Raw genomic sequence first — 114,241 nt, forward strand, 5'->3', positions numbered from 1 at the left:
CGGGGACATGAGTGCCCAGTACGACCGTTCGGGACTGGAGATGGCGCTGGGGCTCAACTCCTGGCTCTCCGCCTACAACATCGAGCTGAGCCTCTGACCAGCGGTCGCACCTACCAGAAGGCACCGTGCCCCCGATGCCCGCCCCTGGACAGTCCGCCGTCAGTCGCGAGGGCGGGCGTCGGCCGAGGTGTAGCCGCACTTCGCTGCGAATCCGAGGAGATGATCCAGCAGACCGGGGAAGCGCGCCTCCAACTCCGCCAGACGCAGGGAGTTGTAGCAGCGCGTGCCCTCGGACCGCACCCATAGCACGCCTCCCTCGCGCAGGACCTTGAGGTGGTGGGTCATCGTCGACTTGGCTAGGGAGCCTCCGAGTTCACCAGCAGTGCGCTCCCCGCCGTCCGCGAGCGCGACGGCGATACCCAGCCGGGTGGCGTCGCTCAGCGCGAACAGGACGTCGGGCAGGCAGACGTCTCGGATCTCCGGGTGGAAGTAGTGGCGCACCCCTCAAGAATCGCACAACCGCTCACCCGGCCTCCTGGTCCGCCCCTTGCCATACCTGGCCTGAATGCATTGCTCCCGCTTGCCCTGCCACGCCCAACTCCGCAATGTACCTATGTACCGGATGCTTCGAACAATGGGGAATCAGTGAAACTCGTCTACCTGCTGGGCCTGGGAGCTTTCGCGCTCGGACTCGACGCCTACGTCACCGCAGGCCTACTGCCCGCCATCGCGGATGACTTCGATGCGACCGTCTCCACCACCGGTCAGATGGTCACCGCCTTCACCCTGGCATACGCCATCGCCTCCCCGATCTTCGCCACCCTCCTCTCCGCCTCGCGCGTCCGCACCGGGCTACTGGCCTCCCTGGCCGTCTTTTCCCTCGCCAACGCGGGCTCCGCGCTTGCCGCTTCGCTGCCCGTACTGCTGATCACCCGAGCCCTCGCGGGCGTCGGCGCCGGCCTCTACCTCGCTCTCGCCGCGGCGGCCGCCGCCTCGCTTGTCGACCGCGAACGCCGGGGCCGCGCCCTTGCCGTCATCATGGGCGGCATGAGCTCGGGCACCGTCCTCGGCGTGCCCGCGGGCGTATACATCGCCCAGCACACCAGCTGGCGCGCCACCCTGTGGCTGGTCACCGGCATCGGCATCGTCTCCCTCATCGGGCTGATGCTGCGACTCCCGCAGCTCCCAGCCACCGAAACGGTGAGTCTGCGCCAGCGCGCCCAAGTAGTGACCGACCCCCGAGTCGCCTCGGTCGTGGGCGTCTCACTCCTCGCCGCCGTCGCCAGCCTCGGCCTCTACACCTACTTCGTCCCCGTCATGGCCACCGGCGCCATGGGCAGCGTGGACAACATCACGCCCTACCTCTGGGCGTGGGGCGTCGGCGGCGTGCTCGGCAGCATCCTCATCGGCTCACTCGTCGACAAGGTCCGCCGACCGGCCACCCTGGTCGTCGGCATCCTGGTCATCCTCACCCTCAGCCTGCTCGCCTTCCGACTCACCGCCTCCATCACCCCGCTGCTGGCCCTGCTTCCCATCGCGATCTGGGGCGCGGTCGGCTGGGCACTCCAAGTGCCCCAGCAGAACGATCTGCTGGCCGCACGCGGTGAACGCGGCGGCCCGGTCGCCGTTGCCCTCAACGAATCTGCCCTCTACCTCGGCAGCGCCATCGGCTCGGGCCTCGGCGGTGCCGCCTTCGCCTACGGCTGGAGCGGCTCGGTCCTTCCCCTCTGGGCAGCGGGATTCGCCGCCGCCGCACTACTGCTCCAGCTCACCGCCGTACGCGCCGCGGCCAGGAAGGCCTCCCCCGCCGTCGCACCGAATGCCGTGATCGCGGCGACGGGCGCGACGGACTGACCGCGCGGCTCCTGCCCGCCGGGGAGAGCCGCCAGTTCGCGCCGGTCCTCCCACGCTGCCCGGGCAGTCGTCGGCCACCGAGCAGCCCCTCTCTCCGCTCGTTGGCCGACGACGAGCTGCTCCCTCTCAGGAGCGCTTTCAGAATGCTGGGAGTCTGCGGGCGAGGTTCATGCAGTGAGTGAGTTGGAGGAAGGCGTTGTGGATGTCGTCGCGGGCTTCCCATCGGGTGCGTAGGGGCGCGGTCCATGGAAATGGGAGGTGGTGGCTTCGGCTACCCATCGGGTGCGGCCGAGGCCTGACAACAGCGGGCGGTGCTCGGGGTGATGTTCTGCTTCCTTCTCCTCCAGCCCGTAGCGCTCGGCGATTCGGCCTGAGGCATCGGTCCGGTACCTCAGGCCAGCGCATGATCGCCTATACAGCCGAGCCCGGCTCGCTGTCGGAGGCGGCACTGCGACTCGTGGGCAGCGCGACGGCTCCAGCGGCCCGTACCCGTCGCCGACACGGGTTGTCCCCGTCGGGCAGGTCGGCCCGTCCGGCCGATGGTCGAGCAGGCCACGGAAGCGCGGGGCGAAGCGAAGCCAGACCGTCTGCCTATTTCCGAGCCAGAGCCCCACAAGCGGCGTCGTGAGTGTCAGCACCGGCTGGTCCCTATGCTCGCCGTCAGCGGCCCGGCACCAGTGCCCTCGTCGGGCTCGGCACGCCGAAGTCCGTCAAGGGCTGCGTACTGGTTACCACGTCGACGCGATGCGATCTCGCGTACAAGGCCAAAGCCAAAGAGAACTTCGGTTCGCTGGTGGTCGTGCTCTGAGCGACTGCTGACAGGTAGCGCAGCAACCTCGGCGTCACTCTCATCCGGCCTTGAAGGAGTCGGAGATTGGCGATGCCGCACTCCGCCTCCAGGCGGACCGTCTCGTCTCGGTCGGGTTTCTCGACCAGTCCCACCATCCTCTGCACCGGCCCCTCACCAGTACAGACGATCACTCCGTGGCTGCTTGCCGCGCTGGCGTCGAATAGTGCGGCCAGAACCGCCGGGATGACCGACGGAGTCGCTGTGACGAGCGTGGACAGCGCTGTGTGGGTGGGGTCGACGTTGTCAGCAAAGACCACGTAGAACTCCCCCGTGCGCAGGTGTTCGGAACCGTTCAACACGGAGGTGACATCGGCGGCCCGCTCGATCCTCCTCGACCCGGCCCCGTGCTGACACGTCAGCACGGCTGCCAGAGTCGTTGCGAACGCACTTCAGGCAGGTCAGCGACGTGCTATCGGCTCACTTTGGTGACGAAGAATTTCGTCCCCGCAAGCGGATCTCCTACCTCCGTCTCAGCCCACTGGGGAAGCAGCCCAGGCTCTGCGGCGAGCCGGGAGAGCAGGTCGGTGATGTCATCTGGACTCGCGTTGGTGAGCCTGCACTCCAGGACGGGTTCTCCTGTGGCACTGCTGTACTCGTCTTCTCCCTCCTCAGCCGGGTTGTCGGGCTCCCAACGGCAGATCTCGATGCTCCAGGCTCCCGCGTCCTCCCCGTCCGGCTCCGGAACACGGATGGTCAGGAAGAGGTGGTTCGCGTTATGCGGCTCAGCGAAGATCTCCGGGTACTCGACTGAGAAGAACCCCGAGCCGGCATCCGCGGTTGAGCTCTGTTCGAAGGCAGTGACCAGTACCCGCAGATTCGCCACGGCATCCGCGCGCTGCTCAGCGGTGAGGCCCTCCTCTTGGCGGTCCAGCTGCTCGCGTGCCGTGGTGCTCAGCAGCGGCGATCCGCCTCCATAGGGAACGAACGGCTGCTCGTGGTCCCAGCTGCGCCGGTTTCCTTCCGGTGCAGGGATTGCCTCCGTGGATTCGGCAAGTGTGTCGCGCAGCTCGCGCGCTTCCGTTTCGAGCTCCGCCTCGACCGCGACCCGGACCGGCTGCGGTACGGCGGCAAGTGCATCATCCAGATCAGCCAGCGCCTGATGAAGCTCCAGGCAGACCGACTCGTACCACAGGCTGTGCGCTCCGCTGAGGAGATCGGCACGTGCAGTCCGATCGGTGAGCGCCGCCAGATGTTCCGTGGGATAGCTGGCTACACGCCGCTCACGCTCATCGAAGATGCTTACCGGGACGGTGGCGAGAGCAGAGATCCGGTTGAGCGCCTCAACGACCGGAGCCGCGAGGTCGGGACTGTCGAGGCTTGTCACGGTCGACGACCCGACATCGCCGCCGTCCCGGTAGACGGCCAGGATCTGCGTCTTCCCGCGGTTGGCGTGCTGACAGTAGATGGTCATGCGGCCACCTTCCAGCCACCGGGACACAGCGATCCCGGCAACCAAGGAGTTGGATAGGGAAGGAGGCGGTGGCCCGTGCCGACGCTCCGTGCCTCGAAGAGATCAGCGGTGGCTCAGGTCCTATCCCGAGCTCCCTGCCTACGCTCAGGCTAGCCACCATCCACCTGCCACGACAACCCACAATTTCGGCGAGGTGAACCAACTCCCGTCTTCTGCACGAGGTTTCGCCAGCCGGTGCGGGCGGGATGGGACCGTTCGGTGAATGTGAGGGGTTTCAGCCGAGGTCATCAGCACCTACAGGGACTACCCTCACCCGATGTGCCCGCCCACCGGGCAGACCGCGACGTCGTAGGGCCGGACGAGCCGCTCGGAGATGAAGTCGGCGTTGGTCCCCCAGTCCGGGCGGAGCCGCCGGGCGAGGATCAGACCCGTCACGCGGACTGCGCCCGCCTGCCGCAGGGCCGCCGCAGCGGACTGGAGGTGGCTTCCGGTAACCCACGTGTCGTCAACGAGCACGATGTGCCGACCGCACACCGCCTCATGGTCCGATACAGCGAAGAAGTCGTGCTGGAACACGCGCCGCTGATCACTGTCTCCCCGATCGCCCGCAGCGGCTGACAGTGCAACAGCCGGGAGCCGGGGGAGCAGGTAGGCCGCCAGGGTTTCCAGCGGATGCGGCGTCGGCCGGCCGCCCAGCGAGGGCACCACCGCGAACGCATCCACCGGCCCGAACCGTCCGGCGTCCAGGCACGCGCGGTGCATGACGCCGAAGTGCGCGGCGAGACCCGCCGTCCGCATCCACGAGGGATTGGCCGGGCCCGGCGAGGCGGCCTTGTAGCGGTGCATGTCCCAGTCGGACTGGCTGCCCGCGACGGAGTACGCGACGAAAACGGCCCTGTCCGCCGTCTCCGCACCAAGCTCCTGCGCCTGACGGCGATGCGCCGCACATGCGGAACACAGCGCCCCGCCATCAGCCAGAGGACCCGCGCACACTGCACAGATGCCGCGGGCAGCACGGACAGGTGCCAGGAAATGATCGGTGAACCGAGTACGGGCGATGATCTCGGCAGACCGAGCAGCCCTGCCATCTCCCGAATGCCGCGTCACGGCAGGTCGACGAGGTCCCGCAGCAGCCGGTCCATGTCCGCCGGGCGACGCACGATCTCATCCAGCACCGCCAGGGCCTCATCGACCGCGTCAGCGACGTGGACATCGGGCCGGTCCAGCAGCTCACGCGCCCAGTCGTTCCCCTCAAGCGCCGAACGCAGCAAAATCACCGGGCGGCCGTGCTCGACCGCCTTACGCGCCTGGATACGCGTACCGCTGCGCGGCCCCGCCGCCATGATCACCGTGGCCAGGCAGTACGCCGACATCGTGCCGTTCCGCCGCGGAAACGTCGTCTTTGACGGCGGAGTCTCCGGCCAGAACGGCGACAACACCAGCCCCGACGCCACAACCCTGCGGTGCAGGGCAAGATTCTCCGGCGGGTAGGCGTGATACACGCCAGTACCAATCACGCCGACCGCCCGCCCACCCGCATCCAGCGCAGTCGCGGTCGCAGCCGTATCGATCCCCGCCGCCAACCCGGACACCACACTCAGGCCGCGCGCAACGAGACCCTCGGCAAGAGCGGCCGTCCGAGCAAGATCACGCTGCGCGGCGCTGCGCGAGCCGACCACGGCCACCCCGGCATCCCCAGGACGCGCTTCTCCACGGGTGAAGACGAGCCCAGGGGCGTCGAAAGCACTGCTCAGCTGGTGCGGATAGTCCGCCTCGGTCAGCGCACGCACCCCGATCCCCTGCGCCGCCCAACGCTCCAACTCGGCCCGCGCAGCGGGCAGCTCCTCCTGAACAGGGCCGCCGAAGAGAGACTGCTGCTCCTCATCGAGGAGCCGAGAGGCGCTACCGGCCTCCATCACCCGCGCCACGGCCTCGCGCTCCTGCCGCTCCGTACGGGCACGCCGAAGCAGTACGACCATCGCCGCCCGCTCGTCCTCCCAGCGCTCCTGCATACGTCCGACGATACCGCCCACCCACGACAGCAACCCTGAAACGGACCGCTGCCCTCTCAGGCCGCCCCCTGTCACTCTGCGCAAAGACCGGGAGCCCGACAGGGGAGAAACAACCGCCCCGAACCCCATGAACAAAGGCCACGCATACCGCGTGTCAGCACCACCGTGCTGACACGTCAGCGCGGGAAATCGGGACAAAAACACCCCTCTAATCGCGTTTCCGCAGATCAGAGGGGTGCATATGTGTGGAGCCTAGGGGAGTCGAACCCCTGACATCTGCCATGCAAAGACAGCGCTCTACCAACTGAGCTAAGGCCCCGTCCCCGACCAGGGTACCGGCTACCGGACGGCATTCCCGACCGGGTATCGCTCGCGCGTACCGCGCTCCGTAGGATGCACCGCAAGATTCGCGGCAGCGAAGCGAAGGGGAGAGCGAGATGGACGCAGCACAGCAGGAAGCCACCGCCCGCGCACGAGAGCTACAGCGAAGCTGGTACGGAGAGCCGCTCGGGGCGCTCTTCCGCCGTCTCATCGACGATCTCGGCCTCAACCAGGCCCGCCTCGCGTCCGTGCTCGGTCTCTCCGCCCCGATGCTGTCCCAGCTCATGAGCGGTCAGCGGGCGAAGATCGGCAACCCTGCTGTGGTCCAACGCGTCCAGGCCCTCCAGGAGTTGTCGAGCCAGGTCGCGGACGGCAGCGTCAGCGCCGCCGAGGCCGCGGACCGCATGGAGGAGGTCAAGAAGACCTCGGGCGGCTCGGTGCTGAACACCACCCAGACCACCGCGAGCAGCGGCGCCCCGACCGTACGGCGCGTGGTGCGGGAGATCCAGTCGCTGCTGCGCTCCGTCGCCGCGGCCGGCGACATCATCGAGGCGGCGGACACACTGAGCGCCTCCCACCCCGAACTGTCGGAGTTCCTGCGGGTGTACGGCGCGGGGCGGACCGCGGAGGCGGTCGCGCACTACGAGGCGCACCAGAGCTGACGACCGGAAGCCGACCGGGAGCTGACCGGGCCGAGGTGGGGGTGGGCACAGCGCGATGGGTGAGGTCTTCGCCGGCCGGTACGAGCTGGTCGACCCGATCGGGCGCGGCGGCGTGGGCGCCGTCTGGCGCGCGTGGGACCAGCGGCGACGGCGCTACGTGGCAGCGAAGGTACTGCAGCAGAGCGACGCGCACACCCTGCTGAGATTCGTACGGGAACAGGCGCTGCGCATCGATCATCCGCATGTGCTGGCGCCGATGAGCTGGGCGGCCGACGACGACAAGGTGCTGTTCACCATGGATGTGGTGCGCGGCGGCTCGCTGGCCCATCTCATCGGGGATTACGGCCCGTTGCCGCCCGTCTTCGTGTGCACGCTGCTCGACCAGCTGCTGTCGGGGCTGACGGCCGTACACGCCGAGGGGGTCGTGCACCGCGATATCAAGCCCGCCAACATCCTGCTGGAGGCGACCGGCACCGGCCGCCCGCACCTGCGGCTCTCCGACTTCGGCATCGCGATGCGCAAGGGCGAACCGCGCCTCACGGACTCCAACTTCGTCATGGGCACGCCCGGTTACTTCGCGCCGGAGCAGATGCTGGGCGAGGAACCCGACTTTCCCGCCGACCTCTTCGCCGTCGGCCTCGTCTCCCTCTACTTGCTCACCGGCCGCAAACCGGACGCGGAAGCCCTCGTACAGCTCTTCCTCGACCACGGCATGCCCAGCGCCCCTTCGGAGGTGCCGGAACCGCTGTGGCAGGTGATCGCCCATCTGCTGCAGCCGGACCCGTACGCGCGGTTCCGTACGGCTACGGGGGCGCGGAAGGCGCTGACCGCCGCGGTGGAACTGCTGCCGGAACCGGCCTTCGACGAAGAGGTCATCGAGGTCTTCGACCAGCTCGGGCCGCTGCCCGCGGGGTTCGGACCGGACGGCCCGGAGCGGACGGGACGAACGACGCAGACGGCACAGACGGCACAGACGGAGAACCGGGCAGATCGAACAGATCCGGGCACAGAAGCGGGACCGCGGGGCGAGGCGCCGACGCCCGAGTCCGCCGCGCCGGGCCCCTCCATGTCCGATACGGGCAGCTTCCCTTTCCCACTTCCGGGCTCCACGGCTTCGCAGCCCCGTCCGGCACAGCAGGCACAGCAGACACAGCAGGAGCGGCAAGCACAGCCCAGCCGGCAACAAGCGCAGCAGGGTCAGCAGCAGCCACCGGAACAGTCACAGGAACAGCAGCTCCCACACCCCCCGCCCCACGCACCCCACACTCCCCAAGCCCCCCTGCCGCCCGCCTATCCCCCCACCCGCCCGTACTCCTCGCCGCGGCCCGCCACGCCCTACCGGCACGCAGCCGCCCGTAAACGCCAACCGGGACCGCCCCCGAAGGTCGCCGTCCCGGTCGTGATCGTCGCGCTGCTCTGCCTGGCCGTGGGCATCTGGGCGCTCTCCGTCAGCTGATTCACATCAGCAACGAATCAATTCACGTGAGCAAACACCATGTGGAACGATTCCGGGCCGCCCGCGGGAGCGATCTCCCCCGACAACGGAAACGGGGCCCCGACCGCCTCAGCGGTCAGGGCCCCGTCCGGGGTAGTCGTCTCACACACCCGAACCTGCGGGCACGGAGTCGGTCGCCTCCGTCCACAGATCCTGCTCGGCGCGATCCGCCTGGATCTGGCGGTACACGAGGAGACCGCCGATGGCGGCCAGGGCGACCAGGAGAAGCTTCTTCACCGCGCGACCTCGTCTTTCATTGACGTAGGGGACCTTCTGGTGGCCGATGATACACACCACCCGATATCGATCGGTGACCTGCGTCCTCCGTCAACTGCGCACCCGCACAAAATGAATCGGCCGGGCCGGGGAATTCCCGTACAGGCCGGTCAGGGCCGGTTGGGGCCGGCGGGCCCCGAGCCCGCGCCCGCCCGCTCTCCGAGGAGGCGCAATTGAAAATGCACATGCCAGATCAGTCGGCGCCCCACATTTGCCGATGCTCACGACGGACGCTCACTTTCCATGATGGAAAATAGATGGCATGGTGGAAAGAGGAGACTGGCGGAGATTCCGGCGGAGGACTCGGGAGTACGTGATGGAGCAGCACACCACCGGCGAAGAGCCGACCGGAACCACCTCGCCGCCCCCACCGCCCCCTGTGTCCCTTGCATCCCCCGCGTCCTCCGCGACGCCCCTGTCGCCCGAAGCCGCGACGCGTGCCCTGCGGGACGTCGAGGACGCCCGGACGCGGGCCCGGTTCCAGGCCCGTACCGTGCCCGCCTGGTACGGGCCGGCGGCCGGCGCCGTGATCGCGATCTACATCATCCTCGCGCAACGGTTCCTGGAGTCCGGCAAGGTCGTCATCCAGCTATGGGTCGCGTTGCCGCTGGCCGCGCTGGCGGCCTTCGCGCTCAGGCGGATCGCACGGCGGAGGAGGGGCGTGATACCGCCTGACCACGAACCCTCCGAGGCCGAGCGCTGGAAGCGGATACTCACCATCCTGCTCCCCAGCTCCGTCGCCGCCTGCCTGTTGGGAGGCGCGTGCGCGGCCCTCGGCGGCAGCGCGCACGTCGCCGTCGCCGTCCTGGCCGTCACCCTCGGGCTCGGCTTCTGGGCCGGGTTCGCCTGGCGCAACATCGCGATCAGCCGCCGGCTGCGCGAGACGCGGCAACTGCGGGGCACGGCGTGACCGCCGATCCGCCGGAACCTCGGAGACCGCGGGTACCTCTGAGACCGCAGGCGCCCGCCCTTGACGAGACGCTGCACAACCCCACCCGGCTGGCCGTGGCGGCGTTCCTGTCCGCTTGTGCCGAAGCCGAGTTCGCGGTGGTACGCGACCACTGCCAGGTATCCGACTCGGTGCTGAGCAAGGCCGCCTCGGCCCTGGAAGCCGCCGGATACGCGGAGATCCGCAAGGGCTATGTCGGCAAGCGGCCGCGCACCTGGCTCTCCCTCACTCCTGAGGGGCACCGCTCGCTGACGCAGCACGTCACGGCCCTCCAGGAGATCGTCTCCGCCGCCCGGGACGCCAGCGCGACCGTACAGACCCCACCGGCCGAGCCGTAGCCGCAGACGCAGCCGCACAGCCGCTGATCCCCCACCGCCGAGCTCGTACAGGTCGGCACGCAGCAAGCGGAGCAAGCGGCACGCGACGCACGCCACACGGCGCCGCACACGCCACCACCCGCCGCTACGTCTCGACAGCGAGTATGCGACCGGCGGTCCGTCCGAACCGAGCCCGCTCAGCAGCCGGCAGGCCGCTGGTCAGCGCCTCAAGGCGACGGGCGACATCGGCGCGGAAGGCCGCCTCGGTCTGCCGCCCCTGTTCGGTCAGTTCGACCCGGGAGGCGCGTCGGTCACCGGGCACCGCCACCCGCCGCACCAGGCCACGTCGCTCGGCCCGGTCCACGAGCCCGGTCACGCTGGCCCGCTCGACTTCGAGCAGAACGGCCAGTTCGGTCATGGCGGGGGTACGCCCCTTCAATACACCCAGCAGGCGGGCCTGCCCCGGCGAGGTGCCGTGCTCGGCACACGCCTGCTCGACGGCTGCCTGCACCCGGAAAGACAGTTGCACCAGCGCATCCGTCAGCGCCAGGCCCTCGCCCTCGCCCTCGCCCTCGCCATCACCCTTGTCCATGCACTCCTCCTCGTTCACCGCGCCCGCCCGGCCCCGAAGGCAGAAACTAAGGCACCCATATAGTATGGGTAACTAAGTAGAATGGTTCAATCCGACCATCCAGACAACCGCTCCCTCAGGAGTCCCCCATGTACGCAGCTGTCGTCACCGCTTTCGGCCAACCGCCCCGCTACCAGCCCTTCCCCGACCCCAGCCCCGCCGACGGCGAGAAACTGATCAGGGTTCTGGCGGCGGGCCTGCACCCCCGCGTCCGGTCCGGCGCGGCCGGCACCCACTACACCAGCGACAACACCCTGCCCTTGGTCCCCGGCTTCGACGGCGTCGGGCTCACCGAGGACGGCACCCGGGTCTTCTTCGGCGGCCTCAAGGCCCCCAACGGCAGCATGGCCGAATATGTCGCCGTCCCCGCCGACGCCCTGGTCGAGCTGCCGGACGGAGTCGACGACGCCACGGTGGCCGGGGCGATGAACCCGGCGATGTCCGCCTGGCTCGCCCTCACCCGGCGCACGCGGCTCAAGCCCGGCGAGAACGTACTGGTCCTGGGTGCCACGGGCAACGCCGGACAGATGGCCGTACAACTCGCCCGCCTCCTCGGCGCGAAGACCGTGACCGCCGCCGGACGCGACCCGCAAGCCCTGGCCAAGCTGCCCGGCATGGGCGCCGACCACACCGTTTCCCTCGCCGCGGACGACGACACCGTCGCCCGGCGCCTGGCCGAGACGGCGGCGGACGCCGACGTCGTGGTCGACTACCTTTGGGGCCACCCCACCGAGACCGCCCTCGCCGCCCTCGCCGCCGCCCGTACGGACGCCGCCCACCGGCTGCGCTGGGTGCACGTCGGCGCCATGGCGGGCGCGAGCATCACGCTCCCCGGCGCGGCCCTGCGCAAGACGAACATCGACTTCCGCGGCAGCGGCCAAGGCTCCGTCTCGCCCGCCGACATGCACACCGCCCACAAGGATCTCGCCGCCCGCCTCCCCACGGCCGGCCTCACGATCGATACGGTCACGCTGCCCCTGAGCGAAGCCGAAACCGCGTGGGCCGCTGCCACCCCCACCGGCACGCGCATGGTCCTGCTGCCCTGACGCCCGACTGGGAGGGGCCCCCTCGCACCCACCCCAAACCGACCGGTCGGCATACCGCCACCCCACCCACCCCCGGCCCTGGAGGAATTCCGGAGGAACAAGCTCCAAGCACGCAGAAAGCCCGGTCCTTCCATAGAAGGACCGGGCTTCCAGCCTGGCGTTATGCCTCTGTTGCTCTGTGGGGCTAACAGGACTTGAACCTGTGGCCTCTTCCTTATCAGGGAAGCGCTCTAACCGTCTGAGCTATAGCCCCGCGCTGCACCGAAAGATTAGCGCACCCAGGGCCAAGTCCCAAAATCGATAGCCGCCGCCCTACTCGTCCTCGGCGAGCGTGAGCTCCACGCCCCCCACGAACCCGGCCGACAGGTTGTAGATGAAGGCCCCCAGCGTCGCCAGCGCCGTCGCCAGGACCACGTCGATCACCGCGATGACCGACGTGAACAGCAGCACTCGCGGCAGCGACAGGAACGACTGGAGGTCGAAACCGCCGCCGTTGTTGGAGCCCGTCGCCTCGCTGATCGTCCCGCCGACGGTGGAGAAGACGCCCATGGCGTCCATCACCATCCACAGCACCGACGCCGCCACGATCGTGCACACACCCAGCGCGATCGACAGCAGAAAACTGACCTTCATCACCGACCACGGATCGGCTTTCGCCACCCGCAGCCGTGCCTTGCGCGTACGCGGCTCCGTACGGATACCGGTGCGCGGTTTCTTCACGCCGTGCTGTTCCGATCCGCCCGCGGCGCCACCACCCGTACCGCCTCCGGCACCACCGCCCGTACGCTCCGCCGGCGGCGCGTACGCCTGCGGCGGGTGGTACGGCTGCGCGGGCTGCTGCTGCCCCCGACGCTCGCCGGGCAGCGGCCCCGACGCATACGCGTCGTACGGCTGCGACCCTCGGGTGTCCGTCACGGTTCCCCCCTGGGAGTCTGCGGCAGCACCCCGGGCGCCGGCCGTATCGGTCGCGGGCCTGCCAGGCTTCCGCCCCCCGGCACCCGCACCGCCCGCCGCGGCGCCCGTGGCTCCACTCAAGACTTACTCCTCGGTCTCCTCGGCCGAAGGCGCTTCGCCCTCGGCCGCCTCGGGCCCGTCATCCGCGGCTGCGTCGGCCAACTCCACGACCTCTTCAGCCTCGCGACCGGCCTCGGCGTTCCTGGCGATGCCCACAACAGCATCGCGCTTACCCAGGTTGATCAGTTGGACGCCCATGGTGTCACGGCCCGTCTCCCTGACCTCGCTGACCCGCGTACGGATCACCCCGCCGCTCAGCGTGATGGCCAGGATCTCATCGCTCTCCTCCACCACCAGTGCGCCGACCAGCGAGCCGCGAACCTCCACGATCTTGGCGGCCTTGATACCCAGACCGCCGCGACCCTGGACGCGGTACTCATCGACATTCGTACGCTTCGCGTAACCGCCATCCGTAGCGGTGAAGACGAACGTACCGGCACGCACCACATTCATCGAGAGGAGCTCGTCGCCCTCCCGGAAGCTCATCCCCTTGACGCCCGAAGTGGCGCGCCCCATGGGACGCAGAGCTTCGTCCGTGGCGGTGAACCGGATCGACTGCGCCTTCTTGCTGATGAGAAGTAGATCATCTTCGGAGGAGACCAACTCCGCGCCGATCAGCTCGTCCTCGGTCCCGTCCTCCGCCTCCCGGAGGTTGATCGCGATGACACCACCCGAACGCGGGGAATCGTAGTCCTTGAGCGAAGTCTTCTTCACCAGGCCCGACTTCGTCGCCAGGACCAGGTACGGAACCGCCTCGTAGTTCCGGATCGCCAAGATCTGCGCGATCTGCTCGTCCGGCTGGAAGGCGAGCAGGTTGGCCACGTGCTGGCCCCGCGCGTCCCGGCCGGCGTCCGGCAGCTCGTACGCCTTCGCCCGGTACACCCGGCCCTTGTTGGTGAAGAACAGCAGCCAGTGGTGGGTGGTGGAGACGAAGAAGTGGTCGACGATGTCGTCCTGCTTCAGCTTCGTGCCCCGCACGCCCTTGCCGCCGCGCTTCTGCGAGCGGTAGTCCTCGCTCTTCGTCCGCTTGACATAGCCGCCCTTGGTGATCGTGACGACGATGTCCTCTTCGGCGATCAGGTCCTCGATGGACATGTCGCCGTCGAAGGGCACCAGCTTCGAGCGCCGGTCGTCGCCGAACTTGTCGACGATCGCCTGGAGCTCCTCGCTGATGATCTGCCGCTGCCGCTCCGGCGAGGCGAGGATCGCGTTGTACTCGTTGATCTTCGACTGAAGTTCGTCGTGCTCAGCGGTGATCTTCCGGTGCTCCAGCGCGGCGAGGCGCCGCAGCTGCATCTCCAGAATCGCGTTCGCCTGGATCTCGTCGATCGTCAGCAGCCCCATCAGGCCCTCACGCGCGATGTCGACGGTGTCACTGCGCCGGATCAGCGCGATGACCTCGTCGATGGCGTTGAGCGCCTTCAGCAGGCCGCGCAGGATGTGCGCGCGCTCCTCGGCCTTGCGCAGCCGGAACCGCGTCCGCCGGACGATGACCTCGACCTGGTGCATCACCCAGTTGCGGATGAACGCGTCGATCGACAGCGTGCGCGGCACCCCGTCGACCAGCGCCAGCATGTTCGCGCCGAAGTTCGTCTGCAGGTCGGTGTGCTTGTACAGGTTGTTCAGCACGACCTTGGCGACGGCGTCCCGCTTGAGGACGACCACCAGCCGCTGGCCCGTACGCGAGGAGGTCTCGTCCCGTACGTCCGCGATGCCGCCGACCCTGCCGTCCTTCACCAGGTCGGCGATCTTCTGCGCGAGGTTGTCCGGGTTCACCTGGTACGGCAGCTCGGTGACCACCAGGCACTGCCGGTTCTGGATCTCCTCGACCGCCACGACCGCGCGCATCGTGATCGAGCCGCGGCCCGTGCGGTACGCCTCCTCGATGCCCTTGCGGCCCACGACCAGCGCACCGGTCGGGAAGTCCGGGCCCTTGATGCGGTCGATGAGCGCTTCGAGCAGCTCCTCCGGCGTCGCCTCGGGATTCGCCAGATACCACTGGGCGCCCTCCGCCACCTCGCGGAGATTGTGCGGCGGGATATTGGTCGCCATGCCGACCGCGATGCCCGCCGAACCGTTGATCAGCAGGTTCGGGAACCGGGCCGGCAGCACCGTCGGCTCCTGGTTGCGGCCGTCGTAGTTGTCCTGGAATTCGACGGTCTCCTCGTCGATGTCCCGGAGCATCTCCATGGCCAGCGGCATCATCTTGCATTCGGTGTACCGCATGGCCGCGGCCGGGTCATTGCCCGGAGAACCGAAGTTGCCGTTGGAATCGACCAGCGGCATCCGCATCGACCAGTGCTGCGCCAGGCGCACCAGCGCGTCGTAGATCGAGGAGTCGCCGTGCGGGTGGTACGTACCCATCACGTCGCCGACGACGCGCGCGCACTTGTAGAAGCCCTTCTCGGGCCGGTAACCGCCGTCGTACATCGCGTAGAGCACGCGCCGGTGCACGGGCTTCAGGCCATCGCGCACATCGGGCAGCGCACGCGAGACGATCACGCTCATCGCGTAGTCGAGATACGAGCGCTGCATCTCCGTTTCGAGCCCGACGGGCTCGACGCGCATTCCCACGCCTTCCACGGCGGCGGGCTCGCCCTCCGGGGTCACGGAACCCACGGGAATGTCAGGTGTCTCGTCGGCCATTGCTGTTCAAAGTCCTTTCGAGCTGCGGCTGGAAAATCCCCTGGCGTATCGCCGGGGACATGCCGGCAGGGCTCAGATGTCGAGGAAACGGACGTCCTTGGCATTGCGCTGGATGAACGAGCGCCGAGCCTCGACGTCCTCGCCCATGAGCACCGAGAACAGGTCGTCCGCCTGCGCCGCGTCGTCCAGGGAGACCTGGCCCAGCACGCGGTGGTCGACGTCCATGGTGGTGATGCGCAGCTCCTCGGCGTTCATCTCGCCGAGGCCCTTGAAGCGCTGGACCGAATCGTCCCTGATCCGCTTCCCGTTCTCCCGGCCGAGCTGGATCAGCGCGTCCCGCTCGCGGTCGGAATACGCGTACTCGAAGTCGTCCCGGCCCCACTTGATCTTGTAGAGCGGGGGGCGCGACAGATAGACGTGACCCGCCTCGACCAGCGGCCGCATAAAGCGGAAGAGGAAGGTGAGCAGCAGGGTGTTGATGTGCTGGCCGTCGACGTCGGCGTCCGCCATCAGAATGATCTTGTGATAGCGGAGCTTCTCGATCTCGAAGTCCTCGTGCACACCGGTGCCGAACGCCGAGATCAGCGCCTGGACCTCGGTGTTCTGGAGGATCTTGTCGATCCGGGCCTTCTCCACATTGAGGATCTTGCCCCGGATCGGGAGGATCGCCTGGTACTGCGGATTACGGCCCGACTTCGCCGAGCCGCCGGCCGAGTCGCCCTCGACGATGAAGATCTCGCACTTCGTCGGATCGTTCGACTGGCAGTCGCTCAGCTTGCCCGGCAGAGAGGCGCTCTCCAGCAGCCCCTTGCGCCGCGTGAGATCCCGCGCCTTTCGCGCCGCGACCCGCGCCGTGGCCGCCGTGATCGCCTTGCGGATAATGTCCGCGGCCTCATTGGGATTACGGTCGAACCAGTCCGTCAGGTGCTCGTGCACCACCCGCTGCACAAAGGTCTTCGCCTCCGTGTTGCCCAGCTTCGTCTTCGTCTGGCCCTCGAACTGCGGCTCGCCGAGTTTGATCGAAATGATCGCCGTCAGACCCTCGCGAATGTCCTCGCCGGTGAGGTTGTCGTCCTTCTCCCGGAGGAACTTCTTCTCCCGCGCGTAACGGTTGACCAGACCGGTCATCGCCGCACGGAAACCCTCTTCGTGCGTACCGCCCTCATGCGTGTGGATCGTGTTCGCGAAGCTGTACACGCCCTCGCTGAACTGGCTGTTCCACTGCATCGCGACCTCAAGGGAGAGCATCCGCTCCTTGTCCTCGGCCTCGATGTCGATCACCGTCGGGTGAATCAGCTCACCCTTGCGGGAATTCAGGTACTTCACGAAGTCGACGATGCCGCCCTCGTAGTGGTACCGGACCGTGAGCGGCTTGCCCTCCTCGTCGACGTGATCGGCGCGCTCGTCCGTCAGCGAGATGTTCAGTCCCTTGTTCAGGAACGCCATCTCCTGGAAACGCCGCGCCAGCGTCTCGAAGGAGTACTCCGTGGTCTCGAAGATGTCGCCGTCGGCCCAGAAGGTGACGGTCGTGCCCGTCTCCTCCGTCTCCTCGTTGCGCTGCAGCGGAGCCGTCGGCGTACCGAGCTTGTAGTCCTGGGTCCAGCGGTAGCCGTCCGTCTTGACGTCGACCGACACCTTGGTCGACAGCGCGTTGACGACCGACACACCGACACCGTGCAGACCGCCGGAGACGGCGTAACCGCCGCCGCCGAACTTGCCGCCCGCGTGCAGCACCGTCAGCACGACCTCGACCGCGGGCTTGCCCTCGGAGGGGACGATGCCCACCGGGATGCCGCGGCCGTTGTCGATCACGCGCACCCCGCCGTCCGGCAGGATCGTGACATCGATCGTGTCCGCGTGGCCGGCCATGGCCTCGTCGACGGAGTTGTCGACGACCTCCTGCACCAGGTGGTGCAGGCCCCGCTCACCGGTCGAGCCGATGTACATACCGGGACGCTTACGGACCGCGTCCAGACCCTCAAGGACCGTGATCGCACTGGCGTCGTACGACGGCTCGCCGCCGGCGGCGCCCGTTGGGGCCCCTTCTGTCTGGGGAACGGTGATGTTCTCGTTGGGGTTGCCGGAATCGGCCACGAAGCGCCCTTTCTGGCACAGCACAAGCCGTCGTCCCCTGCTTGCGGCGGGGATTCCCCGTTCCGGGGCAGGCAGGAGCGGCTGCGTCGTTCGACATGTTCCGCGAGTCGGCGGGATTGCTACCAGTCTACCGGTAGCGCTGACATGAATGGGGGTTTGGCGGTACCTGAGTCCTCATGTGCCGCCCTGAACCGCCAACCGCCGACTCCCTATATGTGCACCCGGCCTTCAGGAGGCTCACAGCGGCACTCAGCGCTTCGGGCTGTCAACCACCCGCTACCGTGAGCGGAGTCTCAGCCCCCACCCCCGTCTCACCCGTACGTATCCCCGGGACCACGGCTCCCCGGCGCCCGCAGCGGCCCGTACCGGCGCCCCGGCCCGCCGGGCCCCGACACCTTGATCAGCCGGACCGTGCCCTGCCCCAGATCCGCGTTCAGTCGAGCCACCAACTGCGGTGCCAGCAAACGGAGTTGAGTCGCCCAGGCGGTCGAATCGCACAGCACCGTCAGCACCCGGGCGTCCTCGTCGTACCGCTGCGGCTCGCAGTGCTGCGCCACCTCCGGGCCCACCATCTGCGGCCAGCGCCCCATCACGCCGCCCACCGCCGCGGGCGTCTCCCAGCCACGCTCCGTGATCAACCGGTTGATCGCCGCACCCAGCGGCAGGGGATCACGGCCGTCCGCACGCGCTCCGGAGCGCACGCCCCCACGCCGGGCCTGCCGCTTCTGCTGCACCGCGTTGCCCCGCGCCCGCGCCTGCTCCTTCGCCGCGCGCAGCGCCACCCGCGCCAGATCCACCCCGGACGGCTCCGGCGACGGGGGCGGGGACGCGGACGAGGCCGCCGACGGCTGTTCGGCGGACGACGAAGGCTGCCCCGAGGGCGACGGCCGCCCAGGGGACGAAGGCTGCTCCGAGGAAGACGACCGGCCCGGAGACGGCTGCCGGCCCGAGGACGGCTGCCGGCCCGAGGGCGACCGGGGCTGCGAAGAGGCGCCCCACGGCTGCTCACTCATACGCGCTCGACCACGCCCTCCGACACCGCGAACCGCGCCCCCGCCAGCACACCCGGCACATCGTCGCCCACCGCCGCCGTCACCAGCACCTGCTCACCCGGCGCGACCAGCTCCGCCAGCCGCTCCCGCCGCCGCACATCCAGCTCCGCGAAGACATCGTCCAGCACCAGCACCGGCTCACCGCCCTCGGCGCGCAGCAGCTCGTACGAGGCCAGCCGCAGCGCCAGCGCGTACGACCAGGACTCGCCGTGGCTCGCGTACCCCTTCGCCGGCAGCCGGCCCAGATTCAGCAGCAGATCGTCCCGGTGCGGGCCCACCAGCGTCACCCCGCGCTCGATCTCCTGCTTGCGCGCCCCCTCCAGCGCCGCGAGCACCAGCTCGAACAGCTCCTCCCGGCCCGGCGTCCCCGCCTCGCCAGGGGCCCCCGCGGGCGCCTCGGGAAGCGCGTCGCCCATCGAACCGCGATACCCCATCCCCACCGGGCCACCCCCCGGCGCCAACTGCTCGTACGCCTTGTCGGCCAACGGCTGCAGCGTCGCCACCAGATCCAGCCGCGCCGCCAGCAGCTCCGCCGCCGCCCGCGCCAGATGCTGGTCCCACACGTCCAGCGTCGACAGATCCAGCTGCCGGCCGCCGTGGCGGCGCGCCATCGCCGCGGTCTTGAGCAGCGTGTTGCGCTGCTTGAGCACCCGGTCGTAGTCCGAGCGCACGCCCGCCATCCGCGGCGACCGGGCCGTGATCAACTCGTCCAGAAAACGCCGCCGCTCGCCCGGATCGCCCTTGACCAGCGCCAGATCCTCCGGCGCGAACAGCACCGTACGCACGATGCCCAGCACATCCCGTGGCCTGACCTGCGACGACCGATTGATACGGGCCCGGTTCGCCCGCCCCGGATTCAGCTCCAGCTCGACCAGCTGCTGCCGCTCGTCCTGCACCACCTGGGCCCGGACGATCGCCCGCTCCGCCCCCATCCGCACCAGCGGCGCGTCGGAGGAGACCCGGTGGCTGCCGAGGCTCGCCAGATAGCCGACCGCCTCGACGAGATTGGTCTTCCCCTGCCCATTGGGCCCCACGAAAGCCGTGACGCCCGGATCGAGCGGAACCTCGACCCGGGCGTACGAGCGGAAGTCGGCCAGCGACAAATGCGATACGTGCATGGGTGCGCGCCGACCTCTCCCGGCTGCCTACTGCGTAGCTGAGCTGCTTACTTCGTGTTCTCGACGGCGTGGCCACCGAACTGGTTGCGCAGCGCGGCGATCATCTTCATCTGCGGGGAGTCGTCCTGCCGGGACGCGAACCGCGCGAACAGCGACGCGGTGATCGCCGGCAGCGGCACCGCGTTGTCGATCGCGGCCTCCACCGTCCAGCGGCCCTCGCCCGAGTCCGCGGCGAACCCGCGCAGCTTCTCCAGGTGCTCGTCGTCGTCGAGCGCGTTGACGGCCAGGTCGAGCAGCCAGGAACGGATGACCGTGCCCTCCTGCCAACTGCGGAAGACCTCGCGGACGTCGGTGACGGAGTCGACCTTCTCCAGGAGCTCCCAGCCCTCGGCGTAGGCCTGCATCATCGCGTACTCGATGCCGTTGTGGACCATCTTGGCGAAGTGCCCGGCCCCGACCTTGCCCGCGTGGACCGAGCCGTACTCGCCCTCCGGCTTGAGCGCGTCGAAGACCGGCTGCACCTTCGCGACGTCCTCGGCGGCGCCGCCGTACATCAGGGCGTAACCGTTCTCCAGCCCCCAGACACCGCCCGAGACGCCGCAGTCGACGAAGCCGATGCCCTTGGCCGCCAGCTCCTCCGCGTGCTTCTCGTCGTCCGTCCAGCGGGAGTTGCCGCCGTCCACGAGCACATCGCCGGGCGAGAGCAGCTCGGACAGCTCGTCGACGGTGGACTGGGTCGCCGCGCCCGCGGGGACCATGACCCACACCACGCGCGGACCCTTGAGCGAGTCCACGAGCTCATTGAGGCTCTGGACATCCGCGAGGTCCGGATTGCGGTCGTATCCGATGACGGTGTGGCCTGCGCGGCGAATGCGCTCGCGCATGTTGCCGCCCATCTTGCCGAGACCGACGAGACCGAGCTCCATCAGTGATCCTCTATGCCGTAGTCGTTGCGATTCGTACCTGAGGCCGAGCCTACGCCCGCGAGTGCGTGCACACCTGTGGGCTCATCCGCTCATCGGCCGACCGGCGGCCGGGCGGGCCGGAGCAGGGGCGAGACCCCCGATTTCCGACCCGCCCGCCCGATGTCCGGGCGTCAGCCGGAGAGCCGCACCGGCATGATCAGGTACTTGTACGCCTCGTCCGCCTCGGCGTCCACGGCCGGCCGGCCGCTGAGCAGCGCCGGCTTCGTGGAGGTCGTGAAGGAGAGTTGGGCGACGGGCGAGTCGATCGCCGACAGCCCCTCCAGCAGGAAGCCCGGGTTGAAGGCGATCGAGATGTCGTCCCCGTCGAGCTGGGCGTCGACGCGCTCCACAGCCTGTGCGTCGTCGCTGGAGCCCGCCTCCAGGATCAGCACACCCTGCTCGAAGCTGAGCCGCACCGGCGTGTTCCGCTCGGCCACCAGCGCCACACGCTTGACGGCCTCGACGAACGGCGCGGTCTCGATCACGGCGATGGAGTTGAACTCCGTCGGGAAGAGCGTGCGGTACTTCGGCAGGTCGCCTTCGAGCAGCCGGGTCGTCGTACGGCGGCCGGCGCCCTCGAAGCCGATCAGCCCCTCGCCGGCGCCCGAGCCGGACAGCGCCAGCGACACCGTGTCGCCGCCGCTGAGCGACTTGGCCGTGTCCAGCAGCGTCTTGGCGGGCACCAGGGCGACCGCGGAGATGTCCGGGGTCTCCGGCTTCCACATGAACTCGCGGACGGCGAAGCGGTAGCGGTCGGTGGAGGCCAGGGTGACGGTGTCGCCCTCGATCTCGATCCGCACACCGGTCAGTACGGGCAGCGTGTCGTCGCGGCCGGCGGCGATGGCGACCTGGGCGGCGGCTGCGGCGAAGACCTCACCGGGGACGGTGCCGGTGGCGGTCGGCATCTGCGGCAGCGCCGGGTACTCCTCCACAGGAAGTGTGTGGAGTGTGAACCGGGACGAGCCGCAGACGACGGTCACCCGTACACCGTCGGTGGAAATCTCCACGGGGCGGTTGGGGAGCGCCCGGCAGATGTCGGCCAGCAGCCTGCCGGAGACGAGAACCGTGCCGCCCTCTTCGATATCCGCCTCGACGGAGACGCGGGCCGAGACCTCGTAGTCGAAGCCCGACAGGCTCAGTGCGCCCTCCTCCGCCTTCAGCAGAAGGCCCGCGAGGACGGGCACCGGCGGACGGGCCGGGAGGCTCTTGGCCGCCCAGGCCACTGCCTCCGCGAGTACATCGCGCTCCACCCGGATCTTCACCGGAAACCGCCTCCTGCTGTTGCTGGCTCGCCCTGCTGGCCTTCGTCGTCGGCTGATTTGCCGGAGACCAGTCTGACGCACAGCACCGACAGTCGGTGCGGCTCGGGGTCAAGTCGGGGCGGGAGGTGTCGGGCGGTCCGGCGCCGAGTTGTGCACAGGCCCCACTTCCAAGCGAGTTCCCAGCTACATCTAAGTGGTCGTAGTAGTAGGTCCTGTGGAAACCGTGGACAACCTGTTTTGCGCAGGTCAGAGTGCGTTTTTTGTCCACCGGTCCTGTGGGTGGCACCCGTGGATAAACCCGTGTCTCTGTGGACCGCCGAAAGTTCTGCACACCCGATGCACAGGGAGGGGGTACTTCTCCCCAGCGCCGTCCCCAGAAATACCCACGTTCCCCACAGCCCAACCAACCCTCTTGGTGTGACGCCTTTCACTCGCCACGGTGACCACGGGTGTCGCGTTGCCGAACAGTGGACAGACGTGTGGAAAGGCTGTGCACAAGGCGGGCATCCCTGTGGGCGGCCGGTGGACGACGAACCGGACGTCCTGTGTGCGAATCTTTCATCCACACCCTGTGGATGAGCGTTAGTCACAAATCCCCAAGCTTCTGACCTCCCCTGATACTGCATCAGCGGCATGCCTTGTGGACGCAGTCTGGACAACTTGGCAGTCCCCAGGGTGTGGACGGTGGATCGTCCCGTCATCTGTGGAGAAGCGGAGCCCGGCGGCCCGTAATCGAACAGCCCTGGTGGCCGCGCACACTCGCGACGGCCTGCCGGCGGCTCTTCGGCGGCTCTTGGGTGTCCCTCCGACGCCTTCCACAGCCTCTGGAACGACGAAAAGGCGCTCCAGGAGTGCTCCTGGAGCGCCCTGGGCGCCGCGGGTCAGCTGTTCTTGATGCGGTTCGTCAGCTCGGTCACCTGGTTGTAGATGGACCGGCGCTCGGCCATCAGCGCCCGGATCTTGCGGTCCGCGTGCATCACGGTCGTATGGTCCCGGTTGCCGAACTGCGCGCCGATCTTCGGCAGCGACAGGTCCGTCAGCTCCCGGCACAGATACATCGCGATCTGGCGCGCCGTGACCAGCACCCGGCTGCGCGAGGCCCCGCAGAGGTCCTCGACGGTGTGCCCGAAGTAGTCCGCGGTCGCCGCCATGATGGCCGGCGCGGTGATCTCCGGCGAGGCGTCCTCGCCCCCGGGGATCAGGTCCTTCAGCACGATCTCGGTCAGCCCGAGATCGACGGGCTGCCGGTTCAGGCTCGCGAACGCCGTCACCCGGATCAGCGCGCCCTCCAGCTCGCGGATATTGCGCGAGATGCGGGAAGCGATGAACTCCAGCACCTCGGGGGGCGCGTTCAGCTGCTCCTGGACCGCCTTCTTACGGAGGATCGCGATCCGCGTCTCCAGCTCCGGCGGCTGCACATCGGTGGTCAGGCCCCACTCGAAGCGGTTGCGGAGCCGGTCCTCCAGGGTCACGAGCTGCTTGGGCGGCCGGTCCGAGGACAGCACGATCTGCTTGTTGGCGTTGTGCAGCGTATTGAAGGTGTGGAAGAACTCCTCCTGCGTCGACTCCTTGCTCGCGAGGAACTGGATGTCGTCGACCAGCAGGATGTCCACATCCCGGTAGCGCTTGCGGAACGTGTCGCCCTTGCCGTCGCGGATCGAGTTGATGAACTCGTTGGTGAACTCCTCCGAGCTCACATAGCGCACGCGGGTGCCGGGATAGAGACTCCGCGCGTAGTGCCCGATGGCGTGCAGCAGGTGGGTCTTGCCGAGCCCCGACTCCCCATAGATGAAGAGGGGGTTGTACGCCTTGGCCGGCGCCTCGGCGACCGCGACGGCCGCCGCGTGGGCGAAGCGGTTGGACGCGCCGATGACGAAGGTGTCGAAGAGGTACTTCGGGTTGAGGCGGGCATGGGGCTCGCCGGGTGCGGGCGCCGGGGCCGGCTGCGCCGCGAGCGGGCCGGGCGCGCCGGTGGGCGCGGGCAGAGCGCTCCCATTGCCGCCGCCGTGGCTCCCCTGTCCGCCTTGGCCGACCTGGCCGAGGTTGCGCAGGTGGCCGGGCGGGCCGTCGTGGAGGTCGCGGCGCTGCTGCTGGTCGTACGGCAGGCGCTCGGGCGCCGCGGAGCGGTAGTCCGAGGGTGGCTGCTGGTGCTCGTACTGCGACTGCTCGTATTGCTGCTCGTACTGCTGAGGGGGGTGCTGCTGGCTGTGCTGATTGTGCTGGCCGTGCTGTGCGTACGGGTCGTTCTCCGGGAAGCCGCCCAGGCGCGGCTGCTGCCAGCCGTAGTTGTCGTGGGGGCGCGGCCAGGCGCCGGGTTCGGGGCGCTGCTGGTACTCGGGGTACGCGGGGCGCGCGGTCGGGAGCTGGTCGTCGGCGGGGGCCGGGCGGCCGTAGCTCTCGCGGTTGTCGTAGCCGTCGTAGGCGTCGCGGGGCGGTTCCTCGTAGTGCTGCTGCTGAGGCCGCTCTTGGTGCTGTTGGTGCTGTTGGTGCTGTTGGTGCTGCTGCTGGTGCAGGGGCGCCGGGGGCTGGGGCGCGGGCGGCTCGCCGGCGGAGGAGTCGACGGTGATCGCGATCCGGATCGGGCGGCCGCACTCGCGGCTGAGGGTCTCGCTGACGATCGGCGCCAGTCGGCCTTCGAGTACGCCCTTGGCGAATTCGTTGGGCACGGCGAGCAGCGCGGTGTCGGCGACCAGCGCGAGCGGCTGGCAGCGGGTGATCCAGCGCTCGTCCTTGGCCTCGACGCCCTGGCCCCTCCCTTCGCCGAGGAGCTGTTCCAGAACGCGTGGCCACACTGCGGCAAGATCGGCGGGCAGGTCGGCCACAGGGCACGCTCTCTCAGTCACTGGGGGCACCCGGGTGTCCCACGAATGTGTGGTTCTCGGGACGGGCGGGAAGGATGCGGAGTTCAGTCAAGGTAGTCAGGCCGAGGTGCGGGGTTCAAGTCGTTGTCCACAGGGGTGTGTACAAATGTGCCACGGGGCGTGGCCAGCCGTACCAGTGGGCTCGCGTAGGGTTACGGTTCTTCATGGTGCGCCCTCGGTTTGACCGGATGGCGTAGCCGTGCGTACCGTGAGCAGGTCGAGTTGTCGATGGCTGCTGCCGCCTGCCTCCGATGGGCAAAGATCACGTTCTCTGGTTCGTGGTTCTGAAGCGGTGCACTCGGGCGTATTGCGAGCTTCTCGTGGGCGCACGGTGACAGCCAGGCGATGTCCCGCCATCACACGATTCATTTCTGGAGCCCCCGAGTGAGCAAGCGCACCTTTCAGCCGAACAACCGCCGCCGCGCGAAGACCCACGGCTTCCGGCTGCGTATGCGCACCCGTGCCGGCCGCGCGATCCTCGCGTCCCGCCGTGGCAAGGGTCGCGCCAGCCTTTCCGCCTGATCTCGCATAGGTCATGACGTGCTGCCTACCGAGTCTCGGCTGAGGCGGCGCGAGGACTTTGCGACCGCGGTACGCCGAGGACGCAGGGCCGGGCGCCCGCTCCTCGTCGTCCACTTCCGCAATGGTCCAACGCACCCGCACCCACCTGGGGAGACTGATCCTCCGGTGCGTGCGGGTTTCGTCGTCAGCAAGGCCGTGGGCGGTGCTGTCGTACGCAACCTGGTGAAGCGAAGGCTGCGTCACCTCATGCGGGACCGGCTGGAGTTTTTTCCCGCCGGTAGCCTGGTTGTCGTACGGGCGCTGCCCGGCGCGGGCGAGGCCGACCACGGTCAGCTGGCCCGTGATCTCGACGCCGCGATCCAGCGGCTGGTGAACGGCGCGCCGCGACGCTGCAATCCCCCGGGAGGCGACCCCCGGAGCCCCGGCCGAGACCCGGGAGGGAGCGCACAGTGAAGTATCCGCTGCTCTGGTTGATCAAGCTGTACCAGTGGACCATCAGCCCCCTGCTGGGGCCGGTCTGCAAGTACTACCCGTCCTGCTCGCACTATGGCTACACGGCTATCAACGTGCACGGCGCGGTCAAAGGAACGGTGCTGACGGCGTGGCGCATCCTGCGCTGCAATCCGTGGTCGCTCGGTGGCGTCGACCACGTACCTCCCCGGAAGCATCCGGTCTGGCATCAGCGGCTGAGGAGCCGCCTGGGCGGGAGTTCTGCCGAGCCCGCCGCACAGCCCGAGACTCAGCCCAACGCCCAAGGAGCCTGATTCGTGGACACGATCCTCGGTCCTCTTTATAAAGTAGTTTCCTGGATCATCGTCCAGTTCCACTCGTTCTACAGCTTGATCTTTGACAAGAACAGTGGCTGGGCCTGGGGTCTGTCCATCGTCTCGCTGGTGGTCCTGATCCGCATCTGCCTGATCCCGCTTTTTGTGAAGCAGATCAAGGCGACGCGGAACATGCAGGTGCTCCAGCCGAAGATGAAGGCGATCCAGGAGCGCTACAAGAGCGACAAGCAGCGCCAGTCCGAAGAGATGATGAAGCTCTACAAGGAGTCGGGTACCAACCCGCTTTCGAGCTGTCTCCCGATTCTGGCGCAGTCCCCGTTCTTCATCTCGCTGTACCAGGTCCTGAACCACATCGCGCAGGGCAGGGTCGTCGGCGTCATCGACAAGCCGCTGCTGGAGAGCGCCCGTGAGGCGCACATCTTCGGCGCCCCGCTGTCCGTGAAGTTCATGGACAGCGCGTCGAAGGTCGAGGCGCTCGGCGCCACGCTGACCGATGTGCGCGTCGTGACGATCATCATGATCGTGCTGATGTCCGCGTCGCAGTTCTACACGCAGCGCCAGCTCATGACGAAGAACGTCGACCTGACGGTGAAGACGCCGTTCATGCAGCAGCAGAAGATGCTGATGTACGTCTTCCCGATCATGTTCGCCGTGTTCGGCATCAACTTCCCCGTCGGTGTTCTCGTCTACTGGCTGACCACCAACGTGTGGACCATGGGTCAGCAGATGTTCGTCATCCGCCGCAACCCGACCCCCGGCAGCCTCGCCTTCGAGCAGCGCCAGGAGCGGCTGCGGGCGAAGGGCAAGCTGAAGGAGGACCCGGAGGAGGTCGAGGCGAAGAAGGCCGTCGAGGCCGCTCGCGCGAATCGGCAGCAGCCCAAGCGGCAGCCGAAGGCCAAGCGCCAGACCGGTACCGCCGTCCAGGGCGGCGCCAAGGCCACGGGGCCCGAGAACGCCGCACCGGCGGCTGAGCGCAGTAAGGCCGGCAAGACGGGCAAGGCGGATGCCAAGCCGTCGCTGGACAAGAAGCAGCCCGAGGACGACAAGCCCAAGCCGGCCGGCGGCTCTTCTTCCCGTAATGCCAAGTCCGGGCAGCGCAAGGGCCCGCAGCGGCCCAAGCACCCGTCCAAGAAGTAGAAGGAGTCCACAGTGACGGACACACAGCGCCAGTCCGGTGGGGCCGCCGCCGAGGGCACCGACACCCTGTCCCGCCTTGAGCAGGAAGGCGAGATCGCGGCCGACTACCTGGAGGGGCTGCTGGACATCGCCGACCTCGACGGCGACATCGATATGGACGTGGAGGCCGACCGGGCCGCCGTATCGATCGTCAGCGACTCGACCAGCCGGGACCTGCAGAAGCTGGTAGGCCGTGACGGTGAGGTGCTGGAAGCGCTCCAAGAGCTGACCCGGCTGGCGGTGCACCGGGAGACCGGGGACCGCAGCCGGCTGATGCTGGACATCGGCGGGTTCCGTGCGCGCAAGCGCGAGGAGCTGGCGGTGCTGGGCGCCAAGGCCGCCGAGGAGGCGAAGGGCAGCGGTGAGCCGGTGAAGCTGAACCCCATGACGCCCTTCGAGCGGAAGGTCGTCCATGACGCGGTGGCGGCCGCGGGGCTGCGCAGCGAGTCCGAGGGCGAGGAGCCCGAGCGCCGCGTGGTCGTACTCCCGGTCTGACGACCCGGATCCCAAGGTGTGCACGGCCCCGTCTGCTCGCAGGCGGGGCCGAATCTTGTCAGCCTGACTCAACGTTCGACATCGTGGTATCGACAACGTGGTACGGAAGGACGGTCCCCCGTGACGGAGGCAGGAGAGCTTCCCCCGGCGCCGGAGGCGGCGCGCGAGGTATTCGGCGAGCGCTTTCCGGAGGCTGTCCGGTACGCGGAGCTGCTCGCGGATGCGGGCGTGCGGCGGGGGCTGATCGGCCCGCGTGAGGTTCCCCGGTTGTGGGAGCGGCACCTCCTCAATTGCGCGGTGCTCTCGGAGGCGGTCGCCGACGGCGTGTCCGTGTGCGACGTGGGGTCCGGTGCGGGGTTGCCGGGCATCCCGCTGGCGCTGGTACGGCAGGACCTCCACATCACGCTGCTGGAGCCCCTGCTGCGCCGTACGACGTTCCTTCAGGAGGTCGTCGAGCTGTTGGGGCTGGACCATGTCACGGTGGTGCGAGGGCGTGCCGAGGAGGTCCTGGGGACCCTTCAGCCGGTGCATGTGGTGACGGCTCGTGCGGTGGCTCCGCTGGATCGGCTGGCCGGCTGGGGAGTGCCGCTGCTGCGTCCGTACGGGGAGATGCTGGCCCTCAAGGGCGATACGGCCGAGGAGGAGCTGAAGAACGCTCGTGCGGCGCTGAGCAAGCTCGGGGTGGTGAAGACGTCGGTGCTGCAGGTGGGCGAGGGCGTGGTGGATCCGCTCTCGACGGTGGTCCGCGCCGAGGTCGGGGAGAGCCCTGGTGGCGTGCGGTTCGCCGCGAAGCGGGCGAAGGCTGCACGGGTCAGCCGGTCGCGTCGCCGCCGCTGAATACGGTTTCGCAGGGGCAATGCTCCATACAAGCTGCCAAAACTACGCATTACGGAGTGTCGTGAACGCGTAGCGCGATCCGCCATGCATCGTGTTTCACGTGAAACGACGTTCCTTGCTGCATGGAATTATCGGCCGCGGTCGCGCGGCTGCCGCGCCGCGTGGTCGTAGGCCCGTTAGTGGCATGGAGTTGTCCACAGGCAACCATTCATCCACAGGAGAGCGGGCCCCGCTGGTTCATGACCCCGAAGGCATGGCAGGCTCTGTTCATTGCGAGCCTGATGTCGAGGAGAGTGAATCCTTGCGGTCCGACGCCAACATCGCGGGGCCGATGGCCGACCCGGTCCCCGGCCCCCGTTCTGCTGAGTCCGAGCTGGGGGCTGTTCCGGGGCCTCCGAACGGGGAGGACGTTTCACATGAAACGCCGCCTCCCATGGACGACACCCCCATCGGTCGAGCCGCCCAGCTGGCGGTGGAGGCTCTCGACCGTGCGGGGGAAGCCCTGCCCAGGCCGGACCAGACCCGCGTGATGGTGGTCGCCAACCAGAAGGGCGGGGTGGGCAAGACCACCACGACCGTGAATCTGGCGGCATCTCTCGCGCTTCATGGCGCTCGTGTGCTGGTCGTCGACCTCGACCCGCAGGGCAATGCCTCTACCGCCCTGGGGATCGACCATCACGCCGAGGTCCCGTCCATCTATGACGTGCTCGTCGACAGCAGGCCGCTGTCCGAGGTGGTTCAGCCGGTCGTCGACGTGGAGGGGCTCTTCTGCGCTCCGGCCACCATCGACCTGGCCGGCGCGGAGATCGAACTGGTCTCGCTGGTGGCTCGGGAGAGCCGCCTGGACCGCGCGATCCAGGCGTACGAGCAGCCCCTGGACTACATTCTCATCGACTGTCCGCCCTCACTCGGGCTGCTGACCGTCAACGCCCTGGTCGCGGGCGCCGAGGTGCTCATCCCGATTCAGTGCGAGTACTACGCACTGGAGGGGCTCGGGCAACTGCTGCGCAATGTCGACCTGGTGCGCGGCCACCTCAACCCCAAGCTCCATGTTTCGACGATTCTGCTCACCATGTACGACGGCCGGACGCGACTGGCCTCGCAGGTGGCGGACGAGGTCCGTACGCACTTCGGCAATGAGGTGCTGCGGACCAGCATTCCGCGCTCGGTGCGCATCTCCGAGGCACCCAGCTACGGGCAGACGGTATTGACTTACGACCCGGGGTCCAGCGGTTCGCTCTCCTATCTGGAAGCGGCGCGCGAGATCGCTTTGCGGGGCGTCGGCGTTTATTACGACAGCAGTAAGGCCCATGCCAAGGGCCGTCACCATCAGCGAGACCAGCAGAGTGTGTCGGAGGGGTTCAGTGAGTGATCGACGTAGGGGACTGGGCCGTGGGCTCGGTGCACTGATCCCGCCGGCGCCCACGGCGTCGGACAGCCCGACGGTGGGGGCCGGAGCGACGTCTCCGTCAGCGGTGCCGATCCTGACGCAGGAGCGGGGCGTGGCCGCGGCCAAGGTGGCGAAGCTCGCCAAGCGCAGCGTTTCACGTGAAACGGAAGAGCCACCGCCCGTGGAGAAGACAACTGCCGTGCCGGAGGTCGGGGAGGTTGCGGGAGCGACCTTCGCCGAGCTTCCGCTGGAGGCCATCGCCCCGAATCCGAGGCAGCCGCGGAGCGACTTCAACGAGGAGGCCCTCGCTGAGCTGGTCACCTCCGTGCGCGAGGTGGGGCTGCTCCAACCGGTCGTGGTCCGCCAGGTGTCGCCGGGCAAGTACGAGCTCATCATGGGCGAGCGCCGGTACAAGGCGTGCAGCGAGGCCGGGATGGAGAAGATCCCTGCCATCATCCGGGCGACCGACGATGAGAAGCTGCTGCTCGACGCACTGTTGGAGAACCTGCACCGAGCCCAGCTGAATCCGCTCGAAGAGGCCGCCGCGTACGACCAGTTGCTGAAGGACTTCAGCTGCACGCACGACGAGCTGGCCGACCGCATCGGGCGGTCCCGACCCCAGGTGTCCAACACGCTGCGGTTGCTGAAGCTGCCGCCGTCCGTGCAGAGCCGGGTCGCCGCAGGGGTGCTCTCCTCGGGACATGCGCGAGCGTTGCTGCCCGTGGAGGACCCGGAGGAGCAGCAGCGCCTCGCGAAGCGCATCGTGGCCGAGGGGCTGTCGGTGCGGTCGATCGAGGAGATCGTGAAGGACCTGGGCTCGCGTCCGTCAGGGTCGACCAAGGCCAAGGGCCCTCGCGCCGGCACCCGGGTATCCCCTGCCCTGACCGATCTGGCCACGCGGTTGTCGGACCGCTTCGAGACCCGGGTGAAGGTGGACCTGGGCCAGAAGAAGGGAAAGATCGTCGTTGAGTTCGCCTCGATAGACGACCTGGAACGGATTCTGGGCGAACTGGCCCCGGGCGAGGGCCGGGTGCTGGAGCAGAAGTTGTCCGAGGAGAAGACAGAAGAGTCCTAGCCAAGGGCTTGCCGCCGAGGGCGGTCCGTGTCGCCGGTCACCGGGACACGGGCCGCCCTTTGCCTTGTCGCGCTATCCGTCCCAACGCGGCGCGGATACGATGCGAAAGGGTATGGCACATCCACGTTGGACGCAGTTCACGGAGGGGCGGGGCCATGCGATCGGTGAGCCGGACCGGGCTGGTGGCGACAGGACTGAGCCTGGGGGCGGTCGGCGGATTCGTCGGCAGTCTCATCAGGGAGCGCAGCGCCCTGAGCGCCGCTCGCGGTGTGGCACGCGACGGAAGTGAGGAACTGGCTTCATGGGGCGTCGGCTTGTACCGCTCACACTCGACAACCTGCCGGACCTTCCCAAGCGCTGCCGCGCCTGCGTCTTCTGGGAGCTGGACCCCGTCAGCGGCGAAGCCGCGGTAAAGGCCGGCCGTCCGGAGCTGGAGAAGGAAGCGTGGATCTCCGCGGTCCTGCTGGAGTGGGGCTCGTGCGGGCGGGTCGTCTACGTCGATGATGTGCCTGTGGGCTTTGTGCTCTACGCTCCGCCCGCGTACGTACCGCGCTCCACCGCCTTTCCCACCAGCCCCGTGTCCGCGGATGCCGTGCAGTTGATGACGGCGTGGCTGACGCCGGGGTATCAGGGCCAGGGTCTGGGGCGAGTGATGGTGCAGACCGTCGCCAAAGATCTGATCAGGCGCGGAGTGAAGGCGATCGAGGCGTTCGGCGACGCGAGCTGGAAGGAACCGGGCTGCGTGCTGCCTGCCGACCATCTGCTCGCGGTCGGCTTCAAGACCGTACGTCCGCACCCGCGCTACCCGCGGCTGAGGCTGGAGCTGCGGACGACGATCTCCTGGAAGGAAGACGTAGAGATGGCTCTGGACCGGTTGCTCGGTGCGGTTCAGAAGGAACCGGCGCTGCGGCCCCTGTAGACCACCGGGTACACATGCGCGTGGGCCCGCCCCTCTTAGGGGCGGGCCCACGCGCATGCCTGCTGTTTCACGTGAAACAGCGAGGTGTGTCAGCCGATGAACTCGGTCAGGTCGCGCTCGATCGCGGCCTTCGGCTTGGCACCGACGATGGTCTTGGCGACCTCGCCGCCCTTGTAGACGTTCAGGGTCGGGATCGACATGACGCCGTACTTGGCGGCCGTGCCGGGGTTCTCGTCGATGTTCAGCTTGACGATCTCGATCTTGTCGCCGTGCTCGGCCGCGATCGCCTCAAGGGAGGGGGCGATCTGGCGGCACGGGCCGCACCAGGCAGCCCAGAAGTCGACGAGCACGGGCTTGTCGTTCTTCAGGACGTCCTCTTCGAAGGTGGCGTCGGTTACGGACTTGAGGGCGCCGGCCATGGCGATCTCCTTAGATGGTGGGCAGTGGAGTGTGAGGGCTGGGCGGGTCAGGCGGTCTTCTCGGGCTCCGGCACGCTCTCGCTGTCGCTCAGGGCAGCGAGGTGGCGCTCGGCGTCCAGCGCCGCGGAGCAGCCGGTGCCGGCGGCCGTGATGGCCTGGCGGTACGTGTGGTCCACGACGTCGCCCGCGGCGAAGACGCCGGCGAGGTTCGTGTGAGTGGAGGGCGCGTCCACCATGAGGTACCCCTCGTCGTCCAGCTTGAGCTGGCCCTTGAAGAGCTCGGTGCGCGGGTCGTGGCCGATGGCGATGAACAGGCCCGTGACGGGGAGCTCGGAGGTCTCGCCGGACTTGAGGTTGCGCAGGGTCAGGTGAGAGAGCTTGTTCTCACCGTGGATCTCGGCGACCTCGCTGTCCCAGACGAACTTGATCTTCGGGTCGGCAAAGGCGCGCTCCTGCATGGCCTTGCTGGCGCGCAGCGTGTCGCGGCGGTGCACGATGGTGACGCTCTTGGCGAAGCGGGAGAGGAAGGTCGCCTCCTCCATCGCGGTGTCGCCGCCGCCGATCACGGCGATGTCCTGGTCCTTGAAGAAGAACCCGTCGCAGGTGGCGCACCAGGAGACGCCGCGGCCGGACAGCTCGTCCTCACGAGGCAGGCCCAGCTTGCGATGCTGGGAGCCGGTGGTGACGATGACGGCCTTGGCGCGGTGGATGGTGCCCGCGGAGTCCGTAACTGTCTTGATCTCTTCGCTGAGGTCGACGTTGATCACGTCGTCCGGGATCAGCTCGGCACCGAACCGCTCGGCCTGGGCGCGCATGTTGTCCATGAGGTCCGGGCCCATGATGCCGTCGCGGAAGCCGGGGAAGTTCTCCACGTCGGTGGTGTTCATCAGCGCACCGCCGGCGGTCACGGCGCCCTCGAAGACCAACGGCTTCAGGGAGGCGCGGGCGGTGTAGAGCGCGGCCGTATAGCCCGCAGGCCCGGAGCCGATGATGATCACGTTGCGGACGTCGCTCACGGGTGTCTTCCTTGTCTCTGCCGACTGCTGTCTGGGGCCCTGTTGGGTCTCACCCCACCCAACGGATACTACGGCGCGAGCATTCCCTGGAGACGACAGCGCACGACGGAGTGCTCAGTCGCGAGCGTATGTGCGGTTCAGCAGGACTTCCCCCGGTGTGGGGGAGGAAGCACCGATACAGGAGGACGCGACGATGTAGGCGTCGACGCGCTGATCGTCACCCTCGTGCGGCAGGACGAGGAGGTAGACGTCCTGGCCCTCGTAGGTCTCCTGGTGTGCCGCGAGCGGTGTGTCGGAGCGCCCGGTCCCTTCTCGTACGCAGGAGGGCGCGGTGGTGCCGTCGTCCTGCAAGGTCGTCTGAGGGGAGCTCTGGGCGCTCATGCTGCGGGACTCGGCGGGCTTCCTGGTCGCCAGCAGACCCTGTACGCGTGACTCAAGGGTGGCGGAGGAGAGTCCGGAGCTGTCGCCCTGGCCCTTCTTCACCGAGGTGTGGGCCTGGCCGCCCGTGTCGTCGCTGAGTCCCGACTGGACGAGGAGACCGCCCACGGTGAGGACGGCCGCCGCGCATGCGGTACCAAGTAGAGCCTTCGGCCAGCGGCGCCTGCGCGTACGCCGGTCAGCTCCGGCCTTCTGGCCCTGTCGGCCTGGCCCGGCCGCTGCCCGCGAGTGGCCGATGGGGCGGTCGGCGGACATTGAGGGGACGTGCGCGGTTTCACGTGAAACAACTTCCGAATCCGAAAGGACGGAAGAAGCGGCTTCACGCGGCGGCGTGGTTTCACGTGAAACGGAAGGGGCTTCCGAGGGAGCCGTGGAGTCGAGGAGCGCTTCGGCGGCGAGCGCCGCGTCGATGCGGCCCGCGACGTCATCGGGCATGCGCACGGGGCCGGGCAGGGTGCCGAGCAGATTCCGAATTTCGTCCAGGGAGGACCGGACGTCTTCGCACAGCTCGCAGTCCGCGAGGTGCTGCCGTACGTCGGCCGTGCGGTCCGGCGGCAGGATGCCTTCGCTGAGTGCGGAGATCTCAGCGACTTCCGGGTGCTCGTCCGTGTCGGTCGTGGATGTCACGCTCGCCCACCTCCGCCCTTCACGGGATCAGCATCGTTCGGCCCTGCCGGTGGTGGGACGGTTGTCCCCTGCGTCCGGTTCCTTCCCCCGCCCGGGGGCGCGCTATCCCTGCTACTCGGGTGCAGATGGGTGACCATCGGGAGCAGGCGTGCGCGTCCCCGCGCGCATCGGCTTTTCACCGTGCCGACCGGCACGTCCAGCACTTTGGCGGCCTCAGCCACGGGGTATCCCTGCATGTCGACGAGGACGAGGGCGGCGCGCTGATCGGGGGGGAGAGTGGCAAGCGCCCCGATCAGTTCGCGGTGGAGGTCGCTGCGCTCCGCGGGCACGGCGGCGGACTCCTCGGGTTCCAGCAACTGCTCAAGCCGCTCGGTCTCGGCTACTGGCGAGGTGCGGCGAGAGGCTGCTTTGCGGGCCCGGTCGAGGCACGCGTTGACGGTGATGCGATGCAGCCATGTCGTGACGGCTGACTGGCCGCGGAAGCTGTGCGCGGCCCGGTAGGCGGAGACCAGTGCGTCCTGGACAGCATCTGCGGCCTCTTCCCGGTCTCCCAGGGTGCGCAGGGCCACCGCCCAGAGTCTGTCGCGATGGCGTCTGACGATCTCTCCGAAGGCGTCGGGATCGCCTTTGATGTGCAGGGCGAGGAGCTCGGCGTCGCTTGTGGCGTCGTCCAACGTCGAGCCCCTCCCCTTGGTGCCGACCGCTTCGGTCAGCTGCCTTTCACTTTGATCTCCGCGATCCCGCCCCGGTAACCCGCCTGGGTGCCCGAACCCGTCCCGTCGGGCGGAAGCTCGGTGACGTGGATCAGCAGGTACCGGGTGCGGACCGGCTTTTTGAGCGTCACGTCCAGCGAGGAGCCCGCCTGCTCCGATTTGCTGACGCGCTGTGAGAAGTCGGAGAGAGTGCTGGGGGTGCTCGACGCGGACGGGGCGGCCGCCAGGATCTCTGACGTCTGGCCCGGACGGTACATGTCGACGTGAACGTCGGAGACGCTCTTTACGCTCCCGAGGTCCACGACGATGCCGCTGCCGTCTTTTCGCTGAGGGAGTCTGCCGAAATCCGCCCAACCGCGGAACTGCCCTGTGGTCCAGGCCGTGCTGGGGTCTCCGTCGATGGCGTTTTCCGGGTTCTTACCTGTGGTGTCGCCCAACGGGGAGAACTCGGTGGAGCCGCTGATGGCCAGCGGTTTGACCGCGGGCTTCTTGTCGGTGTCCTTGTGCCCCGACTGGGAGGCAGGCGGGTTGTCGTGGTCGTGCTCGTCTTTCAGGAGCGTGTCGGCGAGCTGCCAGCTGCCCAGGCCCAGCGCCGCGATGAGCAGCGCCGAGACGCCCCACTTGAGGGTCTTGCCGGTGCGGCCCTGAAGAGGCGGGGGCGGGGGCGGCGGCGTCGGTGCGAGGCGTGCCGCGGGCTGGCCGGCTCGGGGCGGCTGGCCGTACGCCCCCTGCTGGTAGGTGGTCCGCTGGTACGACGGAGGGGTGGCGAAGCTGGGCTCCGGCGGCCGGATGCGAGGCATCGCGGCGACCGCCTTGGCGAGCTCCTCCGGGGTGGTGCAGGGCTGTTCCTGGCGCGAGGCGGTGGCGCCTTCGTTGACGAGGGCGCGCATCGTGAGCTCGGACAGACCGCGGTGGATGCCCGCGCGGACCTGGTCGGGTGCGATGAGGCCGACGCCCTTGGGGAGCCCGGAGAGGCCATGGGCGTCGTTCTCGTAGGGCCAGCGCTGGGTGAGAGCGGCGTAGAGGAGCGCGCCGATCGCTTCGGTGTCCGTGCGCTGGGGCTCTTCGGAGGTGATGCCGCGCAGGGCGGCCATGACCGCGAGGCCGCGGATGCGGTACTGGCCGGACTCGGTGCGCAGCACGGAGCCGGGGTTCAGGCGCAGGTGCGCCAGGCCCTCGCGGTGGGCGGCGGCCATGGCCTGGGAGACCTGGCTGACGAGCTGGTAGGCGTCGTGCGGTTCCAGTGGCCGGGCGGCCAGGAGGGCGGTGAGTTCGGTGGCGTCCGGCAGCCATTCGTGGACGACGTAGACGAGGTCGTTCTCCTCGACGGCGTCGAGGACCTGGACGAAGCGCGGGTCGCCGAGGAGGGCGGCCGAGCGGGCGGCGGCGAGGACCGGACGGGCTCGCGGGTGGTCTGCGGGCAGCAGGTGGACACCGACGGCGCGGCGCAGTTTCTCGTCGACCGCACGCCAGCTGCTGAACCCGTCCAGACGGGTGACGCACTCTTCGAGGCGGTAGCGTCTGGCGAGTTTATGGCCGCTGTGCAGCTCGGGGGATTGTGCTTCGGGCGCGGCGTTCTCGTTCTCTGCGCGCTCTGTGTCTTTGTGCGCGTCGGCCTTGTTCTCGGCCTTCGCCCCGTCGGCCGTGACCTTGTCCGCCTTGGCGGTCAGCGACTTTTCGTCGCTGCTGTCGGTCACGTCGACGGCAGCCGTGCTCCGTTCAGCCACCGTCGTTCCTGCCTCCCCATCCGTTGCACGCTCTCCACAGCCAGGACAATTGTGCCCACAGTCCGGTGCTATGCACGACACGCGGTAGTGGGTGATGGTTGTGTTCGGGTCATCGGCCCAGCCGGCCGCGGACCATGCCGACCATCGCGGTCAGTTCTTGGATGCGCATCCGCTTCGCGGCGATGTAGAAGACGGCGATGAGTACGAGTCCGCCGCCCAGCAAGGCTACGAGTGATCCGAGGGCGCCGCCGCCCATGGTCTGAGTGATTCCGTATCCGGCGCCGCCCGCGAGGAGGGCGGCGGGGATGCTGGCCCCGGCCAGGCGTGCGTACGTACGGATGACGTGAGCTCCGTCCAGGTCTCCCCCCAGCCGGTTGCGCAGGCGGTTCCAGGCGACTCCGACGCCGATGGCGTAGGCCAGGCCGTAGGACGCGGCCATGCCGACGACGGCCCAGCGGGAGGGGAGGACGAGGAAGCAGATGGCCGAGGCGAGGGCGTTGGACGAGGCGACGATCACCGTGTTGTAGAAGGGGGTGCGGGTGTCTTCGTAGGCGTAGAAACCGCGGAGGACGACGTACTGCACGGAGAACGGGATGAGGCCGAGTCCGAAGGCCATGAGGATGAAGCCCATGGACCGGGCGCCTTCCGCGCCGGACGAGGAGAACATCAGGGTGCACATAGGGACGCCGAGGGCGAGGAAGCCGAAGGCGATCGGGACGATGGCCACGGCGGAGGTGCGCAGGCCCTGCGAGATGTCGTCGCGTACGGCGCCGGGGTCGCCGTCGTGGGCGGAGCGGGAGATGCGGGGCAGCAGGGCGGCCATGACGGAGACCGTGATGATGGCCTGCGGCATCTGCCAGATGAGCAGGGCGTTGTTGTAGCCCAGGATGCCGGTGCCGGGGAAGCCGGCCTTGGCGGCGTCGTCGCCCGCCCAGGTGGCGAGCTGGGTGACGACGAGGAGGCCGGCCTGGTTGGCGAGGACGAAGAGGAACGTCCACTTGGCGAGCTTGGCGGCCTTGCCGAGGCCGTGGCCGCGCCAGTCGAAGCGCGGACGGAATTTGAATCCGGCGTCGCGCAGGTAGGGGAGCATCGCCAGGGACTGGACGGTGAGTCCGAGGAGTGTGCCGATGCCGAGGAGGCGCAGGCCCTCCGGCGTGATCGTCGATTCGGTCAGGTGCGAAGAGCTGTGGGTGCCGTACACCCAGATGAACATGCCGAAGGTGAAGATGACGACGACGTTGTTGAGGACGGGGGTCCACATCATGGCGCCGAATCGGCCGCGGGCGTTGAGGATCTGGCCCATGACGACGTGGACGCCCATGAAGAAGATGGTGGGCAGGCAGTAGCGGGCGAAGGCGACCGCGACGCCGTTGGCCGCCGGGTCGTCGGCGATCTTCACGGACATGGCGCGGATCAGGAGCGGTGCCGCGAAGACGCAGACGACGACGAGGGTGCCGAGGATGACCATGACGAGGGTCAGGAGGCGGTTCGCGTATGCCTCGCCGCCGTCCTCGTCCTCCTTCATCGCGCGTACGAGCTGCGGGACGAAGACGGAGTTGAGCCCGCCGCCGATGGTGAGGATGTAGATCATCGTCGGCAGGGTCATGGCGATGGCGTAGGTGTCGCCGAGGAGCGCCGCGCCGAGCGCTGCGGTGATCACCAGCTGGCGGACGAAGCCGGTCAGCCGGGAGACGAGGGTGCCGGCGGCCATGACGGCGCTGGACTTCATGATGCTGCCGACTTTGCCGCCGCCGGAGGATGCCTCGGCCGGGTCCTGCGAGGGCTCTGAGCTCTGCGAAGCCTCCGGGGCCTGCGGAACCTGCTGCGGCACCGGTGTCGGCGCGGTGTCCATGGCCGGGTCCGGCGTCGCACCGGGCGGCGGTGGCACGGGCTGGGCCTGGTGCCGCGGGTCGTAGTGCGCCGGGTTCTGGTGCCGTGGGTCGTGGGGCTGTTCTTGGGGGTACTGGTAGGCCGGCTGGTAAGGCTGCTGCTGTTGCGGCTCGCGGGGTTCGTACGGCTGCTGGTCGCGGAAGAGGTGGGCGAATGCGTCCCGCTGGGGACGCTCGTCCGCGGACTGGCCGGCGCCGTCGTCGACGCCGACGAACTGCGTCGTGGCGTCGTCGCCGTAGGGGAGGTGACGGGAGGGGCCCTCGGGCTGGGGCGGCGGGGCGGGCGCCCACAGGTTCGGGTCGGGAGCGTACTGGGGGGCGGCCGGCTGCTGGTAGAGCGACTGCTGGTGCTGGTACGAACCGGGCGGCGGCGGGGGGTGTGCGGCGCGGTCGTAGAGCGCCTCGGTCACCGGGTCCTGCGCGGCGGGGTCCTGCGCGGGGTACGGGTCAGCGGCGTAGGCGTCCTGGAGGTACGGGTCCGGGGCAGGCGGGGGCGTCGGCGGGTACTGGTGCTCCGGATCGCCGCCGTGCCCTCGGCCGCGGTCACCGTCGTACGGCGCGTTCATCGCTACCCCACCTCATCGTCCGCGGCCGACCGGCCCTACTGCTCGTCAACGGTCCACTTTCTCACCTGATCCGGATGGGTCAGTGCTTTGTGATCCGGTGTCCGGTGCCGGGTCACCCGGCTGCTCGGGATCTTCGTTGTCCGCGCCGTTGCCCTCGCCGCCGTTGTGCTGTTCTCCGTCCGCCGCGTCGCGGACGGAGCCCCGCTTGCGCTTGAGGTAGATCCGGAGTCCGGCCAGGACGAGGAGGAGCACGCCGACGGCGATGACCAGCAGCACCATCGGGGTGATGGAGGTGACCTGCACGGTGAAGTACATCGGGCCGCCGTACGGCTGCCCGTCTTCGGTGAGGAGCTGTGCTGTCACCTTAACGGGACCGTTCGCGTTGGCGCGGGTCTCGAATTTTACGGACTGGCTGTGCCCGCCTTCGACCGTGATGGGCTTCGAGTCGCCCACGTCGAGGCGGTTCGGCTGCTGGGAGGTGAGGACGAGCCGCAGGCCGTCGATGCCCTGGAGCAGGCCGTTCTTCACGGTCACCGGGACCGTGGCGCTGCGTCCGGAGAGGGTGGCGTCCGATTTCTGGATGAGGTGGACCTGCCCCCGCAGGTTGTTCAGGTACTGCTCCGCGGTGTCCCGGTAGCTCTCGGCGGCTCGGTGCTCGCCCCGCCACGAGGTGGACATCTCTCGCATGATCGCGTTGCCGAACGGGGTGACCACACGGTCCTTGGCGGTCAGGATGACCTTGAAGCCGTCCAGGGTGCTCTGGGTCTTCTTTATGTCCTGGAAGGCGCTGTTCGGCAGTTCCTGCTTGCGCAGCGAGCCGCTGTACGAGCCGCTTCCCGGGACGCGCTGGTTGGCGTCCGGGTCGGGCTTGGCCTTTGCGGCGTCGCCCAGGTCCAGCGGCTGGGTCCAGCGGTTGTCCGACAGTGCGCTGAGGGCCGCGGCCATGGCCTGGGCCTGGCTGGCGGTGGGGGTGCGCTGGGGCGCTACGACGACGCTGCGCTGGTTCTGGGGCTCCTGCATGGTGACCATCAAGGTCTGGGCGAGGAACTGCTGCACGGCGAGCGTGGCGTTTCCGGCCTTCGCCATGTCGCCCTGGAAGGCGGTCGAGAGCCGGGCGTCGGAGACGATCGCGGTGTTGCCGCCGCCGATCTTGCGGGCCGCGGTCGGAGCGTAGGGAAGGTCGCTGTCGCGGAGGCTGTCGCTGCGGGTGATGACGTTGTGGGCGCCGGCGGAGGTGGCGACGTCCACGATGGAGGTGTCGATCGCGCCGTCCACGGGCCAGGCGAAGTCGGTGCGCGGCTTCACGCCGACGATCGTGTCGACGGTGGTCGCGGCGAGCTCGGTGGCCGACTGGAGGTGGCTGAGCGAGCCGGTGACGTCCTTGCCGCGGTGGGCGAGCGAGGCGAGGTCGGGGTCGGCGAAGGGCAGCGCCATCACCTGGTCCCCGGGGACCGCGTCCTGGAGGTCGTGGAGCCACTGCTTGGCGATGGCCTGGCTCTTGCCCGGCGCGGTCGTCCCGTCGGGCTGCTCGACCGAGTAGTTCTTCGTCATGGCCTCGACGGAGGCGAGCAGGTCCGGGTCGATGACCCAGGTGACGGGGAGGTTCTTGCCGAGGGCGACGAGCTGCTGCAGCCGTCCGCCCGGGGCGATCTCGGCCGTGAGGTCGTCGTTGCGGAAGACCGGTGTCTGCTGGGGGTCGGATGCCGTGCGGGCGGTGAGGCGGGTCGTGGAGATGAGCGGCCACATGACGGTGAGCTTGGTCTTCTTGCCGTCGACGGCGGAGGACTGCCAGGGCAGGAGCGTCCGCTTGATGCCCAGCACCTGTTCGGGCTGGCTGGAGGTGTGGCCGCTGAGGGCGACCCCGAGCTGGTAGATGCCGTCCGAGCCGAGGTTCAGATCCTTCGTCGGGATCTTGATGCTGAAGTCGCGGCTGATGCCGGCCGGCAGCTTGTCGATCTTCTTCGCGTACTTGCCGCCGATCTCGGTGCCGTCGGCGCCGAGCGAGTACCCGGTGCGCTTGGCGATGTCGTCGATGGCGCTGCGGCCGCTGATCTGGGGCCCGACCCGGAGGGCGACGTGGGCGCCGGAGACCGTGGCTTTTCCGTCATTGGTGACGGTTCCGGTGACGGTCAGCGTGTCGCTCTTCGTCGGCGTGGTGGGGGTCAGGGAGTCGATCGAGACGGCGACGGTGCGGGAGCCGCTGGCAGCCGCGTGGGCGGCGGGCGCGGAGGGCAGCTGCAGCAGGGCTACGAACAGGAGAACTCCGGTGAGCAGTGCCGCGGTTCGTCGGGGCCACCGACGGGCAGGAGTCGAAGTAGTCCCCTGGAACTCTGCCGCATCGGCCACGCGCTCGCCCGTCCCTAGTCGTCGTCAGTGGTCGTCGGATGTGCGTCCACGAATGGTAACGAGCCCTGTCGGGGCGAAGTGCTGCGGACTGCTCCACAAGATCGTTACGCTGGCCGGTGCCCCTTTTATGGGGAAGCTCCCGGCCGTGCGGCCACGTACCCTCTTCTGTTGTGCCGAACGCCAACAATGACAGCCACCACCCGCAGTCGACCAATGAGCTCAGCCAGGTGCAGCGCCGTGCCGTGAGTGAGCTCTTGCGGGTGTCGCCCGTAGCCGATGATCTTGCCCGACGTTTCCAGGAGGCCGGGTTCACCCTCGCCCTGGTCGGGGGATCGGTCCGGGACGCGCTGCTCGGCCGGCTCGGCAACGACCTGGACTTCACGACGGACGCGCGCCCCGACGAGGTGTTGAAGATCGTCCGGCCCTGGGCCGACTCGGTGTGGGAGGTCGGGATCGCCTTCGGCACGGTCGGCTGCAACAAGCGGGGCGGAAGCGACAACCAGGTCTTCCAGATCGAGGTCACGACTTATCGGTCGGAAGCCTACGACCGTACGTCCCGCAAGCCCGAGGTCTCCTACGGCGACTCCATCGAGCAGGATCTCGTCCGCCGGGACTTCACCGTGAACGCGATGGCGGTCGCCCTCCCGCAGAAGGAGTTCATCGACCCGCACAACGGCCTGGAAGACCTCGCCGCGCGAGTGCTCCGGACGCCGGGCACGCCGCAGGAGTCCTTCTCCGACGACCCGCTGCGCATGATGCGGGCAGCGCGGTTCGCCGCACAGCTCGACTTCGAGGTGGCGCCCGAGGTCGTCGAGGCGATGACCGCCATGGCCGACCGGATCGACATCGTCTCCGCGGAGCGGGTCCGGGACGAGTTCAACAAACTGCTGCTCTCACCCCAGCCGCGCAAGGGCCTCAGGCTCCTCGTCGACACGGGGCTCGCCGACCGCGTCCTCCCGGAGCTGCCGGCGCTGCGGCTGGAGAGCGATGAGCACCACCGGCACAAGGATGTGTACGAGCACTCCCTGACCGTCCTGGAGCAGGCCATCGACCTGGAGGAGGACGGGCCGGACCTCGTGCTGCGGCTCGCGGCGCTGCTGCACGACATCGGGAAGCCGAAGACGCGGCGCTTCGAGAAGGACGGCCGGGTCTCCTTCCACCACCACGAGGTGGTGGGGGCGAAGCTGACCAAGTCGCGGATGACGAAGCTCAAGTACTCCAACGATCTCGTCCGGGACGTCACGAAGCTGGTGGAGCTGCACCTGCGCTTCCACGGCTATGGCACGGGCGAGTGGACCGACTCGGCGGTGCGCAGGTACGTACGGGACGCGGGCCCGATGCTGAGCCGCCTGCACAAGCTGACGCGGTCCGACTGCACGACGCGAAACAAGCGGAAAGCGAACGCCCTGTCGCGCGCGTACGACGGGCTTGAGGAGCGCATCGCGAAGCTTCAGGAGCAGGAGGAGCTGGACGCGATCCGACCGGATCTGGACGGCAACGAGATCATGGAGATTCTCGGCGTCGGCCCGGGCCCGCAGATCGGTCAGGCGTACAAGCACCTGCTGGAGCTGCGCCTGGAGAACGGGCCGATGGAGCATGACGCGGCGGTCGCGGCGCTCAGGGAATGGTGGGCGGCGCGGAGCTGATCGCCGTGGCGCTGTCCTGTTTCACGTGAAACAGGACTCGGAGAGACCCAGGGCCCGGTGGGTGTTTCACGTGAAACAAGAGACGTGAAACGCCCACCGGGCCTCACTGTCGTCGGGACTGCCGTCGGGACGCTGCCACCGCGAGGGCGGTCGCCGCGTAGATCGCGGCGACGGTGGCGACCAGCGTGACCGATCGGCCGTCCTGCGGCAGCATGAGGGCGGCTACCGCCGCGGCTCCCACGAAGGCGATGTTGAAGAGCACGTCGTAGAGCGAGAAGATCCGGCCCCGGAAGGCGTCGTCGACCGATGACTGGACGACGGTGTCGGTGGCGATCTTCGCGCCCTGGGTGATGAGGCCGAGGACGAAGGCGGCGACCAGTATCGGTATGGGCTCGAAGGTGAGGCCGAGCGCCGGTTCGAGTACGGCCGCGGAGGCGGCGCATACGGCCATCCAGCCCAACCGGCCGAAGCGGCTTGCCGCCCAAGGGGTGAATACCGCCGCCACGAAGAAGCCGGCACCGGATACGCCCACAGCGAGGCCGAGCAGGGCCAGCCCGTCCGCTTCGTTCTTCGCCCACGCGTACCGGCACAGCATGAGGACCATGACGGTCAGAGCCCCGTAGCAGAACCGCATGAGCGTCATGGCCGCGAGCGCACGGGCGGCGACACGGCGTTCCATGAGGTGGCGCAGTCCCGCCGCGAGGCCCGCGAAGGTCTCGGACAGGGCGGCGCGCACGCGGGTCTGGAGCTCGGCGGGGTCGGGACCGAGGAGGTCGGCCGGCATGCGGAGCGCGGCGAGCCCGGCACACAGGTACACCGCCGCCCCGAGGAGGACGACCACGGCGTCGGAGGACGCGCCCTCGGGAACCGCGAGCCGCACGATGAAGGACAGCCCGCCGCCCGCCGTGGCGGCGAGCGTACCGGCGGTCGGGGACAGGGAGTTGGCCATCACCAGCCGCTCCCGGCTGTCGACGACGCGCGGCAGGGCGGCCGAGAGGCCGGCCAGGACGAAGCGGTTGACGGCGGTGACCGACAGCGCGGAGGCGTAGAAGAGCCAGTCGGGTACCGAGGCGATGATCAGCACCGCGGTGCCGACCGCGAGGACGGTCCGTAGGAGGTTGCCGTAGACCAGCACCTGGCGGCGGCGCCAGCGGTCCAGGAGGACGCCGGCGAAGGGCCCCAGCAGCGAGTACGGGAGCAGCAGGACGGCCATGGCGGAGGCGATGGCCGCGGGTGAGGTCTGCTTCTCGGGGGAAAAGACGACGTAGGTGGCGAGCGCTACTTGGTAGACGCCGTCGGCGGACTGGGAGAGCAGGCGCACCGCCAGCAGGCGGCGGAAATCGCGCAGTTGAAGCAGTACGCGCAGGTCACGCACAACGGGCATGGTGCACAGCCTCACACAATGCGCTGGTCCCCGGGCGCATTGCCCGGGGACCAGCGGATCAAGCGACGGCCGATCGGCGATCGGCGGTCAGGGACCGGTTCAGCGGTCGACCTCGCCGTTGATGAACTTCTCGACGTTGGCGTGGGCCTCGTCGTCGAAGTACTGGACCGGCGGCGACTTCATGAAGTACGAGGACGCGGAGAGGATGGGGCCGCCGATGCCGCGGTCCTTGGCGATCTTCGCGGCGCGCACGGCGTCGATGATGACACCGGCCGAGTTCGGGGAGTCCCAGACCTCCAGCTTGTACTCCAGGTTCAGCGGGACGTCGCCGAACGCGCGGCCCTCCAGGCGGACGTACGCCCACTTGCGGTCGTCCAGCCAGGCCACGTAGTCCGAGGGACCGATGTGGACGTTGTCGGCGCCCATCTCGCGGTCGCGGATCTGCGAGGTGACGGCCTGCGTCTTGGAGATCTTCTTGGACTCCAGGCGCTCACGCTCCAGCATGTTCTTGAAGTCCATGTTGCCGCCGACGTTCAGCTGCATCGTGCGGTCCAGGATGACGCCCCGGTCCTCGAAGAGCTTGGCCATCACGCGGTGCGTGATGGTGGCGCCGACCTGCGACTTGATGTCGTCGCCGACGATCGCGACGCCCGCCTCGGTGAACTTGTCCGCCCACTCCTTGGTGCCGGCGATGAAGACCGGGAGGGCGTTGACGAAGGCGACCTTGGCGTCGATGGCACACTGTGCGTAGTACTTCGCGGCGTCCTCGGAGCCCACGGGCAGGTAGCAGACGAGGACGTCGACCTGCTGGTCCTTGAGGGCCTGGACGACGTCGACCGGCTCCGCCTCGGACTCCTCGATGGTCTGGCGGTAGTACTTGCCCAGACCGTCGTGGGTGTGGCCGCGCTGCACGGTGACGCCGGAGGGCGGCACGTCGCAGATCTTGATGGTGTTGTTCTCGCTGGCGCCGATGGCGTCCGCGAGGTCGAGGCCGACCTTCTTGGCGTCGACGTCGAAGGCGGCGACGAACTCGATGTCCGAGACGTGGTAGTCGCCGAACTGCACGTGCATCAGACCCGGCACGCGGCTCTTCGGGTCGGCGTCCTTGTAGTACTCGACGCCCTGGACCAGCGAGGCGGCGCAGTTGCCCACGCCGACGATGGCTACGCGAACCGAACCCATTCCGGTTGCTCCCTGTTAGTACTCGACGAAGCCCAGCGGTGTGCTGGGCTTACTTGGCGGTGTCGTCGGACGGGTCCGGCCGGGAACCACCCCGATGCCGGGGCAGGCCGCCCGGATCTCCTGATGTGCCCTCGGAGCGGCCGGAGCCGGAGCGCTGGTCGCGCCCGGTCCGCTCGCTCTCGATCAATTCGTTCAGCCAGCGGACCTCGCGCTCCACCGATTCCATGCCGTGGCGCTGGAGTTCGAGGGTGTAGCCGTCCAGCCGTTCGCGGCTGCGGGCCAGTGAGGCGCGCATCTTCTCCAGGCGTTCCTCCAGGCGGCTGCGGCGGCCTTCCAGCACCCGCATCCTGACGTCCCGTGAGGTCTGCCCGAAGAAGGCGAAGCGGGCGGCGAAGTGCTCGTCCTCCCACGCGTCCGGGCCGGACTGTCCGAGCAACTCCTCGAAGTGCTCTTTGCCTTGGGCCGTCAAGCGGTAGACGATCTTGGCCCGGCGGCCGGCGAGCGACGCCGCGAGGGCGTCCTCCAGGGCGCTGCCGGGTTCCTCGATCAACCATCCGTTGGCGACCAGGGTCTTGAGGCACGGGTAGAGGCTTCCGTAGCTGAACGCGCGGAACACCCCGAGTGAGGTGTTGAGGCGCTTCCGCAGTTCATAGCCGTGCATAGGGGACTCGCGGAGCAGGCCGAGGACGGCGAATTCGAGGATGCCGGAGCGTCTGCTCATCCGTCGCCTCCCTGGTCCGCTGGGTCTCTTATGCCGAGCTGATGTATCGACTCGATACATCCAGACGATAGAACGGCAGTGCTCGTGCGACAAGGGGGAGCACGGTGAACGCGGTCACATCCTGGATTCACAGGTGACCGGCTGCCGGAATTGGATTGAAGATCCGCAGTGGGAGGGTTTTGGCCGTGCGTAGTCTGTGCGCCATGCAAATCACCGGGAACCAAGTGACGCCGCGGAGCGTCATCGTGCTGGATGCAGTGCGCCCGGCCGCTCAAGGGGGCCGGCCCGCATTTCTGGGGGACCGGAAGCCACCTGCCGCTTTCAGGCGATCACGCCTGCCCGAGGAGTAGTCGTTCCATGAGCGAGCACCGTCGCAAGCCGCCGCAGCCGCAAGGCGGCGGCCGAGCCGCGGCTCGGCGTGGGTCCGGACAGCCGTCCGGCCGCCGCGCCGCACCACCACGCAACAGTTCCACCGGCCCCGACGAGACAGCGAGCGACGCGTCGGCCGGCGCATCGAGCGGCGACGCTCCCGCATACGGCGGACGTGCCGCGGCCCGGCGCGCGGCCCAGCGCGGTGGCGGCCGCAGACGCTCGGGTTCGGAGTCCGCGGGCGCCGGCGGTTCCGGTCGCGGCGGCGGCCGGCGGGGCGGTGGCGCGGCCGGCGGCGGACGGGGGCGCGGTCGCGGCGGCGACAGCGGGCCCGTCAAGAAGCGCTTCATCGACTACCCGCGCGCGGGCAAGTACGGATTCAGGCGCTGGGTGCCGTCCTGGAAGCTGGTCACGGCCACCTGCCTGGGGTTCATGGGCGTCATGGTGGGCGCGGTGGGCATAGCGCTGCTGATGGTGGACATCCCGACGGCGCAGGCCGCGTCGAAGGTCCAGAAGAACGTCTACTACTGGGCCGACGGCAAGACGATGGTGGTCGCGGGCGGCGGCGAGCTCAACCGGCAGATCGTGCCGCTCTCGCAGATCCCCAACTCGATGCAGAACGCCGTGATCGCCGCGGAGAACGCCTCGTTCGAGACCGACTCGGGCGTCGACCCGATGGGCATCGCGCGCGCGGTCATGAAGATGGCGCAGGGCGGCGAGACGCAGAGCGGATCGACCATCACCCAGCAGTTCGTGAAGAACACGTACCTGAACCAGGAGCAGACGCTCCAGCGCAAGGCCACCGAGCTGCTGATTTCCATCAAGGTGGGGCTGAAGACGAATAAGGACGACATCCTCGCCGGCTACCTGAACACCGCCTACTACGGGCGCGGCGCGTACGGCATCCAGGCCGCGGCGCGCGCGTACTACAACAAGGACTGCTCGGACCTGTCGCCGACCGAGAGCGCGTTCCTCGCCGCGACGCTGAACGGACCGAACCTGTACGACCCGTGGGGCGGTCAGGGCCCGGCGGCGACGCCCGAGAAGAACACCAAGCGGGCCACGGAACGCTGGCAGTTCACGCTCAGGCGCGAGGTCGAGACCAAGCGGATGAAGCCCGAGGAGCGCCAGAAGTGGCTGACGAAGGGCTTCCCGAAGGCGCAGAAGCCGAAGCCGGCGACGAACCGGGCCGGTCAGATCGGCTATCTCACGGACCTCGCCGACGCCTACGTCGTCGCGCACAGCAAGGGCAAGATCACCAAGGCCCAGCTGGACAAGGGCGGTTACCAGATCCACACCACCTTCCAGAAGGACAAGGTGGATACGCTGGCGAAGTCCGTCGCGGATGTCCGCAAGGCGAACATCAAGCCGAAGGAACGCAAGGTCGACGAGCACGTGCAGTTCGGCGGGGCGTCGGTGGAGCCGGGCTCGGGAAAGATCATCGCGATCTACGGCGGTGAGAGCGCGCTGGAGCACTACAACAACAACGCCGACTACACCGGCGTCCAGGTCGGTTCGACCTTCAAACCGTTCGTCCTGGCGTCGGCCATGGAACACGGCAAGCGCAATCCGGGCCTCTCACCGGACCAGGGCGACGACGATCGCACCCTGGTCTCGCCGGAGAGCATGTACGACGGCAACAACGAGGTGACGCTGCGCGACTTCAACGGTCAGGTCTGGCACGACAAGGATGGCTCCGAGTGGCATCAGAAGAATGACGGCGGTGAGGACAGGGGGCCCATCAGCCTCAGAACCGCGATGCAGTTCTCGGTGAACACGCCGTACATCCAGCTCGGCATGGACGTGGGCACCGATGTCGTCCAGCAGGAGGCGATCAAGGCCGGACTGGACAAGAAGCAGATGGCCTCGCTCTCCCCCACCTTCTCCCTCGGCACCTCGGCGCCGAGCGCGATCCGGCTAGCCGGCGCGTACGGGACCTTCGCGGCCAAGGGCAAGCAGGCCCAGCCGTACTCGGTCGAGAAGGTCGAGAAGGACGGCAAGGCCGTCTACGAGCACGAGGACGAATCGAAGCAGGCCTTCGACGCCAACATCGCGAACAACGTCACCGATGTGCTGCGGAACGTTGTCGAGCACGGCACCGGTACCTCGGCGAAGCTTGAGGGAGACCGGCCGGCGGCGGGCAAGACCGGTACGACCGATGAGAACCGCTCGGCCTGGTTCGCGGGCTACACCCCGCAGCTCTCCACGGCCATCGGCATGTTCCGCGTCGACCCCAACGCGAAGCAGCAGGAGTTCCTGTCCATGCGCGGCGTGGGCGGTCAGAAGACGATTCACGGTGCGTCGTACCCGGCGGAGATCTGGGCCGACTTCATGGACAAGGCGCTGAAGGGCAAGCAGGCCGAGGACTTCGACAAGCCGCAGCCGATCGGCAAGAAGATCTACGGTGACGGCGCCAGCCCGACGCCGTCGCCCACCCATACGGTGGACCCGACGCCGACCCACACGCCCAGCCACACGCCGTCGGCGCCGACGTCGCCGACCCACACACCCAGCCACACGCCGTCGGCGCCGACCCATACCTGCGGTCCGCTCGACTGGAAGTGCAAGGGCGATGGGGACGGGGAAGGAGACGGCGATACCTCGGGGCCCGGCGGTCATCCCACCGGTGGTCCCAGCGCGACGATCACGCCGTCCAAACCGGGCAGCATCTGGGACGGGACCTACGGGTAGCGTCCCGTCCCCGGGCCGCCGTTCCGGCAGCCAGGACCGGTGAGGGCCGTCACGCAGCGCGCGTGGCGGCCCTCACCGCTGTCCACAGGCCCGTACGGCAGGATGGCCCGCATGACGAGCGCGCGAGAGGACCAGCCCGTACGCCCCACCGTCGAGGACGAGGTGGCCGCCGCGGGCAGCGAGGTCATCGGCGGCCCGGCCGGTCGCCGCGCGGTGTTCGGCGGGGGCTGGTGGACCGCGGTGCGGATCATCGTTTTGGCGGCCATCGGGATGTTTGCGCTCGGCATGGTGCAGAAGCTGCCGTGTTACGACTCCGGGTGGTTCTTCGGCGCCACCTCGCAGTACACGCACGCCTGCTACTCCGATATCCCGCACCTCTTCAACGGGCGCGGCTTCGACATGGGCGTCGTCCCCTACTTCGACAGCATCCCCGACTCCGTCTCCGGGGGCATGCGGTACCTGGAGTACCCGGTCCTGACGGGACTGTTCATGGAGGTCGCCTCCTGGCTGACGCCGGGCGGCGGCACGATCCAGCACCGCGAGCAGCTGTACTGGCTCGTCAACGCGGGCATGCTGATGGTCTGCGCGGCCGTCGTCGTGATCTGTGTGGCCCGTACGCACCGCCGCCGCCCCTGGGACGCCCTCCTGGTGGCCCTCTCGCCGGCCCTGGCGCTGACCGCCACCATCAACTGGGACCTGTTCGCGGCGGCCCTGCTCGCCGCCGCGATGCTGAAGTGGTCACGCGGCCGTACGCTCGCCGCCGGCGTCCTCATCGGCCTGGCGACCGCCGCGAAGCTCTATCCGCTGCTGGTGCTCGGACCGCTGTTCGTCCTGTGCTGGCGGGCGGGCCGTTGGGGGGCCTTCGGGCGGGCGGCGGGCGGCGCGGCGGCGGCCTGGCTGGTCGTGAACCTGCCGGTGATGCTCACGCACGACGCGGCGGGCTTCCACATCCGCGAGGGCTGGGCGCAGTTCTACACCTTCAGCCAGGACCGGCCCATCGACTTCGGGTCGGTCTGGCTGCTCATCTCCCAGCGCACCGGCGACACGCTGGAGAACGTCAATACGTACGCGACGCTGTTGATGATCATCGGCTGCCTTGCGATAGCGGCGCTCGGCCTGTACGCGCCGCGCAGACCGCGGCTGGCCCAGCTCGCGTTCCTGGTCGTGGCGCTGTTCGTGCTCACCAACAAGGTGTACTCGCCGCAGTACGTGCTGTGGCTGATCCCGCTCGCCGCCCTGGCCCGCCCGAAGTGGCGGGACTTCCTTATCTGGCAGGGGTGCGAGGTCCTCTACTTCGTGGCGATCTGGATGTACCTGGCGTTCACGAGCGGCGGGGACAAGCACCAGGGGCTGCCGATGGAGGGCTACCAGCTGGCCGTGGTGCTGCATCTGCTGGGGACGCTGTACCTGTGCGCGGTGGTGGTCCGGGACGTACTGCTGCCGGAGCGGGACGTGGTGCGCCAGGACGGGTCGGACGATCCGGCGGGGGGCGTTCTGGACGGGGCTCCCGATGTGTTCGTGCTCGGCAGCGCGGCCCGTCCGCACCACGCCGCGCGTTTTGAGGGTCCCTACGTGCGATGGGGCACTGGACGGACGGATTCCGGGCAGGTTTCCCCCATCGAGTGAGGGGCCGCCGGGCGGACCGCCGGCGCGGGGCAGGAACGCGGGAAGGGCCCGAAGGCGCAGCACGAGGCTGTGGCTTCGGGCCCTTCCGCGGTGCGGTCAGCGGTCGACGAGGCGGTCGAACTGGGTGGTGGTGTGCCGCAGATGGGCCACGAGCTCGTCGCCGACCTGGGGCGCCGCGACGTCGCCGGGGACGAAGAGGATGGACACCTGCATGTGCGGCGGCTCCGCGAACCAGCGCTGCTTGCCCGCCCAGACGAAGGGCGAGAGGTTGCGGTTCATGGTCGCGAGGCCCGCCCGCGCGACCCCCTTGGCGCGCGGCATCATGCCGTGCATCGCCTTCGGGGCCTCAAGGCCGACGCCGTGCGAGGTGCCGCCCGCGACGACGACCAGATAGCCGTCGGCGGCGGTCTTCTGCTGGCGGTAGCCGAAACGTTCGCCCTTGGCGACGTGCGAGACGTCGAGGACCGCGCCGCGGTACTGGGTGGCCTCGTGGTCGCCGAGCCACAGCCGGGTGCCGATCCGGGCGCGGAACCGGGTCTGCGGGAACTGCTGCTGGAGCCGGGCGAGTTCGTCGGCCTTGAGGTGGCTGACGAACATGGTGTGCAGCGGCAGCCGGGCGTTGCGCAGCCGGTCCATCCAGCCGATGACCTCATCGACGGCGTCGGAACCGTCCGTACGGTCCAGCGGCAGGTGGATCGCGAACCCCTCCAGCCGTACGTCCTCGATGGCGGCGTGCAGCTTGGGCAGGTCCTCCTCGCCGATGCCGTGGCGCTTCATGCTGCTCATGACCTCGATGACGACGCGGGCGCCGACCAGGCCGCGCACGCCCTCGACCGAGGAGACGGAGCGGATGGCCCGGTCCGGCAGCGGCACCGGCTCCTCGCCGAGCCGGAAGGGGGTGAGCACCAGCAGGTCGCCGCTGAAGAAGTCCTTGATCCGGGCGGCCTCGTAGGTCGTGCCGACGGCCAGGATGTCGGAGCCGAACGCCGCGGCCTCGTCGGCCAGCCGCTCGTGGCCGAAGCCGTAGCCGTTGCCCTTGCAGACCGGGACGATGCCCGGGAACTGCTGGAGAACGGTCTGCTGGTGTGCCCGCCAGCGCGCGGTGTCGACGTAGAGCGTGAGCGCCATGGCCGGTCCCGGAACCTTTCCTGTGCCTGAAGACGGAGTGTGAGGCCGTACGGACGCATGAGGTCCGCACGGGGGCGTACGGGTGTGACGGGGTGTGCGGGTGAAACGGTCAGCGCCGAGACATGTACATGTCGAGCGCCTTGTGCAGCAGCTTGTTGAGCGGGAAGTCCCACTCACCGAGGTATTCGGCAGCCTGCCCGCCTGTGCCGACCTTGAACTGGATCAGGCCGAAGAGATGGTCCGTCTCGTCCAGCGAGTCGCTGATGCCGCGCAGGTCGTACACGCTGGCGCCGAGCGCGTACGCGTCGCGCAGCATCCGCCACTGCATCGCGTTCGACGGCCGGACCTCGCGCTTGTGGTTGGCGGACGCGCCGTAGGAGTACCAGACGTGGCCGCCGACGATCAGCATCGTCGCGGCGGCGACGGCCTCCCCCTCGTGCACGGCGAAGTACAGCCGCATCCGGTTGGGGTCCTCGGTGTTGAGGGCGGACCACATGCGCTGGAAGTAGCCGATGGGGCGCGGCCGGAAGTGGTCGCGCTCGGCGGTGATCTCGTAGAGGTGCTGCCAGGTGGCCAGGTCGTCGTAGCCGCCCTGGACGACCTCGACGCCGGCCTTCTCGGCCTTCTTGATGTTGCGGCGCCACAGCTGGTTGAAGCCCTTGTGCACGTCTTCGAGGGAGCGGCCCTCCAGCGGCACCTGGTAGACGTAGCGCGGCTGGACGTCGCCGAAGCCCGCGCCGCCGTCCTCGCCCTGCTGCCAGCCCATGCGGCGCAGCTTGTCGGCGACCTCGAAGGCGCGCGGTTCGATGTGGCTGGCCTCGACGTCGCGCAGCCGCTTGACGTCGGGGTCGGCGATGCCCGCCTTGATGGCCGTGGCGTTCCAGCGCCGGATGATGACGGGCGGGCCCATCTTCACGGAGAAGGCGCCCTTCCCCTTGAGGTGGGCCAGCATGGGCCGCAGCCAGTCCTCCAGGTGCGGCGAGTACCAGTTGATGACCGGGCCCTCGGGGAGATAGGCCAGATACCGCTTGATCTTGGGCAGCTGGCGGTAGAGGACCAGGCCGACGCCGACGAGCTCGCCGGTCTTGTCGAACCAGCCCAGGCTCTCCGAGCGCCACTCCGCCTTGACGTCCGCCCATGCCGGAACCTGCATGTGGCTGGCCGAGGGCAGACTCTGGATGTACGCCAGATGCTGTTCTCGGCTGATGGTCCTCAGGGTCAGGCTCATGCGGGGCGCTCCTCGGCAGGTTTGTCCCCAGGGGCGGGGCTCCGGCTCTCGCGCCGAAGCCTACTGTGAGAGGGGAGCGCCCCGTTTGGGCGTATGCGCGTGGTGGCCCGGCGCGCCACCGTACGGGCCGCCGGGGCCCGTCGGCCGCTCCCTGTACGGGCCGGGGCCCGCGGAGCCCGTACAACCGGGCGTACGGGGCCTGACCTGGGGACCCGTACGGGCTCGGCCGGGGGTGCGCCGGGCCGCGGCTAGCCGACCACGCCGCCGAAGAGGCCGCCGTGCGCCATGCCGATGAAGAATCCCACAGCGGCCGCGCCGAGCCCGATGATCAGCAGGAACCGTTCTCCCGTGGTGGCGGAGATGAACTGGCCCCAGGCCCCGGTGAGGATGCCGGCCAGGCCCGACCAGGAGCTGAGCAGGTGGAGGCCGTGGAAGGCCGAGGAGATGACGGCGATCGCGCCGAGGATCAGCGTCGCCGCGGCGAGGCTGTTCTCGACGGGATGCGCCTTGCCGTCGCTGTTGATGGCGGTGCTGATGAGGCCGAAGGGTCCGTGGTGTTGCCGTGCTGCCTGTGCCATGCGGCACCTCCTGTAGGCAAAGCGGCGCACTGTAGCGCCGGTCACACCCGATGCGTCCAGAGTGCGGGTCCCCGCGGCCGGATTTCAACCGGAAGGCCGGGTGCGGGTACGCTGGTCGGTCTGCACCGGTGTCGGCCGGGCATGTCATGGCTCTCCGGGATTTCCCGGTCGAGACCGGCCGCACCGTCCGCGCTGCCAGCGCTTTTGCGCTGTTGTCAGTGGTCGCCGATACCGTTGCTAACGCATCACGACCCTCCTGCCACGGAACGACCGTGGCCGCTGAGTCCAAAGGAGGTGGGTTCCACATGCGTCACTACGAGGTGATGGTCATCCTCGACCCCGATCTGGAGGAGCGCGCTGTCTCTCCCCTGATCGAGAACTTCCTCTCCGTCGTCCGCGAGGGCAACGGAAAGGTCGAGAAGGTCGACACCTGGGGCCGTCGTCGTCTCTCGTACGAGATCAACAAGAAGCCCGAGGGCATCTACTCGGTCATCGACCTCCAGGCCGAGCCTGCGGTCGTCAAGGAACTCGACCGCCAGATGAACCTGAACGAGTCGGTTCTCCGGACCAAGGTCCTCCGTCCCGAGACCCACTGAATCTCCGGCATCCCCGGAATTCAGCGGTAATCGGGCTGCATCACCACGAGTAGCAAGCAGCCAGCAGCACACCCGCCGAGAGGTTCACCCATGGCAGGCGAGACCGTCATCACGGTCGTCGGCAATCTCGTCGACGACCCCGAGCTGCGCTTCACCCCGTCCGGTGCGGCGGTCGCGAAGTTCCGCGTCGCGTCCACTCCCCGCACCTTCGACCGCCAGACCAACGAGTGGAAGGACGGCGAGAGCCTCTTCCTCACGTGCTCGGTGTGGCGGCAGGCGGCGGAGAACGTCGCCGAGTCGCTCCAGCGCGGCATGCGTGTCGTCGTGCAGGGGCGGCTGAAGCAGCGGTCCTACGAGGACCGTGAGGGCGTCAAGCGCACGGTCTACGAGCTCGACGTCGAAGAGGTCGGGCCCAGCCTGAAGAACGCCACGGCCAAGGTCACCAAGACCACCGGCCGCGGCGGTCAGGGCGGCTACGGCGGCGGCGGTGGCGGCCAGCAGGGCGGCGGCTGGGGCGGCGGCCCCGGTGCCGGCCAGCAGCAGGGCGGCGGCGGGGCTCCCGCCGACGACCCCTGGGCGACCAGTGCTCCGGCCGGCAACCAGCAGGGCGGCGGCGGTGGTGGCTGGGGCGGCGGCTCCGGCAACACCGGCGGCTCCGGCGGCGGCTACTCGGATGAGCCGCCCTTCTAAGGGCGGCGGCAGAAAACTTCTTGATCACACAGGAGAGAGACAATGGCGAAGCCGCCTCCGCGCAAGCCTAAGAAAAAGGTCTGCGCGTTCTGCAAGGACAAGACCGCTTACGTGGACTACAAGGACACGAACATGCTGCGGAAGTTCATTTCCGACCGCGGCAAGATCCGTGCCCGTCGCGTGACCGGCAACTGCACTCAGCACCAGCGCGACGTCGCCACGGCCGTGAAGAACAGCCGTGAGATGGCGCTGCTGCCCTACACCTCGTCCGCGCGATAAGGGAAGGGTGACCGACCAATGAAGATCATCCTCACCCACGAGGTCTCCGGCCTCGGCACCGCCGGTGACGTCGTCGACGTCAAGGACGGCTACGCCCGCAACTACCTGGTCCCGCGCGGTTTCGCGATCCGCTGGACCAAGGGTGGCGAGCAGGACGTCGCTCAGATCCGTCGCGGTCGCAAGATCCGTGAGATCGCCACGATCGAGCAGGCCAACGAGGTCAAGGCTCGGCTTGAGGGCGTGAACGTGCGCCTGGCCACCCGTTCGGGTGACGCCGGTCGCCTGTTCGGCTCCGTCACCCCGGCCGACATCGCCACGGCGATCAAGTCCGCCGGCGGTCCGGACGTCGACAAGCGCCGCATCGAGCTGGGTTCGCCGATCAAGACCCTGGGCTCGCACCAGGTGTCCGTGCGACTGCACGCCGACGTCGCCGCCAAGGTGGCCGTCGAGGTCGTCGCCGCCTGATTCACGGCGCTCGCGTCTGAGTCATGGCGTTCGGCACAGCTGAAGCGCGACTGAAGGGCCGCACCCCGCGGGGTGCGGCCCTTCGGCGTTCTCGGTGGAGCGTTCGTTCTCGGTGGTGGGGCGCTGGTGGTGGGGTGCTGGTGGTGGGGGCGGTACGGTCCGGTCCGGTCGGGTATGGGCTGCGGGCTCGTAGCCGTGCTCGCGTCGGTACTGGTGCTTGTGCCCGTGCTCGCGTCCGTACCGGCGCTCGTGCCCGTGCCCGTGCCCGTACCGTCAGCGAGCCGCGCCCGTCACGAGCCAGCGGCCGGAGCGGGTGCGCAGCCACAGGGTCGCCATCCGGACGGCCATCATCAGGGCCATGGCCCACCACAGGGCGGTCAGACCGCCGCCGAAGGTGGGCACGAGCAGCGCGGCGGGCGCGAAGACGGCGAGTACGAGCAGCATCGCCCAGGCGAGATACGGGCCGTCGCCGGCTCCCATGAGGACGCCGTCCAGGATGAAGACGACGCCTGCCACAGGCTGGGTGAGCGCGACCACGAGGAGCGCGGGCAGCAGTGCGCCGTGTACGGCGGGGTCGGTGGTGAACAGCGGGATGAACAGCGGGCGGGCGGCCACCACGAGCACGCCGAGCACGACTCCCGAGGCGATGCCCCACTGCACCATGCGGCGGCAGGCGGCGCGGGCGCCGTCGGGGTCGTCGGCGCCGAGGTAGCGGCCGATGATGGCCTGGCCGGCGATGGCGATGGCGTCCAGGGCGAAGGAGAGCAGGCTCCACAGCGTGAGCACGATCTGGTGGGCGGCGATGTCGGCGTCGCCGAGCCGGGCGGCGACGGCGGTCGCGATCATCAGGACGGCGCGCAGCGAGAGCGTACGGACCAGGAGGGGCGCGCCTGCCTGGGCGCAGGCCCGTATGCCGGCGGCGTCGGGGCGCAGGGACGCGCCGTGCCGGCGGGCGCCGCGGATGACGACGGCGAGGTAGACGGCGGCCATGGCGCACTGGGCGATGACGGTGCCCCAGGCGGAGCCGGCGATGCCGAGCCCGGCGCCGTAGACGAGGGTGATGTTGAGGGCGGCGTTGGCCGCGAAGCCGCCGACGGCCACGTAGAGCGGGGTGCGGGTGTCCTGGAGGCCGCGGAGGACACCGGTGGCGGCGAGGACGATGAGCATGGCGGGGATGCCGAGGGCGCTGATGCGCAAGTAGGTGACGGCGTAGGGGGCGGCGGTGGGCGAGGCGCCGAAGAGGTCGATGAGGGCGGGGGCGGTGGGCAGTACGACGGCGATCACGGCGGCGCCGAGGAGGAGGGCGAGCCAGATGCCGTCCATACCCTGGCGGATGGCGGCCGGGAGATCGCCCGCGCCGACGCGGCGGGCGACGGCCGCGGTGGTGGCGTAGGCGAGGAAGACGAAGATGGAGACGGCGGTGGTGAGGAGGGCGGCGGCGACGCCGAGGCCGGCGAGCTGGGGGGTGCCGAGGTGGCCGATGACGGCGCTGTCGACCATGACGAAGAGGGGCTCCGCGACGAGCGCGCCGAAGGCGGGCACGGCGAGCGCGATGATCTCGCGGTCGTGGCGGCGGGCGCTGCGCTGCTCGCGCGTGGGGGCCTGGGGCATGGAGCCAATCTAATCTTCCACAGGTAAGTGCTGCAAGGTGATTGGAGTCCTTACGGTGTGTGGCGTCGGAGCTGCTTCGGTGCGCCGTTTGTCGTGATCTTGGGCCGGGTGGGAAAGTTTTTCTTCTCAACAGGCCCTGGATGAAGTACCCGCAGGTCAGGGCGGTGGGATTGAAGCGATTGTGTGTTTGTCCACAGAGATTTCCCCCACCCCGTGCACAGGTATCGGCGACTTCTCCACAGGATGGCGGCCGTCATCCACATGGTCTGTGGATAACAAGATTGGCGCACGGTCTCCACGGGCCTACCGTGGTCCGGCGCCCGCCGCATGTTCCGGCCCTCGCGACTCGTGAACTCGACGCGCCGTAACCGGAGTCGGGTGTCCTATTTGTCAGAGCCGTGCCGTAAGAAGGAAGGGCATGGCGAGGTCCGCGTCGCGGACGGGAGGAGGTGGCGGGGTGAGCATGCCTATGCCTGAGCCGCCCATGGAAGACCCCTGGGCGGACGCCGGTCCCAGTGACCGGCTCCCGGTCTCCCGGCCCCGGCGCGGCGAGGGCAAGGGCCGCGGCGAGCAGCACGACCGCGGCGACGAGGGCTCCTCCTGGTCGGGCGGCGGCTTCGAGCGCGTACCGCCGCAGGACCTCGACGCCGAGCAGTCCGTGCTCGGCGGCATGCTGCTCTCCAAGGACGCGATCGCGGAGGTCGTCGAGGTCCTCAAGGGCCACGATTTCTACCGGCCCGCGCACGAGACCGTCTACCAGGCGATCCTCGACCTCTACGCGAAGGGCGAGCCCGCCGACCCCATCACCATCGGGGCGGAGCTCACCAAGCGCGGCGAGATCACCAAGGTCGGCGGCGCCGCGTATCTGCACACCCTGGTGCAGTCCGTCCCGACGGCCGCCAACGCCGCGTACTACGCCGAGATCGTCCACGAGCGGGCGGTGCTGCGGCGCCTGGTCGAGGCCGGCACCCGCATCACCCAGATGGGATACGCGGCCGACGGCGACGTCGACGACATCGTCAACAGCGCCCAGGCCGAGATCTACGCCGTCACCGAGCAGCGCACCAGCGAGGACTACCTTCCGCTCGGCGACATCATGGAGGGCGCGCTCGACGAGATCGAGGCGATCGGCTCCCGCAGCGGCGAGATGACGGGCGTGCCGACGGGCTTCACGGACCTGGACGCCCTGACGAACGGCCTGCACCCCGGCCAGATGATCGTCATCGCGGCCCGCCCCGCCATGGGCAAGTCGACCCTGGCGCTGGACTTCGCCCGCGCCTGCTCCATCAAGTCCAACCTGCCCAGCGTGATCTTCTCCCTGGAAATGGGCCGCAACGAGATCGCGATGCGACTCCTCTCCGCCGAGGCGCGGGTCGCCCTGCACCACATGCGGTCCGGCTCCATGACGGACGAGGACTGGACGCGGCTGGCCCGCCGCATGCCGGACGTATCGGCAGCCCCCCTCTACATCGACGACTCCCCGAACCTGTCGATGATGGAGATCCGCGCCAAGTGCCGCCGCCTCAAGCAGCGCAACGAACTCAAGCTCGTCGTCATCGACTACCTCCAGCTCATGCAGTCCGGCGGCTCGAAGCGCGCCGAGAGCCGCCAGCAGGAGGTCTCGGACATGTCCCGAAACCTCAAGCTCCTCGCCAAGGAGCTGGAACTGCCGGTCATCGCCCTCTCCCAGCTCAACCGAGGCCCCGAGCAGCGCACCGACAAGAAGCCGATGGTCTCTGACCTGCGCGAATCCGGTTCGATCGAGCAGGACGCCGACATGGTCATCCTGTTGCACCGAGAGGACGCGTACGAGAAGGAGTCGCCCCGCGCGGGCGAAGCCGACCTGATCGTGGCCAAGCACCGAAACGGCCCCACGGCCACCATCACGGTCGCATTCCAGGGGCACTACTCGCGCTTCGTGGATATGGCGCAGACCTGAGTGGGGCGTAGGGTCTCAGGTTTCGTGTCGGAATCTCATGGTCGATGTCGGACGGAAGTCGGATCCGACATCGACCGTGAGACACCGCAGTTCAGCGGGGCGCGGTGCCTGCAGGGGTGCCGGGGGTTTCGTAGAGTCGCTTGGCTGGCCGTAGGGATGGAGGAGCATGCGGGTCGCCATTGACGGGGCACACATCGGAAGCCAGGCGGACTTGCACCGGGTTCTTGCCGGGCCTCTGGACTTCGGTCCGTACTACGGGCACAACCTGAGCGCCCTGTGGGACCGTCTGAGCAGGGATGTTGAGCGCCCGGTCGAGATCGTCTGGGAGAACACTGCAGTAAGTCGTGGCCGCATGGGCGATGAAGAGTTCGAGGCGATCGCGTCCGTTCTGGTCCGAGCTGCCGCGGAAGACGAGTCGAATGCGCCCGGCAAGAGGCTGACCGTGCGTTTCACCTGATGTGGAGTCCAGCGGCGAGCGGTCAAACTTCGCTGAGACGGGTCAAGCGGGTCGGGCCGCCGCAAGCGTCCGGCGCCGCCATCGACTTCCGACACGGAGGTGAGACGCTGCGCGTCCGACACAGCGTGAGACGGCGGACGGGGCGGCAGGTCACATCCTCGGCGTCCGACACGAGCCGCGAGCCCCTACACAACACGAAGGCGGCTCCTCCGGCCCCCGTTCAGGGGGTGGAGGAGCCGCCTTCGTCCGTCGCGTCAGCGGAATGTCCGGTACGGGCGGGTGCGGCGTCCGGTTCTCCGATGAGCGCGCGGTCAAGGAGACCGGGCCTCGGTGGAGAGGGCCGGAGGCGACCCGCTTCGGACTCAGCCCCGGTAGAAGACCATCATGCTGCCCGGGTTCTGGGGTTCGCGTTCGCAGTGGACGATCGTGACGTGGTGACCCGCTCCCATGTCCATCTCCCGCTGGTTCTCCTTGGTGAAGCAGTCCGTCGCGGGGTCGCCCTGCGTTTCGACGAAGGGGAGGTCGGCAGCCTGGGCCGCTCCGATGGCCAGGCCGGAGAAGGCCAGGACGCTGGCGGCGGCGACTGCTGCGCGCTGGAACTTGCGCATGTTTTCTCTCCTTTACGTGCCTACGTGCAGTGGTGCGTGTGCGCCTCTGCGGCGCACGGGCCCGCTACTCGCGGAGCGCGGCCGACGGACCGGCCCCGCGGGCGGCCGGAGTCGTGTCCGGCCGTGGCAAAGCGTCGCGTTGCGCTTCGAGTTCTCCCCGGGCACTGAGCAGTCGATCACACGAACGGGTGGGTCTCCAAGTGCTCGCGGTCCCTGTTACAGGGGTACAACAGACCAGCCGGAGTCGATTTCCCGGGCGCCGATCCGAGGCCGAAGCGGAACCCGCTCGGCTGCTCCAGGAGTTCAGACGCCGATCTCCGCCCACCTGCGCCGACGAGCTCACGTTCCATCGACACCGAGTAACCGATCGCGGCCGGCTAACTCCCCGCTGACTGGCCGCCAGTGGGGAATCGCGGCCGGCGACTGTCGCCTTGGCGGCAGCCGGCACCGTCAAAGGCCCCCTCGACTCGGTCCGTTTCGGACTCTTGTCGGTCTGTTTCGGGCTCTTGGAATTCCACCACGGCCGCGCCGTGCTCGTGGGCCCACTCGGTCAGGGCGGCGATCGGCTTCACCAGCGTCCCGCCCAAGTCGGTCAGTACGTACTCGACCTTGCCGGCCTCGGCATGGCGGTCGACCAGGCCGTACCCCTGCAACCGCCGCAGCGTCTGGGTCAGCACCTTCCGCGAGATCCCGCCGATCAGGTCGACCAACTCGCCGTGCCTGCACGGTTTCCGGCTCAACGCGAACAGCACGACCACCGACCACTTGTCGGCGACGATCTCGATCGCCAGCCGAGCCGGGCAGTCGGCGAGGAAGACGCTGCCGGAGTACTCACGCATGCCCAGACGGTAGCCCGCCGCCAGGAACCTGGAGGTACCTGCCGCCTCAATAGCGTCCACGGCGGAAGCCGCTGAGCAAGGGGGCCGGGATGAGGGCAGAGGCCGAACGGCCGGGCGGGCGGAAGGTCGTCGCGCTGGTCATCGTCGCGTTGGAGCTGTGGTCGCCAGGGCACTGGCCCGCCTACGCGCCGATGGCTGCGGCGTGGCCGCCATCCTGCTGCTGCCCGTGGACTCGGGCATGCCCAGGCCCGCCGGAGCGAGACTTTCGCCGAGGCTTGCGGCGGCTCGGGTTCTGTGTCGTTCCCTCCCCGCTGTCGTGCCAGGGCGGATGGACGGATGGACGGATGGACGGGTGGTGGGCCGCAGGTCTGATGCTCCGGCTCAGTCCGTTACGGGCAGGCACTCGGCGAGCAGGTCGAGGATGTCGCGCCAGGCTCGCTGCGCGTGCTGCGGGTGGTGGCCGACGCCGGGGCGCACGGTGTGGTCGACCGGCGGGTGGTGGAAGGCGTGCTGGGCTCCGCCGTAGACCACGAGGCACCAGTCGAGGCCCGCGGCCTGCATCTCGGCGGCGAAGGCGTCCCGTTGCTCGGCGGGCATGATCGGGTCCTCCGATCCGACGCCGGCCCATACCGGGCAGCGGATGCGCGCCGCCTCGCCCGGTCGGCCCGTGATCAGCGCGTTGACCGTGCCGATCGCACGTAGGTCGACGCCGTCGCGCCCGAGTTCCAGCACGATCGCGCCCCCGGTGCCGTAGCCGATGCCGGCGATGCGGTCGGGGTCGGTCCGCGGTTCGGCGCGCAGCACATCGAGTGCCGCGTGGCCGATGCCCCGCATCCGGTCGGGGTCGGCGAGCAGGGGGGTGGTGTGCGCCAGCATCTCCTGCGGGTCGGCGAGCCAGTGCCCGCCGTTGATGTCGAAGGCCAGCGCCACGTAACCCAGTTCGGCGAGGGCGTCGGCCCGGCGGCGCTGGAAATCGTTGAGGCCCGGCCCCTCGGGCCCGATCAGGACCGCGGGGCGGCGGTCGTCGGAGCCGGCGGGGAGTGCGAGGTGCCCGACCATCGTCAGGCCGTCGGCCGGGTATTCGACGGTATGTGTGGTGATCGTCGTCATGGGATTGGACTGTAATGACCGTCGAGCCCGGACGGGCCGGTCTTCACCGTGGGCGGAACTCCGCGGGTTCGGGCCCGTGTTCGTATGTGGATGCCGAGTCGGGGGCGGGCATGGGCGAGTACGTGCCTTCACCGGCCGGCGCCGCTACTTGCCGAATCCTTCGCCGGGTTCGCAGGTCTCTCGGTGAGCGCACGTGTTCGCCGGTCCCTCGGCCGGCGCAGATGTGTTGTGACGCGTACACGACCAGTGGGAGACTGCACCGGCCGGTCGGCGCCGACCCGGCGGGGCGCCTGGGGGGAACATGAAGGACTGGCTGTCTCTTCTACAGGCCATCATCTGGCCGGGCGTAGTGCTGATCCTCGTGTTCAAGTTCCGCGCCGGGTTGGGGCGGCTCATCGAAGCGGTCAACAGCCGAGTCGAACGCGGCGATTCCTTCGAGGCGGGCACATCAGGGATCAGGCTCGGGCCCTCGTCGCCGCGGACCCCGACCGGGGACGAGCCCCGGCCGGGCGCGCAGCCCGTTCTCGAAGCGCCGCCGCCGTTGGCCGAACTGTCCGAGGGCCGGCCCGAATCCGCTCCGAGTGTTCATTTGGTGCACAGCGCTCATCGCGAGAGCGCGATCGACCGCAACGGATACCGGTACTTTCGGGTCCGTATCGCCCTTGAGGGAGATACGGACTCCGATCTCGACCGTGTCGCCGATGTCGTCTACCACCTGCACCCGACATTCCGGGACCCCGACCGCACCGTCACGGACCGTTCGACCGGTTTCGCGCTCAACACGGCGGCCTGGGGAACGTTCAACCTGACGGCCGATGTCCATGTGAAGGGCAGCGACGAGCCCATCCGGCTGGAGCGGTACCTGAACTTCTGACCGCGCGGGCCGCCCATCCCGACCTAGTGGCCGGAAACCCGAGGTCGGGGTAGGTGCCGGTACGGCTTCGCCAGCGCTATGGGAGGGGTGATGGCCGTACGCCCGTAATGCCGGTGAACGCGCGGCGGGCACGTCCTAGGGTGCGGACATGACCGCATCCTTCGCAGACGCAGAGTTCCACGACTTGCTGCCCGCCACCCGCAGGGCCCTCGCGCACCGCATCGCCGTCGCCCAGGCCGAGGGCCGTTCACCCTCGCTGATGGGGGCGGTGGTGCGGGAGGGGGAGCTGGTGTGGTCAGGAGGGCGCGGAGCGGTCGACGGGCGGGTCCCCGGGTCCGATACGCAGTACCGGATCGGTTCGATCACCAAGACGTTCATCGCCGTCCTGGTGCTGCGGCTACGCGACGAGGGGCTGCTCGACCTCGCCGACCCGCTGCGCAAGCACCTGGACCTGAACCTGGACCTGACCGGAGCCCCGCCCGAGGCGGGGGACGCGACGGTCGCCCAGCTCCTCTCGCACACCGCGGGGCTGGCCGCCGAGGCGCGCGGGCCGTGGTGGGAGCGTACGGAGGGCGCGCTCCGGCCCGCGCTGACGGACGTGTTCGGCGAGGGGCCGCAGCCCCATCCGGCCGGTCGTCGGCACCACTACTCCAACCCCGGTTTCGCGCTGCTGGGCGCGCTCGTCGAGCGGCTGCGCGGCGGTACGCCTTGGCACGAGGTGCTGCGGCGCGAGGTGCTGGAACCGCTGGGCATGGACCGTACGACCCCGCTGCCCGAGGCGCCGCACGCCGACGGCTGGGCGGTCCATCCGTGGGCCGACGTGCTGCAACCGGAACCCGCGGTCGACACGGGGCTGATGGGACCGGCGGGGCAGTTGTGGTCCACGGCCGGGGACCTCGGGCGGTTCGCCGCGTTCCTGCTGCACGGTGACGAGCGGGTGCTGAGCGCGGAAACGCTGGCCAAGATGCGCGAGCCCGCGTCCGGGCCGGAGGGCGAGCACTGGGACGGCGGGTACGGGCTGGGTGTGCAGCTGATCCGTTCGCAGGGCCGGCTGCTCTTCGGGCACACCGGTTCCATGCCCGGCTTCGTCGCCGCGCTGTGGGTGAACGCCGCCGACGCCGTCGCCGGGATCGCGCTGGCCAACGTCACCGCCGGGCCGCCGACCGGGGCCGTCGCCGCCGATCTCGTACGGATCGTCGCGGACCGCGAACCGCGCTTCCCGCGGCCGTGGCAGCCGCTGCCCGCCGCCGATGCGGAGCTGCTGGCCCTGACCGGGCCCTGGTACTGGGGCGCTACTCCCCTCGCGCTGCGGCTCCGCGCCGACCGCGGGCTGGAGCTCAGGGGCCTCGCCGGGCAGGGCCGGGCGTCGCGCTTCCGCGCGGAGGCGGACGGGACCTGGACCGGCCTGGACGGCTACTACGCGGGCGAGGTGCTGCGGGTGGTCCGTACCGAAGCGGGCGAGGTCAGCCACCTCGACATCGGTACGTTCGTCTTCACCCGGCAGCCGTACGAGCCGGGGGACGCGGCGGTTCCGGGGGGCGTCCACCCGGAGGGATGGCGGTAGGAGACCCGAGGGCGGCCACTGGCTATCGAGGCGCGGCGATCGGCCGCCGAGGGGCTGCGATCGACCACCGATATCGACCACCGATGGGGTGGCGATAGGCCGCCGAGGGGCGGTGGGGCGTGCGCATTCCTGAAGGGCGGCGGCAGGAAGGCCGGGGCCTTCGCGTCGGGCGGTCCGTACCGCTCCGGTCCGACGGCCGACCGGGCCCCGGTGCGCGGCGAGCGGCGGACGTACGCTCGGGGCGAGATATCGGGCCGCCGTGCGCGGCGTATCACCGGGAATCTGGAATCCGGAATCTGGTTTTTGGATTCAGGATTCCGGAATCCGGATTCTGCAAACTGGAAGGCCACCGTGACTGCTGCGAACCCCGTACCGGCCCTGCTCGACCTGCCGCCGATCACCGCCGCTCACTTCGCGCGCATCGAGGACAAGATCGCCTCGCTGCTGCGTACGCGCGCCGACGTCGTCGTGATGCAGGGCGAGGCGCTGCTGCCGCTGGAGGCGTGCATCCGCTCGGCCGTGCGCCCGGGCTCCACCGCGCTGAACGTCGTCACCGGCCCGTACGGCGAGACGTTCGGCGGCTGGCTGCGTTCCTGCGGGGCGGAGGTGGTCACCGTCACCGCGCCGTTCAGCGGCGCGGTGAGCCCGCGGCAGGTGGCGGACGCGCTGCGCGAACGTCCCGAGATCGACTTCGTGAGCCTGGTGCACGCCGAGGCCGCTACCGGCAACACCAACCCCGTCGCCGAGATCGGGGCCGTGGTGCGCGAGCACGGCGCGCTGCTGATGCTCGACGCCGTCGCCTCCGTGGCCGCCGAGCCGCTGCTGACCGACGAGTGGGGCGTGGACCTGTGCGTCATCGGCGGCCAGAAGGCGATGGCGGGGCCCGCCGGGGTCTCCGCCGTCTCCGTCAGCGACCGCGCCTGGGCGCGGATCGCCGACAATCCGCAGGCCCCGCGACGCTCGTACCTTTCGCTCCTGGACTGGAAGGAGCGCTGGATCGACGGCGGCCGCGCCGCGCTGCCGCACGCGCCGGCCCAGCTGGAGATGCTCGCGCTCGAACAGGCCGCGGACCGCGTCGAGGCCGCCGGCCTGGACGCCGTCATCGCCCGCCACCGGGGAGCGGCCGCGGCCACCCGCGCAGGTGTACGGACGCTGGGCGCCCTTACTCCCTACGTCACCCGGGACGGGGATGCCGCCCCGGTCGCCACCACGCTGCGGGCCCCCGAGGGAATGGACGCGCGCGAACTGGTCGCTGCCGCCTTGGCCGCCGACGCGGCCGTACCGGTGCAGGCGGCCGCGGGCGAGCTCGCCAAGGAGATGATCCGCGTCAACCACTACGGCCTGGCCGCCGACCGTTCCGTCGTGCTCGCCTCGCTGGCGGCGCTGGCCGAGGGGCTGCGCGCGCTGGGAGCTGCTGACGTGTCGGGGACCGCGGCGGCGGAGGCGGCGGAGGCCGCCTGGTCCGGAGTCGTGGGCTGACAGAGGCCGACGCCGGGAGCTGGCGGGGGCTGGTGGGGCGGGGCATACGGGCGTACGGGCGTACGAGCTGGTGGGCGTACGGGTGAACGGGCGCGGCGGTTGCTGTGCTTGAGCGGCTGTACGCCCATTGTTCGGCCCTTTTATCGAACTCCAGTTCGGTGCGTGAAGGTGCGCGACGCGACGACGGGGCGGATCGTTGACCGTGCGGGTGTCGACGTCCACACGTGCGCTGCCGGACGCTGTTTTCCGCTGCGCGCGGGGTCGTTGCGGGCGCTGTCGCTCCCTCCACTTTCTGAACCTGTTTCGGCTTCGCGCCCTTTTCGATCATGCTCTATGGCCCTGGCTACAATCGGAATGCCGCACCCGCTTGCCTCGCGGGGCGGTCGTAGCGTTCGCCGCCCTCGCCTTCAGGAGCCCCGACAGATGAAGCGCCCCGTCGCCGCCCCCTCCCGCGCGGACGCGCGGCGCAACAGGGCGCTCGTGCTGACGGCGGCCCGATCGGCTTTCGCGGAGCGGGGAATGGACGTTCCGCTCGGGGAGATCGCACGGCGTGCGGGGGTCGGCGCGGGCACGGTCTACCGCCATTTCCCGTCAAAGGAAGCGCTGTTCGAGGCGGCGGTCGTGGACCGGATACGGCTGTTCGTCGATACGGCACGGGAGTTGGCCGACGTGCCCGACCCCGGGTCGGTCTTCTTCCGCTTCCTGGCGTCGGTGGTGCGGCTGACCGCGCGGAACAAGGCGCTGTGCGACGCGCTGGAGGCGGGCGGTGAGGAGCGGTTCGGGGCGTCCGCCGAACTGGTGCGGGAGTTCGCGCGAGCCCTGGAGATACTCCTGACGAGGGCTCAGAAAGCGGGAGCCGTAAGGCGGGACGTGGATATCGCCGATGTTCGGGCGCTGCTGCTGGCGTGTCTGTCGATGGAACGGCGGAGGGGTGCGGGTGCTGTGCCGGGCCGGGGCGCGGCGCTGGTGTGCGACAGCTTGCGGCCGGGGCAGCACGTGACGAAACTGCCCGTCGCCGAGCAGAAGGCCCGGAAAATGCCTAATGGCCGTAATGTTCGTAACGAAACCGGCTGTGCGGTGTGCGGCACGTCTGTGTCCGCCGCTCGTACGGGCCGGCCCGCCCGGTACTGCGGTGGCGCGTGCCGCCAGAAGGCCCACCGCGAGCGTGCCCGGGTCCGGGGCGTCTAGGAGCGATGCGGATGGGAGCCCGGCCCGGCTCCGAAGAGACCGGCGACAACCGACCCGGCCTCGGTCCGACCGGCTTCGGCCCGGCCGGCTTCGATCCGGCCGGCTTCGGTCCGACCGTCTTCGGTCCGGCCCGCATCAGGTGGTCGAAGGCGCGATCAGTCGGACGAAGGCCCCCTTCTCGGGGGCCCGCGCCTAGAGCTGGTACTTGAAGCCGAGGTGCGACGCCTCGAAGCCGAGCCGCTCGTAGAACCGGTGCGCGTCCACGCGCACCGCGTCCGACGTGAGCTGTACCAGTTGGCACCCCTCGGTGCGCGAGGTGGCGATGGCCCACTCGATGAGCTCGGTGCCGAGGCCGCTGCCGCGCGCGTCCGCGTGTATGCGCACGCTCTCGATGATCGAGCGGGTCGCGCCCTGCCTCGACAGGCCCGGGATGATGGTGAGTTGGAGGGTGCCGATGATCTGGCCCTCGCGGACCGCCACGGCCACGTACTGGTGGGGGTCCGAGGCCAGGCGGGCGAAGGCGGTGCGGTAGGGAGTGAGGTCGTCGGGGGTTTCGCGCAGCGCGCCGAGCTCGTCGTCGGCGAGCAGGGCCACGATGGCCGGGATGTCGTCGGCGGTCGCCCGCCGGATCTCGATGTCACTCATGGCCCGGACCTTACGCGGACGGCCCGCGAAATGATCAAGTACCCGGTCGGGCGCCGGTCAGGAAGCGGGTGTCAGGGACCGTAGGGCGCTGACGAGCGGAGCCAGTTCGGGGTGGTTCGCCGCCTCTTGGAGTGATTCGTTCAGTGCGGCGTCGTGCGTCGGCCGGGCCGCGTCGAGGAGCGTACGGCCGGCGTCGGTGACGTCCGTGTAGATGCCGCGACGGTCGGTGGGGCAGAGATAGCGGGCCAGCAGGCCGCGGTCCTCCAGCCGGTTGACCAGGCGGGTGGTCGCGCTCTGGCTGAGGACGACGGACTCGGCGACCTGATTCATGCGCAGATGGCTGCTCTCGCCGTCGTGCTGGTAGCCCAGCACGCTCAGCACGGAGTACTCGCGCACGCTCAGCTCGTGTCCGGCCTGGAGGGCGCGCTCGATGTGCGCCTCGATCCGGCCGTGCAGGGAGGAGAGGGCGCACCAGCTCTGGGCGAGGCCCGGCGTGACGGGGCCGCGGGCCCCTTCCGCCGGGGCCGCCGCGCCCGGCGCGGCCGGCACGACCTGCTGAGACATGAGGGGCGCCCCTTTCGGCTCCAACGGCTCGCTGTCGGCTTCTGTCGATGTCATCTGCGTAATCGACGTCTCAACGATGTCAACGGCTTCGTGCGGCTCCGTCGTTCCCGTCGACTCCCCCGGTCCACCGGCCCTCCGGCCCCCGCTCCCGGTTTCGCAGACGGCTTCGCAGACCGTACGGCCAGGATAGCTCAGCCGACCAGGATAGTTCATCATCGCAATAGACCGCGTTTGCAACTAACAAGCGTCTGCAATTATTGTCTACGCCGATAAAGGTCGTTTGCAATCTCTGTAGCACCAAGGAAGGGGCCCGTCATGCCTCTCGCCCTCCTGGCTCTGGCCATCGGAGCGTTCGGGATCGGGACCACCGAGTTCGTGATCTCGGGCCTGCTCCCCGACGTCGCAGCGGATTTCGGCGTCTCCATCCCCACCGCCGGCTTCCTCACCACCGGCTACGCGCTCGGCGTCGTGATCGGCGCCCCGCTGCTCGCCGTCATCGGCAGCCGCATCCCGCGGAAGCGGATGCTGATGGCCCTGATGGGGCTGTTCGTCGCGGGCAACGCGCTCTCCGCCGCCGCCCCCGTCTTCTCCGTGATGCTCGCCGGGCGGATCGTCGCCTCACTCGCGCACGGCGCGTTCTTCGGCATCGGCTCGATCGTCGCCGCCGGCCTGGTCGCGCCGCACAAGAAGGCGGGCGCCATCGCGATGATGTTCACCGGCCTGACCGTCGCCAACGTGGTCGGAGTTCCGCTGGGCACGCTGATCGGCCAGAGCGCGGGCTGGCGCGTGACCTTCTTCATCATCGCCGGGCTCGGCGTACTGGGCCTGCTGGGCATCGCCGCGCTCGTGCCCGCTCAGCCGCGGCCCGAGGGCGGCCGGCTCAGCGGCGAGATCGCCGCCTTCCGCAACCCGCGGGTACTCCTCGCGATGGCCATGACGGTGCTCGGCAGCGGCGGCGTCTTCACCCTCAGCACGTACCTCACGCCCATGATGACCGAGGTCACGGGCTACGCCCCGGTCTCCGTCAGCTGGCTGCTCGTCCTCTTCGGCCTCGGCATGTTCGCCAGCACCCTCATCGCCGGGCGACTCGCCGACCGGGCTCTCATGCCCACCCTTTACGTGTCGCTGAGCGCCCTCGCCGTCGTACTGGCCCTGATGCCGCTCGCCGCGCACAACAAGGTCACGGCGGCCATCGTCATCCCGCTGATCGGGGCCTTCGGCTTCGCGACCATACCGCCTCTGCAGAAGCGGGTGCTCGACCAGACGGCCGATGCCCCGACGCTGGCATCCGCCGTCAACATCGGCGCGTTCAACCTCGGCAACGCCATCGCGGCGTGGCTCGGCGGCGTAGTCATCTCGGCCGGTTTCGGCTACACCGCGCCGACCTTGATCGGCGCGCTGATGGCGGCCGCCGCGGTCGCCGTGGCCCTCGTCTCCGCCATGTTGGAGCGACGGAGCGGTACGGGCGCGCCTGCGGGCCGGGTGGTGGCGGTCGGTGCTGCCGCGACGGCCGAGCGCCGTTCCGCCGACTCCGTGAGCATGGACAGCTGAAACGGACCACGGCCCCCGTTGCTCGCGCATGAGCCGTGGCGCCGTCCGTTCACGAGCCGGAGGACGTTCATGAACCGGTGGACGTTCACGAGCCGGCGGACTTGAGGGGCGCCTCGGTCGCCTGCGCCGTACGAGCAGCGTGGGATGCGTGGGACGCGTGAGCCGTACGGTCGTCCGTGTCGGCTGTACGAGGCGCACGGGCCGTCCCGGCTGTACGAGCCGTACGAGCCGCCGCGCGGGCCCGGCGCCCCCTGGCCGTGAGGCCCCACGGCTTGAGCACGGAGATCGCCGTCATGAAGACGTACAAGGTCAGGGCGACGCTCGGGGCGGCGACGAGGCTGGGGGCCGCAGCCCCGGCGTCCGGCCCCGTGGCCACGGCGGAGGCGGCGGCGTCGATGGTGACCCGCAGGGCGAAGATGCTCGCTCCCGTCGCGACGAGGGTCAGCCAGAACTTGGTGTAGACCCAGCGGTACCGGGCGATGCCCCAGGTGGTGCCGAGGGACAGTACCAACCCGCTGACCAGCGACAACAGGCTGATGGGAATGATCAGCCAGTCACCGAAGATCTTCATGGCGCGGTAGGCGGCCGCAGCCGTCGCCGGGGACCGGGTGAGCGCCCCGGCGATGCCGAGGACCAGCAGGCCGAGCGTGAGCCCGAGCCATCCGACGGACACCGCGACATGGACGAAGAGGGTGGCCCGGCGCACCGGGCGGCTGAGCGGCTTCATGACGACAACGGTGGTCCGTCGCCCGCTCCACGGCGTCTGACAGCGGGAGTATCCCGAGGTACTCGCAGCCGAGTACGGGGCTCCTCCAGCACGCCCGGCTCCCGCGTCCAGTACGCCCGGGGCCCGCGTCCGTACAAGATCTAGGCTCGGTTACATGACGAGACTGCACTTGTTCGACATGGACGGCACGCTGCTGTACGGCACGGCCGCCGCGATCGAGATATCGCGGCAGCTCGGGGTGGAGCGGGAGATCGCCGAGCTGGAGGGAGCGTTCCTGGCCGGCGACATGACGCCGCCGGAGTTCGCGACCCGGGCGTGCGAGCTGTGGGGCGAGCTGCGCGAGGAACAGGTCGCGGCGGCCTTCGCGAACGCCCCGTGGCTGGCGGGCATCCGGGAGGTCTGGGCCGAGATCCGGGCGCGCGGCGAGCGGTGCGCGGTGATCTCGCTCTCGCCGTCGTTCTTCGTGGAGCGGCTGCTGGACTGGGGCGTGGACGAGGCGCGCGGTTCGCGCTGGCCGTCGCTGCCGTTCCGGGAGCCGGTGGATCCGGCAGGCATCCTCAACGTGGCGGCGAAAGTGAGGATTGCGGATGAATTTTGTGAGAAGTTCGGTCTGACCCGGGCGGACTGCGTAGCGTACGGGGACTCGATGTCGGACGTGGCGTTGTTCGCCGCATTGCCGGTGTCGGTCGCGGTGAACGCGGACCATCATGTGCGGGACGCCGCCACGCATGCCTATGCCGGGCGCGATCTCCGGGAGGCATACGAATTGGTCGGTGACCCACGGTAATTGACCGAACCGCACGTGGCACGCGACAAGAACACGCGACAAGAAGTCGCCGACGTCGGCGGCCGAAGGGTTGTGCATTCAACGACGCCCGGTATGGTCGTTCCCGGTTGGGCCGTGACGCGCAATCGTGACCTTCCGTGGGCCACGACGGATGGTCTCACCATAGAGGAACAGGGTTGCTGTTAACCGGACTTCCCGATGATTGTCCGGAGGTGTGAAGGAGGGTGGCATGCTGCGCGGTAGAGAACTGCGTTCAATGTCACATGACTTCGGGCGTTGTCCGTTCTATGACGAACTGTGAGGCTGGTCGGGCGTAGTTAGGAATTCTGCTCCGGCGCCGGATACGGAACCGGTATACGGCACCGGATACGGAACCAGGTCCGGAGCGGCGGCAGAACCGGACCGGACCAGGCCGGAAGCAGATCCGGAACGGGGAATTGCGGGCACCTTCCGACTTCGGAAGTGCGAAGACCGACTGAAAGATGTTCGAGGCGAGGCAACTATGGACGCTCCGACCACCATGTCGGCCGAAGGCGGCAGTTCCGGCGGCGGCGACGACGGCAATGGCGGTGGCGAGTGGGGCTGGTTCAGCCCGAGCAAGAAGCCTTCCCGCCCGCCGCAGCCGAACACCCAAGGGGGCGCCCAAGGGGATGACGGCGAGCAGGACGGGGGCCCGGACCGGGACCGGGAGCGGGAACGGATACCGAGCCGCTCGGTCAGCCCGATACGACCGGTCGGCAGGGGCAACGAGCGCGTCGGCCCCGGTACGTCCAGCGGACCCCACGCCTCCGCACCACCCCCCGCCCCCGCTCCGGCCCCCGCTTCAGGCCCCGGACCCGCCCCCGCGCCCGTACCACCCCCCTCGGCTTTCGAGCCCGCACCCGAACCGGTCACGGCCTCCAAGGCCACGCCTTCATGGGCCGCCGCTTCGTCTCCCGCACGGGACGAGCACCAGCGCGCCGCCGAGCGCGTCCCCGCCCAGGGAACCCGCCCCAAGGCCGATCCGGCTCCGCCCCCTGCCGCGGCCCCGGCGCCGGCCCCCATCACCACGTCGGCGCCCGCAGCCGCGCCGGGCCCCACGCCTGCCGCCGCCCCCGCCACCTCGGTGTTCGAGCTCGCGGAGACCGTTGCCGGCTCCCCCGACGCGCTGCTCATCCGGCGCACGCTGACCGAGATCGAGCCCATCGCGGACAAGGTCACCTCGTACTTCTACGCGCTCCTCTTCGTCCAGCACCCCGACCTGCGGGCGCTCTTCCCCGCGGCCATGGACACCCAGCGCGACCGGCTCTTCAGGGCGCTGCTCACTTCCGCCAAGCTCGTCGACGACCCGGACATCCTCACCGAGTACCTCTCCCACCTCGGCCGCGGGCACCGGAAGTACGGCACCCTGCCCGAGCACTACCCCGCCGTCGGCGAATGCCTGCTCGCCGCGCTCACCCGGTACGCGCCGGAGACCTGGAGCGAGGCCGCCGAGGCCGCGTGGGTGCGCGCGTACACCGCGATCTCGCAGATCATGATCGACGCGGCGGCCGAGAACGAGCGGCACGCCCCCGCCTGGTGGCAGGCCGAAGTCGTCTCCCATGAACGGCGGACGCCGGACATAGCCGTCGTGACCGTACGGCCCGACCAGCCCTATGCCTTCCTCGCAGGCCAGTACACGAGCCTGGAAACCCCCTGGTGGCCGCGTGTATGGCGGCACTACTCCTTCTCGTCCGCGCCCCGCCCGGACGGGCTGCTCTCCTTCCACGTCAAGGCTGTGCCCGCGGGCTGGGTCTCCAGCGCCCTGGTGAACCGCGCCCGCCCCGGCGATGTCATCAGGCTCGGTCCCCCCGCCGGTTCCATGATTGTGGACCACAGCACTGACAACGGGCTGCTGTGCCTGGGCGGCGGCACCGGGATAGCCCCGATCAAGGCCCTCGTCGAGGACGTCGCCGAGCACGGCCGGCGCCGCCCGGTGGATGTCTTCTACGGCGCGCGCCACGACGACGACCTGTACGACATCGACACCATGCTGAGGCTCCAGCGGGCCCACCCCTGGCTCTCCGTGCACTCGGTGGTCTCCGACGGGCCCACCAGCGGTATCGCGGGCCCGCTCCCGGACGCCGTCCGGGAGTACGGGCCGTGGAACACCTATGACGCTTACCTCTCCGGCCCGCCCGGCATGATCCGCAGCGGGGTGGACACACTGAAGGGCATCGGTATTCCGTCCCATCGAATACGGCACGACTCCCTCGAAGAGCTTGTGGCGGCAGGGGGTTGAGTTCTTTGTACGGAGTCGGACCCGAGCAGATCGCTGCCCGCCCGGCGGTAAAAGCGCCCTTGCCGGGCAGTGACGGCGAGCACGAGATGCAACGGCGCATGGGAACGGTGGAGCGGGCCGAGAAGTTCTACGGCGATCAAGTGCTGGACCATCTCAATACGCGTATGCGGGATTTCGTGGCCCGTCAAGAGATGTTCTTCCTGGCCACCGCCGATGGGCGCGGAGAATGCGACAACAGTTTCCGAGCGGGCCCGCCCGGCTTTCTGCGGGTTCTGGACGAGCGCACGCTGATCTACCCGGAATACCGGGGCAACGGAGTCCATGCCAGTCTCGGAAACCTTTCCGAGAATCCCCATCTCGGCATTCTCATGGTCGACTTCACGCATGACCGGATAGGGCTGCACATCAATGGCAGGGCCCGCACCCTTTCCGACGCCGAACTGCGCGCGATCCACCCCGGCCTGCCCATGGACCCCGTCCCGGGCCGCCGCGCCCGGCTGTGGGTGGAGGTCGGCGTCGAGGAGGCGTACATCCACTGCCGCAAGCACATCCCGCACTTGGTGAAGGCGGGCAAGCAGCCACGCGAAACCGAGCGGCGCAACGGTGGTTTACACAACGGCGGTTCATCCGGAGACGGTTCGCGCAATGGCGATCTGCGCAATGGCGAGCGCGGTAACGGCGAGCGGAGCGAGGGGGATTGGGGAACGGACGACTCGCGGCGCAAGGGCGGGGATTTCTTCGGCGCGGCGGCCCAGGCGGCCGAGCGAGCGGCCGGACGGGCGGATGACCAGGACCGGTCGACCGACTTGGACCGTCCGACGGACCGGGACTGGTCGACCGACCTGGACCGTCCGACCGACCGGGGCTGGTCGACCGACCTGGATCGGCCGGCCGACCGCGGCCGGCCGGCGGTCTACGAGCGCGAGACGCGCGGGCGTACGGAAGCCCAGGAGTGGCAGCACCGGGCCGAACGAGTGCTGGAGCAGGCCCGCCGCTGGCAGCCATTGGAGCCGCAGGAACAGCGCGAGTCGTTCAGAGGCTGGTTCGGCTAAGGGGTAAGGGCTGCGGAACTACGGGCGGTGGGGGGCATGCCGGGCCAGGCGGCCCGGCCCCTCGCCTCAGCTCAGGTCCCCCGCGAGGAGCGCCCGTACGCCCTCGATGTTCGCGTCCAGGTAGGAGCGCAGCGAGGGAGGCACCACCTCCACCGAGGCGATGCCCGCTCGCGTGAAGGGGATGCGCACCACGTCGTACGTTCCGCAGGGCTCGTCGACCTCCGGGCCGTGCCGCTGGGAGAGGTCCATCGACGCGAGGCGGCAGACGAAGAAATGCTGCACCTTCACCCCCTGATCCGCCCCCTGATCCACCCCCTGGGCACCGGTTCCGGCGCCGTCCGGGCCCGGGTCCGGGTGTGTGACGGTGTCGACGAAGGCCGGCACCACGTCGGTGACTTTCGCCCCGAGCTCCTCGTCGACCTCCCGGTGGAGGGCGTCGACGACGGTGTCGTCCTCGGGCTCCATGCCACCGCCGGGGGTGATCCAGTACGGGGCCTCGCCGGGCTTCGTGCGCTTGATGAGGATCATTTCGAGGGCGTCGTCCGTACCGCTCCCGGCACCGGCTTCCGCGGCGCTGTCGAGCAGGATGGCACGGGCGGTGCGCTTGACCACTGGACGTTCGGTCATAGGTGACAGATGCCGCGCGGGACGGCCCTCGAAACCCAATGTCACCAGGGAACGGCAGCCGTCCCCGGCCGACAGCGGCAGTCGTCCCCCGCCGACAGCGGCGTCCGCCTCCGCGCGACAGCCGCCGTCCCCGTACGGCGTCCGCCGTCACCAGCCGTCGGCCGCCCGCAGCAGCCAGTCGTGCGCCCGTGCGAGATGGGGGTGGCCGAGCGCTCCGGCGCGTACGACCAGGTAGTACGTGCGCAGCGGCGGCACCGGCGGGTCGAGGAGGGCGACGACCTCGCCCCGGTCGAGGGCGTCGGCGCACAGGTAGCGCGGCAGTACGCCGATGCCGGCCCCGGCGGTGACGCAGGCCAGTACGGATCGCAGGTCGGGGGCGATGACGGCGCCGGAGGCGGTGGGCTCGGCTTCGAAGACGGCGGACCAGTAGCGGGCGACCAGCGGCAGCCGCTCGTGCATCTCCACGACCGGGAGGTGGTCCAGGAGGGGCGCGCCCTTGGCGTGCAGGACGGCGGGTCCGCCGAGCCGGGCGGCCCAGCGGGGCGCGGCGACCAGCACGTGTTCCTCGTCGCACAGGGGGGTGGGGGTCAGCAGCCGGCCGCGCGGGCGGGCGGTGGTGATGACGAGGTCGTGGTGGCCGGCGGCGAGGCCGGTGAGGAGTTCGTCGGTGGTGCCGTGGGCGGCGCGTACGGCGAGGCCCTGGTTGACGAGCGGGGTGAGGGCGGGCAGCGCGCGCAGGGCGGTGAACTCGGGCGGACCGGCCAGGTGCAGGGTGCGGGCGGGCGACTGCTCGTCGATCCCGGCCTCGGTGATCTTCAGCAGGGCGTCGAGGTGCGGCGCGACCTTGTGGGCGAGCTCGTCGCCGGAGGTGGTGGGGGAGACGCCGCGGGCCTGCCGGAGGAAGAGGGGGCGGCCGAGCTGCCGCTCCAGAGTGCGGATCTGGCCGGTGACGGCGGGCTGCGAAAGGCCGAGGAGGGCGGCGGCGCGGGTGAAGGACCCGGCCCGGTGCACGGTGACGAAGGTGCGTAAAAGGGCTAAATCCATTCATTTACCTCGGATCGGTGCCGTCTGCCGTCCTGGTACGGCAGAACTATAAATAAGTCGATAGGGCTGTGGTGTCAGCGTGATTGGACACTGACGCTGAGTCAACTAGCCTTGTGCGCGCGGTTCAACACGCGTTGAACCGGGGCGGCTCAAGCCACGAGGGGGGAGGCTTGAGCCGTCCGCCGTGCGTAGGCCGCGCTGGGCCCGGCCATCAGACGCCCGCCTTTCGGACCCTCGCCCGCCAGCCGCCCCGCCCGCGAGACGCCCACCTGCCAGGGACCCACCTGTCAGCCGCCCGCCGGTCAGGCACTCGCCCGCCAGCCGCCCGCCGGTCAGGCACCCGCCCGTCAGACGCTCGCCGTCAGACGCCCGTCCGTCCCGCGGCCTTGTCCAGGGCCCGCAGTACGTCGGCGACCAGGTCGGCCGGGTCCTCCACGCCGACGGAGAAGCGGATGAACCCCTCCGGCACCGCGTCGCCGCCCCACCGCGCGCGCCGCTCGGCGCTCGACCGTACGCTGCCGAAGCTCGTCGCGTCGTCGACCAGCCGCAGCGCGCCCAGGAAGCGGTCCGCGTGGGCCTTGTCGGGCAGGGCGAAGGAGACCACGCACCCGAACCGCCCCCCGAGCATCTGCGCGCTCGCGGTCTCGTGCGCGGGGTCCGAGGGCAGTCCGGGGTGGCGCAGTCCGCTGATCTCGTCCCTGGTCAACAGCGCCTCGGCGAGCGCGAGCGCACCCTGCGCCTGGCGGTCGACGCGCAACTGGAGGGTGGCCAGCGAGCGGTGGGCGAGCCAGGTCTCCATGGGGCCGGGGATCGCGCCGACGGTCTTGCGCCAGGCGCGCACCCCGGCCGCGAGGCGGGGGTCGCGGGTGGTGACGCAGCCGAGCAGGACGTCGCCGTGGCCGGTGAGCGCCTTGGTCGCGCTGGCGACCGAGAAGTCCGCGCCGAGGTCGAGGGGGCGTTGGCCGAGCGGGGTGGCGAGGGTGTTGTCGACGGCGACGAGCGCGCCCCGCGCGTGCGCGGCGTCGGCGAGGCGGCGGATGTCGCACACGTCGAGGCCGGGGTTGGAGGGGGTCTCGATCCACAGCAGCGCGGCCCCGTCGAGCTGGGCGAGCTGTCCCTCGTCGCGGGTGGGGGCCGTACGGACCTCGACGCCGATCCCGGTCAGCCGTTCGCGGGTGGGGATGAGGAGGTTGTAGCCGTCGTCGGGGAGCACGACCGCGTCGCCGGGCCGCAGTTGGGACATCAGTACGGACGAGATGGCGCCCATTCCGGAGGCGAAGGCGACGGTCTCGGCGGGCGGCGCGTCGGGGCCGGGCGACTCCAGCTCCGCGATGGCCCGCTCCAGCAGGGTCCAGGTGGGGTTGGTGTCGCGGCCGTACGTGTACGGGCCGCCGCCGTCGCCGGGCAGGTGGTAGTGGGCGGCGAAGACCGGACCGGGCAGGGTCGGTTCGTTCGCCGCCGGCTCGGGCAGTCCCGCTCGTACGGCCCGTGTGCCGTCGCCTGTCATGCGCTCTCCTTGCTCAGAGAAGTCCGCGTCGAGAGATTCCGCGTCGGGGAAGTCTGTGTGGGGGACGTTCGTGTCCGGGAAGTCCGTGTCCGGGAAGTCCGCGCTGAGGAAATTCGCGTTGGGGAAGTCCGTTTGTCGGAACGGTCCGCGTCCAGGGTGTCCAGGACATCCAGGGCGTCCGCGAAGTGTGTGACGTGTGCGAAGTGGGGCCTGCCTGAGGCGCGAAGGCGACGGGACGCTCCTGCGTCCCGTCGCCTTCGGCCGTCGTGCGGGTATCGCCGTCAGTCATTGTCGTCCGGCAGGATCATGTGCATCGCCCAGGCCACAATCGAGATGATCACCCCGCCGAGCAGGGCCGACCAGAACCCGTCGACGTGGAAGGACAGGTCGAACTTGCCCGCCAGCCACGAGGTGAGCAGCAGCATCAGGGCGTTGATCACCAAGGTGATCAGACCCAGCGTGAGGATGAAGAGCGGGAACGACAGCACCTTCACGATCGGTTTGACGACGAAGTTCACCACGCCGAAGAGCAGCGCCACGAGGATGAGCGTGAACGCCTTGCGGGTGGTGTTCTCACCGGACAGGGTGATGCCTTTGAGCAGCCAGATGGCGACTGCCAGTGCGGCCGCGTTGGCGATCGTCTTGACTACGAAATTCTTCATGGTGAGATCGTTGCAGACGGGATCGGCCCGGGAAGGGTCGGCACAGCAAGGGGTGGACAAGCATGAAGGCGTTCCGGCTGGATGAGCTGGAGGCGGAGCGTGCCGCCAACGACGGCGCGTATCTGCAGTTTCTTCGCGAACGGAACATGTCGGTCGGGCTCTACGCCCTGGCCGCGGGCGAGGCCGACCCGCAGAGCCCGCACGACCAGGACGAGGTGTACCTGGTGCTGAGCGGGCGGGCGTCGATCACGGTGGGCGCCGAGACGACGCAGGTCGCGCGGGGCAGCGTGGTCTACGTGCCGGCCGGGGTGACGCACAGGTTCCACCACATCGCCGAGGACCTGAGGGTGATGGTGGTCTTCTCTCCGCCTGAGAGCTGACCTGCGCTGCTGCCTCCCCGTAGGGGTTCGGTCAGGGGAGGACGGGGGCCGCGGGGCCCCCGTCGGCGGGCCCCGCCGCCTAGCATCGGAGGTGCAAGGGGAGACCCGCCGAGAATGCGTGATCGACGCGACCGACGTGACCGATGCGATCGTTGCGAGCGACGCGACCGATGCGAATGGAAAGCAGGGGACGAAATGGCCGAGAAGGGGATATTCGGAGGGCTGCCGGGATGGGTGAAGTGGATCGCCGTGCCGCTCCTCGTCCTACTGGTGTTCGGCAGCCTGATCATGAGCGTGCTCGGCTTCGTCGTCAGCCTGCTCTTCAAGGCCCTGCTGCTCGTCGCGCTCGTCGGCGGACTCATCTACGTGGTAAGGAAGTTCACCTCTTCGTCCTCGTCGCACAGCGACTGGTAGGCGCTCGCCGGGCGCTCGGAGGCGGCCTGCCCCGCCGCCCTCCGGGGTAGCCCGGCTGAGGGACACCCCCCGTCAAACATCAACCTGAAGGCGTTACTCCGGTTAGAGTGCGAATCGCTGACGCCTTCCTTGTGGCGGTGGCTCGGGCGGGCCGGTCGACCCACGGTCCGGCCGCGGCGCCGGCATCGCTCGTGAATTCTTACGGCCCCTGGGCGGCGCAGTAGCGGCGGGGGCGGCCCCCGCAGGCGGGTACGCCACCCGTCGGCACGCCTGGGGGTGAGCGTTGACGACTGCGAATATCAGGGCTTCCTCCCAGCCGACTCTGATCGGATCGGTGCAGCGTGCGCTGCGTCTTCTGGAAGCCGTGGGCGCGCACCGGGACGGTGCGCCTGCCAAGCAGCTCGCCCGTGAGGCCGGCCTGCCGCTGCCCACCGCCTACCACCTGCTCCGCACGCTGACCCACGAGGGATATCTGCGCCGCGAGAACGGCGTCTTCCTCTACGGCGACGCCGCGATGAGCCTCGGCGGTGTGGGCGGCCGCGAGGAGCGGCGCGCCGGAATCTCCGACACGCTGGCCGAGATCGGCGAAGAACTGGGCGTCGCCCTCTACTTCGCGGCGTACCGCGAGGGCGAGGTCGACGTCCTGGCCGTCGCGGACGGCCCCGCGTTCCCGGCCGTACAGGAGTGGGCGGACTTCGGCGAGACCGCGCATGCCCATGCTCTGGGACAGTGCCTCCTCGCCCAGCTGGGTGAGGAGGAGCGCGGCGACTACCTCGCCCGGCACCCCGTGCGGCCCCTCACCCCGTACTCCGCGCGCGACCAGGCTGACCTGCTGCGCAGGCTGGAGCACCGGCACCGCCTGCAACCCGTGTTCGAACGGCAGGAGTACGCGCTGGGGACGGTCTGCGGGGCCTTCCCCATAGTCGCGGGGACCGCCGTGGCGACAATGGCGGTCTCCCTTCCGGCGAATCGGGTGGAACAACTCCGTCCTGTGGTCGAGTCGTTACGCTCCAGAGTCGGTGAGCTCGTAAGCTCACTCTCGTTCTCTATCAGTATCTGAAAAATCACTCCTTGTGATCCGTTAGTCGTTGTCAGACGATGGCGTCAATAGGGCCATGAGGATTCAATCCCGGCCAAATCCGACGAACGCGGGGCATAGGGCTATGCGCGACACGGTTCAGGCAGAAGTGACCATGACCTTTCTCGTCTCCGAGGAGCTTGCTTTCCGTATCCCGGTGGAACTCACGTACGACAGCAACGACCCGTACGCGATCACGTTCACCTTCCATCTCCCCGGCGACGCGCCCGTAACCTGGGCCTTCGCCAGAGAACTACTGCTCGACGGGCTGAGCCAGCCCTCCGGCGAGGGCGACGTGCACATCGCGCCGGCCTCCTCCGAACACCTCTCCGACGTCTTCATCCGGCTGCAAGTCGGCGGTGAACGGGCCCTGTTCCGGGCCGGCGCCGCCCCCCTCGTGGCCTTCCTCGACCGCACCGACCGCATCGCCCCGCTCGGCGAGGAGCGATCGGTCGCCGACCTCGAATGCGACCTCACCACCGCGCTCGACCGCATCCTCGCCGGCAACACCGAGGGCCAGAACGCCGGTTAGCGGCCGGACTCCCCGCCCTCCTCCCGGATCGGCACACGCTCGGTACGCGGGGACGCGCCGTGAGGCGCGGCCGCCGACTCCCCGCCCCCCGAGCGGGCCGCCGGACTGCCCGCGGGAGGAACACGGCCGCTCGCGGCGCCGTTCAAACCCTCGGCCGACCCCTCGGCCGACCCCTGCGCCGAGCCCATCGACGCGAGCAACTGGCGGGCCAGCCCCAGGCCCGTACCGCCCATGGTGAGCGCCTTCGCGAACATGTCGGACATCCCGTCCGCGCCGTTGAGCAGCACCATGTGATCGACGCTCCCGAACGCCCCGGCGCCCGCCTGGACGATCTCGGGCCACTTCTCGGCGAGTTGCTGCGCGACGACCGCCTCCTGGTTCTCCGCGAGCGCGGCCGCCCGCGCCTTGATGGCCTCCGCCTCGGCCAGGCCCCGCGCCCGCGCCGACTCGGCCGCCGCAAGCCCCTTGGCCTGCGCCGCAGCGGCCTCGGCCTCACCGGTCGCCCGGGTCGCCGCCGCCGTGGCGGTGCCGCGCGCCTTCGTCGCCTCGGCCTCCGCCACCGCCGCCGTCTTGACCCGGTTCGCCTCGGCCACCGCCGCCAGCTCCGTCTCCCGCGCCTTCGCCTCGGCCCCCGAGATACGGGCGTCCCGCTCCGCCTCGGCCAGCGTCCGCTTCTCGTACGCGGAGGCGTCCGCCGGCTTGCGCACATCCGCCTGGAGCATCTGCTCGCGGCGCTGCGCCTCCAGCTCCGCCACCCGGGTCTCCTGGACCACGACCTCCTGCTGAGCGGCGGCCTCCGCCAGCGGGCCCGCCTGCCGGGCCTTGGCGCCCGCGCTGTCCCGCTCGGCCTGATAGCCGGCCTGGAGGATCTCGCTGTCGCGGGTCGCCTGCGCCATCCGGGCCGACGCCTGCTGCTCGGCCTCGGTGGCCAGCCGGTCCGCCTCGGCCTGGGCGATCCGCGCGTCCCGGTGCACGGCCGCCGCGTGCGGCGCGGAGAGATTCTTGATGTAACCGGTCGGGTCCTGGATCTCGTGGATCTGCAACGAGTCGATGATCAGACCGAGCTTCTCCATCTCGGTCCCCGAAGCGGCCCGCGTCTCGCCCGTCAGCCGCTCCCGGTCCCGGATCATGTTCTCGACCGTCAACCCGCCGACGATCGACCGGAGATGGCCGGCGAAGACGTTGTGCACCCGCTCGCCCATGAACTTCTGCTGGTCCAGGAAGCGGCGCGCCGCGTTCGCGATCGACACGAAGTCGTCGCCCACCTTGAAGATCACCACGCCGTGCACGCGCAGCGGAATGCCCTGCTGGGTCACGCAATCCACGTTCAGCTCGGCCTCGTTGAGGTCGAGCGACAGCTTCCGCACCACCTGGACACCCGGCATCACCAGCGTCCCGCGCCCGGTGACGATCCGGAAGCCCATGCCCTCCTCAAGGCCCTCGGTGCGGTGTTTGGAGCCGGAGATGACGAGCGCCTCGTTCGGCTCGGCGACCCGCCACATGAGTTTGAAGAGACCGATAAGAACGACGAATGCGACGACGACGATCCCCGCCACGATGCCGAACAGCATGTGCTCACGCCCCCTCTGCCGGGCCCCAGAAGGGGTCCGCGTTCAAAAAAGTCTGCTCCCGCCCAGGACTTCGGTGAAGGCACAGGCGCATCCTTGGTGCGCTTTTGATACATCACCCATAGGCGGCCATGACGTAGACCGTGCGCGGCGGTTGATACTCCACGACCAGCACCACCGTGCCCCGCTCCAGCCGCTCGCCCGGCTCCACCGCGTACGCGAGGAACGCCTCGGCGCCGCCGCGCACCCGCACCATCACCTCGCCGACCAGCCCCGGCCCGACCGTCCCCGTCACCCTGCCCCGCTCACCGATCACCGGCAGCTCCCCGATCGCCGGGTACGGCGGCCACGGCCGCTCCCCCGGTCCCCCTGCTGTGCGCGACCCCTCCGGTCACTTGGCGCGGCGTCGCCTGCCGCCCCTCGCCGCGGACCTCCCCCCGGTCTTCGTCCCGGCCCTCACCCCAGTACTCGTATTGTGCCGGTCGGCACTGACAACGAGCGCTGCCAGCGCCGTGGTCACCGGAACCGAGGCCACCAGCCCGATGGAGCCGACCAGGGTCCGTACGATCTCCTCCGAGACGATCTCGCTGGTCGCGACCGCCCCCACCCCGCTGTCCGCGATCGAGAACAGCAGCAGCAACGGCAGCGAAGCACCCGCGTACGCCAGTACCAGCGTGTTGACGACGGACGCGATGTGGTCCCGGCCGATGCGCATCCCGGCCCCGTACAGCTTGCGCCAACTCGCCTGCGGGTCGGCTTCCTTCAGCTCCCACACCGCGGACGTCTGGGTCACCGTCACATCGTCCAGCACGCCCAGCGAGCCGATGATGACCCCGGCCAGCAGCAGTCCGCGGATCTCGATGTGCGGATACAGGCCGTGTACCAGGCCCGTCTGGTCGTCGGTGTTGCCCGTCAGGTGCGCCCAGCCGATGAACACCGAGCCGAGCAGCCCGATGACCATCAGGGACAGCAGGGTGCCGAGCACCGCCACGGACGTACGGGCCGTCAGGCCGTGGCACATATAGAGCGCGATCAGCATGATCGCGCTGCCGCCCACCACCGCGACGAGCAGCGGGTTCGACCCTTGCAGGATCGCGGGCAGGATGAACAGCGTCAGCACCCCGAAGCTGATGGCCAGCGCTACGAGCGCGAAGAGGCCGCGCAGCCGTCCGACGACCACGACGGCGATCGCGAAGACCGCGCCGAGCAGCGCCATCGGCAGTGTGCGGTCCACGTCGGTGACGGAGTACTGGAGGTCCTTCGGGGCCTTCGGCGCGTACGCGAGGACGACCTTCTGACCCACCGAGTAGCGGCGCGAGGCGCTCGGCTGGACGATCTCGGTGAAGGACCGGCCCTTGTCCTTGCCGGAGGTGACTTCCAGGGTGGCTTTCTCGCACTCTTTGCCGGCTCCGGCTCCGGCTCCGGCTCCGGTCGCATCGTTCGGAGGTTGCTGACCGCTTCCGGAGCCCTGCCCTCCGTTTTGTCCGCCTCCGCCGCCGGACGAGGGGGCCTGCGGCTGCGCCCCCACGGCCGCGCAGCTCACCTCCTCGACCTTCACCACCCGGCCCGATTCCGTCTGCTGGTCGAACCCCAGCCCGCTGTGCTGATGCGGCGGCGCCCCTCCGGGCCACAGCACCACGAGCCCGGCCACCACGGCGACGGCGAACGGGATGAGCACGGCCGCGATGACCTTGCGCAGCTGACGGGAGACGGGGGCGGCGGGCCCGTGGCTGTGCGCGTGCGAGTGGCCATGGGCTAGCCGCGGCGCGCGGGCCGTCTGGTGCGCGGGGTCCTGCTCGTGTGCGGGGTCCTGCTCGTGCGCGGGAGGACCGGGCTGGGTGCGAGTCACGGCCCGATCATCGCAAGGCCCCCTGGCCGCCGGGGGCGGCGAACCGTTAGCGTAGTGACACCTTTGCAATCGCGGGAGCTCGGAGCACCGGGCTGAGAGGGCGCTGATCTCCGTACGGGACGTACGTACGGAAGCCGCTGCGTCGACCGCCGAACCTGTTACCGGGTAATGCCGGCGTAGGGAGTTGGGTCTTATGACCTCGCAGCAGGATGCACGCACGCCCGAAACCAGCGGCACAGCGGCGGCCAATGGCTCCGCGGAGCTCGGCTGGCACAAGGACCACGTGACCGGAACGCGGCCGGACCTGCGGGTCCCGGTCCGCCGGGTGCACCTCACCAACGGCCGGGACGTGCGGCTGTACGACACGTCCGGCCCGTACACCGACCCGGCCGTCGAGACGGACGTCCGGCGCGGCCTCGCGCCGGTCCGGGAGAACTGGATCATCGGCCGCGGCGACACCGAGGAGTACGCCGGGCGCCCGCTGCGCCCGGAGGACGACGGCCTCAAGCACACCACCCCGCGCGGCGGCCTCAAGAACCTCGACGCGGTCTTCCCGGGCCGCCCGCGCCAGCCCCGCCGGGGCCACGGCGGACGGGCCGTCACACAGCTCGCGTACGCCAGGCGCGGCGAGATCACGGCCGAGATGGAGTACGTCGCGATCCGCGAGAACGTGGCCCCCGAGACCGTACGGGAGGAGATCGCGGCGGGCCGGGCCGTACTGCCGGCCAATGTGAACCACCCGGAGATCGAGCCGATGATCATCGGCAAGAAGTTCCTGGTGAAGGTCAACGCCAACATCGGCAACTCCGCTGTCACCTCCTCCATCGAGGAGGAGGTCGAGAAGATGACCTGGGCGACCCGCTGGGGCGCCGACACGGTCATGGACCTCTCCACCGGCCGCAACATCCACACCACGCGCGAGTGGGTGCTGCGCAACTCGCCCGTGCCGATCGGCACCGTGCCGCTCTACCAGGCGCTGGAGAAGGTCGACGGCAAGGCCGAGGAGCTGACCTGGGAGATCTACAAGGACACGGTCGTCGAACAGGCCGAGCAGGGCGTGGACTACATGACGGTCCACGCGGGCGTACTCCTGCGGTACGTGCCGCTGACCGCGCGCCGCAAGACCGGCATCGTCTCGCGCGGCGGTTCGATCATGGCCGCGTGGTGCCTGGCCCACCACAAGGAGTCGTTCCTCTACGAGAACTTCGAGGAGCTGTGCTCGATCCTCGCCTCGTACGACGTCACGTACTCGCTCGGGGACGGGCTGCGCCCCGGCTGTATCGCGGACGCCAACGACGAGGCGCAGTTCGCGGAGTTGCGTACGCTCGGCGAGCTGAACTCCATCGCCAAGCGGCACGGCGTACAGACCATGATCGAGGGCCCGGGGCACGTCCCGATGCACAAGATCAAGGAGAACATCGACCTCCAGCAGGAGATCTGCGAGGAGGCCCCGTTCTACACGCTCGGCCCGCTGACCACGGACGTCGCCCCCGCCTACGACCACATCACCTCGGGCATCGGCGCGGCGATGATCGCCTGGTGGGGCACGGCGATGCTCTGCTACGTGACCCCCAAGGAGCACCTCGGGCTGCCGGACCGGGACGACGTCAAGACCGGCGTGATCACGTACAAGATCGCCGCCCACGCGGCGGACCTGGCCAAGGGGCACCCCGGCGCCCAGGAATGGGACGACGCGCTCTCCGACGCCCGGTTCGAGTTCCGCTGGGAGGACCAGTTCAACCTGGCCCTCGACCCGGACACGGCGCGGGAGTTCCACGACCAGACCCTCCCGGCCGAGCCGGCGAAGACCGCGCACTTCTGCTCCATGTGCGGCCCGAAGTTCTGCTCGATGAAGATCTCCCAGGACATCCGCCGTGAACACGGCGGGGACCTGTCGATCGACTCCGAGGCCGAGGCTGACGCCGAGGCCGGAATGGCGGAGAAGTCCAGGGAGTTCGCGGCGGCGGGCAACCGCGTGTATCTGCCGATCGCGGACTGACGCGCCGCCCCGCCCACCGAAGCGCCGGAGGCGGTACGACCGTACGAACCGGGCCCGAAGCCGCAACTCGCCCTTGCGACTTCGGGCCCTTCGGCATGACGTGCCTACGTGCCTACGTGCCTACGTGCCTACGTGCCTACGTGCCGAGGACGTCTGCCCCGCCTGGCCACGGCTTCACGGCCGCCCAGTCTCACGTCCCCTTCGGCAGCCGGAGGAGCAGGTGGTCGACCAGGTCGTCGACGTAGTCGGGGCTGAGGTCGGTGAGGCCGAAGAGGACGCGGACGTACATCGGGGCCAGGATGTGGTCGACCACCTCCATGGACCGCGGCGCGGGTTCGCCGCGGGCGTGGGCCCGGTCGAGCATGGCGTCCATCTGGCGCTGGCGCTCCAGGAGGAGGTTGTTGCGCGCCTGCTCGCCGTCCTGGCCGGCCGCGGAGAGGGACACGACCAGGCGGAGCACCGCCAGGCCGTCGGGGCCGGTGATGTCGCGGGCCACGTGGGACGCGTAGGCGTGCAGGTCGCCTCTGAGGCTGCCCGTGTCGGGGATCGGTGACTGGGTGGTCAGCCAGGAGATCGCCACGTCCGTGGTCAGGGCTTCGAGGTTGCCCCAGCGGCGGTAGACGCTGGTGTCGGCGACGCCGGCGCGGGCCGCGACCTCGCCGACGGTGAAGCCGCCGTATCCGCGTTCGCTGACCAGCGACATGACGGCCTGGTGCACCGCCGTGCGGACGCGGGCGCTGCGGCCGCCGGGGCGGCGGGCCCGCTCTTGCTCTTCCTTCATGGCCCCATTCTAGCCAAACGCAGTCAGCGCTTGCGTTTGTGCTCGCCATGGGTCTAACGTCGTGGTTAACGCAGTCGCCACCAACTTTTAGGAGGGGCCATGAAGCCCGTCTTCTTCCCGGAGAACAGCCAGTTCTGGTTCGAGACGCTGCGCGTTTTCGGGCACAGCGCCTACGGGGGCGGCGACTTCGGCGAGGCAGCGGTCGTCGCCGAGCGCATCACCCCCGGTGACTACGACAGCTGGCACGACGAGTGGTTCGCCATGGGAGAGCGCGTGGCGGAGGTCGCCCGCAAGGCGAAGGACGGCGGGCACCGGGTCAGCGCCCGCGATGCCTTCCTGCGGGCCTCGAACTACTACCGCAGCGCCGAGTTCTTCCTGCACGGCAACCCCGACGACCCCCGCATCCTGCGGGCCTACGACGCGTCGGTCGCCTGCTTCCGCGAGGCCGCCGCCCTGTTCACCCCGCCCATCGAGCTGGTCGAGATCCCGTACGAGGACACCGTCCTGCCCGGATACTTCTACCGGCCCGACGACTCGGGCGCCGTCCGGCCGACCGTGCTCATGTTCAACGGGTTCGACGGCACGGCCGAGGAGATGCACTTCGGCGGCGGCGCCGCGGCCGTCGAGCGCGGCTACAACGTCCTGACCTTCGACGGGCCGGGGCAGCCGGGCACCCGCCACCACCACGGCATGGTGTTCCGCCCCGACTGGGAAGCGGTCGTCGGCCCGGTCATCGACTACGCCCTCACCCGCCCCGAGGTGGACCCGGACCGTATCGCGCTGTTCGGCAACAGCATGGGCGGGATGCTCGGGCCGCGCGCCGCCGCCTTCGAGCACCGCATCGCCGCCGTCATCGCCTTCGACGGCATCTACGACCTGGCCTCGGCCGTGGCCGAAGCCTTCCCCGGCGACCGCGCCGAGATCGCACGACTGCTGCGCGCCGACCACGCCCCCGAGGTCGACGCCGGCCTGGAGCAGGCCATGGCCGCCAGCCCGAAGATGCGGTGGGCCATGGAACAGGGCATGTACGTCATGGGCGCCGACACCCCGCGCAAGTTCGCCGCCACCTTCCTCGACTACAACCTGCGCGACGGCGTGGCCGAGAAGATCACCTGCCCCGTCCTGGTCTGCTCCGGAACCACCGACGTGTTCTTCGAGGGCCAGCCGGAGGAGCTCTTCGAGCACCTGACCGGTCCGAAGACATTCCTTGAGTTCACCCCTGAACTGGGCGCCGACGCCCACTGCCAGGCCGGCGGCCAGCGGCTCGCCTACGCGCAGGTCTACGACTGGCTGGACGACACCCTGGGGCACCGCGGCTGACGCGTGCCGCCGGTACGTACGTACCAGCGAACATGCGGCGTCGTCCGGCCCGGGCGGTGGGCCGGACGACGCCGGATGTTCCTCAGGTCCGGTGGGCCGGCCCCGTTCGGGCCGGCCTTTCGGCGCTACTCGGGCCGGTGGTCCGGGCCTCCGTAGTCCGGGCTGGTGAAGTCCGGGCTGGAGAACCGGGGCCGGGAGACATGCTCATTGTTGGCGTCCGGGCTGGAGAAGCCCGGACGGGAGTAGCCGAGGTGGGGTGTCCGGTGGACCCCCGAAGCCCTCGGCACGGACGTCGGCTGCGGCCGCGGCTCCGGCGGACCCGCGTCGGCGAGCGCTTCGCGCAGGAAAGGCAGTACGCCGCGGTGCAGCAGCGCCTGCCGCCAGGCTTCCCTGGCCTGCGCCACCGCCTCCGCCCGCTTGCCCGCCACGCGCCCCTCGCGGCCCGAGGGCCCGTTGTTGCGCAGGGCGGTCAGCAGCATGGCGCCCATGGCGACGAGGACCCCGGCGGCGGTGAGACCGCCGAACCACCAGCCGATGGTGATCATCGGGCCCGCGACGGAGGCGTCGGAGCTGACCGTGCGCAGGACATATCCGATGACGAGGAAAAGCAGGGCCGCGATGCCCGCCAGGACCGGGGCGAGCACGGCGAGCACCGCTCCCGCTCCCGCTCCGGCCTCGGCGGCCTCGCTCATGGCGGTGGCGATCCCGACGGCGGCCGCATGGTCGTCGCCCTGGTCACCGCCGCCGCTACCGCCCCCGACCGGCTGAGGCCGGGCGACGCTCGCGGGCGCGCGCAGTTCGTCACGCGCCTGTACATAGTTCTGGTACTCGGCTGCCGCGCATGCCGAAATAGCGGCCACGGCGCCCAACGCCATGGTGCGCAGCTGTTCACTGTTGAGCCGCCGGCCTAGGGCGGCCAGTTCCGGGTCATGGTCTGCGGTACGCAGCGCCTCGTCGAGGACTCGCTCGAACTCCGGGCGATCCTCGGTCAGCAGGTGCGGAGCGCTGTTCATGTGCATCCCCCGATGCTCCGTAGGGCCTTGTAGCCGGCCTACACCGGGCAGTTGGGCGGAAACGGAGGAGAGCCTGCTACGGATAAGGCCGATGGTAGAGCCGTTCTGGCACGGGGTGACAGTCTGTTTCCCGAATTCCCCCCGCGCGGTGGAAATTCCTACCTGCCCCTACCCCTGCCCAATGAATCCTCAGACAGACAGAGGAAGTTGAACCACCAGTAGCTTTCCGGCCATCGTGACGCCGCCGTCCATCGCGACCGCCAGGCCGTCGGCGTACACATGGGGACCGTCCACGGCCGCCGCGCCGTTGTCCTCGCCGTCCTCGGATCCTACCTCGCCGAGGAGGTACGGGATCGGGCTGTGGCCGTGTACGACACGGGTGCCGCCGAAGGTGTCCAGCAGTTCCCGGGCGGCCATCGGCCCCGCTTCGTCGCGGAACGCGAAGCGCTTGGTGAATTTCCGGAACAGGTCCCAGCATTCGTCGGCGTCGCTGCGCTGCAGCGCCTCGGTGATGGCGTCGTTGACGGCCTCGATCGAGTCGCCGTAGTCGAGATAGGCGGTGGTGTCGGAGTGCACCAGCAGATGGCCGTCCTCCTCGGCCATCGCGTCGAGCCGGGCCATCCACTGCAGGTGGTGGTCCTGGAGGCGCTCCATGTCGGTGCGCTGGCCGCCGTTGATGAGCCAGGCGGCCTGGAAGGAGGCGGTGCCCGCGCCGGAGTTGACGGGGGTGTCGTAGAACCGCTTGGCGCCGAGGAGGAGGAGCTCGTGGTTGCCCATGAGCGCCTTGCAGTAGCCGCCGGCCGCCGCGGCCTCCGCGGAGAGCCGCATGACGAGGTCGATCACGCCGATGCCGTCCGGGCCGCGGTCGGTGAAGTCGCCGAGGAACCAGAGACGGGCGTTGCCGGCGGCCCAGTTGCCGTCGGCGTCGATCAGCCCCTGGGCGGCGAGCGCCTCGTGGAGTTCGTCGAGGTAGCCGTGGACGTCGCCGACGACGTACAGGGGGCCCGGCCCGTTCGGGGGGAGGGGGGCCTCGGGGTCGGCGAGCGGGGTGAGCTCGACGGTGGGCACGTCCGGGTTCGCGCCGATGACCGGCAGGTCCCGCTCGGTGGGCGTGTAGCCGGGCGGCATCGCCTCCGCGCCGCCCGGTGCGGGTGGTGCGGGGGGATTCTCGTGTGGCTCGGACTGCGCGTACGCAGGGAAGGGCGGAAGTGCCGCCGTGGTCCGTGCCGTGGGTCCCAGACCGGCCCCCTGAGTCATCGACCCCTCCACCATCGCGCCGCCGTGCACCTTGTGGACCTTGCCTGGTCGATGGCGGTCCGTGGTGTCGTGCGCCCATCATAGGAATGACCGTCGCGGCGTGCGACGCACCAGGGGGCTGTCAATCGGGGAGGGCGGGACTTCTCCGCTCTTTTCTCCCCAATTGGGCTGTTCGATCCCCGCCCATCATTCTGCCCCAGCCCGGTTCTTGCCTCCGATAGGGGCTTCATGCCGCCGAGGCGGGAGCGCGTGGAAGGCCCGGGCGGCGCACGGAAGCCCGGCCCGGGCCTTCACACCCTTTCCCGTCTTTCCCGTCTTTCTCGTCCTCTCGGCCGCGGCCCCCGTCGCCTTTGTCTCCGCCGTTTCCGCGTATCGCCGGCGGGCGCCGCGGGGCCCGAAGCGGAACGGGCGCTGTGCCGGGCCGCGTACTGCGGTCAGTCGGCCCGCCGCTGTGCCGGGCCGCCGCGACGCTGTGAGGCCGTCGTTGCGCCGGGCCGCTACGCCGGGCCGCTGCTGCGCGGGCTGCGCGGCGGGCTGACCGTGGTGCGCGGCGGGCGGCGCTGTGACGAGGTGCGCACGATCAGTTCGGTCGGTATGACCTGTTCCACAGGGCGGCCCGTGTCGAGCCCCTCGATGGCGTCGATGAGGAGCTGGACCACCGCGGTGCCGATGCGGCGGGGTTTGAGGGAGAGCGTGGTGATGGGCGGTTCGGTGGTGGCGTAGACCATGGACTCGCTGCAGCACACGAGGAGCAGGTCGTCGGGGACCCGCAGTCCGTAGCGGCGGGCGGCGGCGAGCAGGTCGGTGCCGTTGGGGTCGAAGAGCCCGTAGACCGCGTCGGGCCGGTCGGGGCGGGCGAGCAGCCGGTCGGCGGCCACGGCGCCCGCGCACGGATCGTGGGCGGGGTACTCCTCGTACACCGGGTCCTGGCCGACCCGCTCGCACCAGTGCAGATAGGCGGTGGTGGACAGGCGGGTGTACGTGTCGGTGGTGGTGCCGGTGAGCAGGCCGATGCGGCGGGCGCCGGCGGCGGCGAGGTGGTCGAGGATGTCGAGTACGGCGGCCTCGTGGTCGTTGTCGACCCAGGCGGTGACGGGCAGGGCGCCCGCGGGGCGGCCGTCGGAGACGACGGGGATGCCGTGGTGGACGAGTTCGGAGACGACGGGGTCATGGTCGGAGGGGTCGACGACGACGGTGCCGTCGAGCGCGACGTTGGACCAGACGTCGTGGCGGGAGGTGGCGGGGAGGATGACGAGGGCGTAGCCGCGCGCTAAAGCGGCGGAGGTCGCGGCCCTGGCCATCTCGGCGAAGTAGGCGAATTCGGTGAAGGTGAAAGGTTCATTCCCGTACGTGGTCACGGTCAGGCCGATGAGGCCGGACTTGCCGGTACGGAGCGTGCGGGCCGCCGCGGAAGGGCGGTAGCCCAGCCGATCGGCGACCTCGCGGACGTGGCGGCGGGTCGCGTCCGGTAGCCGGCCCTTGCCGTTGAGCGCGTCGGAGACGGTCGTGATGGAGACGCCGGCCGCGGCGGCCACGTCGCGGATGCCCGCCCGCCCCAGCCGACGGCCGGTTGACCGGCTCACCTGATGCTTCCCTGCTGCTGTCATGGCGTGCCGATAGTAGGGCGCGATTGGTTGGATGGCAGGGCTCGTTATTTGGCTGTTGACAGGCACGTTTCTGCATGTGCGTGCCCGATCAATGACCATGGAAGTCAAGGTCGTTGGGGGTTGTGACAGTGGCCCGTAGGCATCTGGCATATCCACGCCCGCCGAATGGTCCAGGTCTCGAAGAGGTCTCAACTCACCTGTACGGGCGATGCGCGCCACGGCGCTCGCCACCGGCGTGCGCCAGGGCGGTGAGCGCTCCCCCCATCGGCGCGAGCGGTCGGCCGCGACCGGGCCGACGGAACAGCGGGCGCTGTACGGAACCGGCGGCGCCGTCCGGGGCGGGGCCGCTGAGCGGGGACGACGGACCCGGGCGGGCCCCGGGCCCTTGGACGGGACCGAAAGCTCTGGACGGGACCCGGGGCAATCCTCATAAGGTATGGAGTATTGAGTGGTACGGGACGTCGAGGAGGACCTGCGGTGACTGAGAAGACCCCGAGGCTGCGCGCCGCGTTGGACAGCGTGCCGACGTACAAGCCGGGCAAGCGGGCCCCGGCCGACGGTCCGGTCGTCTACAAGCTGTCCTCCAACGAGAACCCCTACCCGCCGCTGCCCGGCGTCCTGGAGAGCGCGGTCACGGCGGCCGGAACGTTCAACCGCTACCCGGACTTGGCCTGTACGGACCTGGTGGCGGAGCTGTCGGAGCGCTTCGACGTCCCCGTCGACCACCTGGCCACCGGCACCGGATCGGTCGGCGTCGCCCAGCAGCTGGTGCAGTCGACGGCCGGCCCCGGTGACGAGGTCGTCTACGCCTGGCGGTCCTTCGAGGCGTACCCGATCATCACCCAGGTCTCGGGCGCGACGTCGGTGCAGGTGCCGCTGGACGAGGACGAGGGGCACGACCTTGAGGCGATGCTGGCCGCGGTCACCGATCGGACTCGGCTGATCTTCGTCTGCAACCCCAACAACCCCACGGGCACCGTGCTGCGCCGGGCCGAGCTGGAGTCCTTCCTGGACCGCGTCCCGTCCGACGTGCTGATCGTCCTGGACGAGGCGTACCGCGAGTTCAACCGCGACGAGGACGTGCCGGACGGGATCGACCTCTACCGCGACCGCCCCAACGTCTGCGTGCTGCGCACCTTCTCCAAGGCGTACGGGCTGGCCGGGCTGCGGATCGGCTTCGCCGTCGCGCACGAGCCGGTCGCGGCGGCGCTGCGCAAGACGGCGGTGCCGTTCGGCGTCAGCCAGCTCGCGCAGGACGCGGCGATCGCCTCGCTGCGCAGCGAGGACGCGCTGCGGGAGCGGGTCGACGCGCTGGTGGTGGAGCGGCGCCGGGTGGTGGACGCGCTGGTCGGCCAGGGGTGGACGGTCGCGGAGTCGCAGGCCAACTTCGTGTGGCTGCGGCTGGGGGAGCGTACGGCGGAGTTCGCTGCGGCGTGCGAGCGGGCGGGCGTGGTGGTCCGGCCGTTCCCGGGCGAGGGCATGCGGGCGACGATCGGCGAGACCGAGGCCAACGACCTCTTCGTGCAGGCGGCCGCGGCGTTCCGCAAGGAGCTGTGAGCTCCTTCCCTGCCCGCCCCTGACAGCTCCTTCCCCGGCCGCCTCTGACAGCCCCTTCTCCGGCCGCCTCTAACAGACTTCCCGGCTTGCCTCCAGACGTCCCGCGCCGTTCTCCGGCGCGGGACGTCGCTTTTCGGCCCCCCGCGCGACGGTCGCGCGAGTGTGTGCGTCATAATTGCTTGTGAATGTGAACGCGTTCACAAGCGCGTCCCTTTATGTCCGCCTTGCATCCCACTTGTGATCGGGCAAAAAGGGCACACTGCGGCTGAGCGAGAGCGGTACGAGAGGTGAAGGAGAGTCCGACGTGAACCTTGCTTTGGCGCCGGAGACCCTGGCGCGATGGCAGTTCGGCATCACCACCGTCTACCACTTCCTCTTCGTCCCACTCACGATCAGTCTCGCGGCGATCACCGCCGGACTGGAGACGGCGTGGGTCCGTACGGGCAAGGAGAAGTACTTCCACGCGACCAAGTTCTGGGGAAAGCTCTTCCTCATCAACATCGCGATGGGCGTCGTGACCGGCATCGTCCAGGAGTTCCAGTTCGGCATGAACTGGTCCGACTACTCGCGCTTCGTCGGTGACGTGTTCGGCGCACCGCTCGCGATGGAGGCGCTGATCGCCTTCTTCTTCGAGTCGACCTTCATCGGACTGTGGATCTTCGGCTGGGACAAACTGCCGAAGAAGATCCACTGCGCCTGCATCTGGATTGTCTCGATCGGTACGGTCCTCTCCGCGTACTTCATCCTCGCCGCCAACTCCTGGATGCAGCACCCGACCGGCTACACGATCGACAAGTCGACGGGCAAGGCGCAGCTCACCGACATCTGGCGGGTTCTGACCCAGAACACGACGCTGACGCAGTTCTTCCACACCATCACCGCGGCCTTCCTCGCGGGCGGCGCGTTCGTCATCGGCGTCGCCTCGTACCACCTGTGGAAGGCCAAGCGGCGGCAGTCGGCCGGCGAGGCGCCCGGGGAGAAGGAGCGCAAGAAGATCGGCGCGATGCGCAGCTCGCTGCGGGTCGGCCTGATCGTCACGGTCATCGCCGGGCTGGGCACGGCCATCAGCGGCGACACCCTCGGCAAGGTCATGTTCCAGCAGCAGCCGATGAAGATGGCGGCGGCCGAGGCGCTGTGGGAGACCAAGGAGCCCGCGCCCTTCTCCATCTTCGCGGTCGGCAACGTCAACAAGGGCCACAACACCGTCGAGCTGTCGATCCCCGGAGTGCTGTCCTTCCTCGCCCACGACAACTTCACCGACTCGGTCCCCGGCATCCACGACACCGCCAAGGCCGAGGCGGAGAAGTACGGCGGCGAGCCGGACGACTACATCCCCAACATCTTCGTGGCCTTCTGGGGCTTCCGGCTGATGATCGGCGTCGGCATGACGTCGTTCGTCGCGGGCCTGATCGGACTGTGGACGACCCGCAAGAAGCGCTGGCTCGCCCCGGAGTTCCGTACGGGAGACGAAGAGGTGCCACGGCTGATGCTCACCAAGCGGGTCGAGATGAGCACCTTCTTCACCAAGTGGTCCTGGCGAATCGGCATGCTCACCATGCTCTTCCCGATCGTCGGCATCTCCTTCGGCTGGATCTTCACCGAGATGGGCCGCCAGCCCTGGGTCGTCTACGGGCTGATGAAGACCAAGGACGCGGTGTCGCCCGGCGTGGGCACCGGCGAGGTCATCACCTCGATGGTGGTCTTCACGCTGCTCTACGGAATCCTCGCGGTCGTCGAGGCCAGGCTGCTCATCAAGTACGTCAAGGCCGGGCCGGACCTCGACGAACAGCCGCCCGCCAAGGACCCCCGGCTGCGGCCCCCGTCCGGCGGGAGCGGCGGTGACGGCGCGCAGGACGGCGCCGAGTCCGAGAACGCCGACAAGCCGATGACATTCGCCTACTGACACGGGAAGGGAGAGAACGACCATGCATCTTCACGACTTCTGGTTCCTGCTGATCGCGGTCCTGTGGATCGGCTACTTCTTCCTCGAAGGCTTCGACTTCGGCATCGGCGTCCTGACCAAGGTCCTCGCCAAGGACCGCAAGGAACGCCGGGTGCTGATCAACACGATCGGCCCGGTCTGGGACGGCAACGAGGTCTGGCTGCTGTCCGCCGGCGGTGCGACGTTCGCCGCCTTCCCCGACTGGTACGCGACCCTCTTCAGCGGCTTCTACCTGCCGCTGCTCGCCATCCTGGTCTGCCTGATCGTGCGCGGCGTCGCCTTCGAGTACCGGCAGAAGCGGCCCGAGGAGCGCTGGCAGCGCAACTGGGAGCACGCCATCTTCTGGTCCTCGCTGGTCCCCGCCTTCCTGTGGGGCGTCGCCTTCGGCAACATCGTGCGCGGCGTGCCGATCGGCCCGGACAAGAACTACACCGGCGACGTGCTCGACCTGCTCAACCCGTACGCCCTGCTCGGCGGCCTGGTCACGCTGGTGCTCTTCACCTTCCATGGCGCGGTGTTCGCCGCGCTCAAGACGGCCGGCGACATCCGGGTACGGGCGCGGCGGCTCGCGACCGTGCTGGGGCTGGCCACCGCCGTGCTGGCGCTCGTCTTCCTGATCTGGACGCAGGCGCACACCGGCAACGGGCGCAGCCTGGCCGCCATGATCGTCGCGGTCGTGGCGCTGGTCGTGGCGCTGGTCATGAACCGACTGGGGCGCGAGGGCTGGGCGTTCGCCCTGTCCGGGGTGACCATCGCGGCGGCGGTCGCGATGCTCTTCCTCGCCCTGTTCCCCAATGTGATGCCGTCGTCCACCAACCCGGACTGGAGCCTGACGGCCGCCAACGCGGCGTCCAGCCCGTACACGTTGAAGATCATGACGTGGGTGGCGGTCATCATGACGCCGCTGGTCATGGCCTACCAGGCATGGACGTACTGGGTGTTCCGCAAGCGGATCGGCACCCAGCACATCCCCGACCCGGCCGCGCACTGACGAGGAACGGTTCCACGTGAAACCTGTCGACCCCCGCCTGCTCACCCACGCGAAAGCGACCCGCCTCTTCCTGGTCGCGACCGTGGCCCTCGGGCTGGCGGGGGCCGGGCTCGTCATCGCCCAGGCGATGCTCATCGCCGACGTGGTGGTCGGCGCCTTCCAGCACGGCCGCACCGCCGGCGACATCACAGGGCGGCTGCTGCTGCTCGGCGCGGTGGCGGTGGGCCGGGCCGCCGTCTCCTGGCTGACGGAACTGGCCGCACACCGCGCCAGCGCCTCGGTCAAGAGCGAACTGCGGGTGCGGCTGCTCGCCCACGCCGCGAAGCTGGGCCCCTTGTGGCTCAGCCGGCAGCGCACCGGCGAGCTGACCACCCTCGCCACTCGCGGCATCGACGCGCTGGACGACTACTTCGCCCGCTATCTGCCCCAGTTGGGGCTCGCGATCGTGGTGCCCGTCGCCGTCCTGGCCCGTATCGTCACCGCCGACTGGGTCTCGGCCCTGATCATCGTCATCACACTGCCGCTCATCCCCCTGTTCATGATCCTGATCGGCTGGGCCACGCAGTCCACCATGGACCGGCAGTGGCGGCTGCTGTCCCGGCTGTCCGGGCACTTCCTCGACGTCGTCGCCGGACTGCCCACCCTCAAGGTCTTCGGACGCGCCAAGGCGCAGGCCGAGTCGATCCGTTCGATCACGAACGACTACCGGCGGGCGACGCTGCGGACCCTGCGGATCGCCTTCATCTCCTCCTTCGCGCTGGAACTGCTCGCCACCGTGTCCGTCGCCCTGGTCGCCGTCGGCATCGGACTGCGGCTCGTACGCGGCGAACTCGACCTCTATACGGGCCTCATGGTGCTGGTGCTCGCGCCCGAGGCGTATCTGCCGCTGCGGCAGGTCGGCGCGCAGTACCACGCGGCGGCGGAGGGGCTGTCCGCCGCCGACGAGGTCTTCGCGGTGCTGGAGAGCGAGCCGGCGGCCGCGCCCGGCACCGCTCCCGCGCCGCGGGCGGGCGAGGCCGCGCTGACGGTGGAACGGCTCGTGGTCCGGCACGACGGGCGCGCGTGGGCGTCCCTGGCCGAGACGTCCCTGGAGGTCGCGCCCGGCGAGACGGTCGCGGTCGTCGGGCCGAGCGGGGTCGGCAAGACCACGCTGCTGAACGCGGTGCTGGGCTTCGAGCGGCCCGCGGGCGGGCGGGTGCTCGTCGGCGGCAGTGACCTCTCATCGCTCTCCCCCGAAAGCTGGCACGACCAGGTGGCCTGGGTGCCGCAGCGGCCGTACCTCTTCGCCGGGACGGTCGGCGAGAACGTACGGCTGGCGCGGCCGGACGCCGACGACGCGCAGGTGCGGGACGCACTGCGCGAGGCCGGTGCCCTCGACTTCGTGTCCATGCTGCCGCACGGCACTGACACCCGGCTCGGCGAGGACGGCGCGGGGCTCTCCGCCGGGCAGCGGCAACGCGTCGCGCTGGCCCGGGCGTTCCTCGCCGACCGGCCGGTGCTGCTGCTCGACGAGCCGACGGCGAACCTGGACGGCGAGACGGAGGCGTCGGTCGTCGACGCGGTCCGCAGGCTGGCGGTGGGCCGCACGGTGCTGCTCGTCGTGCACCGCCCGGCCCTGCTCGCGGTCGCCGACCGGGTGGTGCGCCTGGAGCGGCCCGAGCGCACGGCGGTGCCGGGCGGCAGGACGGACGGGGAAGCGTCGGAGCGCACGGCGACGGTCGGCGGCGGGGCGGACGAGGTCGCTTCGGTACGTACGGACGGGGAGGTTTCGGAACCGGCTCTCTCCAAAGGGCGGGATTCCGACGGCCGGGCGGCCGCTGAGGGTGCCGCCCCAGAGGACCTCAAGCCCGACCCCTGGGCCGTTCCGAAGGAACGGCGAGTCGGCGTGCTCGCGGCCGTACGGGCGGCGGGCCGCCCGCTGCGGGGGCGGTTCGCGCTCGCGCTCCTGCTCGGGGCGCTCGCGCTCGGCAGCGCGGTGGGGCTGATGGCCGTCTCCGGCTGGCTGATCTCGCGGGCCTCCCAGGAGCCGCCCGTGCTCTATCTGATGGTGGCCGTCACCGCGACGCGGACCTTCGGCATCGGTCGCGCCGTCTTCCGGTACGCCGAGCGGCTGGTCTCGCACGACGCCGTCCTGCGGGTGCTGGCCGGGCTGCGGGTGGCCGTGTACGCGCGCCTGGAGCGGCTCGCCCCGGCCGGTCTGCGCGAGGCCCGCCGCGGCGATCTGCTCTCCCGACTGGTCGCCGACGTGGACGCGTTGCAGGACTACTTCCTGCGCTGGCTGCTGCCCGTCGGGTCGGCGGTCCTGGTGGGCGCGGCCTCGGTCGGCTTCCTCGGGTGGCTGCTGCCGGAGGCGGGCGCGGTGCTGGCCGCCGGGCTGCTGGTGGCGGGCGTGGCCGTGCCGCTGGTCTCCGGGGCGGTGGCCCGCCGCGCGGAGCGGAGGCTGTCGCCGGCGCGCGGCGCGCTGTCGACGCGGGTCGTCGACCTGCTCAGCGGCACGGCGGAGCTGACGGTCGCGGGCGCCCTGCCGGGCCGGGTCGCGGCGGTGCGCACCGCCGACGCCGAGCTGACCGGCATCGCCCGGCGCGCCTCCGCCGCGACGGCGCTCGGCTCCGGACTGTCCGCGCTGGCGGCCGGGCTGACCGTGGCGGCCGCGGCCTGGACGGGCGTGCAGGCGCTGCACGACGGCCGGCTGGGCGGGGTGTGGCTGGCGGTGGTGGTGCTGCTGCCGCTGGCGGCGTTCGAGGCGGTCGCGGGCTTGCCGCTGGCGGTGCAGTACCGGCAGCGGGTGCGGCGCTCCGCGGAGCGCGTGTACGAGGTGCTGGACGCGCCCGCGCCGGTGGCCGAGCCCGCCGCGCCGCTGCAGGCTCCGGCGTCCCCGTTCCCCCTGCGCGTACAGGACCTGACCGCGCGCCACGCGGGGCAGCCGGAGCCCGCGCTGGACGGTTTCTCGCTGGAGCTGACCGCCGGGCGGCGGGTCGCGGTGGTGGGCGTCTCGGGTGCGGGCAAGACGACGCTCGCGCAGGTGCTGCTGCGCTTCCTGGACGCCGAGTCCGGCTCGTACACGCTGGGCGCGGAGGGCCGGGACGCGGCCTCGGTGGACGGCGACGAGGTGCGCCGGCTGGTCGGGCTGTGCGCGCAGGACGCGCACCTCTTCGACAGTTCGGTGCGCGAGAACCTGCGGCTGGCCCGTACAGGCGCGAGCGACGCGGAGTTGCGCGCCGCGCTGCGCGCCGCCCGGCTCCTGGAGTGGGTGGACGGTCTTCCCGAGGGGCTCGACACGCTGGTCGGGGAGCACGGCGCGCGGATGTCCGGCGGCCAGCGCCAGCGGCTCGCCCTGGCGCGGGCGCTGCTGGCCGACTTCCCGGTGCTGGTCCTGGACGAGCCCGCCGAGCATCTGGACCTGCCCACGGCGGACGCGCTGACGGCGGATCTGCTGGCGGCCACCGAGGGCCGTACGACCGTGCTGATCACGCACCGGCTGGCCGGGCTCGACACGGTCGACGAGGTGGTCGTGCTGGAGCGGGGCCGGGCCGTGCAGCGCGGCGCGTACGGTGAGCTCGCGGCGGTGGAGGGGCCGTTCCGGCGGATGCTGGAGCGCGAACGGGAGACGGAACACCCGGACACCAGCCATAGGCGACTTTCACTTGCAAATGGGACTTACTAGTCTCATGGCTATGGCAGCCACGTCAGCACCACAGGACTCACCGGACTCTCAGGGTCCGCTGGACCCCTCGGACCCGCTGGACCCGCTGGATATCGCCACCGAGGCGAACCGCAGCCTCCAGGGCCTGTCCACGGAGCTGACCGCCCGCGTGCCGCGGCTGCTGGAGGCCATGCGGTCGGTCGGCAACGGGCTCGAACTGCGCACCACGCTCGACCGGATCGCGGAGACCGCGGCGGAGCTCGCCGACGCCGAGTACGCGGCGATCGGCGTCATCGACGCCGCCGGCCAAGGGCTCTCGGAGTTCATCACGCACGGCGTGTCCGAAGAACAGCACGCGCTGATCGGCGACCTGCCCGACGGGCGCCGCGGACTCCTCGGAGCCCTCATCCGACGGCCCGAGACGGTCATACTCGCCGACCTGACCGCCGACCCCCGCTACGCCGGCTTCCCCCCGAACCACCCGCCGATGCGCACCTTCCTGGGCGTCCCGATCAAGGTGCAGGGCGAGACCTTCGGCAACCTCTACCTCGCCGAGAAGCGCGGCGGCGGCCTGTTCAGCGACGCCGACCTGAACATGGTGCGGGTGCTGGCGACCGAGGCGGGCATCGCGATCGGCAACGCGCGCGTCTACGAGGAGGGCCGCCAGCGGATGCGCTGGATCGACGGTTCGGTGGCCGTGACCACGGCGCTGCTCTCCGGCAGCGACGCCGAGGACGCCCTCGCCGTCGTCGCCGAGCAGGCCCGCCGCCTCGCCGACTCGGCCGCCGGGATCGTGCTGCTCCCCGACGACGAGGGCGGCCTGGAGATGGTGGCGGTCAGCGCCGAGAACGCCGCCGGACTCCTCGGCACGGTGATACCGCCGCACAGCCCCGTCGTCTCCCAGCTCCTCGCCGGGGAACCGGTGTACGTGGACGACTCGGCCACCGACGACCGCATGATCACGGACGCCGCGCCGCTCTTCGGACCGAGCATGCTGCTGCCGCTCAAGAACGGCGACCGGGTGCTGGGCACCCTCGCCACGCCCAGGCGGCGCGGCGACCGCAAGTTCACCGACACCGAGCGCACGCTCGCCGCCCAGTTCGCCGCGCAGGCCGCGCTCGCGCTCGTACTGGCCGACGCGCAGCGCGACCGGGAGCGGCTGGCCGTCTACGAGGACCGCGACCGGATCGCCCGCGACCTGCACGACCTGGTCATCCAGCGGCTGTTCGCCACCGGGCTGATGCTGGAGAGCGCGCAGCGCAAGGCGGTCGTGCCCGATGTGCGGGTGAAGGTCGGACAGGCCGTGGACGAGCTGGACGTGACGATCCAGGAGATCCGTACGGCGATCTTCGCGTTGCAGCAGGGGCCCGCGGAGGCCCCGGCCGGGCTGCGCACCCGCGTCCTGCGCGAGATCGGGACGGCCGCCGTGCCGCTGGGCTTCCAGCCGTCGGCCGCTTTCGTCGGACCGGTCGACGCGAAGGTCGGCGAGCTGACCGGCAAGAACCTCATCGCCGCGCTGCGGGAGGCGCTGTCGAACGCGTTCCGGCACGCGCAGGCATCCCGGATCGAGGTGGTCGTCGACGCGACCGCCAAGCTGCCGGACGGGCGCGACGGCGTACGGCTGACGGTCGCCGACGACGGGGTGGGCATCCCCGAGAACGGCCGGCGCAGCGGCCTGAAGAACCTCGCCAAGCGCGCGGAGTCGCTGGGCGGCTCCAGCACGCACGAGTCCGGGATCGGCGAGGACGGAGGCGGCTCGCGGGTGGTGTGGGAGGCGCCCCTCTAGGGACGTCCGGCGCTTGTGCGGACGGGGCGCCCTTTCGCACTGGCCGCGCTCTTCTTCAGAGCGAGAAGCGGGCTCTTCTTTAGAAACGGGCTCTTCTTTAGAAGAGGACGCGAGGTGCGGCGGAGGGGCCGCTACGGAGCGGCCGTTGCGCCAATCGGTCCTCTGCACGGGCGGCCGTGCGCGTGCCGGGCCACGATCCCATGCATGCGATGTTCCGACCGTCGTCCCCGCCGCCGCTCCAGCCGCCCCCGCCGCCGCTGGCTGCGTCCCATAGGCGTCCTGTGCTCGCTCGGCCTGTTCCTGACCGGGCTGATCTCGCTCACCGGGTCCGGCCCCACCGCCGCTCTGAGCGCCCCTCAGCTCATGGCGCGGGCCAGCTCCGAGGTGCTGCGGCTGGGCGCGGCGGCGCAGCGGGCCAAGGCCGGCTACGAGCAGGGGCGGCGCGCGGAGCGGTCGCAGCGGCTCCGGGCCGCGCGGCTCGCGGGGATGCTGCGGGGCCGCCGGAGCACGGCGGCGGCGCTGCGCGAGGACACGGCGGAGCTGGCGCGTGAGCGCCGCCGCCTGAGGGCGCTGAACACGGACAGCCGCACACCGGCCTGGAACGGCCCCTGGGAGCTGCTGCGCCGTCAGGCGGTGGTGCTGCGCCGCGCGGACCGCCTGGCCCGCATGACGGGCGAGACGAGCCGTACGAGCGTGAAGCTGGCCGCCGAGGAGCGAGCGGCGACCGCCGCCTGGCACGCCCTGTCCCAGCGGACCGCGCGGCTGCGCGGCCGGGAGCGGGGGGCCGAGCGGCGGCTGGAGACGGCGCGCGGCTCCCTGCGGTGGATGGCGGCGGCGGCCGCCGCCGGCGGCCGGTGCGGCGCGCTGCCCCGACCGGCGGCCGCGGACGAAGCCGCCGTCGCGCTCGCCGCCGGGGAGCGCTGGACGCGCCCCGTGGCGTCGTACGAGCTGTCCGCGGGCTTCGGCGGCGCGGGCTCGCACTGGGCGAACGGGCACACCGGGCAGGACTTCGCGGTGCCGGTCGGCACGCCCGTACGCGCCATCGGCGAGGGCACGGTCGTCGCGGTCGGCTGCGGCGACGCCTTCGGCATCAGCGCGGTGATCCGGCACCCGGGGGGCTGGTACTCGCAGTACGCCCACCTCTCGACGCTCTACGTGGCGCCGGGCAAGCGGGTGCGTACCGGCGAGTGGATCGCGCTGTCCGGTTCCACCGGCAACTCCACCGGCCCCCACCTGCACTTCGAGGTACGGAAGGGGCCCGATCACGGGACGGCCGTCGACCCGGTGGCGTGGCTGAGGGAGCGCGGCGTGCGGTTGTAGCCGAGGCGGGGGACGCGAGTGGCGTATGCGGCGGGACGGCTGAAGAGGCGTGGTGTACGGCGGTGACGGCGGCGCGGGAGGGTGGTTTACGACGGGGGCGGCGGCTGAGGGGGTGCGGTCGGCGCCGGCGGTGGTTGCCGAGGGGCGCGCCGTACGGCTGGAGCGCCGGTTCGTCCGGCCGAACGCGCGTCAGAGGCGTGCGATCGGGACATGGACACCGGTACGGCGCGCCACGGACGCCGCGCACGGCAACGGACGAGGCACGGCCGGGGCAGGCGCCCGGCCGGACGAGGAGACCGCATGGCTGACGGCAGCACCACGGAGGCACGTACCGGGGAACAGCAGCGGATCGCCCGCCAGGAGGCGGCGCGGCTCACCGCGGAGGGCGTCCACGTCATCGCGCTCACCTGGGTCGACAACGCGGGCATCGCCCGGGTCAAGGCCGTGCCGACCGCCCGGCTCGCGGCCGTGGCGCACCGGGGCGTGGGCATGTCGCCCATCTTCGACGTCTACACCTTCGACGACTACATCACCGCCTCCCCGCACCTCGGCGGCCCCGACGGCGATCTGCGGCTCTTCCCCGACCTCGGCCGGCTGACCGTGCTCGCCGCCCAGCCGGGCTGGGCCTGGGCCCCCGTGGACCGCTACGAACAGGACGGGACGCCGTACCCCGCGTGCCAGCGCCAGTTCGCCCGCCGGATGGCGGACCGGGCCGCTGCGGCGGGGCTGGAGGTGCGCATGGGGTTCGAGACGGAGTGGGCGGTGTCCCGGCCGGCGCCCGACGACGGGTTCGACGCGGCCTGCGCGGGACCGGGCTACGGCATGACGCGCGTCGTCGAGCTCTCCGACTACGTCCGTGCCGTCGCCGAGGCCCTCGACGCGCAGGGCATCGAGGTGCTCCAGATCCACCCCGAGTACGGGGCGGGCCAGTTCGAGGTGTCCACCGCCCCCGCCGACCCGGTACGGGCCGCGGACGATGCGGTGCTCGTCCGCGAGACCGTACGGGCCGTCTCCGCGCGGCACGGCATGCGCGCCGCGTTCGCGCCCTCCGTCGTCGCCGGGGACGTCGGCAACGGCTGCCATCTGCACCTCAGCCTGCACCGCGACGGGCGGAGCCTGCACCGCGAGAGCGGGGCGCCATACGGGCTCGACCTGGCGGCCGTCGCGTTCCTCGGGGGCGTCCTGGACGCCCTCCCGGCCCTGTCCGCCGTCGGCGCGCCCTCGCCCGCCAGTTACGTGCGGATCGTGCCCTCCCAGTGGGCGGGCGCCTACCGCTGCTGGGGTGTGGAGAACCGGGAGGCGGCGCTGCGGCTGGTGCAGGGCGCCTGGGACGACCCGGACGGCGGGAACGCGGAGATCAAGTGCGTGGACGCCGCGGCCAACCCGTACCTGCTCGTCGGGGCGGTCATCGCCGAGGGCCTGAACGGCGTCTCCACCGGCGCGAAACTGCCCCCGCCGGTCGTCGGCGACCCGGGGCGCCTCAGCGAACCGGAACGCCGGGAACGCGCCATCGACCGGCTGCCCACGACGCTCTCCGAAGCCACCGGCCTTTTCGAGCGACAAGAAGTACTGCGCGACGCGATGGGAGAAGTCCTCCACGGGGCGTTCGCCGCGGTGCGACGGGCGGAAGCGGAACGGAGCGCGGGCAGCAGCCCGGAGGAGATCGTGGCCACGACCCGCTGGCGGTACTGATGGCCTGGCTGCCGCTGCCGCCGCTGGTGGACCACCACTGCCACGGAGTGGCCCGGGGCGAGCTGGACGCCCGCTCCTTCGAGGGGTACCTCACAGAGTCGGACGCCCCCGCCGCCCCCGGAACCACCTTCTTCGACACCCAGGCGGGCTTCGCGGTGCGGCGCTGGTGCCCGCCGCTGCTCGGCCTGGAGGCGCACTGCCCGCCCGCCGCCTACCTCGCGCGCCGCCGCGAGCTGGGCCCGTACAAGAGCCGACGGGCGCTGCTGCGGGGCACCGGGATCGGCGCCTACCTCGTGGACACCGGGCTGCCCGGCGACCTCACGGACCCGGACGAGCTGGCGGGCGCCGGGGGCGGCACGGCCCGCGAGATCGTCCGCCTGGAGGCGCTGGCGGAGCGGATCGCGGACGGCCTGATACTCAAAGGGTCCTCCGGGAGCTCGTCCGGAGGACCCTCAAGGGGACGCTCTTCCGATGACGCCGCCGCCTTCGTCGCGGGCGTCGAGGAGGCCGTGCGCGCGGCGGCCCGTACGGCCGTGGGCTTCAAATCGGTCGCCGCCTACCGCCACGGGCTGGCGCTCGACCCCGAGCCGCCCGCCCCGCACGAGGTCCACACAGCCGCCGGAAACTGGCTGGCGGGCCGCCGCGCGGGCGACCGGGTCGCCGATCCGGTGCTCCTGCGCCAACTGCTGTGGCTGGCGGTGGCGACCGGCCTGCCGCTGCAACTGCACACCGGTTTCGGCGACCCCGATCTGCGACTCGACCGCGCCGACCCGATACTGCTCACGGACTTCGTACGGGCGACGGCCGGCTCCGGCACCGCCCTGGTCCTCCTGCACGGCTACCCGTACCACCGCCAGGCCGCCTACCTCGCCCACGTCTTCCCGCACGTGTACGCCGACGTCGGGCTCTCCCTCACCCACACGGGGACGCGCGCGGAGGCGGTCCTGGCCGAGTTCCTGGAGCTGGCGCCGTTCGGCAAGCTCCTCTTCTCCACCGACGGCTACGGACTGCCGGAGCTGTACGTCGTCGGCGCCGAGCTCTTCCGTACGGCGCTGCGCGCGCTGCTGGGCCGCTGGGTCGAGGAGGGCGCGTGGTCGGCGCCGGACGCCGAGCGGGTCGCCGCGCTCATCGCCGCCCGCAACGCGCACCGGGTGTACGGCCTCGGGGGCGTGCGGGGCTGAAAGGCCGGTGCGGCCGAGGGAGGAGACGGGCGTCTCAGGCGGCGATGATGCTTTCTATGACGGCGGCCACGCCGTCCTCGTTGTTGGCGGCGGCGTGGCGCGGCGTGGCGGCCAGCACCTCGGGGTGCGCGTTGGCCATCGCGTACCCGGTCCCCGCCCAACTGAGCATTTCCAGGTCGTTGGGCATGTCCCCGAACGCCACCACCTCCTGCGGCGTGATGCCGCGCTCGGCGCAGCAGCGGGCCAGGGTGCTGGCCTTGCTGACGCCGAGCCCGCTGATCTCCAGCAGCGCGGTCGGGCTGGAGCGGGTGAACGAGGCGTGCTCACCACTGGCCGTACGGGCGAGGGCGAGGAAGTCGTCGGGGGTGAGCTCGGGGTGGTGGGCGAGGAGCTTGAGGATGGGCCCCGTGGAGCCGCAGCCCTCGGTGAGGAGGTCCTCGGCCGGGGCGATGACCGCGCCCGGGTCGAGGTGGAAGGGCGGGTAGATCGGCTCGTAGTCGATGCCGCTGGTGCGCTCGACGGCGAACGAGGTGCCGGGGGCGGCGGCGCGCAGCGTCTCGACGACGGCCGCGGCGTCCGCGGTCTCCAGGGGCCGGACCTCGACGAACCGGCCGTCGCCGTGCAGATCGACGACGGCGGCGCCGTTGGCGCAGATCGCCAGGCCGTGGCCGTGCACATGATCGCGGACGACGTCCATCCAGCGGGCCGGGCGGCCGGTGACGAAGAAGACCTCGATGCCCGCCCGCTCGGCGGCGGCGAGGGCCGCGACCGTACGGTCCGAGACGGACTTGTCGTCGTGGAGCAGGGTGCCGTCGAGATCGGTCGCGATCAGCCGGGGCGCGGCCGCCGGCGGCTGCGAGAAGGAGGGCCCTGGCTGCTCGGTTGCTGAAGTCACGGTGCCCATTCTCATATACGGGTGCGCAAGCGTCCGCCACGGCGCCCACCTGGGCCGCGCACGCCGCGCACTGTGCGTCATCGCAGGTCACTGCGTGTTGTCAGTGCCACGGCCTACGCTCACCAGCATGCGACTGAGCACTGTGATCCTTCCTCACCGACGCTGGGCCGACGGGGGCCGGCAGACGTGGCAGCGAGCCGAGGAGTTCGGCTTCGACACCGCGTACACGTACGACCACCTCTCGTGGCGCACCTTCCGCGACGGGCCGTGGTTCGGCGCGATCCCGACCCTGACCGCGGCCGCCGCCGTCACCTCCGACATGCGACTGGGCACCCTGGTCACCTCCCCGAACTTCCGCCACCCGGTCACCCTCGCCAAGGAGCTGATCTCCCTCGACGACATCTCGGGCGGACGCGTCACGCTGGGCATCGGCGCGGGCGGCTCCGGGTTCGACGCGACCGCGCTGGGCCAGGAGGCGTGGACGCCGCGCGAGCGGGCGGACCGCTTCGGCGAGTTCGTGCCGCTGCTCGACTCCCTGCTCAGCCAGGACGTCGTGACGCATGAGGGCACGTTCTACTCGGCGCACGAGGTGCGCAACATCCCCGGTTGCGTCCAGCGGCCGAGGCTGCCCTTCGCCGTCGCCGCGACCGGGCCGCGCGGCCTGGAGCTCGCCGCGCGGTACGGACAGGCGTGGGTGACCACCGGGGACCCGAAGCTCTTCGAGACGGGCACCCCGGCCGAGTCCCGGGCCGCGATCGCCCGGCAGGCCGAGCGGCTGGACGCCGCGTGCGAGTCCGTGGGCCGCGAGGGCCCCGCCCCGCGCAAGATCCTGCTGACCGGCTTCACGCCGGACCGGCCGCTGGAGTCCTTCGAGGCGTTCGTCGACTTCGCGGGTGTGTACGAGGAGCTGGGCTTCGACGAGATCGTGGTGCACTGGCCGATCGCGGACTCCATCTTCGAGGCCGACACCGCCGTCTTCGAGAAGATCGCGACGGAGGCGGCGGCGCAGCTCTCCTGAGGAGCGCCTTTGCGGCGCGCTTCCGCGGAGGCCGCGGAGGCGCGTTTCCGGGAACCGTGCCTCTCCGGAGACCCGCTTCTCGGAACCGGACCTCTCCGGAGAGGCGCTTTTCGGGACCGTGCCTCTCCGGAGACGTCCTTTTACGGTTCGCGGTGCTCCTCACACCGTCCCTTATCCCGCTGATAGCCGTTCCAGGGGGACAATCGAGGGAGAGGCACGGCGGGGGGCACGGTCCAGAGAGCCTTGGAGGTTCCCCATGCAACGCTCACGATTCGCCCCGGACCGGGGACTGACGACCCGCATGGTGAGCACCATGTTCTTCATCGGGCTGCTCTATGTGGTCTTCGTCGGTGTGCTGCTGGTGGTGTTGCGCGGGGCCTGGCCGATCATCCTGATCATCGCGGGCGGTCTGTTCATCGCGCAGTTCTGGTTCAGCGACCGGATCGCGGCCTTCAGCATGGGCGCGCGGGAGGTGACCCCGGAGGAGGCGCCCGAGCTGCACGGGGCCGTGGACCGGCTGTGCGCGCTCGCCGACATGGCCAAGCCTCGGGTCGCGATAGCCGACAGCGACGTGCCGAACGCCTTCGCCACCGGGCGCAGCCAGAAGAAGGCCCTGGTCTGCGCGACGACCGGGCTGCTGCGGCGGCTGGAGCCGGAGGAGCTGGAGGGCGTGCTCGCACACGAGCTCTCGCACGTCGCTCACCGGGACGTGGCGGTCATGACCATCGCCTCCTTCCTGGGCGTACTGGCGGGCGTCATCACCCGCATCGGGCTGTGGGGCGGCTTCCGGCGGGCCGGCGGCCGGGACAACAACGCGGCCATCGCGATGCTGCTGATCCCCCTGATCAGCGCCGTCGTCTACGCCATCAGCTTCCTGCTGACCCGGCTGCTGTCGCGCTACCGCGAGCTGTCCGCCGACCGCGCGGCCGCCCTGCTCACCGGGCGGCCCTCGGCGCTGGCCTCCGCGCTGACCAAGGTCACGGGGCAGATGTCCCAGATCCCCACCCGCGACCTGCGGCAGGCCGAGCCGTTCAACGCCTTCTACTTCGCGCCCGCGTTCTCCTCCAAGGAGAGCCTGAGCCGGCTGCTCTCCTCCCACCCGACGCTTGAGCAGCGGCTCGACCAGCTCGGCCGGATCTCGGCCCAGCTCGGCCGCCCGTGAGCCGCCGCCGGCCCCGCCCTGCCCTCGTCGCCTGTAGCCCCTTCCCGTAGCCCGTAGCCCTGCCCCACTGCCCGTAGAACCGTCCCGCCGCCCGTAGAACCGCGCCCCCGCCGCCCGTAGGCCGTAGACCTTTCGGGCATCCCTCGACCTTCGGACAGGAGCCACCGCCTGTGGGCTTTCTCGACGCCATCCTCGGCCGCAGCAAGCCGGTCCGGCCGGACCTGGACCAGCTCTTCGCCCTCCCGTCCGCCGCCATCACGCTGGAGGCGGGGGCCGGCTTCACCCCCACCGGGCTCGGCTCGGTGTGCTTCGCGAGCGTCGAGGGCGGCGCCTTCACCCAGCTCCAGCAGGACGTACGGGCGCTCCTCGACGCGGACACGGAGCGCGGCGGGGTGCCCGTGGAGTTCAGCCAGGACTCGTACGGCTATACGTGGCTGCTCGCGCGGCAGCCGGCCGACGACGTGGCGGGCCTGGTCAACGACCTGCACGCGGTCAATACGCTGCTCCAGGACGGCGGCTTCGGCCCGCAGCTGCTCTGTTCCCTGCTGGGCTTCCGGGACGCCGAACAGCGCTCGCTGGCGCTCGTCTACCTCTACAAGCGGGGCACGTTCTACCCCTTCGCGCCGCTGCCCGGCGGCGACAAGCGCGACAACGGCCTGGAGCTTCAGGTGCGGGGGCTGCTGGGGGACGATCTGCGGATCGAGAAGGAGCTGAACCGCTGGTTCCCGGTATGGGGCGCGCCGGGGCTGTGAGAGGGCCGTTCCCAGCGGGAGCCGCCGTTCCGGCTCAGCGGACCCTGCTGCTGAGCCACGGGGTCAGGGCGTGGCGCAGGATGGGTTCCTTGTAGGTCTCGTCCCCCGGCAGCGGCACCACGAGCCGCCAGCCGGGCGGGAAGAAGCGGCCCTTCACGTGGGCGAGGCCGCCGTGGACGGACCGCAGGAAGCCGGGCACCGAGTCGCGGGGGACGTCGTGGAACTCCACGGTGTCCACGGAGATCTTCGCGTCCCCTTCGGAGTACAGCTCGATGTCGATCCGGGGCGAGCCGCCGAGTTCGATGAACGCCTCGTGCGGAAGGGAACCGTCCGCGTCGGTCACGACCCCCACCCCGGCGGCGGAGCGCCGGGCGGACCGGTCGGCGCCGATGTCGTCGGTGACCTCCACGGCCAGGCCGTGTTCGCGCGCGAATTCACGGACGGCGACGACGGCGGCCTCGGTGCTGGCGAAGTGCGGGCGGTCCATACCGCCCCATCATGCCGTATATCCATCAAGTCGTACGGATGTTCGGGTCCCGCTTCCCGCGGGGCCGTGCGGGAAGCGGCTCGGGGCGTGCGGGAAGCGGCTCAGGGGCGTGCCGTGCGGCGGGAGGACAGCTCGTCCATGGTGCGGGCCTGCACCTCGCGCAGGGTCGCGGCCGTGACGAAGGCGGCGGCGTCCTCCTCGCCGACCAGTTCGCGCACGGCGTGCAGCAGATCGGTCGGCAGGGCGACCCCTTCGTCGGCTTCGTCGGCGTGCGTCCGGGGCCGGTGCGGGCACGGGGGCGTGGGGGAGGGGGCGGCGGACGTCACTTCGTTCAGTTGGCGTCGGAGGTAGCGGGTGGCCAGCGTGCGCATGGCGCGGGCGAGCTCGGCGTCGACGGTCTGCTGGGCGAGCGGCCGCAGCCGACGCACCAGGGAGGCGGCCTCCGCGGCCTCGTCGTCGCTCGGGGTGTGGTCGAAGTACTGCTGGAAGACGTGTTCCGTGGTGAAGTCGAGGAAGCGTCCGGCGATGTGCTCGACCTGGGTGCGCAGCTCGCGCAGGTGGCCGGAGATGGCGAGCAGCGGGATGCCCGCGGAGTGCAGCTCGGCGGCGACGGCCAGCTCCTGCGGGCTCGGGACGAGGAATTCGTCCCGAGCGCCGGCCACCCGCACCAGGACGCCGAGTTCCACGGCGTCCTCGACGGCCTCGTCGTCCGGGTCCCCGCCGAACCGCGCGTCCAGCTCCGCGCGCGTTATCCGGTCGGCCTCCTCGTCCGTCCAGGGCCCGTCGACCTCGGCGACCAGGCCCAGCACCCCGCCGAGCCCCCGGCCCGCGTCCCATGCCTCCAGCAGCTCCTTGATGGAGGCCAGGGTGAAGCCGCGGTCCAGCAGGCCCGAGATCTGCCGCAGCCGCACCAGATGCGAGTCCCCGTACACATTGGCGCGGCCCCGGCGCTCCGGTTTCGGCAGCAGCCCGCGGTCCTGGTAGGCGCGGATCGTACGGACCGTGGCGCCGCTGCGGTGGGCCAGCTCCTCGATCCGGTACTCCGCCGGTGACTGCTCGGACACGCTCTCGCCCCTCGTGAGACTTCCTAGGAGACGGCGGCGCGGCCGATCGCGCCGGCGGCGGACCGCGCCGCCGGCGAGGTCGCCAGGTATTCGACGGCCTTGCGCAGCGAGCCCTCCTGCGATGGATGGTACGACCGGCGGAAGTAGCGCGGGACGGCCGAGCCGAGTTCGCGCCAGGAGGGGAGCAGCCCCTTGCGTACGGCCCTGTTGTGCTCGCGCAGCGAGTACCGTGTGCGGCCCGCGAGTTCGGGGTCGTGGCGCAGGAGGTAGGCCGCGCCCCAGGCCCAGAGGTAGGTGAGGACGGGCGCGGTGACGGCCATGCCGAGTACGCGGCGGGCGTAGCGCGGCAGCCCCGTGCCGCCGCAGTGCTGGTACATGTCGAAGGCCACGGCCCGGTGCTCGACCTCCTCCGCGCCGTGCCAGCGCAGCAGGTCGAGCATGACCGGGTCGGGCTCCGCCCGGTCGAGCCCCTCGGCGTGCAGCACCCAGTCGCCGAGCACCGCCGTGAACTGTTCTATCGCGGCGATGACCGACAGCCGGAAACGCAGCCACTCCTGCGCCGGGACGGGGATGCCCCGCGGCGGGCTCTTGCCGAGCAGCACGTCGAAGAGGAAGTCGACGTGCCGGGTGTACGGGCCGGTGTCCAGGTCCTGCTCGGCGAGGTGGCGGAGGACGTAGGCGTGCTGCACGCTGTGCGTCGCCTCCTGCCCCATGAAGCCCTTGACGTCTTTGAGCAGCTCCGGGTCCCGCACCAGGGGCAGGCCCTCCTTGAAGACCTTGACGAACCACCGCTCGCCCGCGGGCAGCAGCAGGTGCAGCACATTGATGACGTGGGTGGCGGTGGGCTCGTCCGGTATCCAGTGCAGCGGCGTGCGCTGCCAGTCGAACGCGACCCGCCGCGGGGATATCTCGTAGTGCTCGCTCACATGCGGCTCCTCTCCGGCAGTGGCTTCCGCGGGGCGGTACGTAGGTGGGGAGTTACGTAGGCGGGGCGGTATATCGGTGGGGCGGTGCGTCGGTGATGCGGTGCGTCGGTCAGGCGGTACGCCGGTGGGGTGTCGCGGCGGCGGGGCGTCACAGCGGCGGCTCGATGCGGGCGATGGCGCGCAGCGCCTTAGGTGCGAAGCGGGACAGGAAGTGCGCGCCGCGCGCCTCCGGGGTGACCGGGACGACCGCCTGGTTGCGGACGACGGCCTTGAGGATCGCGTCGGCGACCTTCTCCGGCGGGTAGTTGCGTATCCCGTACAGCCGGGAGGACTTGGCCTGGCGGCGCTTCTGCTCGTCCTCGGAGACGCCCGTGAAGCGCGTCGTCGCGGTGATGTTGGTGTTGACGAGACCGGGGCAGATCGCCGAGACCCCGATGCCCTGGCCGGCCAGTTCGGCGCGCAGGCACTCGCTGAGCATCAGCACCGCGGCCTTCGAAGTGCTGTACGCGGGCAGCGCCTTGGAGGGCTGGTAGGCCGCCGCGGAGGCGGTGTTGACGATGTGCCCGCCCTGCC

Annotated in this window: 100 protein-coding genes, 2 tRNA genes, 2 pseudogenes and 1 riboswitch (2 of these 105 cut by a window edge); of the genes and pseudogenes, 50 read left to right on the forward strand and 54 right to left on the reverse strand. The window is 70.1% G+C overall.

Features of this window, described 5'->3' with window-relative positions:
• Positions 1-97, forward strand: the 3' end of a protein-coding gene (gene asnB, locus AB0I22_RS01540; protein ID WP_363128561.1) for an asparagine synthase (glutamine-hydrolyzing). 1,754 nt of this gene lie to the left of the window's left edge; the window shows 97 of its 1,851 coding nt (coding positions 1,755-1,851); the start codon falls outside the window, past its left edge; its stop codon occupies positions 95-97.
• 62 nt (positions 98-159) lie between these two features.
• Here the strand turns inward: asnB and AB0I22_RS01545 are convergent, their stop codons facing one another.
• Positions 160-501, reverse strand: a complete 342-nt coding sequence (locus AB0I22_RS01545) for a helix-turn-helix transcriptional regulator (protein WP_363128562.1) — start codon at positions 499-501, stop codon at positions 160-162.
• A 144-nt stretch (positions 502-645) separates the two neighbouring features.
• Between AB0I22_RS01545 and AB0I22_RS01550 the strand changes: the two genes are divergently transcribed.
• Positions 646-1,854 (forward strand): MFS transporter, encoded by a 1,209-nt coding sequence (locus AB0I22_RS01550; protein ID WP_363128563.1) that lies wholly within the window; start codon positions 646-648, stop codon positions 1,852-1,854.
• 138 nt (positions 1,855-1,992) lie between these two features.
• Here the strand turns inward: AB0I22_RS01550 and AB0I22_RS01555 are convergent.
• The 6 genes and pseudogenes from AB0I22_RS01555 to AB0I22_RS01580 form a co-directional block, all read right to left on the reverse strand.
• A pseudogene (locus tag AB0I22_RS01555) lies at positions 1,993-2,153 on the reverse strand (IS5/IS1182 family transposase); the annotation flags it as partial.
• A gap of 361 nt (positions 2,154-2,514) precedes the next feature.
• A complete protein-coding gene (locus AB0I22_RS01560) occupies positions 2,515-3,066 on the reverse strand; it encodes a hypothetical protein (protein ID WP_363128564.1) in 552 nt (183 codons plus the stop codon).
• Between the two features lie 47 nt (positions 3,067-3,113).
• Positions 3,114-4,115: a hypothetical protein gene (locus AB0I22_RS01565; RefSeq protein ID WP_363128565.1), complete on the reverse strand. Its 1,002-nt coding sequence runs from the start codon at positions 4,113-4,115 to the stop codon at positions 3,114-3,116.
• 309 nt (positions 4,116-4,424) lie between these two features.
• Positions 4,425-5,222 (reverse strand): hypothetical protein, encoded by a 798-nt coding sequence (locus tag AB0I22_RS01570; protein ID WP_363128566.1) that lies wholly within the window; start codon positions 5,220-5,222, stop codon positions 4,425-4,427.
• Positions 5,219-6,127: a DNA-processing protein DprA gene (locus AB0I22_RS01575; protein WP_363128567.1), complete on the reverse strand. Its 909-nt coding sequence runs from the start codon at positions 6,125-6,127 to the stop codon at positions 5,219-5,221. Before AB0I22_RS01575 ends, AB0I22_RS01570 begins: the two co-directional genes overlap by 4 nt.
• Before the next feature lie 246 nt (positions 6,128-6,373).
• Positions 6,374-6,446 (reverse strand) — tRNA-Ala (locus AB0I22_RS01580).
• Positions 6,447-6,564: 118 nt separating this feature from the next.
• On the opposite strand from AB0I22_RS01580, the gene AB0I22_RS01585 reads away from it, so the two are divergent.
• Both AB0I22_RS01585 and AB0I22_RS01590 read left to right on the forward strand, forming a co-directional pair.
• Positions 6,565-7,110: a DNA-binding protein gene (locus tag AB0I22_RS01585; RefSeq protein ID WP_363128568.1), complete on the forward strand. Its 546-nt coding sequence runs from the start codon at positions 6,565-6,567 to the stop codon at positions 7,108-7,110.
• A 55-nt stretch (positions 7,111-7,165) separates the two neighbouring features.
• Positions 7,166-8,566, forward strand: coding sequence for a serine/threonine-protein kinase (locus AB0I22_RS01590; protein WP_363128569.1), 1,401 nt, complete (start codon positions 7,166-7,168; stop codon positions 8,564-8,566).
• A gap of 141 nt (positions 8,567-8,707) precedes the next feature.
• Here the strand turns inward: AB0I22_RS01590 and AB0I22_RS01595 are convergent, their stop codons facing one another.
• Positions 8,708-8,842, reverse strand: coding sequence for a DLW-39 family protein (locus AB0I22_RS01595; protein WP_003958712.1), 135 nt, complete (start codon positions 8,840-8,842; stop codon positions 8,708-8,710).
• 355 nt (positions 8,843-9,197) lie between these two features.
• Between AB0I22_RS01595 and AB0I22_RS01600 the strand changes: the two genes are divergently transcribed.
• Both AB0I22_RS01600 and AB0I22_RS01605 read left to right on the forward strand, forming a co-directional pair.
• Positions 9,198-9,791 carry a hypothetical protein gene (locus AB0I22_RS01600; protein ID WP_363128570.1) on the forward strand — a complete coding sequence of 198 codons (594 nt, stop codon included), beginning with the start codon at positions 9,198-9,200 and terminating at the stop codon, positions 9,789-9,791.
• 38 nt (positions 9,792-9,829) lie between these two features.
• Positions 9,830-10,168 (forward strand): transcriptional regulator, encoded by a 339-nt coding sequence (locus AB0I22_RS01605; RefSeq protein WP_363128704.1) that lies wholly within the window; start codon positions 9,830-9,832, stop codon positions 10,166-10,168.
• A 124-nt stretch (positions 10,169-10,292) separates the two neighbouring features.
• Here AB0I22_RS01605 and AB0I22_RS01610 read toward each other — a convergent pair whose 3' ends face one another.
• Positions 10,293-10,757 carry a MarR family transcriptional regulator gene (locus tag AB0I22_RS01610; RefSeq protein WP_363128571.1) on the reverse strand — a complete coding sequence of 155 codons (465 nt, stop codon included), beginning with the start codon at positions 10,755-10,757 and terminating at the stop codon, positions 10,293-10,295.
• Positions 10,758-10,867: 110 nt separating this feature from the next.
• Between AB0I22_RS01610 and AB0I22_RS01615 the strand changes: the two genes are divergently transcribed.
• The gene (locus tag AB0I22_RS01615) at positions 10,868-11,824 is read left to right on the forward strand and encodes a zinc-binding alcohol dehydrogenase family protein (protein WP_363128572.1); all 957 of its coding nucleotides are present in this window, start codon (positions 10,868-10,870) and stop codon (positions 11,822-11,824) included.
• Between the two features lie 179 nt (positions 11,825-12,003).
• Here AB0I22_RS01615 and AB0I22_RS01620 read toward each other — a convergent pair.
• The 9 genes from AB0I22_RS01620 to dnaA form a co-directional block, all read right to left on the reverse strand.
• Positions 12,004-12,077, reverse strand: a tRNA-Ile gene (locus tag AB0I22_RS01620).
• A 59-nt stretch (positions 12,078-12,136) separates the two neighbouring features.
• Positions 12,137-12,739 carry a DUF3566 domain-containing protein gene (locus AB0I22_RS01625; RefSeq protein WP_363128573.1) on the reverse strand — a complete coding sequence of 201 codons (603 nt, stop codon included), beginning with the start codon at positions 12,737-12,739 and terminating at the stop codon, positions 12,137-12,139.
• A gap of 123 nt (positions 12,740-12,862) precedes the next feature.
• Positions 12,863-15,484 carry a DNA gyrase subunit A gene (gene gyrA, locus AB0I22_RS01630; protein WP_363128574.1) on the reverse strand — a complete coding sequence of 874 codons (2,622 nt, stop codon included), beginning with the start codon at positions 15,482-15,484 and terminating at the stop codon, positions 12,863-12,865.
• A 72-nt stretch (positions 15,485-15,556) separates the two neighbouring features.
• Positions 15,557-17,602 carry a DNA topoisomerase (ATP-hydrolyzing) subunit B gene (gene gyrB, locus AB0I22_RS01635; protein ID WP_363128575.1) on the reverse strand — a complete coding sequence of 682 codons (2,046 nt, stop codon included), beginning with the start codon at positions 17,600-17,602 and terminating at the stop codon, positions 15,557-15,559.
• Positions 17,603-17,889: 287 nt separating this feature from the next.
• Positions 17,890-18,375 (reverse strand): DciA family protein, encoded by a 486-nt coding sequence (locus AB0I22_RS01640; protein ID WP_363128576.1) that lies wholly within the window; start codon positions 18,373-18,375, stop codon positions 17,890-17,892.
• A 212-nt stretch (positions 18,376-18,587) separates the two neighbouring features.
• Positions 18,588-19,748, reverse strand: a complete 1,161-nt coding sequence (recF, locus tag AB0I22_RS01645) for a DNA replication/repair protein RecF (RefSeq protein WP_363128577.1) — start codon at positions 19,746-19,748, stop codon at positions 18,588-18,590.
• A gap of 47 nt (positions 19,749-19,795) precedes the next feature.
• Positions 19,796-20,674 carry a phosphogluconate dehydrogenase (NAD(+)-dependent, decarboxylating) gene (gene gnd / locus AB0I22_RS01650; protein ID WP_363128578.1) on the reverse strand — a complete coding sequence of 293 codons (879 nt, stop codon included), beginning with the start codon at positions 20,672-20,674 and terminating at the stop codon, positions 19,796-19,798.
• A 170-nt stretch (positions 20,675-20,844) separates the two neighbouring features.
• Positions 20,845-21,975, reverse strand: a complete 1,131-nt coding sequence (gene dnaN, locus AB0I22_RS01655; RefSeq protein ID WP_363128579.1) for a DNA polymerase III subunit beta — start codon at positions 21,973-21,975, stop codon at positions 20,845-20,847.
• A gap of 881 nt (positions 21,976-22,856) precedes the next feature.
• Positions 22,857-24,797 (reverse strand): chromosomal replication initiator protein DnaA, encoded by a 1,941-nt coding sequence (dnaA, locus tag AB0I22_RS01660; RefSeq protein ID WP_363128705.1) that lies wholly within the window; start codon positions 24,795-24,797, stop codon positions 22,857-22,859.
• Positions 24,798-25,220: 423 nt separating this feature from the next.
• On the opposite strand from dnaA, the gene rpmH reads away from it, so the two are divergent.
• The 9 genes and pseudogenes from rpmH (at position 25,221) to AB0I22_RS01705 (ending at position 32,035) form a co-directional block, all read left to right on the forward strand.
• Positions 25,221-25,358, forward strand: a complete 138-nt coding sequence (gene rpmH, locus AB0I22_RS01665; RefSeq protein ID WP_010985740.1) for a 50S ribosomal protein L34 — start codon at positions 25,221-25,223, stop codon at positions 25,356-25,358.
• 18 nt (positions 25,359-25,376) lie between these two features.
• Positions 25,377-25,745, forward strand: a pseudogene (gene rnpA / locus AB0I22_RS01670) (ribonuclease P protein component); the annotation flags it as partial.
• A gap of 62 nt (positions 25,746-25,807) precedes the next feature.
• Entirely contained in the window at positions 25,808-26,122 is a 315-nt protein-coding gene (gene yidD, locus AB0I22_RS01675; protein ID WP_030882169.1) for a membrane protein insertion efficiency factor YidD, read from the forward strand.
• A 3-nt stretch (positions 26,123-26,125) separates the two neighbouring features.
• A complete protein-coding gene (gene yidC / locus AB0I22_RS01680; protein WP_363128580.1) occupies positions 26,126-27,280 on the forward strand; it encodes a membrane protein insertase YidC in 1,155 nt (384 codons plus the stop codon).
• Between the two features lie 12 nt (positions 27,281-27,292).
• Positions 27,293-27,814 (forward strand): R3H domain-containing nucleic acid-binding protein, encoded by a 522-nt coding sequence (locus tag AB0I22_RS01685; RefSeq protein ID WP_363128581.1) that lies wholly within the window; start codon positions 27,293-27,295, stop codon positions 27,812-27,814.
• Between the two features lie 120 nt (positions 27,815-27,934).
• Positions 27,935-28,651, forward strand: a complete 717-nt coding sequence (gene rsmG / locus AB0I22_RS01690) for a 16S rRNA (guanine(527)-N(7))-methyltransferase RsmG (RefSeq protein WP_363128582.1) — start codon at positions 27,935-27,937, stop codon at positions 28,649-28,651.
• A gap of 253 nt (positions 28,652-28,904) precedes the next feature.
• Positions 28,905-30,023, forward strand: coding sequence for a ParA family protein (locus tag AB0I22_RS01695; RefSeq protein WP_363128706.1), 1,119 nt, complete (start codon positions 28,905-28,907; stop codon positions 30,021-30,023).
• Complete coding sequence (locus tag AB0I22_RS01700) at positions 30,016-31,116, forward strand: ParB/RepB/Spo0J family partition protein (RefSeq protein ID WP_363128583.1); 1,101 nt, start codon at positions 30,016-30,018, stop codon at positions 31,114-31,116. The genes AB0I22_RS01695 and AB0I22_RS01700 overlap by 8 nt, the downstream gene beginning before the upstream one ends.
• A 301-nt stretch (positions 31,117-31,417) precedes the next feature.
• A complete protein-coding gene (locus AB0I22_RS01705) occupies positions 31,418-32,035 on the forward strand; it encodes a GNAT family N-acetyltransferase (RefSeq protein WP_363128584.1) in 618 nt (205 codons plus the stop codon).
• Positions 32,036-32,124: 89 nt separating this feature from the next.
• Here the strand turns inward: AB0I22_RS01705 and trxA are convergent, their stop codons facing one another.
• From trxA to AB0I22_RS01740, 7 genes are all read right to left on the reverse strand, one after another.
• Entirely contained in the window at positions 32,125-32,454 is a 330-nt protein-coding gene (gene trxA, locus AB0I22_RS01710; RefSeq protein WP_363128585.1) for a thioredoxin, read from the reverse strand.
• A gap of 47 nt (positions 32,455-32,501) precedes the next feature.
• Positions 32,502-33,470 carry a thioredoxin-disulfide reductase gene (trxB, locus tag AB0I22_RS01715; protein ID WP_363128586.1) on the reverse strand — a complete coding sequence of 323 codons (969 nt, stop codon included), beginning with the start codon at positions 33,468-33,470 and terminating at the stop codon, positions 32,502-32,504.
• Between the two features lie 114 nt (positions 33,471-33,584).
• Positions 33,585-34,535, reverse strand: a complete 951-nt coding sequence (locus tag AB0I22_RS01720) for a hypothetical protein (RefSeq protein ID WP_363128587.1) — start codon at positions 34,533-34,535, stop codon at positions 33,585-33,587.
• Positions 34,532-35,209: an RNA polymerase sigma factor SigM gene (gene sigM, locus AB0I22_RS01725; protein WP_363128588.1), complete on the reverse strand. Its 678-nt coding sequence runs from the start codon at positions 35,207-35,209 to the stop codon at positions 34,532-34,534. Before sigM ends, AB0I22_RS01720 begins: the two co-directional genes overlap by 4 nt.
• Positions 35,210-35,244: 35 nt before the next feature.
• Positions 35,245-36,975 carry a protein kinase family protein gene (locus AB0I22_RS01730; protein WP_363128589.1) on the reverse strand — a complete coding sequence of 577 codons (1,731 nt, stop codon included), beginning with the start codon at positions 36,973-36,975 and terminating at the stop codon, positions 35,245-35,247.
• A 109-nt stretch (positions 36,976-37,084) separates the two neighbouring features.
• Positions 37,085-39,430 (reverse strand): murein biosynthesis integral membrane protein MurJ, encoded by a 2,346-nt coding sequence (gene murJ / locus AB0I22_RS01735; protein WP_363128590.1) that lies wholly within the window; start codon positions 39,428-39,430, stop codon positions 37,085-37,087.
• A gap of 45 nt (positions 39,431-39,475) precedes the next feature.
• Positions 39,476-41,776 (reverse strand): DUF6049 family protein, encoded by a 2,301-nt coding sequence (locus AB0I22_RS01740; RefSeq protein ID WP_363128591.1) that lies wholly within the window; start codon positions 41,774-41,776, stop codon positions 39,476-39,478.
• Between the two features lie 170 nt (positions 41,777-41,946).
• Between AB0I22_RS01740 and AB0I22_RS01745 the strand changes: the two genes are divergently transcribed.
• Entirely contained in the window at positions 41,947-43,422 is a 1,476-nt protein-coding gene (locus AB0I22_RS01745; protein ID WP_363128592.1) for a CCA tRNA nucleotidyltransferase, read from the forward strand.
• Between the two features lie 103 nt (positions 43,423-43,525).
• Here AB0I22_RS01745 and AB0I22_RS01750 read toward each other — a convergent pair whose 3' ends face one another.
• From AB0I22_RS01750 to AB0I22_RS01760, 3 genes are all read right to left on the reverse strand, one after another.
• A complete protein-coding gene (locus AB0I22_RS01750) occupies positions 43,526-44,806 on the reverse strand; it encodes an MFS transporter (RefSeq protein WP_363128593.1) in 1,281 nt (426 codons plus the stop codon).
• Positions 44,807-44,905: 99 nt separating this feature from the next.
• Complete coding sequence (locus tag AB0I22_RS01755) at positions 44,906-45,988, reverse strand: inositol-3-phosphate synthase (RefSeq protein WP_363128594.1); 1,083 nt, start codon at positions 45,986-45,988, stop codon at positions 44,906-44,908.
• A 49-nt stretch (positions 45,989-46,037) separates the two neighbouring features.
• Entirely contained in the window at positions 46,038-46,709 is a 672-nt protein-coding gene (locus tag AB0I22_RS01760; RefSeq protein ID WP_363128595.1) for a PadR family transcriptional regulator, read from the reverse strand.
• Positions 46,710-47,066: 357 nt separating this feature from the next.
• On the opposite strand from AB0I22_RS01760, the gene AB0I22_RS01765 reads away from it, so the two are divergent.
• Both AB0I22_RS01765 and AB0I22_RS01770 read left to right on the forward strand, forming a co-directional pair.
• Complete coding sequence (locus AB0I22_RS01765) at positions 47,067-49,769, forward strand: transglycosylase domain-containing protein (RefSeq protein WP_363128596.1); 2,703 nt, start codon at positions 47,067-47,069, stop codon at positions 49,767-49,769.
• A 111-nt stretch (positions 49,770-49,880) separates the two neighbouring features.
• Complete coding sequence (locus AB0I22_RS01770) at positions 49,881-51,395, forward strand: glycosyltransferase 87 family protein (protein ID WP_363128597.1); 1,515 nt, start codon at positions 49,881-49,883, stop codon at positions 51,393-51,395.
• A 96-nt stretch (positions 51,396-51,491) separates the two neighbouring features.
• On the opposite strand, the gene AB0I22_RS01775 is transcribed toward AB0I22_RS01770, so the two are convergent.
• The 3 genes from AB0I22_RS01775 to AB0I22_RS01785 form a co-directional block, all read right to left on the reverse strand.
• Positions 51,492-52,523 (reverse strand): alanine racemase, encoded by a 1,032-nt coding sequence (locus tag AB0I22_RS01775; RefSeq protein WP_363128598.1) that lies wholly within the window; start codon positions 52,521-52,523, stop codon positions 51,492-51,494.
• 109 nt (positions 52,524-52,632) lie between these two features.
• The gene (locus AB0I22_RS01780; protein ID WP_363128599.1) at positions 52,633-53,751 is read right to left on the reverse strand and encodes a peptidoglycan bridge formation glycyltransferase FemA/FemB family protein; all 1,119 of its coding nucleotides are present in this window, start codon (positions 53,749-53,751) and stop codon (positions 52,633-52,635) included.
• Between the two features lie 248 nt (positions 53,752-53,999).
• On the reverse strand, positions 54,000-54,329 hold the full coding sequence (locus AB0I22_RS01785; RefSeq protein WP_363128600.1) for a hypothetical protein: 330 nt from the start codon (positions 54,327-54,329) through the stop codon (positions 54,000-54,002).
• Positions 54,330-54,634: 305 nt separating this feature from the next.
• Between AB0I22_RS01785 and rpsF the strand changes: the two genes are divergently transcribed.
• The 4 genes from rpsF to rplI all read left to right on the forward strand — a co-directional run bounded on the left by rpsF (position 54,635) and on the right by rplI (position 56,359).
• Positions 54,635-54,925, forward strand: coding sequence for a 30S ribosomal protein S6 (rpsF, locus tag AB0I22_RS01790; protein WP_003978891.1), 291 nt, complete (start codon positions 54,635-54,637; stop codon positions 54,923-54,925).
• Between the two features lie 90 nt (positions 54,926-55,015).
• Positions 55,016-55,615, forward strand: coding sequence for a single-stranded DNA-binding protein (locus AB0I22_RS01795; RefSeq protein ID WP_363128601.1), 600 nt, complete (start codon positions 55,016-55,018; stop codon positions 55,613-55,615).
• A gap of 42 nt (positions 55,616-55,657) precedes the next feature.
• Positions 55,658-55,894 (forward strand): 30S ribosomal protein S18, encoded by a 237-nt coding sequence (gene rpsR, locus AB0I22_RS01800; RefSeq protein WP_004950692.1) that lies wholly within the window; start codon positions 55,658-55,660, stop codon positions 55,892-55,894.
• Positions 55,895-55,912: 18 nt separating this feature from the next.
• Positions 55,913-56,359: a 50S ribosomal protein L9 gene (gene rplI / locus AB0I22_RS01805; RefSeq protein WP_363128602.1), complete on the forward strand. Its 447-nt coding sequence runs from the start codon at positions 55,913-55,915 to the stop codon at positions 56,357-56,359.
• A gap of 273 nt (positions 56,360-56,632) precedes the next feature.
• On the opposite strand, the gene AB0I22_RS01810 is transcribed toward rplI, so the two are convergent.
• Positions 56,633-57,970: an MATE family efflux transporter gene (locus AB0I22_RS01810; protein WP_363128603.1), complete on the reverse strand. Its 1,338-nt coding sequence runs from the start codon at positions 57,968-57,970 to the stop codon at positions 56,633-56,635.
• Positions 57,971-58,454: 484 nt separating this feature from the next.
• Between AB0I22_RS01810 and dnaB the strand changes: the two genes are divergently transcribed.
• Positions 58,455-59,909 (forward strand): replicative DNA helicase, encoded by a 1,455-nt coding sequence (dnaB, locus tag AB0I22_RS01815; RefSeq protein WP_363128707.1) that lies wholly within the window; start codon positions 58,455-58,457, stop codon positions 59,907-59,909.
• A gap of 166 nt (positions 59,910-60,075) precedes the next feature.
• Positions 60,076-60,366 carry a barstar family protein gene (locus tag AB0I22_RS01820; protein ID WP_363128604.1) on the forward strand — a complete coding sequence of 97 codons (291 nt, stop codon included), beginning with the start codon at positions 60,076-60,078 and terminating at the stop codon, positions 60,364-60,366.
• 362 nt (positions 60,367-60,728) lie between these two features.
• Here AB0I22_RS01820 and AB0I22_RS01825 read toward each other — a convergent pair whose 3' ends face one another.
• The 3 genes from AB0I22_RS01825 to AB0I22_RS01835 all read right to left on the reverse strand — a co-directional run bounded on the left by AB0I22_RS01825 (position 60,729) and on the right by AB0I22_RS01835 (position 62,923).
• Positions 60,729-60,974: a hypothetical protein gene (locus AB0I22_RS01825; protein ID WP_363128605.1), complete on the reverse strand. Its 246-nt coding sequence runs from the start codon at positions 60,972-60,974 to the stop codon at positions 60,729-60,731.
• A 377-nt stretch (positions 60,975-61,351) separates the two neighbouring features.
• Positions 61,352-61,813 carry a helix-turn-helix domain-containing protein gene (locus AB0I22_RS01830; RefSeq protein WP_363128708.1) on the reverse strand — a complete coding sequence of 154 codons (462 nt, stop codon included), beginning with the start codon at positions 61,811-61,813 and terminating at the stop codon, positions 61,352-61,354.
• Positions 61,814-62,194: 381 nt separating this feature from the next.
• Positions 62,195-62,923 (reverse strand): dienelactone hydrolase family protein, encoded by a 729-nt coding sequence (locus tag AB0I22_RS01835; RefSeq protein ID WP_363128606.1) that lies wholly within the window; start codon positions 62,921-62,923, stop codon positions 62,195-62,197.
• Positions 62,924-63,224: 301 nt separating this feature from the next.
• Here AB0I22_RS01835 and AB0I22_RS01840 point away from each other — a divergent pair, with 301 nt between their 5' ends.
• The 4 genes from AB0I22_RS01840 to AB0I22_RS01855 all read left to right on the forward strand — a co-directional run bounded on the left by AB0I22_RS01840 (position 63,225) and on the right by AB0I22_RS01855 (position 68,028).
• The gene (locus AB0I22_RS01840) at positions 63,225-63,797 is read left to right on the forward strand and encodes a pYEATS domain-containing protein (protein WP_363128607.1); all 573 of its coding nucleotides are present in this window, start codon (positions 63,225-63,227) and stop codon (positions 63,795-63,797) included.
• Positions 63,798-63,945: 148 nt separating this feature from the next.
• Positions 63,946-65,361: a serine hydrolase domain-containing protein gene (locus AB0I22_RS01845; RefSeq protein WP_363128608.1), complete on the forward strand. Its 1,416-nt coding sequence runs from the start codon at positions 63,946-63,948 to the stop codon at positions 65,359-65,361.
• 351 nt (positions 65,362-65,712) lie between these two features.
• Positions 65,713-66,840, forward strand: coding sequence for an aminotransferase class V-fold PLP-dependent enzyme (locus tag AB0I22_RS01850; protein WP_363128609.1), 1,128 nt, complete (start codon positions 65,713-65,715; stop codon positions 66,838-66,840).
• Positions 66,841-67,263: 423 nt separating this feature from the next.
• Entirely contained in the window at positions 67,264-68,028 is a 765-nt protein-coding gene (locus AB0I22_RS01855) for a helix-turn-helix domain-containing protein (RefSeq protein ID WP_363128610.1), read from the forward strand.
• A gap of 192 nt (positions 68,029-68,220) precedes the next feature.
• Here the strand turns inward: AB0I22_RS01855 and AB0I22_RS01860 are convergent, their stop codons facing one another.
• Positions 68,221-68,673 (reverse strand): GNAT family N-acetyltransferase, encoded by a 453-nt coding sequence (locus tag AB0I22_RS01860; protein WP_363128611.1) that lies wholly within the window; start codon positions 68,671-68,673, stop codon positions 68,221-68,223.
• Positions 68,674-68,730: 57 nt separating this feature from the next.
• A complete protein-coding gene (locus AB0I22_RS01865; RefSeq protein ID WP_363128612.1) occupies positions 68,731-69,237 on the reverse strand; it encodes a MarR family transcriptional regulator in 507 nt (168 codons plus the stop codon).
• 315 nt (positions 69,238-69,552) lie between these two features.
• Between AB0I22_RS01865 and AB0I22_RS01870 the strand changes: the two genes are divergently transcribed.
• A complete protein-coding gene (locus AB0I22_RS01870; protein WP_363128613.1) occupies positions 69,553-70,788 on the forward strand; it encodes an MFS transporter in 1,236 nt (411 codons plus the stop codon).
• Between the two features lie 85 nt (positions 70,789-70,873).
• Here AB0I22_RS01870 and AB0I22_RS01875 read toward each other — a convergent pair whose 3' ends face one another.
• Positions 70,874-71,515 carry a DUF2269 domain-containing protein gene (locus AB0I22_RS01875; RefSeq protein ID WP_363128614.1) on the reverse strand — a complete coding sequence of 214 codons (642 nt, stop codon included), beginning with the start codon at positions 71,513-71,515 and terminating at the stop codon, positions 70,874-70,876.
• Between the two features lie 154 nt (positions 71,516-71,669).
• On the opposite strand from AB0I22_RS01875, the gene AB0I22_RS01880 reads away from it, so the two are divergent.
• The 3 genes from AB0I22_RS01880 to AB0I22_RS01890 all read left to right on the forward strand — a co-directional run bounded on the left by AB0I22_RS01880 (position 71,670) and on the right by AB0I22_RS01890 (position 75,614).
• Entirely contained in the window at positions 71,670-72,302 is a 633-nt protein-coding gene (locus tag AB0I22_RS01880) for an HAD-IB family phosphatase (protein WP_363128615.1), read from the forward strand.
• A gap of 502 nt (positions 72,303-72,804) precedes the next feature.
• Positions 72,805-74,562 (forward strand): globin domain-containing protein, encoded by a 1,758-nt coding sequence (locus AB0I22_RS01885; RefSeq protein ID WP_363128616.1) that lies wholly within the window; start codon positions 72,805-72,807, stop codon positions 74,560-74,562.
• Between the two features lie 98 nt (positions 74,563-74,660).
• Positions 74,661-75,614: a pyridoxamine 5'-phosphate oxidase family protein gene (locus AB0I22_RS01890; protein ID WP_363128617.1), complete on the forward strand. Its 954-nt coding sequence runs from the start codon at positions 74,661-74,663 to the stop codon at positions 75,612-75,614.
• A 66-nt stretch (positions 75,615-75,680) separates the two neighbouring features.
• Here the strand turns inward: AB0I22_RS01890 and AB0I22_RS01895 are convergent, their stop codons facing one another.
• From AB0I22_RS01895 to AB0I22_RS01910, 4 genes are all read right to left on the reverse strand, one after another.
• Entirely contained in the window at positions 75,681-76,241 is a 561-nt protein-coding gene (locus AB0I22_RS01895) for an NUDIX hydrolase (RefSeq protein ID WP_363128618.1), read from the reverse strand.
• Positions 76,242-76,388: 147 nt separating this feature from the next.
• The gene (locus AB0I22_RS01900) at positions 76,389-77,285 is read right to left on the reverse strand and encodes a LysR family transcriptional regulator (RefSeq protein ID WP_363128619.1); all 897 of its coding nucleotides are present in this window, start codon (positions 77,283-77,285) and stop codon (positions 76,389-76,391) included.
• Between the two features lie 361 nt (positions 77,286-77,646).
• Positions 77,647-78,792 carry a cystathionine gamma-lyase gene (locus tag AB0I22_RS01905; RefSeq protein WP_363128620.1) on the reverse strand — a complete coding sequence of 382 codons (1,146 nt, stop codon included), beginning with the start codon at positions 78,790-78,792 and terminating at the stop codon, positions 77,647-77,649.
• Between the two features lie 281 nt (positions 78,793-79,073).
• Positions 79,074-79,454: a phage holin family protein gene (locus tag AB0I22_RS01910; RefSeq protein WP_363128621.1), complete on the reverse strand. Its 381-nt coding sequence runs from the start codon at positions 79,452-79,454 to the stop codon at positions 79,074-79,076.
• Positions 79,455-79,516: 62 nt separating this feature from the next.
• On the opposite strand from AB0I22_RS01910, the gene AB0I22_RS01915 reads away from it, so the two are divergent.
• From AB0I22_RS01915 to AB0I22_RS01930, 4 genes are all read left to right on the forward strand, one after another.
• The gene (locus tag AB0I22_RS01915) at positions 79,517-79,834 is read left to right on the forward strand and encodes a cupin domain-containing protein (RefSeq protein ID WP_363128622.1); all 318 of its coding nucleotides are present in this window, start codon (positions 79,517-79,519) and stop codon (positions 79,832-79,834) included.
• Positions 79,835-80,029: 195 nt separating this feature from the next.
• Complete coding sequence (locus AB0I22_RS01920; protein ID WP_363128623.1) at positions 80,030-80,248, forward strand: DUF5326 family protein; 219 nt, start codon at positions 80,030-80,032, stop codon at positions 80,246-80,248.
• Positions 80,249-80,582: 334 nt separating this feature from the next.
• The gene (locus AB0I22_RS01925) at positions 80,583-81,308 is read left to right on the forward strand and encodes a helix-turn-helix domain-containing protein (RefSeq protein ID WP_363128624.1); all 726 of its coding nucleotides are present in this window, start codon (positions 80,583-80,585) and stop codon (positions 81,306-81,308) included.
• Between the two features lie 103 nt (positions 81,309-81,411).
• Positions 81,412-81,858: an SsgA family sporulation/cell division regulator gene (locus tag AB0I22_RS01930; protein ID WP_030882293.1), complete on the forward strand. Its 447-nt coding sequence runs from the start codon at positions 81,412-81,414 to the stop codon at positions 81,856-81,858.
• Here the strand turns inward: AB0I22_RS01930 and AB0I22_RS01935 are convergent.
• The 3 genes from AB0I22_RS01935 to AB0I22_RS01945 all read right to left on the reverse strand — a co-directional run bounded on the left by AB0I22_RS01935 (position 81,855) and on the right by AB0I22_RS01945 (position 85,275).
• Positions 81,855-83,429 (reverse strand): SPFH domain-containing protein, encoded by a 1,575-nt coding sequence (locus tag AB0I22_RS01935; protein WP_363128625.1) that lies wholly within the window; start codon positions 83,427-83,429, stop codon positions 81,855-81,857. The two genes, AB0I22_RS01930 and AB0I22_RS01935, sit on opposite strands and share 4 nt — an antisense overlap.
• Before the next feature lie 112 nt (positions 83,430-83,541).
• A complete protein-coding gene (locus AB0I22_RS01940; RefSeq protein WP_363128626.1) occupies positions 83,542-83,742 on the reverse strand; it encodes a hypothetical protein in 201 nt (66 codons plus the stop codon).
• Positions 83,743-83,817: 75 nt separating this feature from the next.
• Positions 83,818-85,275, reverse strand: coding sequence for a YibE/F family protein (locus AB0I22_RS01945; protein ID WP_363128627.1), 1,458 nt, complete (start codon positions 85,273-85,275; stop codon positions 83,818-83,820).
• Positions 85,276-85,336: 61 nt separating this feature from the next.
• Positions 85,337-85,475: riboswitch (TPP riboswitch) on the forward strand.
• Between AB0I22_RS01945 and thiC the strand changes: the two genes are divergently transcribed.
• Positions 85,469-87,274, forward strand: a complete 1,806-nt coding sequence (gene thiC / locus AB0I22_RS01950; RefSeq protein ID WP_363128628.1) for a phosphomethylpyrimidine synthase ThiC — start codon at positions 85,469-85,471, stop codon at positions 87,272-87,274. (Overlaps the previous riboswitch by 7 nt.)
• A gap of 190 nt (positions 87,275-87,464) precedes the next feature.
• Here thiC and AB0I22_RS01955 read toward each other — a convergent pair whose 3' ends face one another.
• Positions 87,465-88,055, reverse strand: a complete 591-nt coding sequence (locus AB0I22_RS01955; RefSeq protein WP_363128629.1) for a TetR/AcrR family transcriptional regulator — start codon at positions 88,053-88,055, stop codon at positions 87,465-87,467.
• A 99-nt stretch (positions 88,056-88,154) separates the two neighbouring features.
• Here AB0I22_RS01955 and AB0I22_RS01960 point away from each other — a divergent pair, with 99 nt between their 5' ends.
• A complete protein-coding gene (locus AB0I22_RS01960; RefSeq protein WP_363128630.1) occupies positions 88,155-89,375 on the forward strand; it encodes an alpha/beta fold hydrolase in 1,221 nt (406 codons plus the stop codon).
• A gap of 125 nt (positions 89,376-89,500) precedes the next feature.
• Here AB0I22_RS01960 and AB0I22_RS01965 read toward each other — a convergent pair whose 3' ends face one another.
• From AB0I22_RS01965 to AB0I22_RS01975, 3 genes are all read right to left on the reverse strand, one after another.
• A complete protein-coding gene (locus AB0I22_RS01965; RefSeq protein WP_363128631.1) occupies positions 89,501-90,394 on the reverse strand; it encodes a hypothetical protein in 894 nt (297 codons plus the stop codon).
• Between the two features lie 183 nt (positions 90,395-90,577).
• Positions 90,578-91,660: a metallophosphoesterase gene (locus AB0I22_RS01970; protein ID WP_363128709.1), complete on the reverse strand. Its 1,083-nt coding sequence runs from the start codon at positions 91,658-91,660 to the stop codon at positions 90,578-90,580.
• A 482-nt stretch (positions 91,661-92,142) separates the two neighbouring features.
• Positions 92,143-93,252, reverse strand: a complete 1,110-nt coding sequence (locus tag AB0I22_RS01975) for a LacI family DNA-binding transcriptional regulator (protein ID WP_363128632.1) — start codon at positions 93,250-93,252, stop codon at positions 92,143-92,145.
• 477 nt (positions 93,253-93,729) lie between these two features.
• On the opposite strand from AB0I22_RS01975, the gene hisC reads away from it, so the two are divergent.
• From hisC to AB0I22_RS02015, 8 genes are all read left to right on the forward strand, one after another.
• Entirely contained in the window at positions 93,730-94,809 is a 1,080-nt protein-coding gene (gene hisC / locus AB0I22_RS01980; RefSeq protein WP_363128633.1) for a histidinol-phosphate transaminase, read from the forward strand.
• A gap of 304 nt (positions 94,810-95,113) precedes the next feature.
• The gene (locus AB0I22_RS01985) at positions 95,114-96,712 is read left to right on the forward strand and encodes a cytochrome ubiquinol oxidase subunit I (RefSeq protein ID WP_363128634.1); all 1,599 of its coding nucleotides are present in this window, start codon (positions 95,114-95,116) and stop codon (positions 96,710-96,712) included.
• Between the two features lie 22 nt (positions 96,713-96,734).
• Positions 96,735-97,742, forward strand: a complete 1,008-nt coding sequence (gene cydB, locus AB0I22_RS01990; protein ID WP_363128635.1) for a cytochrome d ubiquinol oxidase subunit II — start codon at positions 96,735-96,737, stop codon at positions 97,740-97,742.
• Between the two features lie 16 nt (positions 97,743-97,758).
• Positions 97,759-101,406 (forward strand): thiol reductant ABC exporter subunit CydD, encoded by a 3,648-nt coding sequence (gene cydD / locus AB0I22_RS01995; RefSeq protein ID WP_363128636.1) that lies wholly within the window; start codon positions 97,759-97,761, stop codon positions 101,404-101,406.
• 58 nt (positions 101,407-101,464) lie between these two features.
• Positions 101,465-103,171, forward strand: a complete 1,707-nt coding sequence (locus tag AB0I22_RS02000; protein WP_363128710.1) for a GAF domain-containing protein — start codon at positions 101,465-101,467, stop codon at positions 103,169-103,171.
• A gap of 204 nt (positions 103,172-103,375) precedes the next feature.
• Positions 103,376-104,491, forward strand: a complete 1,116-nt coding sequence (locus AB0I22_RS02005; protein ID WP_363128637.1) for a M23 family metallopeptidase — start codon at positions 103,376-103,378, stop codon at positions 104,489-104,491.
• A gap of 300 nt (positions 104,492-104,791) precedes the next feature.
• A complete protein-coding gene (locus tag AB0I22_RS02010; RefSeq protein ID WP_363128638.1) occupies positions 104,792-106,183 on the forward strand; it encodes a glutamine synthetase family protein in 1,392 nt (463 codons plus the stop codon).
• Complete coding sequence (locus tag AB0I22_RS02015) at positions 106,183-107,364, forward strand: amidohydrolase family protein (RefSeq protein ID WP_363128639.1); 1,182 nt, start codon at positions 106,183-106,185, stop codon at positions 107,362-107,364. The genes AB0I22_RS02010 and AB0I22_RS02015 overlap by 1 nt, the downstream gene beginning before the upstream one ends.
• A gap of 34 nt (positions 107,365-107,398) precedes the next feature.
• On the opposite strand, the gene AB0I22_RS02020 is transcribed toward AB0I22_RS02015, so the two are convergent.
• A complete protein-coding gene (locus AB0I22_RS02020) occupies positions 107,399-108,268 on the reverse strand; it encodes an HAD-IIB family hydrolase (protein ID WP_363128640.1) in 870 nt (289 codons plus the stop codon).
• A gap of 118 nt (positions 108,269-108,386) precedes the next feature.
• Between AB0I22_RS02020 and AB0I22_RS02025 the strand changes: the two genes are divergently transcribed.
• The 3 genes from AB0I22_RS02025 (at position 108,387) to AB0I22_RS02035 (ending at position 111,191) form a co-directional block, all read left to right on the forward strand.
• Positions 108,387-109,277, forward strand: coding sequence for an LLM class flavin-dependent oxidoreductase (locus AB0I22_RS02025; protein WP_363128641.1), 891 nt, complete (start codon positions 108,387-108,389; stop codon positions 109,275-109,277).
• Positions 109,278-109,533: 256 nt separating this feature from the next.
• On the forward strand, positions 109,534-110,439 hold the full coding sequence (htpX, locus tag AB0I22_RS02030; RefSeq protein WP_363128642.1) for a zinc metalloprotease HtpX: 906 nt from the start codon (positions 109,534-109,536) through the stop codon (positions 110,437-110,439).
• 170 nt (positions 110,440-110,609) lie between these two features.
• Entirely contained in the window at positions 110,610-111,191 is a 582-nt protein-coding gene (locus AB0I22_RS02035; protein ID WP_363128643.1) for a hypothetical protein, read from the forward strand.
• Positions 111,192-111,225: 34 nt separating this feature from the next.
• Here the strand turns inward: AB0I22_RS02035 and AB0I22_RS02040 are convergent, their stop codons facing one another.
• The 4 genes from AB0I22_RS02040 to AB0I22_RS02055 all read right to left on the reverse strand — a co-directional run.
• Positions 111,226-111,678, reverse strand: a complete 453-nt coding sequence (locus AB0I22_RS02040; protein ID WP_363128644.1) for a hypothetical protein — start codon at positions 111,676-111,678, stop codon at positions 111,226-111,228.
• A 101-nt stretch (positions 111,679-111,779) separates the two neighbouring features.
• Positions 111,780-112,742, reverse strand: coding sequence for a MerR family transcriptional regulator (locus AB0I22_RS02045; protein ID WP_363128645.1), 963 nt, complete (start codon positions 112,740-112,742; stop codon positions 111,780-111,782).
• A 23-nt stretch (positions 112,743-112,765) separates the two neighbouring features.
• On the reverse strand, positions 112,766-113,668 hold the full coding sequence (locus AB0I22_RS02050; RefSeq protein WP_363128646.1) for a metal-dependent hydrolase: 903 nt from the start codon (positions 113,666-113,668) through the stop codon (positions 112,766-112,768).
• Positions 113,669-113,816: 148 nt separating this feature from the next.
• On the reverse strand, positions 113,817-114,241 hold the final stretch of the coding sequence (locus tag AB0I22_RS02055) for an SDR family oxidoreductase (RefSeq protein WP_363128647.1). 1,528 nt of this gene lie beyond the right edge of the window; the window shows 425 of its 1,953 coding nt (coding positions 1,529-1,953); its start codon lies beyond the right edge, outside the window — the gene reads right to left on this strand; its stop codon occupies positions 113,817-113,819.

This window comes from Streptomyces sp. NPDC050610, assembly GCF_040654875.1.
In the GTDB taxonomy this organism is placed as follows: domain Bacteria; phylum Actinomycetota; class Actinomycetes; order Streptomycetales; family Streptomycetaceae; genus Streptomyces.

Excerpts from the sequence above, each read along its gene's own strand:
- AB0I22_RS01565 (WP_363128565.1), bottom strand. The coding sequence starts at position 4,115 with ATGACCATCTACTGTCAGCACGCCAACCGCGGGAAGACGCAGATCCTG.
- AB0I22_RS01575 (WP_363128567.1), bottom strand. The coding sequence starts at position 6,127 with ATGCAGGAGCGCTGGGAGGACGAGCGGGCGGCGATGGTCGTACTGCTT.
- AB0I22_RS01585 (WP_363128568.1), top strand. The coding sequence starts at position 6,565 with ATGGACGCAGCACAGCAGGAAGCCACCGCCCGCGCACGAGAGCTACAG.
- AB0I22_RS01590 (WP_363128569.1), top strand. The coding sequence starts at position 7,166 with ATGGGTGAGGTCTTCGCCGGCCGGTACGAGCTGGTCGACCCGATCGGG.
- AB0I22_RS01600 (WP_363128570.1), top strand. The coding sequence starts at position 9,198 with ATGGAGCAGCACACCACCGGCGAAGAGCCGACCGGAACCACCTCGCCG.
- AB0I22_RS01615 (WP_363128572.1), top strand. The coding sequence starts at position 10,868 with ATGTACGCAGCTGTCGTCACCGCTTTCGGCCAACCGCCCCGCTACCAG.
- gyrA (WP_363128574.1), bottom strand. The coding sequence starts at position 15,484 with ATGGCCGACGAGACACCTGACATTCCCGTGGGTTCCGTGACCCCGGAG.
- recF (WP_363128577.1), bottom strand. The coding sequence starts at position 19,748 with ATGCACGTATCGCATTTGTCGCTGGCCGACTTCCGCTCGTACGCCCGG.
- gnd (WP_363128578.1), bottom strand. The coding sequence starts at position 20,674 with ATGGAGCTCGGTCTCGTCGGTCTCGGCAAGATGGGCGGCAACATGCGC.
- AB0I22_RS01695 (WP_363128706.1), top strand. The coding sequence starts at position 28,905 with ATGGCAGGCTCTGTTCATTGCGAGCCTGATGTCGAGGAGAGTGAATCC.
- AB0I22_RS01705 (WP_363128584.1), top strand. The coding sequence starts at position 31,418 with ATGGGGCGTCGGCTTGTACCGCTCACACTCGACAACCTGCCGGACCTT.
- trxA (WP_363128585.1), bottom strand. The coding sequence starts at position 32,454 with ATGGCCGGCGCCCTCAAGTCCGTAACCGACGCCACCTTCGAAGAGGAC.
- murJ (WP_363128590.1), bottom strand. The coding sequence starts at position 39,430 with ATGAACGCGCCGTACGACGGTGACCGCGGCCGAGGGCACGGCGGCGAT.
- AB0I22_RS01750 (WP_363128593.1), bottom strand. The coding sequence starts at position 44,806 with ATGCCCGTTGTGCGTGACCTGCGCGTACTGCTTCAACTGCGCGATTTC.
- AB0I22_RS01755 (WP_363128594.1), bottom strand. The coding sequence starts at position 45,988 with ATGGGTTCGGTTCGCGTAGCCATCGTCGGCGTGGGCAACTGCGCCGCC.
- AB0I22_RS01760 (WP_363128595.1), bottom strand. The coding sequence starts at position 46,709 with ATGAGCAGACGCTCCGGCATCCTCGAATTCGCCGTCCTCGGCCTGCTC.
- AB0I22_RS01765 (WP_363128596.1), top strand. The coding sequence starts at position 47,067 with ATGAGCGAGCACCGTCGCAAGCCGCCGCAGCCGCAAGGCGGCGGCCGA.
- AB0I22_RS01770 (WP_363128597.1), top strand. The coding sequence starts at position 49,881 with ATGACGAGCGCGCGAGAGGACCAGCCCGTACGCCCCACCGTCGAGGAC.
- AB0I22_RS01775 (WP_363128598.1), bottom strand. The coding sequence starts at position 52,523 with ATGGCGCTCACGCTCTACGTCGACACCGCGCGCTGGCGGGCACACCAG.
- AB0I22_RS01780 (WP_363128599.1), bottom strand. The coding sequence starts at position 53,751 with ATGAGCCTGACCCTGAGGACCATCAGCCGAGAACAGCATCTGGCGTAC.
- AB0I22_RS01785 (WP_363128600.1), bottom strand. The coding sequence starts at position 54,329 with ATGGCACAGGCAGCACGGCAACACCACGGACCCTTCGGCCTCATCAGC.
- rpsF (WP_003978891.1), top strand. The coding sequence starts at position 54,635 with ATGCGTCACTACGAGGTGATGGTCATCCTCGACCCCGATCTGGAGGAG.
- AB0I22_RS01795 (WP_363128601.1), top strand. The coding sequence starts at position 55,016 with ATGGCAGGCGAGACCGTCATCACGGTCGTCGGCAATCTCGTCGACGAC.
- rpsR (WP_004950692.1), top strand. The coding sequence starts at position 55,658 with ATGGCGAAGCCGCCTCCGCGCAAGCCTAAGAAAAAGGTCTGCGCGTTC.
- rplI (WP_363128602.1), top strand. The coding sequence starts at position 55,913 with ATGAAGATCATCCTCACCCACGAGGTCTCCGGCCTCGGCACCGCCGGT.
- AB0I22_RS01810 (WP_363128603.1), bottom strand. The coding sequence starts at position 57,970 with ATGCCCCAGGCCCCCACGCGCGAGCAGCGCAGCGCCCGCCGCCACGAC.
- dnaB (WP_363128707.1), top strand. The coding sequence starts at position 58,455 with ATGGAAGACCCCTGGGCGGACGCCGGTCCCAGTGACCGGCTCCCGGTC.
- AB0I22_RS01820 (WP_363128604.1), top strand. The coding sequence starts at position 60,076 with ATGCGGGTCGCCATTGACGGGGCACACATCGGAAGCCAGGCGGACTTG.
- AB0I22_RS01825 (WP_363128605.1), bottom strand. The coding sequence starts at position 60,974 with ATGCGCAAGTTCCAGCGCGCAGCAGTCGCCGCCGCCAGCGTCCTGGCC.
- AB0I22_RS01830 (WP_363128708.1), bottom strand. The coding sequence starts at position 61,813 with ATGCGTGAGTACTCCGGCAGCGTCTTCCTCGCCGACTGCCCGGCTCGG.
- AB0I22_RS01835 (WP_363128606.1), bottom strand. The coding sequence starts at position 62,923 with ATGACGACGATCACCACACATACCGTCGAATACCCGGCCGACGGCCTG.
- AB0I22_RS01840 (WP_363128607.1), top strand. The coding sequence starts at position 63,225 with ATGAAGGACTGGCTGTCTCTTCTACAGGCCATCATCTGGCCGGGCGTA.
- AB0I22_RS01845 (WP_363128608.1), top strand. The coding sequence starts at position 63,946 with ATGACCGCATCCTTCGCAGACGCAGAGTTCCACGACTTGCTGCCCGCC.
- AB0I22_RS01855 (WP_363128610.1), top strand. The coding sequence starts at position 67,264 with ATGAAGCGCCCCGTCGCCGCCCCCTCCCGCGCGGACGCGCGGCGCAAC.
- AB0I22_RS01860 (WP_363128611.1), bottom strand. The coding sequence starts at position 68,673 with ATGAGTGACATCGAGATCCGGCGGGCGACCGCCGACGACATCCCGGCC.
- AB0I22_RS01865 (WP_363128612.1), bottom strand. The coding sequence starts at position 69,237 with ATGTCTCAGCAGGTCGTGCCGGCCGCGCCGGGCGCGGCGGCCCCGGCG.
- AB0I22_RS01870 (WP_363128613.1), top strand. The coding sequence starts at position 69,553 with ATGCCTCTCGCCCTCCTGGCTCTGGCCATCGGAGCGTTCGGGATCGGG.
- AB0I22_RS01875 (WP_363128614.1), bottom strand. The coding sequence starts at position 71,515 with ATGAAGCCGCTCAGCCGCCCGGTGCGCCGGGCCACCCTCTTCGTCCAT.
- AB0I22_RS01880 (WP_363128615.1), top strand. The coding sequence starts at position 71,670 with ATGACGAGACTGCACTTGTTCGACATGGACGGCACGCTGCTGTACGGC.
- AB0I22_RS01885 (WP_363128616.1), top strand. The coding sequence starts at position 72,805 with ATGGACGCTCCGACCACCATGTCGGCCGAAGGCGGCAGTTCCGGCGGC.
- AB0I22_RS01890 (WP_363128617.1), top strand. The coding sequence starts at position 74,661 with ATGGGAACGGTGGAGCGGGCCGAGAAGTTCTACGGCGATCAAGTGCTG.
- AB0I22_RS01895 (WP_363128618.1), bottom strand. The coding sequence starts at position 76,241 with ATGACCGAACGTCCAGTGGTCAAGCGCACCGCCCGTGCCATCCTGCTC.
- AB0I22_RS01900 (WP_363128619.1), bottom strand. The coding sequence starts at position 77,285 with ATGGATTTAGCCCTTTTACGCACCTTCGTCACCGTGCACCGGGCCGGG.
- AB0I22_RS01905 (WP_363128620.1), bottom strand. The coding sequence starts at position 78,792 with ATGACAGGCGACGGCACACGGGCCGTACGAGCGGGACTGCCCGAGCCG.
- AB0I22_RS01910 (WP_363128621.1), bottom strand. The coding sequence starts at position 79,454 with ATGAAGAATTTCGTAGTCAAGACGATCGCCAACGCGGCCGCACTGGCA.
- AB0I22_RS01915 (WP_363128622.1), top strand. The coding sequence starts at position 79,517 with ATGAAGGCGTTCCGGCTGGATGAGCTGGAGGCGGAGCGTGCCGCCAAC.
- AB0I22_RS01920 (WP_363128623.1), top strand. The coding sequence starts at position 80,030 with ATGGCCGAGAAGGGGATATTCGGAGGGCTGCCGGGATGGGTGAAGTGG.
- AB0I22_RS01930 (WP_030882293.1), top strand. The coding sequence starts at position 81,412 with ATGCGCGACACGGTTCAGGCAGAAGTGACCATGACCTTTCTCGTCTCC.
- AB0I22_RS01935 (WP_363128625.1), bottom strand. The coding sequence starts at position 83,429 with ATGCTGTTCGGCATCGTGGCGGGGATCGTCGTCGTCGCATTCGTCGTT.
- thiC (WP_363128628.1), top strand. The coding sequence starts at position 85,469 with ATGACCTCGCAGCAGGATGCACGCACGCCCGAAACCAGCGGCACAGCG.
- AB0I22_RS01955 (WP_363128629.1), bottom strand. The coding sequence starts at position 88,055 with ATGAAGGAAGAGCAAGAGCGGGCCCGCCGCCCCGGCGGCCGCAGCGCC.
- AB0I22_RS01960 (WP_363128630.1), top strand. The coding sequence starts at position 88,155 with ATGAAGCCCGTCTTCTTCCCGGAGAACAGCCAGTTCTGGTTCGAGACG.
- AB0I22_RS01965 (WP_363128631.1), bottom strand. The coding sequence starts at position 90,394 with ATGCACATGAACAGCGCTCCGCACCTGCTGACCGAGGATCGCCCGGAG.
- AB0I22_RS01970 (WP_363128709.1), bottom strand. The coding sequence starts at position 91,660 with ATGGTGGAGGGGTCGATGACTCAGGGGGCCGGTCTGGGACCCACGGCA.
- AB0I22_RS01975 (WP_363128632.1), bottom strand. The coding sequence starts at position 93,252 with ATGACAGCAGCAGGGAAGCATCAGGTGAGCCGGTCAACCGGCCGTCGG.
- cydB (WP_363128635.1), top strand. The coding sequence starts at position 96,735 with ATGCATCTTCACGACTTCTGGTTCCTGCTGATCGCGGTCCTGTGGATC.
- AB0I22_RS02005 (WP_363128637.1), top strand. The coding sequence starts at position 103,376 with ATGCGATGTTCCGACCGTCGTCCCCGCCGCCGCTCCAGCCGCCCCCGC.
- AB0I22_RS02010 (WP_363128638.1), top strand. The coding sequence starts at position 104,792 with ATGGCTGACGGCAGCACCACGGAGGCACGTACCGGGGAACAGCAGCGG.
- AB0I22_RS02015 (WP_363128639.1), top strand. The coding sequence starts at position 106,183 with ATGGCCTGGCTGCCGCTGCCGCCGCTGGTGGACCACCACTGCCACGGA.
- AB0I22_RS02020 (WP_363128640.1), bottom strand. The coding sequence starts at position 108,268 with ATGGGCACCGTGACTTCAGCAACCGAGCAGCCAGGGCCCTCCTTCTCG.
- AB0I22_RS02025 (WP_363128641.1), top strand. The coding sequence starts at position 108,387 with ATGCGACTGAGCACTGTGATCCTTCCTCACCGACGCTGGGCCGACGGG.
- htpX (WP_363128642.1), top strand. The coding sequence starts at position 109,534 with ATGCAACGCTCACGATTCGCCCCGGACCGGGGACTGACGACCCGCATG.
- AB0I22_RS02040 (WP_363128644.1), bottom strand. The coding sequence starts at position 111,678 with ATGGACCGCCCGCACTTCGCCAGCACCGAGGCCGCCGTCGTCGCCGTC.